General features: G+C 71.4%; 79 protein-coding genes and 1 tRNA gene. 42 read left to right on the top strand and 38 right to left on the bottom strand.

Annotated elements, in window-relative coordinates:
- From ACLBXX_RS11975 to ACLBXX_RS11950, 6 genes are all read right to left on the bottom strand, one after another.
- On the bottom strand, window positions 1-1,744 hold a 1,744-nt coding region (locus ACLBXX_RS11975; protein WP_447658195.1), incomplete at its 3' end, for an ATP-binding protein.
- On the bottom strand, window positions 1,741-3,066 hold the full coding sequence (locus ACLBXX_RS11970; protein ID WP_447658194.1) for a DUF4255 domain-containing protein: 1,326 nt from the start codon (window positions 3,064-3,066) through the stop codon (window positions 1,741-1,743). The genes ACLBXX_RS11970 and ACLBXX_RS11975, both read right to left, overlap by 4 nt.
- Window positions 3,063-3,707, bottom strand: coding sequence for a hypothetical protein (locus ACLBXX_RS11965; protein WP_447658193.1), 645 nt, complete (start codon window positions 3,705-3,707; stop codon window positions 3,063-3,065). The genes ACLBXX_RS11970 and ACLBXX_RS11965 overlap by 4 nt, the downstream gene beginning before the upstream one ends.
- Window positions 3,704-4,444, bottom strand: a complete 741-nt coding sequence (locus tag ACLBXX_RS11960) for a hypothetical protein (RefSeq protein ID WP_447658192.1) — start codon at window positions 4,442-4,444, stop codon at window positions 3,704-3,706. Before ACLBXX_RS11960 ends, ACLBXX_RS11965 begins: the two co-directional genes overlap by 4 nt.
- A 9-nt stretch (window positions 4,445-4,453) precedes the next feature.
- Window positions 4,454-4,975, bottom strand: coding sequence for a phage tail protein (locus tag ACLBXX_RS11955; protein ID WP_056369810.1), 522 nt, complete (start codon window positions 4,973-4,975; stop codon window positions 4,454-4,456).
- 17 nt (window positions 4,976-4,992) lie between these two features.
- Window positions 4,993-6,498: a phage tail sheath family protein gene (locus ACLBXX_RS11950; protein WP_447658191.1), complete on the bottom strand. Its 1,506-nt coding sequence runs from the start codon at window positions 6,496-6,498 to the stop codon at window positions 4,993-4,995.
- 435 nt (window positions 6,499-6,933) lie between these two features.
- Between ACLBXX_RS11950 and ACLBXX_RS11945 the strand changes: the two genes are divergently transcribed.
- On the top strand, window positions 6,934-7,602 hold the full coding sequence (locus tag ACLBXX_RS11945) for a hypothetical protein (RefSeq protein ID WP_447658190.1): 669 nt from the start codon (window positions 6,934-6,936) through the stop codon (window positions 7,600-7,602).
- 3 nt (window positions 7,603-7,605) lie between these two features.
- On the opposite strand, the gene ACLBXX_RS11940 is transcribed toward ACLBXX_RS11945, so the two are convergent.
- Window positions 7,606-8,709, bottom strand: a complete 1,104-nt coding sequence (locus ACLBXX_RS11940) for a class I SAM-dependent methyltransferase (protein WP_447658189.1) — start codon at window positions 8,707-8,709, stop codon at window positions 7,606-7,608.
- Between the two features lie 90 nt (window positions 8,710-8,799).
- On the opposite strand from ACLBXX_RS11940, the gene ACLBXX_RS11935 reads away from it, so the two are divergent.
- Together ACLBXX_RS11935 and ACLBXX_RS11930 are read left to right on the top strand one after the other, a co-directional pair.
- Complete coding sequence (locus tag ACLBXX_RS11935) at window positions 8,800-9,219, top strand: MarR family winged helix-turn-helix transcriptional regulator (protein ID WP_082497048.1); 420 nt, start codon at window positions 8,800-8,802, stop codon at window positions 9,217-9,219.
- A gap of 65 nt (window positions 9,220-9,284) precedes the next feature.
- Complete coding sequence (locus tag ACLBXX_RS11930; RefSeq protein WP_447658188.1) at window positions 9,285-9,749, top strand: DUF3817 domain-containing protein; 465 nt, start codon at window positions 9,285-9,287, stop codon at window positions 9,747-9,749.
- A gap of 81 nt (window positions 9,750-9,830) precedes the next feature.
- On the opposite strand, the gene ACLBXX_RS11925 is transcribed toward ACLBXX_RS11930, so the two are convergent.
- Window positions 9,831-10,202: a VOC family protein gene (locus ACLBXX_RS11925; protein WP_056369821.1), complete on the bottom strand. Its 372-nt coding sequence runs from the start codon at window positions 10,200-10,202 to the stop codon at window positions 9,831-9,833.
- Window positions 10,203-10,370: 168 nt separating this feature from the next.
- On the opposite strand from ACLBXX_RS11925, the gene ACLBXX_RS11920 reads away from it, so the two are divergent.
- The 5 genes from ACLBXX_RS11920 to ACLBXX_RS11900 all read left to right on the top strand — a co-directional run bounded on the left by ACLBXX_RS11920 (window position 10,371) and on the right by ACLBXX_RS11900 (window position 17,305).
- Window positions 10,371-12,929, top strand: coding sequence for an ATP-dependent Clp protease ATP-binding subunit (locus tag ACLBXX_RS11920; protein ID WP_447658187.1), 2,559 nt, complete (start codon window positions 10,371-10,373; stop codon window positions 12,927-12,929).
- Between the two features lie 135 nt (window positions 12,930-13,064).
- Window positions 13,065-13,940, top strand: coding sequence for an LLM class flavin-dependent oxidoreductase (locus ACLBXX_RS11915; RefSeq protein WP_447658186.1), 876 nt, complete (start codon window positions 13,065-13,067; stop codon window positions 13,938-13,940).
- A complete protein-coding gene (locus ACLBXX_RS11910; RefSeq protein WP_447658185.1) occupies window positions 13,937-14,701 on the top strand; it encodes an LLM class flavin-dependent oxidoreductase in 765 nt (254 codons plus the stop codon). Before ACLBXX_RS11915 ends, ACLBXX_RS11910 begins: the two co-directional genes overlap by 4 nt.
- A gap of 52 nt (window positions 14,702-14,753) precedes the next feature.
- Window positions 14,754-15,725 (top strand): epimerase, encoded by a 972-nt coding sequence (locus ACLBXX_RS11905; protein WP_447658184.1) that lies wholly within the window; start codon window positions 14,754-14,756, stop codon window positions 15,723-15,725.
- A 47-nt stretch (window positions 15,726-15,772) separates the two neighbouring features.
- Window positions 15,773-17,305, top strand: coding sequence for an ATP-dependent DNA ligase (locus tag ACLBXX_RS11900; protein ID WP_447658183.1), 1,533 nt, complete (start codon window positions 15,773-15,775; stop codon window positions 17,303-17,305).
- 13 nt (window positions 17,306-17,318) lie between these two features.
- On the opposite strand, the gene ACLBXX_RS11895 is transcribed toward ACLBXX_RS11900, so the two are convergent.
- Entirely contained in the window at window positions 17,319-17,975 is a 657-nt protein-coding gene (locus ACLBXX_RS11895; RefSeq protein ID WP_447658182.1) for a response regulator, read from the bottom strand.
- On the bottom strand, window positions 17,972-19,621 hold the full coding sequence (locus ACLBXX_RS11890) for an ATP-binding protein (protein WP_447658181.1): 1,650 nt from the start codon (window positions 19,619-19,621) through the stop codon (window positions 17,972-17,974). Before ACLBXX_RS11890 ends, ACLBXX_RS11895 begins: the two co-directional genes overlap by 4 nt.
- Before the next feature lie 181 nt (window positions 19,622-19,802).
- Between ACLBXX_RS11890 and ACLBXX_RS11885 the strand changes: the two genes are divergently transcribed.
- From ACLBXX_RS11885 to ACLBXX_RS11875, 3 genes are all read left to right on the top strand, one after another.
- Window positions 19,803-21,335, top strand: a complete 1,533-nt coding sequence (locus tag ACLBXX_RS11885) for a CitMHS family transporter (RefSeq protein ID WP_447658180.1) — start codon at window positions 19,803-19,805, stop codon at window positions 21,333-21,335.
- 138 nt (window positions 21,336-21,473) lie between these two features.
- Window positions 21,474-22,094 (top strand): hypothetical protein, encoded by a 621-nt coding sequence (locus ACLBXX_RS11880; RefSeq protein WP_447658179.1) that lies wholly within the window; start codon window positions 21,474-21,476, stop codon window positions 22,092-22,094.
- Window positions 22,091-22,795, top strand: a complete 705-nt coding sequence (locus ACLBXX_RS11875) for an NAD-dependent deacylase (protein ID WP_447658178.1) — start codon at window positions 22,091-22,093, stop codon at window positions 22,793-22,795. Before ACLBXX_RS11880 ends, ACLBXX_RS11875 begins: the two co-directional genes overlap by 4 nt.
- A 115-nt stretch (window positions 22,796-22,910) precedes the next feature.
- Here the strand turns inward: ACLBXX_RS11875 and ACLBXX_RS11870 are convergent, their stop codons facing one another.
- The 7 genes from ACLBXX_RS11870 to ACLBXX_RS11840 form a co-directional block, all read right to left on the bottom strand.
- A complete protein-coding gene (locus tag ACLBXX_RS11870; RefSeq protein ID WP_310292124.1) occupies window positions 22,911-24,179 on the bottom strand; it encodes a sugar ABC transporter permease in 1,269 nt (422 codons plus the stop codon).
- Window positions 24,176-25,003: an ATP-binding cassette domain-containing protein gene (locus ACLBXX_RS11865; protein ID WP_447658177.1), complete on the bottom strand. Its 828-nt coding sequence runs from the start codon at window positions 25,001-25,003 to the stop codon at window positions 24,176-24,178. The genes ACLBXX_RS11870 and ACLBXX_RS11865 overlap by 4 nt, the downstream gene beginning before the upstream one ends.
- Window positions 25,004-25,096: 93 nt before the next feature.
- The gene (locus ACLBXX_RS11860) at window positions 25,097-26,176 is read right to left on the bottom strand and encodes a sugar ABC transporter substrate-binding protein (protein WP_447658176.1); all 1,080 of its coding nucleotides are present in this window, start codon (window positions 26,174-26,176) and stop codon (window positions 25,097-25,099) included.
- Between the two features lie 298 nt (window positions 26,177-26,474).
- Complete coding sequence (locus ACLBXX_RS11855) at window positions 26,475-27,722, bottom strand: sugar ABC transporter permease (protein WP_447658175.1); 1,248 nt, start codon at window positions 27,720-27,722, stop codon at window positions 26,475-26,477.
- Window positions 27,719-28,651: an ATP-binding cassette domain-containing protein gene (locus tag ACLBXX_RS11850; RefSeq protein ID WP_447658174.1), complete on the bottom strand. Its 933-nt coding sequence runs from the start codon at window positions 28,649-28,651 to the stop codon at window positions 27,719-27,721. Before ACLBXX_RS11850 ends, ACLBXX_RS11855 begins: the two co-directional genes overlap by 4 nt.
- A gap of 51 nt (window positions 28,652-28,702) precedes the next feature.
- Window positions 28,703-29,800 (bottom strand): sugar ABC transporter substrate-binding protein, encoded by a 1,098-nt coding sequence (locus tag ACLBXX_RS11845; RefSeq protein ID WP_387145701.1) that lies wholly within the window; start codon window positions 29,798-29,800, stop codon window positions 28,703-28,705.
- Between the two features lie 9 nt (window positions 29,801-29,809).
- Window positions 29,810-31,012 carry an ROK family transcriptional regulator gene (locus tag ACLBXX_RS11840; protein WP_447658173.1) on the bottom strand — a complete coding sequence of 401 codons (1,203 nt, stop codon included), beginning with the start codon at window positions 31,010-31,012 and terminating at the stop codon, window positions 29,810-29,812.
- A 99-nt stretch (window positions 31,013-31,111) separates the two neighbouring features.
- On the opposite strand from ACLBXX_RS11840, the gene ACLBXX_RS11835 reads away from it, so the two are divergent.
- The 3 genes from ACLBXX_RS11835 to ACLBXX_RS11825 are packed head-to-tail and all read left to right on the top strand — an operon-like array spanning window position 31,112 to window position 33,310.
- Entirely contained in the window at window positions 31,112-32,497 is a 1,386-nt protein-coding gene (locus ACLBXX_RS11835) for an FAD-binding oxidoreductase (protein WP_447658172.1), read from the top strand.
- 1 nt (window position 32,498) lies between these two features.
- Window positions 32,499-32,855, top strand: a complete 357-nt coding sequence (locus tag ACLBXX_RS11830) for an alpha/beta fold hydrolase (protein ID WP_447658171.1) — start codon at window positions 32,499-32,501, stop codon at window positions 32,853-32,855.
- A 2-nt stretch (window positions 32,856-32,857) separates the two neighbouring features.
- Complete coding sequence (locus tag ACLBXX_RS11825) at window positions 32,858-33,310, top strand: alpha/beta fold hydrolase (protein WP_447658170.1); 453 nt, start codon at window positions 32,858-32,860, stop codon at window positions 33,308-33,310.
- On the opposite strand, the gene ACLBXX_RS11820 is transcribed toward ACLBXX_RS11825, so the two are convergent.
- The 4 genes from ACLBXX_RS11820 to ACLBXX_RS11805 form a co-directional block, all read right to left on the bottom strand.
- Window positions 33,311-34,186, bottom strand: coding sequence for an NYN domain-containing protein (locus ACLBXX_RS11820; RefSeq protein WP_056368154.1), 876 nt, complete (start codon window positions 34,184-34,186; stop codon window positions 33,311-33,313).
- 1 nt (window position 34,187) lies between these two features.
- Window positions 34,188-35,180, bottom strand: coding sequence for a Gfo/Idh/MocA family protein (locus ACLBXX_RS11815; protein WP_447658169.1), 993 nt, complete (start codon window positions 35,178-35,180; stop codon window positions 34,188-34,190).
- A 47-nt stretch (window positions 35,181-35,227) separates the two neighbouring features.
- Window positions 35,228-36,085 (bottom strand): hypothetical protein, encoded by an 858-nt coding sequence (locus ACLBXX_RS11810; RefSeq protein WP_447658168.1) that lies wholly within the window; start codon window positions 36,083-36,085, stop codon window positions 35,228-35,230.
- 61 nt (window positions 36,086-36,146) lie between these two features.
- Window positions 36,147-37,517, bottom strand: a complete 1,371-nt coding sequence (locus ACLBXX_RS11805; protein ID WP_447658167.1) for an O-acetylhomoserine aminocarboxypropyltransferase/cysteine synthase family protein — start codon at window positions 37,515-37,517, stop codon at window positions 36,147-36,149.
- A gap of 115 nt (window positions 37,518-37,632) precedes the next feature.
- Here ACLBXX_RS11805 and ACLBXX_RS11800 point away from each other — a divergent pair, with 115 nt between their 5' ends.
- Complete coding sequence (locus ACLBXX_RS11800; RefSeq protein WP_447658166.1) at window positions 37,633-38,484, top strand: sulfurtransferase; 852 nt, start codon at window positions 37,633-37,635, stop codon at window positions 38,482-38,484.
- Between the two features lie 9 nt (window positions 38,485-38,493).
- Here ACLBXX_RS11800 and ACLBXX_RS11795 read toward each other — a convergent pair whose 3' ends face one another.
- Both ACLBXX_RS11795 and hrpA read right to left on the bottom strand, forming a co-directional pair.
- On the bottom strand, window positions 38,494-39,435 hold the full coding sequence (locus ACLBXX_RS11795) for a quinone oxidoreductase family protein (RefSeq protein ID WP_447658165.1): 942 nt from the start codon (window positions 39,433-39,435) through the stop codon (window positions 38,494-38,496).
- 29 nt (window positions 39,436-39,464) lie between these two features.
- A complete protein-coding gene (hrpA, locus tag ACLBXX_RS11790; protein ID WP_447658164.1) occupies window positions 39,465-43,409 on the bottom strand; it encodes an ATP-dependent RNA helicase HrpA in 3,945 nt (1,314 codons plus the stop codon).
- Between the two features lie 79 nt (window positions 43,410-43,488).
- On the opposite strand from hrpA, the gene ACLBXX_RS11785 reads away from it, so the two are divergent.
- Both ACLBXX_RS11785 and ACLBXX_RS11780 read left to right on the top strand, forming a co-directional pair.
- On the top strand, window positions 43,489-44,325 hold the full coding sequence (locus tag ACLBXX_RS11785) for an aldo/keto reductase (RefSeq protein WP_447658163.1): 837 nt from the start codon (window positions 43,489-43,491) through the stop codon (window positions 44,323-44,325).
- Window positions 44,326-44,350: 25 nt separating this feature from the next.
- Window positions 44,351-46,201: a thioredoxin domain-containing protein gene (locus ACLBXX_RS11780; protein WP_447658162.1), complete on the top strand. Its 1,851-nt coding sequence runs from the start codon at window positions 44,351-44,353 to the stop codon at window positions 46,199-46,201.
- Between the two features lie 7 nt (window positions 46,202-46,208).
- On the opposite strand, the gene ACLBXX_RS11775 is transcribed toward ACLBXX_RS11780, so the two are convergent.
- Complete coding sequence (locus ACLBXX_RS11775) at window positions 46,209-47,792, bottom strand: dolichyl-phosphate-mannose--protein mannosyltransferase (RefSeq protein ID WP_447658161.1); 1,584 nt, start codon at window positions 47,790-47,792, stop codon at window positions 46,209-46,211.
- 23 nt (window positions 47,793-47,815) lie between these two features.
- Between ACLBXX_RS11775 and rsmI the strand changes: the two genes are divergently transcribed.
- Complete coding sequence (gene rsmI / locus ACLBXX_RS11770) at window positions 47,816-48,634, top strand: 16S rRNA (cytidine(1402)-2'-O)-methyltransferase (protein WP_447658160.1); 819 nt, start codon at window positions 47,816-47,818, stop codon at window positions 48,632-48,634.
- Here the strand turns inward: rsmI and ACLBXX_RS11765 are convergent.
- From ACLBXX_RS11765 to ACLBXX_RS11740, 6 genes are all read right to left on the bottom strand, one after another.
- Entirely contained in the window at window positions 48,607-52,965 is a 4,359-nt protein-coding gene (locus tag ACLBXX_RS11765; RefSeq protein WP_447658159.1) for a prealbumin-like fold domain-containing protein, read from the bottom strand. The genes rsmI and ACLBXX_RS11765 overlap by 28 nt on opposite strands.
- Window positions 52,966-53,143: 178 nt before the next feature.
- Window positions 53,144-55,873, bottom strand: a complete 2,730-nt coding sequence (locus ACLBXX_RS11760) for a glycosyl hydrolase 53 family protein (RefSeq protein ID WP_447658158.1) — start codon at window positions 55,871-55,873, stop codon at window positions 53,144-53,146.
- Between the two features lie 43 nt (window positions 55,874-55,916).
- The gene (locus tag ACLBXX_RS11755; RefSeq protein WP_447658157.1) at window positions 55,917-56,837 is read right to left on the bottom strand and encodes a sugar ABC transporter permease; all 921 of its coding nucleotides are present in this window, start codon (window positions 56,835-56,837) and stop codon (window positions 55,917-55,919) included.
- Window positions 56,837-58,456, bottom strand: coding sequence for an ABC transporter permease subunit (locus ACLBXX_RS11750; protein ID WP_447658156.1), 1,620 nt, complete (start codon window positions 58,454-58,456; stop codon window positions 56,837-56,839). The genes ACLBXX_RS11755 and ACLBXX_RS11750 overlap by 1 nt, the downstream gene beginning before the upstream one ends.
- Before the next feature lie 160 nt (window positions 58,457-58,616).
- Window positions 58,617-59,846 carry a sugar ABC transporter substrate-binding protein gene (locus ACLBXX_RS11745; protein WP_447658155.1) on the bottom strand — a complete coding sequence of 410 codons (1,230 nt, stop codon included), beginning with the start codon at window positions 59,844-59,846 and terminating at the stop codon, window positions 58,617-58,619.
- 46 nt (window positions 59,847-59,892) lie between these two features.
- On the bottom strand, window positions 59,893-61,911 hold the full coding sequence (locus ACLBXX_RS11740; protein ID WP_447658154.1) for a beta-galactosidase: 2,019 nt from the start codon (window positions 61,909-61,911) through the stop codon (window positions 59,893-59,895).
- A 198-nt stretch (window positions 61,912-62,109) separates the two neighbouring features.
- Between ACLBXX_RS11740 and ACLBXX_RS11735 the strand changes: the two genes are divergently transcribed.
- From ACLBXX_RS11735 to ACLBXX_RS11720, 4 genes are all read left to right on the top strand, one after another.
- Window positions 62,110-63,126 (top strand): LacI family DNA-binding transcriptional regulator, encoded by a 1,017-nt coding sequence (locus ACLBXX_RS11735; protein ID WP_447658153.1) that lies wholly within the window; start codon window positions 62,110-62,112, stop codon window positions 63,124-63,126.
- Window positions 63,127-63,228: 102 nt separating this feature from the next.
- Window positions 63,229-64,809 carry a methionine--tRNA ligase gene (gene metG, locus ACLBXX_RS11730; protein ID WP_447658152.1) on the top strand — a complete coding sequence of 527 codons (1,581 nt, stop codon included), beginning with the start codon at window positions 63,229-63,231 and terminating at the stop codon, window positions 64,807-64,809.
- On the top strand, window positions 64,809-65,720 hold the full coding sequence (locus ACLBXX_RS11725) for a TatD family hydrolase (RefSeq protein WP_447658151.1): 912 nt from the start codon (window positions 64,809-64,811) through the stop codon (window positions 65,718-65,720). Before metG ends, ACLBXX_RS11725 begins: the two co-directional genes overlap by 1 nt.
- Window positions 65,721-65,736: 16 nt before the next feature.
- The gene (locus tag ACLBXX_RS11720; protein ID WP_447658150.1) at window positions 65,737-66,249 is read left to right on the top strand and encodes an NUDIX hydrolase; all 513 of its coding nucleotides are present in this window, start codon (window positions 65,737-65,739) and stop codon (window positions 66,247-66,249) included.
- A 42-nt stretch (window positions 66,250-66,291) separates the two neighbouring features.
- Here ACLBXX_RS11720 and ACLBXX_RS11715 read toward each other — a convergent pair whose 3' ends face one another.
- Together ACLBXX_RS11715 and ACLBXX_RS11710 are read right to left on the bottom strand one after the other, a co-directional pair.
- Complete coding sequence (locus ACLBXX_RS11715) at window positions 66,292-67,596, bottom strand: MFS transporter (RefSeq protein ID WP_447658149.1); 1,305 nt, start codon at window positions 67,594-67,596, stop codon at window positions 66,292-66,294.
- Between the two features lie 89 nt (window positions 67,597-67,685).
- Entirely contained in the window at window positions 67,686-69,161 is a 1,476-nt protein-coding gene (locus ACLBXX_RS11710) for a sugar porter family MFS transporter (protein ID WP_447658148.1), read from the bottom strand.
- 81 nt (window positions 69,162-69,242) lie between these two features.
- Here ACLBXX_RS11710 and rsmA point away from each other — a divergent pair, with 81 nt between their 5' ends.
- Window positions 69,243-70,103 (top strand): 16S rRNA (adenine(1518)-N(6)/adenine(1519)-N(6))-dimethyltransferase RsmA, encoded by an 861-nt coding sequence (gene rsmA, locus ACLBXX_RS11705; protein ID WP_447658147.1) that lies wholly within the window; start codon window positions 69,243-69,245, stop codon window positions 70,101-70,103.
- A 118-nt stretch (window positions 70,104-70,221) separates the two neighbouring features.
- Window positions 70,222-71,142 carry a phosphodiesterase gene (locus ACLBXX_RS11700; RefSeq protein WP_447658146.1) on the top strand — a complete coding sequence of 307 codons (921 nt, stop codon included), beginning with the start codon at window positions 70,222-70,224 and terminating at the stop codon, window positions 71,140-71,142.
- On the opposite strand, the gene ACLBXX_RS11695 is transcribed toward ACLBXX_RS11700, so the two are convergent.
- A complete protein-coding gene (locus ACLBXX_RS11695; protein WP_447658145.1) occupies window positions 71,090-72,676 on the bottom strand; it encodes a stealth conserved region 3 domain-containing protein in 1,587 nt (528 codons plus the stop codon). The genes ACLBXX_RS11700 and ACLBXX_RS11695 overlap by 53 nt on opposite strands.
- A gap of 175 nt (window positions 72,677-72,851) precedes the next feature.
- On the opposite strand from ACLBXX_RS11695, the gene ACLBXX_RS11690 reads away from it, so the two are divergent.
- The 6 genes from ACLBXX_RS11690 (at window position 72,852) to ACLBXX_RS11665 (ending at window position 80,090) form a co-directional block, all read left to right on the top strand.
- Window positions 72,852-73,919 (top strand): aldo/keto reductase, encoded by a 1,068-nt coding sequence (locus ACLBXX_RS11690; RefSeq protein WP_387145787.1) that lies wholly within the window; start codon window positions 72,852-72,854, stop codon window positions 73,917-73,919.
- Window positions 73,916-74,842, top strand: a complete 927-nt coding sequence (locus ACLBXX_RS11685) for a 4-(cytidine 5'-diphospho)-2-C-methyl-D-erythritol kinase (protein ID WP_447658144.1) — start codon at window positions 73,916-73,918, stop codon at window positions 74,840-74,842. Before ACLBXX_RS11690 ends, ACLBXX_RS11685 begins: the two co-directional genes overlap by 4 nt.
- Before the next feature lie 61 nt (window positions 74,843-74,903).
- The gene (locus ACLBXX_RS11680) at window positions 74,904-76,277 is read left to right on the top strand and encodes a GNAT family N-acetyltransferase (RefSeq protein WP_447658143.1); all 1,374 of its coding nucleotides are present in this window, start codon (window positions 74,904-74,906) and stop codon (window positions 76,275-76,277) included.
- A gap of 92 nt (window positions 76,278-76,369) precedes the next feature.
- Window positions 76,370-77,419, top strand: coding sequence for an iron ABC transporter substrate-binding protein (locus tag ACLBXX_RS11675; RefSeq protein WP_447658142.1), 1,050 nt, complete (start codon window positions 76,370-76,372; stop codon window positions 77,417-77,419).
- 77 nt (window positions 77,420-77,496) lie between these two features.
- Window positions 77,497-78,972: an ABC transporter permease gene (locus ACLBXX_RS11670; protein ID WP_387145798.1), complete on the top strand. Its 1,476-nt coding sequence runs from the start codon at window positions 77,497-77,499 to the stop codon at window positions 78,970-78,972.
- Window positions 78,969-80,090 (top strand): ABC transporter ATP-binding protein, encoded by a 1,122-nt coding sequence (locus ACLBXX_RS11665; protein ID WP_447658141.1) that lies wholly within the window; start codon window positions 78,969-78,971, stop codon window positions 80,088-80,090. Before ACLBXX_RS11670 ends, ACLBXX_RS11665 begins: the two co-directional genes overlap by 4 nt.
- Here the strand turns inward: ACLBXX_RS11665 and ACLBXX_RS11660 are convergent.
- The gene (locus tag ACLBXX_RS11660; RefSeq protein ID WP_447658140.1) at window positions 80,065-82,716 is read right to left on the bottom strand and encodes an AMP-binding protein; all 2,652 of its coding nucleotides are present in this window, start codon (window positions 82,714-82,716) and stop codon (window positions 80,065-80,067) included. The genes ACLBXX_RS11665 and ACLBXX_RS11660 overlap by 26 nt on opposite strands.
- A 144-nt stretch (window positions 82,717-82,860) precedes the next feature.
- On the opposite strand from ACLBXX_RS11660, the gene ACLBXX_RS11655 reads away from it, so the two are divergent.
- On the top strand, window positions 82,861-84,675 hold the full coding sequence (locus ACLBXX_RS11655) for an ABC-F family ATP-binding cassette domain-containing protein (RefSeq protein ID WP_447658139.1): 1,815 nt from the start codon (window positions 82,861-82,863) through the stop codon (window positions 84,673-84,675).
- Between the two features lie 7 nt (window positions 84,676-84,682).
- Here ACLBXX_RS11655 and ACLBXX_RS11650 read toward each other — a convergent pair whose 3' ends face one another.
- On the bottom strand, window positions 84,683-85,186 hold the full coding sequence (locus tag ACLBXX_RS11650) for a MarR family winged helix-turn-helix transcriptional regulator (protein ID WP_045299837.1): 504 nt from the start codon (window positions 85,184-85,186) through the stop codon (window positions 84,683-84,685).
- Between the two features lie 117 nt (window positions 85,187-85,303).
- Between ACLBXX_RS11650 and ACLBXX_RS11645 the strand changes: the two genes are divergently transcribed.
- From ACLBXX_RS11645 to ACLBXX_RS11610, 8 genes are all read left to right on the top strand, one after another.
- A tRNA-Gln gene (locus tag ACLBXX_RS11645) sits at window positions 85,304-85,375 on the top strand.
- A gap of 1 nt (window position 85,376) precedes the next feature.
- Window positions 85,377-86,849: a bifunctional UDP-N-acetylglucosamine diphosphorylase/glucosamine-1-phosphate N-acetyltransferase GlmU gene (glmU, locus tag ACLBXX_RS11640; RefSeq protein WP_447658138.1), complete on the top strand. Its 1,473-nt coding sequence runs from the start codon at window positions 85,377-85,379 to the stop codon at window positions 86,847-86,849.
- A complete protein-coding gene (locus ACLBXX_RS11635) occupies window positions 86,824-87,858 on the top strand; it encodes a ribose-phosphate diphosphokinase (protein ID WP_387145816.1) in 1,035 nt (344 codons plus the stop codon). Before glmU ends, ACLBXX_RS11635 begins: the two co-directional genes overlap by 26 nt.
- A 57-nt stretch (window positions 87,859-87,915) precedes the next feature.
- Window positions 87,916-90,687, top strand: a complete 2,772-nt coding sequence (locus ACLBXX_RS11630; RefSeq protein WP_447658137.1) for an HAD-IC family P-type ATPase — start codon at window positions 87,916-87,918, stop codon at window positions 90,685-90,687.
- Between the two features lie 76 nt (window positions 90,688-90,763).
- The gene (locus ACLBXX_RS11625) at window positions 90,764-91,246 is read left to right on the top strand and encodes an FMN-binding protein (protein ID WP_387145822.1); all 483 of its coding nucleotides are present in this window, start codon (window positions 90,764-90,766) and stop codon (window positions 91,244-91,246) included.
- 3 nt (window positions 91,247-91,249) lie between these two features.
- Window positions 91,250-92,143 carry an FAD:protein FMN transferase gene (locus ACLBXX_RS11620; protein ID WP_447658136.1) on the top strand — a complete coding sequence of 298 codons (894 nt, stop codon included), beginning with the start codon at window positions 91,250-91,252 and terminating at the stop codon, window positions 92,141-92,143.
- A 2-nt stretch (window positions 92,144-92,145) separates the two neighbouring features.
- A complete protein-coding gene (locus ACLBXX_RS11615) occupies window positions 92,146-92,700 on the top strand; it encodes an MOSC domain-containing protein (RefSeq protein WP_447658135.1) in 555 nt (184 codons plus the stop codon).
- A 4-nt stretch (window positions 92,701-92,704) separates the two neighbouring features.
- Entirely contained in the window at window positions 92,705-94,267 is a 1,563-nt protein-coding gene (locus ACLBXX_RS11610; RefSeq protein WP_447658134.1) for an FAD-dependent oxidoreductase, read from the top strand.
- Window positions 94,268-94,484: 217 nt separating this feature from the next.
- Here ACLBXX_RS11610 and ACLBXX_RS11605 read toward each other — a convergent pair whose 3' ends face one another.
- The gene (locus ACLBXX_RS11605) at window positions 94,485-96,065 is read right to left on the bottom strand and encodes a sensor histidine kinase (RefSeq protein WP_447658133.1); all 1,581 of its coding nucleotides are present in this window, start codon (window positions 96,063-96,065) and stop codon (window positions 94,485-94,487) included.
- Window positions 96,062-96,790, bottom strand: a complete 729-nt coding sequence (locus ACLBXX_RS11600; RefSeq protein ID WP_056368077.1) for a response regulator transcription factor — start codon at window positions 96,788-96,790, stop codon at window positions 96,062-96,064. The genes ACLBXX_RS11605 and ACLBXX_RS11600 overlap by 4 nt, the downstream gene beginning before the upstream one ends.
- A gap of 194 nt (window positions 96,791-96,984) precedes the next feature.
- On the opposite strand from ACLBXX_RS11600, the gene ACLBXX_RS11595 reads away from it, so the two are divergent.
- Window positions 96,985-98,460, top strand: a complete 1,476-nt coding sequence (locus ACLBXX_RS11595) for an ABC transporter permease (RefSeq protein WP_447658132.1) — start codon at window positions 96,985-96,987, stop codon at window positions 98,458-98,460.
- A 65-nt stretch (window positions 98,461-98,525) separates the two neighbouring features.
- Window positions 98,526-99,251: an ABC transporter ATP-binding protein gene (locus tag ACLBXX_RS11590; RefSeq protein WP_447658196.1), complete on the top strand. Its 726-nt coding sequence runs from the start codon at window positions 98,526-98,528 to the stop codon at window positions 99,249-99,251.
- An 18-nt stretch (window positions 99,252-99,269) separates the two neighbouring features.
- Here ACLBXX_RS11590 and ACLBXX_RS11585 read toward each other — a convergent pair whose 3' ends face one another.
- Window positions 99,270-100,259 carry an SDR family oxidoreductase gene (locus ACLBXX_RS11585; RefSeq protein WP_447658131.1) on the bottom strand — a complete coding sequence of 330 codons (990 nt, stop codon included), beginning with the start codon at window positions 100,257-100,259 and terminating at the stop codon, window positions 99,270-99,272.
- Window positions 100,260-100,359: 100 nt separating this feature from the next.
- On the opposite strand from ACLBXX_RS11585, the gene ACLBXX_RS11580 reads away from it, so the two are divergent.
- Window positions 100,360-101,703, top strand: a complete 1,344-nt coding sequence (locus ACLBXX_RS11580) for an FAD-binding oxidoreductase (RefSeq protein WP_447658130.1) — start codon at window positions 100,360-100,362, stop codon at window positions 101,701-101,703.
- Window positions 101,704-101,785 lie beyond the last annotated feature (82 nt).

Raw genomic sequence — 101,785 nt, 5'->3', positions numbered from 1 at the left:
CGGCGGCGGCGAAGGCCGCCGAGAGGGCGATCTGGCGGATCGCACCGCCGCTGAGCTGGATGCGGGCGAGGGCCGCAGGATCGACGTCCGCCAGCGGCGTCGCCGCCGGGAACACGCGCCGCCAGATCTCGGCGCGCGACGCCTCGTCGGGGAAGGGGAACTGCACGACGAACCGGATGCGGCGCAGGAACGCCCGGTCGACGTTGCCGCGCAGGTTCGTGGTGAGGATCGCCAGGCCCCGATAGGACTCCATGCGCTGCAAGAGGTAGGCGACCTCGAGGTTCGCGTACCGATCGTGGCTGTCCTTGACATCGCTGCGCTTGCCGAACAGCGCATCGGCCTCGTCGAAGAGCAGCACGGCACCGGATGCCTCGGCAGCGTCGAAAACGGTCGACAGGTGCTTCTCGGTCTCGCCGATGTACTTGCTCACCAGCGCGGAGAGATCGATGCGGTAGAGGTCGAGGCCGAGGGAGCCGGCGAGCACCTCGGCCGCCATCGTCTTGCCGGTGCCGCTCTCGCCCGCGAAGAGTGCCGTAACGCCGAGGCCGCGGTCCGACCGGCTCGCGAACCCCCAGTCGTCGAGGACGGTCGCGCGGTGACGCACGTGCCGCTCGATCTCGCGCAGCAGCTCGCGCTGCCCCTCGGGGAGCACGAGGTCGTCCCAGGTCGCGCGCGGCTCGATGCGCTGTGCGAGCGCACCGAAGCCCGTGCGCGAGCGTTCGCGCACGAGACGGCGCAGGGTCGCGACATCGCGCTCGGGAAGGGAGAGCCACTCGGCTGCGACCGCCGCGACGACCCCCGCGGGCAGGCGGAAGTGCTGCGACAGCTCACGCTCCGCGACCACGATCGCCTCCGCGTCATCGGCCGGCTCCAGGGCTGCGCGCCACAGCGCCGCCTCCTCGCTTGCGGTCGGCAGGGGCACCGTGCGTGCGAGCGTGACCCTGCCGGCGATGTCGCCGGGTCCGTCGGTGACGACGACCTCGGCCTCCAGCAACGCGAGCAGCCGTGCGTCGTCGGTCGCGATCAGGCGCCCGTCGAGGACGGCCTCGCGGTCGAGCACGGCGGCGGTGTCGGCCGGGTCGCGCTCGGCGGCCGCCGCATCCCGCACGGAGAGCACCCCACCCCCGAGGGCCGCGGCCACGCGGGCGACGACGCCCGCGCGGGTGTCGGCATCGGCACCGTCGAGCCGCACGAGCACGCGGCCGTCGACCGCGCGCACCGCGGCGGCGAGCTCGTCGGCCAGTGCCGTCTGCGCCGCGGTGAGGCCGCCCGCGAGCGGGTCGGCGATGAGCCCGTCGAGGTGGCCGGGCCCGAGGCCGGTGAGCCGATGCAGCACGGCCTCGTCGATGCGGAGCGGCCGGAGCGCGAGGATGTCGCCCGCTCCGAGCCTCACGAGCCGCCGACGTCGCAGGGGCCGGTCCGGCGAGAGCGCATCCCAGTGCGCCGCGGGCAGCACCGACAGGGCGAGCCCGAAGGTCGGCGACGGGGTCCCGCCCTGTGCCGCCGCGACATCCGCCGCCACCTGCGCGTCCAGCTCCACGGCGGCGGCGAGCATGAGCACGTCGCATTCGAACGCGGAGAGCCCGAGCCGGTGGCCGAGATCCGCGACCGGCGAGCCGTCGCCGTTCGGCCGGGGCGCGTCGTCGCCGCGCAGCAGCGCCGCGATGCGCGCGAGCTCCGACACGAGCCGGTCGCGCGGCGCGTCGCGCAGCCGGCCCGGCTCGTCGAAGGCAGCGGTGCTCATGGGACCGTGATCCTCTGCACCGGATCGAATGCGGGCGGGTCGGGCGGGGTCTTCGGGCTCAGGAGGATGAGCCGGCTCTCGGCTCCGTCGACGGCGAGGCGCACCCACTGCGGTCCGCCGGGGACGTCACCGTACTCGAAGACCAGGGTGTCGGTCACGGTTCCGTGCGGCTGCGCCTGTGCCACGTCGCCGCCGAGTGCGAGCGTCGCCCGCTGGCCAGGCCGTACCTCGGGCGAGACCTCGATCGTCGCGGTGACGTCGCCGGTGCCCCCGTCGCGGACCGCGCCGGTCGCGCCGCCGAACCGGATGACGGGGGCGAGCAGCATCGCCGCGGTGTTCGTCTCCCGGGGGATCGTCTCGGTCGGCGGCGTCAGCGAGACCCGCACCGTCCACACCCCCGCGGGCCATGCGGCGTCCGCGCCGGGGCTCGCCGGGAGGGGAACGTCGACGACGTCGCGGCGGGTGTTGGCGCCGATCGGCACCACGATCGGAGCCGTGAGCGAAGGGTGCGAGAAGCGCACCTCGACGCCGGTCCCGTCGAGGTGCGCGCCCTCGACGCGCACGCTCTCGCCGAGGGCCGCGGCCGGCTGGGGCGCCGGCGGGACCACACGGAACACCGTGGGGACGGGTGGCAGCAGATCAGGGTGCACGAAGACGCCCGGCTCCCGCCCGCCGTTCGCTGCCGGATCCCCGCGCGTGAGCACCGGCAGCCCGCTGCGGACCGGCTTGGTCGCCTCGATCAGCACCACCGTCACGAGATAGCCGACGCTCGGGCGGTAGTTCGCCTGGATGGCCGACCACAGCCGCGACATCTCCTCGGAGTCGATCGGCTCGGTGGTCACGGTGATCTCGGCCGCCTGGTCGGCGAGGTCCGCGGCCGCCAGCGCCTGGTAGGCGGGCGGGAGGATGCTTCCGCTCACCACCCCGGCCTGCAGCGCCGTCCTGATCGACGCGCGATCGAGCACGGGCTGGTCGTGCAGGATCGACATCGCGTACCCGAGCAGGATCTCGGCCTCGAAGTCGGCTGTGCCGTAGGCGGTGAGGAGATAGTGCAGGTCGAGCGCCAGCGGCGGGTTCGCCGTGCGCGTGCCCGCGGCGTCGAAGCCGGGCAGTCCCGCGTTGCGCCAGCCGGCGTTGGGGCTCACGCGGTACAGGAAGAGGTTAAGGCTCGGCTCCGTGTCGGGCTCGTTGAGCTTGATCGCGTCGGGCGCGAGCGCGGTCACCTTCACGGTGCCCACGGCGGGCCCCGCCTGCACGATGCCGTTGTCGAGCAGGTTGCGCAGTACGGCGCTGACGCCCCCGATCGCGAGCGGGCCGCTCATCGTGGCCTCCCCGTCAGGTAGTCGTGCAGCGTCCGCTCGGGGTCGCGCGCCGGGCGCGCGCTGCGGGGGGCGGCGGCGGGCGCCGCGACGGTGGCGCGCACCTCGATCCGCCCGATGGTGACGTGCACGACATCCGGCTCCGGAACGGGGACGGATGCCTCGTCCCTCGTGCTCGCACGCACCGCCGGCGTTGTCGCGGTCGGAGGTTGCGCGCGCGGCGGCGGCACGGCCTCGACGCGAGGGGTGGAGAGAGGAGGAGTCGGCGGTGCGACGGCGTCGCCGCGATCGGCGTCGACGGCAAGCGTCCCGCGCTCGGGCGGGGGCGCCGCGGTGACGACCTCCGGTGCGGTTCCCGCGGCCTCGCCGCGACCGGCCCCATCCGAGGGTGCGGCGATGGCGCGACCGTCCTCGCCACGCGCCTGTCCGGCGGGCTCGATCCGCGCGGGGGCATCGGACTTCGCCGGCGCACCCGGCAGCTCGGCTCGGGCGGGGGCATGCGCAGCCGTCGCGATCGGCAGGGGAGTCGCAGCATCCGTCGATCCCTCGCCGCTCGTCGGTTCGAAGCGGGAAGGCAGTCGCGGACCCGCCGCGGCGGGAGCGCCGCCCGCTCTGGCGGCGAGCCGTGCGAGGTAGCCGCTCATGCTCCCTCCCGCACGATCTCGAGGTACGCGGTGCGGCGCTGCTCCGGGAGCGCGAGCACCTCGGCCTCGGTCCAGCCGTAGGCACGTGCGAGCACATCGACCTCGCGCAGAACCCTCCGGGCGCGCGTCTCGACCTCACGCCACACGAAGGCGATCGGGTCGACGTCGGCGTCGAAGGACGCACCGCACTCCGGGCACTCCAGCCCGACGGTGACCTCGGCGAGCGGGTCGGCGGCGGCGAGCGCGGTTTCTATGCGCTCGACCACCTCGACCGGGGCGAGCGCCGCGTCCTCGCCGCCCGGGCCGGTGACATCGCAGCACCGCGCGAGGAGGGCGGTGGCAGCATCCTTTCGTCCGGCGACGTCCGCGAGGTCGCCCGCCGTCGGCACCCGCCAGTTCACCCGCCAGGCGCCGTCCTCCGTCGGCACGGTCAGTTCTCCCGAGGCCCCCGCGCCGCCCAGTCCGCGCAGGGAGTCGGCGTCGAGAGCGAACTCGACCCCCGACGCGCAGGCCGGGCACGTGACGACCGCCTCGAGACGGGGCCCCGCAAGCGCCGCGTGGAAGCCGAGGGCGGCGGCGTGCAGGTGCCCGAGCGGCGCAGCCCGCAGCCTCACCGCGTCTTCGCCGGCTGCTGCCGCGACCCGGAGCGCACGCGCGATCGGCGCCTCGCCCTGCGCCGCGTCGGCGAGGTCGAGGATCGTCTGTGCCCGCACCGGAGAGGCTGCGGCGGCGGCCACCGTCGGCTCCTAGGGTTCGGCGAAGACAGGTTCGGACGGCTCGACGACCGCGTAGTCCCGCTCCCAGCCCTCGTTCTCGAGCTTGAGCGTCTGGATGGCGACGGCGTTCGCGTTGGCGTCGAGGTCGGGGAGCGCCTGGTACTCCGAGACCCACGCGCGGAACACCTTGTACGCGATGACGAGCTGGCCCGCCTCGTTGTAGAGCTCGACGATGAGGTCCTTGCGGAAGTCCTTGAGCGACACCTCCGCCCCGAGTCCCGACCCGAAGTTCCACACCTTGTTCGCCCACTGCTCGAACTCGACGTCGTGCGTGACACCGCGCTCGAGGGTGATCGCCTCGAACTTGACCCGGCCGGGCGACTTGCGCGACGTGGACGGGTCTCCGCCCTCGCGGTGCTCCACGACCTCCGTGGTGCGTTTGAGGCCGCTCACCTTGCTGACACCCGCGACGTACTTGCCGTCCCACTTCACGCGGAACTTGAAGTTCTTGTACGGGTCGAACCTGCTGGCGTTGACGCTGAACTGTGCCATGTCCCGATTCCTTCGGCTCAGACGGCGCTCGCGCCGGCGATCTGCTGCAGTCGGATGACGACGAACTCCGCGGGCTTGAGCGGCGCGAACCCGACGTGGATGTTGACGATGCCCCGATCGATGTCGGACTGCGTCGTCGTCTCCTTGTCGCACTTGACGAAGTACGCGTCGCGCGGGGTGCTGCCCTGGAAGGCGCCCTGCCGGAAGAGGTCGTTCATGAACGTGCCGACGTTGAGGCGGATCTGCGCCCACAACGGCTCGTCATTGGGCTCGAACACCACCCACTGGGTCCCGCGGAAGAGCGACTCCTCGATGAAGAGCGCCGTGCGCCGCACGGGGATGTACTTCCACTCGTTCGCGAGCGAGTCCGCGCCCTTCAGCGTGCGCGCCCCCCACACGACCCGGCCGGCGCCGGCGAACGCGCGCAGGCTGTTGATGCCGAGCGGGTTCAGCTGCCCGATCTCGCCGTCGCTCAACGGGACCGAGAGCTCCGGCACGCCGTTGAGGGTGGCCTCCAAGCCTGCCGGCGCTTTCCAGACGCCTCGGGTCGCGTCGGTCCGGGCGAGAACGCCGGCCACCGCGCCCGACGCCCCGAACGTCTCGAGCTGATTGTCGCGCAGCGGGTTGGTCTGCCGCAGTCGCGGGAAGTACACCGCCGCGTTGGCGCTCACGGTGCCGAGCGACGAGAGACCGGACTTCGCATCGCCGACGGAGTCCCAGGTCGGCGGTGCGTCGATCACGAAGAACGCGCGCCGCGCCTCGGCGTATGCCGCCGCCTCGGTGACCACATCGGCCTCGATCTCCCCGCCCGGACCGTCGGGCGACACCCCCTGGTACGGGGGGATGACGAGGAGGTTGAAGATGTCGGCATCCTCGAGCGCGTACATCCCCGACTTGGCGCCGAGCGAGCCCTTCACATCGGCGGCGACGAGATCGTCGCCGTCGTCTCCGCCTGCGAGCCGTTGGCTCGCCTCCTGCGAGGGATCGCCCGGCGTCGGCGTGATGTCGTCCCAGATCGTCTTGCCCGCGGCGGGCGTGCCGGTGTGGACCTTGGGACGACTGCTGTCAGGCACGGTCCCTGCGGTGCGCACGAGATCCGACTCGTTGTCGAGCACGCGCGACAGCAGCCGGGGATGGTCGGCGGGCGTGAGGACGACGTTGCGGTGCGCCTCGATGACTCCCGTCGCGCTGTCGCGGACGGTGAGGTTGAACAGGGTGTCGGGTTCGTCTCCGAACGCGGGGTCTTCGGGACGCGTGTCGTGGTCGATGCGCACGCGCAGGCCGTCGCCCCACAGGCCCACGTCCACGGCCTGGAGCGTGAGGAGATCCGCGCCGGCGTCCAGGGCGAGGTCGACCGAGGACGATGCCGGGTCGTCGGCGTCCGAGGCTGCATCGTTCACGACCCGGACGATGACGGCCGTACCGCCGCCGTTGAGGAAGAAGTCGCGGACGGAGAAGCAGAGCCGGCTGAGCTTCCACAATCCGCCGAACGTGCGTTCGTACTCACCGAAGTTGGTCACCACGATGGGTCTGTCCACCGGTCCGCGGGGCGCCCGCCCCACGAAGGCGGTGACCGAGGTGGAGACCCCGACGATAGTCCGAACCCCGCTGGCCACCTCCTCGATGTACACGCCGGGATAGGTCAATTGGGACGGCATGGCTGTCTCCAGAGAGGATGCATCGATCTGGGGCCCCGCCGGCGGTACCCGAAGCCGACGGGAGGGAGACGACCCCACCACGTGGCGTCGTCGGCGTGGCCTCGACGGCCACGGTGCGAAATGCAAGGACCTCGATTCGAGAGTCAATCCCTCGCGGTGGGGGCTGTCAAGAGCCCGGCGTGCAGGGACGATTTCCGCGGAACAGGTGACACGGGGCGCGCGCGTTCCTACAGTTGAGTCACAACGCCGAGGCTGTGGGAGTCCGGCGTCGAGGACGCACGCGGTGGAAGGGGAGTTGCCGTGGACAACGACGTGGATTCGGCCGCGGATCCGGCACCCGCGCGTGCCGCTGCACCCGCAGCGCCGGCGGTGACCCGCGGCACACTCGTGTGGTTCGGCCTCGGCTTCGTGCTGCTGTCGTTCTTCGCCGCGTTCCTCGGATCCTGGCTCGCGCGCTCGGTCGACACGGCTGCGCCCGCGCCCGAGCCGTCGGCTTCGGCGACGGCGTCGCCGGAGTACGAGGACGTGCTCGCCGAGATCCTCCCGGCAGGGTCGGCGGTTCGCGCCGGTTCCGGCGCACCCGAGGAGGGCAAGGGCTACGAGGGCGACGTCTACATCGACGTCCTCAACGCCGACGTGTACCTCTTCAAGGACGACGCGTGGACGCTCGTCGGCAATCTCCGCGAGTCGGCCGCCGAGAACCTCACGGGTGAGCAGGGGCCCGCCGGCGCACAGGGTGAGCAAGGCGCGCAGGGCGAGCAAGGGGCTCAGGGACCGACCGGCGCCGCCGGGGCACCTGGAACGCAGGTGATGCTCGGCACGGCGGCGCCCGACGACGACACCTGCACCGCCGACGGCGACGTGTTCATCGACACGGCAGCCGTCGAGTTCTACGAGTGCAGCGACGGAGCGTGGGTGCTGTTCGGGCCGACGACCGGGCCCGAGCCGACCCCGGACGCCGGCGAGTAGGCGTCAGCGGCGGGTGGACGCCGTCACCGTGAACTTGGTGTTGCGCGCGATCTGCCGGGACGGGCCGACCGCCCGCTCCAGCGCGGGACGGTAGCGCAGTCCCGAGTTCCAGACCGCCCAGAGCTCACCGCCCGGCCGCAGCACGCGGGCGGCCTCGGCGAACATCCGCGGCGCGATCCCTTCGTGCACCGCAGAGCCCGAGTGGAACGGCGGGTTCAGCGCGATGAAGCCCGCGCTCGCGCCCGGCTGCGCCCCCAGCATGTCGTCGCGGACGACCTCGACCCGGTCGGCGACGCCGTTCGCGTCCGCAGTCGCGCGCGCAGAGGCGACAGCGGCTGCCGACTGATCGCAGGCGAGCACGTGGAGGGATGGATGCCGCAGCGCGAGCGCCGTCGCCACCACGCCGGTTCCGCAGGCGAGGTCGATGGCCGCCCCGTCGGGGATCGGGGGCAGGTGCTCCAGCAGGAACCTCGTGCCGATATCGATCGACGCGCCCGCGAAGGCGCCTCCGAAAGCGCACACGATGATCCCGTCGTGCGTCGCGCGCGCAGGCACCGGGTCGCGGCCGTCATGAGGTTCGCGCGCGACGAGCACGCGCGACTTCTGGCGGGCATGCGTGACGTCGAGGCGGGTGAAGCTCTCGCGCAGCACGTCGTTCATGGCGAGCGTCATGTGCTTCACCCGACCGCCGGCGAAGACGACGAGATTGGGTGCCGCGTGCGCGGCGATCAACCCGGCGATGTCGCGAAGGGCGTCGAGTGACCGCGGCAGCCGCAGCAGCACGATGCGCGCGTCGCGCACCAGCTCGGGGGAGAGGGGCAGCGACACGAACGCGTCTTCGAACCCGAAGCGCTCGGCGTTGGCCGCGAGGGCGCGCTCGCCCGTGAGCGGGTCCTGGTGGACACGGATGTCGCGGCCGCCGTCCGAGGCTGCGCCGAGTGTGAGCGCACCGTAACCGTCGCCGATCACCACGATCCCGCCGTCGCCGGCGCCGGTCCGGGCTGCGGCGGACTCGTCGAGGAGCAGCCGGTCCGCAGCATCCGTCGCCACGAGGTCGGGAGCCTCCACGTCGGGCCACCGGCGCAGGTCGTCGAGCGAGAAGGTCACCGTCCCACGGTAGCCGGACGGGCCGCGCCCGGTTCCGGGAACTGCGGGCGAATGCGTGCCGTCCCGCGGCAGCGGGACTAGCATTCAACGGTGCCAGACCGTGCGTTCAGTCCCGTCATCTCGCTGCTGACCGTGGCTGCCGTGTGGGACGCGCACCTCGGCGCGCAGTTGCGCGATCTCGGGCTCACCACGCGGAAGTACGGACTGCTCGCCCACATCGAGGCGACGCCGGGCATCTCGTTCAGCGAGCTCGCGCGGCGCTCGCAGATCACCGTGCAGTCGGCACACACCGCCGTGCAGACCCTTGTCGCCGACGGGCTCGTCGCGGACGCGACGAAGCACGCGGGCGCGGCATCCGATCTGCGCGTGACCGACCGGGGCAGCGAGGTGCTGCAGGCTGCGGAACAGCGGCTGGCGGCTCTCGACGCCGGACTCGCCGCGGGGGCGCCGGCGCTCGCCACGGCGCTCGAGGGGCTGCACGAGCAGCCGTTCGGCCTCGCTCCCGAGTAGAACGAGCCGCCCCGCGTACGGCCAACCTTCAGAAAGCCTGAAACACTTTCAGTTAGGCTGAAGGTGTGCTCCGCAACCCCCACACCCTGTTCCGTGCGCTCGCGATTCTCGAGGCGATCTCGTGGACGCTCCTGATCGCCGGCCTCATCCTCCGCGCCACCACCGACTGGGCGCTCGGCGTCACGATCGGCGGAGGCATCCACGGCTTCATCTTCCTGTCGTACGGCGCGACCGTGATCCTCGTCGCCCTCAACAACCGCTGGCGCGTCGGGCCCACTGTGCTCGCGCTCGTGAGTGCCGTCATCCCCTACGCCACGATCCCGGCGGAGCTCTGGCTCCAGCGCAGTGGTCGTCTCGCGGGCGCCTGGCGACTCGAGGCCACCGACGACCCGCGCGACGCCACCTGGTACGACCGGCTCATGCGGTGGTTCCTGCGGCGTCCCTGGGTGCTCGGCGCCCTGATCGCTCTCGCGGTCGTGCTGCTGTTCGTCGTGCTCCTCATCCTGGGCCCGCCCGGAGGCCGCGACTGACGACGCACGACTCCGGCCGCCTCACTCCCACGGGAGTGGGGCGGCCGCATCGCGTCGTGGGTCGGTGACGGACGCCGCGCCTCAGCGCCAGGCGGGCAACTGCTGCAGCGTCCAGGTGTTGCCGTCGGGGTCGTCGAACTGGACGAACCGACCCCAGTCCTGCTCGTCGACACCGCGCCCCTCGACACCGTTCGCCCGCAGGTGGGCGAGCGCCTCGTCGGCGTCCGGCACGACGATCTGAACCGTGTTCTGCTGACCGGGCTCGAGGGTGTTGCCGAGACCGGTGCCGAAGGCGATCGAGCAGGCGGAACCGGGCGGGGTCGCCTGCACGAAGCGGAGGCCTTCGACGGGCGTCTGGTCGTGGTCGATGTTCCAGCCGATCCTCTCGTAGAACTCCTTCGCGCGATCGACGTCCGTCACCGGCACGAAGATGAGCTCGATCTTCCAGTCCATCGTGTTCCCTCTCGTCTTTGAAGCAGGTCCCCCGTGGAGGAGACGTTACGCCGGGGGTCCGACATGCGCCGCTGGGGAATACCTGCGGATGGGTGCGGTTGAACTTGACAATGCCTGTGTCAAGTTCAAAACTTGATACTCCTCCACTCAAGTTTCAGGAGAGATGGAATGCCAGAAGACTTCACCCCCCAGGCCGGCGACGACGCGAGCTCGTTCGACGAGTTCCTGTCGCGCTACCTCGCGGGCGAGCGCGCCCGCGCCGAGCGCTCGATCGACCTGAGCCGCTACCTCGGCGCCCGCACCCAGGAGCTGCTCCAGCGCGCCGGCAAGTACGCGCTCGAGCGCGGCCAGCACGAGCTCGACGCCCTGCACGTCCTGCGCATCCTCGTCGCCGAGGCCCCGGCGCGCGATGCCGTGCAGCGCATCGGCGCCGACGCCGACGCGATCGCGCGCGCCACCGAGGAGCGCCTTCCCGCCGCGACCGCTGCGGCCGACGTCGACGGGGCCGTCGTGACCTCGTCCGTGCAGCGGGCGCTGTTCCACGCGTTCCAGGTCGCCCGCTCGTCGGGATCGACCTACGTCGACCCCGAGCACCTGTTCTTCGCCCTCGTGCTCGCGCAGGACACGCCCGCCGGTCAGGTGCTGGCCCGTGCCGGCGTGACGGCCGAGGCGCTCATGCAGGGTGCGCGCGAGACCGTGACGCCGGGCGAGAGCGCCCAGGCGGAGGTGCGGCCCGAGGGCGCAGCATCCGACACCCCCATGCTCGACACGTACGGCACCGACCTGACGGCGCGCGCCGTCGCCGGCGAACTCGACCCGGTGATCGGGCGCGCCGACGAGATCGAGCAGACGATCGAGATCCTCAGCCGCCGCACCAAGAACAACCCGGTGCTGGTCGGCGAGGCCGGCGTCGGCAAGACCGCGATCGTCGAGGGACTCGCTCAGGCGATCGTCGACGGCTCCGTGCCCGAGCAGCTGCTCGGCAAGCGCGTGATCGCGCTCGACCTGCCCGCCATGCTCGCGGGCACCCGCTACCGCGGCGACTTCGAGGAGCGCCTCACCAAGACGATGGACGAGATCGCCGCCCACAAGGGCGAGCTGATCGTCTTCATCGACGAGGTGCACACGGTGGTGGGCGCGGGCGGCGCCGGTGACGGCGGGATGGATGCGGGCAACATCCTCAAGCCGCGCCTCGCGCGTGGCGAGCTGCACCTCGTGGGCGCGACGACGCTCAAGGAGTACCGCGTGATCGAGAAGGACCCCGCTCTGGAGCGCCGGTTCCAGCCGGTGCGCGTCGGCGAGCCCTCGGTCGAGGACGCGGTGCTGATCCTGCGCGGACTGAAGCCCGCGTACGAGGAGCACCACGGCATCGTCTACACCGACGAGGCGCTGCGCGCCGCCGTCGAGCTCAGCGACCGCTATCTGACCGAGCGCGTGCTGCCCGACAAGGCGATCGACCTCATCGACCAGGCGGGTGCGCGACTGCGGCTGCGTCTCGGGTCGAAGGTGGACGTGAGCGGGCTCATCGAGCGCCTCGCGACCCTCGAGGCGGACAAGAACGCCGCCGTGTCGGCGGAGCACTACGAGGAGGCGTCGCAGATCCGCGACCAGATCGCCGAGGTGCAGGACCGCCTCGAGCGTGCCACCGCGGCGGGCGCCGCCGTGCGCACCGAGGCGATCGTGGACGAGCCCGAGATCGCCGCGGTGATCAGCCGGGCCACCGGCATCCCGGTGAACCGCCTGACCGAGACCGAGCGCGAGCGCCTGGCGTCCCTCGAGGACGAGCTGCACGACCGCGTGATCGGACAGGACGACGCCGTGACCGCCGTCGCCAAGGCGGTCCGCCGCAACCGCACCGGCATGGGCGACGCCCGTCGCCCGGTGGGGTCGTTCCTCTTCCTCGGCCCGACCGGGGTGGGCAAGACCGAGCTCGCGAAGGCGCTCGCGGCTTCGCTGTTCGACGACGAGGGTGCGGTCATCCGCTTCGACATGAGCGAGTTCGGCGAGCGGCACACCGTGTCGCGCCTCGTCGGCGCCCCTCCCGGATACGTCGGCTACGACGAGGCCGGACAACTCACCGAGCGCGTGCGGCGCAACCCGTACTCGATCGTGCTGTTCGACGAGATCGAGAAGGCGCACCCCGACGTGTTCAACCTGCTGCTGCAGGTGCTCGACGACGGGCGCCTCACCGACGGGCAGGGTCGCACGGTCGACTTCCGAAACACGGTGGTCGTCATGACGTCGAACCTCGGCTCGGAGTTCCTCGCGTCCCGCGGCGGGGCGATCGGCTTCCTCGCCGACGGGGGAGGGACGACCGGCTTCGGGTCCGAGAAGGATCTGCGCGACCGCGTCTTCGGCAAGCTGCGCGAGGCGATGCGCCCCGAGTTCCTCAACCGCATCGACGAGATCGTGCTGTTCCGCAAGCTCGAGAAGCCGCAGCTGCAGAGCATCGTGCGACTGCTGCTCGGGGCATCCGACGCGCGCCTCGCGAAGCGCGAGGTTTCTCTCGTGGTGACGGACTCGGCGGTGGCGTGGCTCGCCGACAACGGGTACGAGCCCGAGTACGGCGCACGGCCGCTGCGCCGCCTCATCCAGCGCCAGGTGGACGACCGCATCGCCGACCTGTTCGTCACGGGCGCGCTCGTGGACGGCGGGACAGTGACGGTGGATGCCTCGGCCGAGGCACTCTCCGTGGTCGCCGGTTCCCCCTTCGCGGTGGCCGCCTGATCCGAGCATCGACCCCGCTCACCTGTCGCGATCTGCCGGCTCCCGGCGCTTCGCGACAGGTGAGCGGGAGAGCGCCGAGCCCGCGGAGGGCCGGCGCTCTTCGCGTGTGTCGGCGCGCCCTGCCAGAGTGGGTTCATGACCCGCATCGGCGCGATCTTCAATCCGTACACCCACACCCCCGACGAGTTCCGCGATGCCGTGCTGGCGGCGGAGTCCGCGGGACTGCCCGAGCTGTGGATCTGGGAGGACTGCTTCAAGCAGTCCGCGTTCGCCACCGTGGGCGCGGCCCTCGCGTGGACCGAGGCGCTGCGCATCGGCATCGGGATCGCGCCGATGCCGCTGCGCAACGTCGCCGCGACGGCGATGGAGATCGCCACGGTCGAGCGCCTGTTCCCCGGCCGGCTGCTTCCCGGCGTCGGCCACGGCGTGCTCGACTGGATGGGGCAGGTCGGGGCGCGCGTCGCCTCGCCGCTGACCCTCATGCGCGAGTACGTGCCTGCGCTGCGCGGACTGCTCGCCGGTGACCAGATCAGCCTCGACGGTCGCTATGTCACTCTCCGTGACGTGCGTCTGGACTATCCGCCGGTCGCGCCGCCGCTCGTGTACGCGGCGGCAGAGGGGCCGAAGACACTGCGGCTGAGCGGCGAGGTGGGCGACGGGACCGTGCTCGACAGTGGGCACACCGCGGGGGAGTACGCCGTCGCGACGGCCGCCATCCGCGAGGCGCGTGCCGCGTCGGGTCGCGCCGGTGACCACGACGTGGTGGCCTACGTCGTCACCGCCTTCGGCGCGGATGCCGAGGTCCGGGCGATCGCCGACGTGGGCGACAAGCCCGATCCCGCCGAGCGCGCGCTGTGGGGCGACCCGGCGGACGTCGCCGCGGGCGCGCAGCGCTTCTTCGACGCCGGGGTGGACGACGTGGTGCTCCTGCCCTCGTCGCGCGGCGACATCGCCGAGTTCTACCGGTCTGCTGCCGAGGTGTCGCGCCTCGTCGGCGCGAGTGTCGCATGACGGCGGTGCTGTCGATCGGGATCGCCGCCGCAGCCGGCGCGGATGTCGGTGCGCGCGTCGCGGCGGCCGCCGAGGCCGCCGGGCTCCACGCGCTCTGGGTGAACGACACCCCCGGACACGACGCACTCGCCGTGCTCGCGGCCGCTGCGGGTGCGACCGAGCGGCTCGTGCTCGCCACGGGAGTGCTTCCGATCGACCGTCGCACGCCCGACGGCATCCTCGCGGGCGCCGACGCGCTTCCGGCCGACCGCCTCGTGCTGGGCATCGGCTCGGGCCAGCTGCGCACCGGAGCCGTCGCGAGGGTCACGGATGCGGCCACCGCCCTTCGCGCCCGTACTCGCGCCCGCGTCGTGGTCGGCGCTCTGGGGCCGAAGATGCGCCGCGCGGCCGCGGCAGAGTCCGACGGGCTGCTGCTCAGCTGGCTCACCCCGCAGGTCGCTGCCACACAGGCGGCGCAGGCCCGGGAGATCGCACCGGCCACGCACGTCGCGCTCTACGTGCGCGCCGCCGCAGATCCTGCGGCGCTCCGCGCCCTCGAGGAGGAGACCGCCCGCTACGCGGCATACCCGGCGTATGCCGCGAACTTCGCGCGGTCGGGCGTCGCCGCCGCGGACACCGTGATCCGTCCGGAGGAGCTGCGCGACCGGATCGCCGCGTACCGCGCGGCCGTCGACGAGGTCGTGCTGCGCGTCATCACGACGTCGGGAACCGTCGACGACCACCTCCGGTTCATCGACGCGATCGCGGACGCCGTCGCGTGACCCGGACCATCGCCCGGCTGTGGAGCACCAGCGGCACCTCGGAAACCGGCCGGTGAGCCGACCCGTCGCGGTGGTCGCGGGGGCGTCCGGCTTCGTCGGACAGGCGCTCCTGCGCGCCTTCGCCGAGGACGGCTACGACGTCCGCACCATCGGCCGGACAGGCGCGGACGCGACGTGGGACGACAGGCGCGGCATCCGTGCTCTCATCGATGGTGTCGCCGTGCTCGTGAACCTCGCCGGGAAGTCGGTCAACTGCCGCTATACCGACGCGAACCGCGACGAGATCCTGCGATCGCGGATCGAGACGACGAAGACGCTGCGCGAGGCGGTGACCGATGCTGTCACCCCGCCTCCGCTGTGGCTCAACGCCAGCACCGCCACCATCTATCGCTACGCGATGGACCGGGCGCAGACCGAGGGCGAGGGCGAGCTCGGGGTGGGATTCTCGGTCGACGTCGCGCGGAACTGGGAGGACGAGTTCTTCGCGGGCGATCTGCCGGCGACGCGTCGCGTCGCGCTGCGGATGGCCATCGTCATCGGCGACGGCCCGGCGACGAACATGCTCCTGCGCCTCGCGCGGCTCGGTCTCGGCGGCCCGCAGTACGACGGCTGGTGGTGGGCGCACCGTCGGTACCGAGGGATCGGTGCGCATCCGACAGGCAACGGCGGAGCCTCGTGGCACCGGTCGGGTGGGCGGCAGCGCTTCAGCTGGATCCACCTCGACGACGTCGTCGGCGCGGTGCGATTCGTGCGCGACCGGTCCGAGATCGACGGTCCCGTGAACCTCGCGGTTCCCGAGGCGAGCGACAACCGGACGCTCATGGCGACGCTCCGACGCCTCGTCGGGCAGCCGATCGGTCTTCCCGCCTACCGCTTCATGTTGGAGCCGGCGATGGCGGTGCTGCGCACCGAACCGGAGCTCGTGCTCAAGAGCCGGTGGGCCGCCCCCGAAGTGCTTCTGTCAGCCGGGTACGAGTTCGCGCACCGTGACCTGGAATCCGCGCTGAGGACGGTCACGCGCTAGCCGTCAAGCCGGGGACATGTGTCGGGGGCCGATGCCAGAATGCCGGTGTGCTGCTGAACGAGCTGGTGACCGCGACGGGCGAGGTCGCGGCGACGTCATCGCGCTTGGCCAAGATCGCCGTCCTCGCCACCGTGCTGCGCGGGCTTCAGCCCGACGAGATCGCTCCCGCCATCGGATTCCTCACCGCCAACCCGCGGCAGGGGCGGCTCGGCGTCGGGTGGCGGAGTCTCATGGGCCTCGACGTCGTCCATGCCGAGACGCCGACGCTGACCGTGCTCGATGTCGACGCATCCCTCAGCCGACTGGCGGGGGCCGACGGCGCGGGCTCGGTGCTCGCGCGCCGTGGCGAGCTCGATGCGCTCGCCGGCGCCGCAACGGCCGACGAGTGGGACTTCCTGGCGCGCGTCATGATCGGCGAGCTGCGCACCGGGGCGCTGGAGGGTGTGCTCCTCGATGCGATCGCGAAGGGGTCCGAGCGCGAAGCGCCCGTCGTGCGGCGAGCAGCGATGCTGTCCGGCGACCTGGGTGCGACGGCGCGCATCGCGCTCGCCGGCGACGCCGACGAGCTCGCGGCGGTCGGCCTCGAGGTGGGGCGCGGCGTGCTGCCGATGCTCGCTGCAACGGCGGGCTCTACGACGGAGGCGCTCGCGACGCTCGGGGCCGCAGCATCCGTGGAATACAAGCTGGACGGGGCGCGCATCCAGGTGCATCGCGACGGCGACGACGTTCGCGTCTTCACCCGGAGCCTCGCCGACATCACCCACCGCGTGCCGGAGCTCGTCGAAGCGGTGAGGGCACTGCCGGCCGAGCGGATGATCCTCGATGGCGAGACGCTGTCGCTCGACGAGGACGGTGGCCCGCGGCCGTTCCAAGACACGATGTCGCGATTCGGATCGATGGGCGACGACGCGGCGGCCACGGTGCTGAGGCCGTGGTTCTTCGACATCCTCCATCTCGACGGCCGCGATCTGATCGACGAGCCGCTCGCGACGCGGCTCGAGCTGCTTGATCGAGCCGTCGGCGACGCGCGCATGCCCGGCGTCGTCACCGACGACCCGGCAGAGGCCGAGGAGTTCTCGCGGCAGGCGCTCGCCGCGGGCCACGAAGGCGTCATGGTCAAGGCGCTCGACGCTCCGTATGCCGCCGGGCGGCGCGGCAAGAGCTGGCTCAAGGTCAAGCCGGTGCTCACCTACGACCTCGTCGTGCTCGCCGTCGAGTGGGGGTCGGGCCGTCGTACCGGGCAGCTGTCCAACCTGCATCTGGGCGCCCGCGACCCGGAGGGGGTCTTCGGCGAACCGGGCGGCTTCGTGATGGTGGGCAAGACGTTCAAGGGCCTCACCGACGCGACGTTGAAGTGGCAGACCGAGCACTTCCCGACCATCGAGACCCACCGCTCGGCGTACGCCGTGCACGTGCGGCCCGAGACCGTGGTCGAGATCGCGATCGACGGCGTGCAGCGATCGACGCGGTACCCCGGCGGAGTCGCCCTGCGCTTCGCCCGGGTGAAGGGCTACCGCCCCGACAAGCGCCCCGACGAGGCCGACACGATCGAGTCCCTCCGGTCCCTCCTGCGAGGGTGATGACGTCGCCCCGTCAGCCGCGGGCGGCGACGTACCGGTGCTCGGGTCTTCCCGTGGTGCCGTAGCGCAGCCGCACCTCGACCTGTCCGCGCGCGGCGAGCGTGGCGAGATGGCGCTGCGCGGTCGCGCGCGAGATGCCCACCCGGTCGGCGACCTCGGCCGCGGAGGCCTCGTCGTCGCCGAGGCCCTCGAGGATCAGCTGCTCCGTCGCGGATCGGGCGACGGTGGCAGGTTCCCCAGAGCCGTGGAGGATCGTCAGGGCGCGGTCGATCTGCTCCTGCTCGAGCGGGCGGTCGGTGGCGAGGAGATTCCGCATGCGCGCGTAGCGGTCGAGGCGCTCCGCCAGCACGCGGGCCTCGAACGGCTTCGTCAGATAGGCGAGTGCGCCCGCGCGCAGCGCGCGACGCACGGTCGCGGCATCCGTCGCAGCCGACAGCACGAATGCGTCCACGTCGGCGCCCGCGACGAACTCGACTCCGTCGCCGTCGGGGAGGAACGCGTCCACGAGCAGTAGGTCGGGAGTGTGGGCGCGCACGGCCTGGCGCGCGGCCCCGAGCGAATGCACAGGGTCCAGCGCGGTGAAGCCGGCGCGGGAGGCCACGACGTCGCGGTGCAGTCCGGCGACGCGGAAGTCGTCGTCGACGACGAGCACGCGGATGGGCTGGCTCATGCATTCTCCTCTCGGGGGACAGCGGCGTCGGTGCGCAGCGCGCCCGGAAGCCGCACCCCGAACACGGCACCCGAACCGTCGCCTCCGGCATCGATGAGCCACACGTCGCCGCCGTGCCGGCGGGCGAGGTCTCGGGACAGCGGCAGACCGAAGCCGTGTCCGTGCACCGCGTCGCCGGGGCCCGAGCCTGCCGAGCGAGAGCCGGCGCGGGCGAACGGATCGCTTCCGATCGGACGGATGCCGCCGCCCGAGTCGGCGACCGTGACCACGAGTTCATCGCCGTCGCCGAGCAGCGCGACCTCGACCCAGCGGGGTTCGTCGCCGGCGACCGCCGCCGTCACCGCGTTGCCGACGAGGTTGCCGAGGATCGCCGCGACGTCCTCGGGCAGCGCGATCTCGTTCAGCAGCAGAGTGTCATCGGAGACCCGCACGCTCACGCCCCGTTCCCGCGCCGCCGCGCCCGTCGCCCCCAGGAGGGACTGCAGGAATGCGTCGGGAACGCGCTCGAGTCCGGCGACGGCGAAATCGACGGCTCCGCGTTCGGTGAGGTCGCCGAGGAACGCGCGCGCCTCGTCGACGCGGTCGGCGTCGATCAGCCCGGATGCGACATGCAGACGATTGGCGAACTCATGGCGCTGCACGCGGAGCGCCTCGGTCATGGCGCGGACGGTCTCGAGTCGCCCGGCGAGCGCCTCGACATCGGTGCGGTCGCGCACCACGACGATCTCACCGAGCGCGCGGGCGTCGCGGCGCACCGGACGCGTGTCGAGGTACAGCACGCGGTCGCCCACGACCGCCTCGACGGCGGTCGCGCCCTCGCGCACGGCCCGGAGCACGTCTTCGGGTAGCGCCAGCTCGTTGAACCGGCGGCCGACGGGATCGTCGAGTCCCAGCATCCGCTCCGCCGCCTCGTTGCACACGCGGACGACGCCGTCGGGATCCAGGGCGACCACGCCGTCCCCGACGCCCTCGAGCACCGCGGCCTGGTTCTGGACGAGGGCCACGAGCTCCTCGGGCTGAAGTCCGAGGGTCAGCCGCTCGAAGCGCCGCCGCAGGAGCAGCGTCGCCAGCGTCGCCAGTGCGACTCCGCCGAGCGCGGCGACCGCGATCGTCGTGAGGAGCGCGGGGAGGTCGTCGAACACGCTCGCGCGCTCGAAGCCGACGCTGACCTCGCCGGTCGGGGCGCCCCCGGCATCGGCGTAGATCGGCACCTTCGCCCGCGCGGACTCGCCGAGCGTGCCGACCTCCCAGTCGACCACCTCGTTGCCCTCGAGCACCTCGGCGAAGGGCGTCGAGACCACCTGGCCGAGCAGGTCCTGATTCGGGTGGGCGAGACGGATGCCGTGGTCGTCGGTGATGACGACGAACAGCGCGTCGGTGCGGTCGGCGACATCGGTGGCGATTCGCTGCAGCGGACCGTCACGGAGGTCTGCGGCATCCGGAGTTCCCGGGTCCGCCGAGAACTCGGCGACGAGGGACTTGACGTCGGGGTCTTCCGCGACGGTGCGGGCGATGTTGAGGGCGGCAGCCTCGGATTCCGCGCGCAGCTGGCGCACGCCCAGCCATCCGAAGACGAGCGCGCACACGGCGACGACGGCGGCGACCGTCGCCAGCTGCACGAGCAGCAGCCGTGTCGCGAAGCGCATGTCACCTCCCGGGTGTGTGAGCGGACTGCGCCTGAGCAGAATGCGCAGAACACACGCTACGCGCACAACGCGAGGGAATGCGACTTACCGCGCGCCCATCCGGGGCTCGACCCTAACCTCTCTCAGACGCACCGCGAAACGGTGCGGGAGACCTGACGCACCCCACGACGAAGGAGTCGACATGAACGCGGCAGCACCGTTCCTCCTCCAGGCCGCCGAGGCCGACGAAGGCTACGCGACGGCCTTCGTCCCGCCCGAATGGGTGCTGGTCGCCCTCGGCTTCACCATGGTGCTCGTCTTCATGGCGCTCATCATGACGCGGCGGCTCACGCCGATGGTCGCGCTCATCCTCGTGCCCACGGTGTTCGGCCTGTTCGCCGGCGCGGGGCTCGGGCTCGGCGACATGATCATCGATGCCATCGGCAGCATGGCCCCCACGGCGGCCCTCCTCATGTTCGCGATCATGTACTTCGGCATCATGATCGACGTCGGGCTGTTCGACCCGCTCATCCGTGCGATCACGAGGCTGCTGGGCGACGACCCGGCGAAGGTCGTGCTGGGCACGGCGCTCCTCGCCGGAGCGGTGTCGCTCGACGGCGACGGGTCCACGACGTTCATCATCACGACCTCCGCGATGCTGCCGATCTACCTCCGTCTGGGCATGAGCCCCGTCGTGCTCACGTGCGTGGCGGGCCTCATGAACGGGACGCTCAACATCGTGCCGTGGGGTGGTCCGACCGTGCGCGCAGCGACAGCGCTGGGCCTGCAGCCGACCGACATCTTCGTGCCGATGCTGCCGTCCCTTGCGGCCGGCCTGGTCATCGCGCTGACGTTCTCGTGGTTCCTCGGCCTTTCCGAGCGCAAGCGCATCGGCAGCATCGACGCCTCGCGCCTCGGCGACGGCGGCTCGCTCGCCGGCCCGCGGATCTTCCGCGGCGCCGACACGAAGCCGGGCGCCCGTGCGACGCTGCGTACCGGCAACATCGTCACCCTCGCCGGCGGTCACGGCGGCGTGCCCGCGGCGACCGCGGTGGTGGACCGGGAAGACACCGCGATGGCGGACACCATGCTCGACCCGAACCGCGCGACGCTGCGGCCGAAGCTGATCTGGTTCAACCTGGCGCTCACGCTCGTGGTGATGGTGCTGCTGGTCCTCGACATCTTCCCGCTCGCGTACGTCTTCATGGTCGGCGCCGCCATCGCGCTGGTGGTCAACTTCCGAAAGCTCAAGAGCCAGGCCGACGAGATCGTCGCGCACGCCCCGAGCATCGTCGGCGTGGTGTCGATGGTGCTGGCCGCGGGCGTGCTGGTCGGTGTGCTGAACGGCACGGGCATGGTCGACGCCATGGCCACCTGGATCACCACCGTGATCCCGGCCTCGCTCGGCCCGTTCCTCGCCGTGATCACCGGCATCCTGTCGATCCCGTTCACGTTCTTCATGTCGAACGACGCGTTCTACTACGGCATCCTGCCGGTGCTCGCCCAGAGTGCGGAGCACTTCGGGATCGCGCCGGTCGAGATGGCGCGGGCCTCGATCACCGGCCAGCCGGTGCACCTGCAGAGCCCGCTGGTGCCGGCGATCCTCCTCCTGGTCTCGCTGGCGAGCGTGAACCTCGGCGACCACCACAAGAAGGTGCTGTGGCGCGCCACGATCGTGTCGCTCGCGATGCTCGCGGTCGGCGTGCTGGTCGGCGCCATCCCGCTGATGGCCTGACGTTCCGCTCCTCGGCGTGAGACCACGATCGGCCGCCGAGACCCTGGGGACACCCCGGGGTCTCGGCGGCCGGATGTGGTCTCACGCACTTCGCGTGGCCGAAGCCCACCTCACCGCAAGGGCTCGTAGGATTTCGCCATGACCAAGGGACCCGCGCCCGACGCCTCGTACGAGAACCGCAGCTTCGGCGCGCCCGGGGCGGAGCGCACCGTGGTGCTGCTTCGTTCGGGGGTCTCGACCCTGTCGGATCCACGCCCCGATGCCACCGCACGGCGTGACGCGAGGATCGTCGCGGTGGGGCTCACCGTCGACGACATCGACGACCCCGCCGCGTACCGCGGCGCGACCCCTGCAGAAGCGACCGCGAGCGTCATCGCGCGGTTCGTCGCGGAGGAGTCGCACGGTCGCCCGGTCGGTCTGGTGGGAGTCGGCGAGGCAGGCGAGCTCGCGATCCTGGTCGCGGCCCATCTCGGCGAGGGCGTCGACAGGCTGGCGCTCGTCGCCGTCCCCCGACCCGAGTCCGAGCTCGGCGCGAGCGAGGTCGCCGGGGTCCTCGACCGCATCGCCGCGAAGACGCTCCTCATGAACGGCCAGGCGGATCCGACCGCCCCGTCGGGCGCGGCGCAGTGGTTCAAGAACCACCTGTCGTCGGCGCGCGTGGAGATGGTGCCGCGGACCGACGACCTCGAGGCGCGGCTCATCCTGGCCGACGTCTGGGAGCGCGTGCTGTCGCACGTCGCGCCCGGCACCGTGCGATGACCCGCATCGTCGTGCTGACCGGCGCCGGCATCTCGGCCGAGAGCGGCGTGCCCACGTTCCGCGGGGCCGACGGGCTCTGGGAGGGGCACGACATCGAAGACGTCGCGACGCCGGAGGGCTTCGAGCGCGACCCCGACCTCGTCCAGGCGTTCTACGACGCCCGACGCCGGGCCGTGGCATCCGTCGTTCCCAATACGGCGCATCGCGCGCTCGCCCGGCTGGAGGGCGCCATCGGCGACGAGCTGCTCGTGGTCACGCAGAACGTCGACGACCTGCACGAGCGCGCCGGCACCCGCAACCTCGTGCACATGCACGGCGAGCTGCGCCGCGCGCTCTGCCTCGCGTGCGGATCCCGCCCCCAGTGGGACGACGACCTCGTCGACCGCCCCGCCTGCCCGGTCTGTGGAGAACGGATGCTGCGCCCCGACGTGGTCTGGTTCGGCGAGATCCCGTACGAGCTCGATCGCATCGAGCAGGCCGTCGTCGCGTGCGACGTGTTCGTCTCGATCGGCACGTCGGGGGAGGTGTATCCGGCCGCGGGATACGTCGCGCTGGCGGCCGCGTTCGGGGCACGCACCGTCGAGCTGAACCTCGAGCCCAGCGACCCCGCCGTGCCGTTCGACCAGGCGCGGGCAGGCCTGGCGAGCGATCTCGTGCCGGCGTGGGTCGACGAGGTGATCGCGGCGCGCACCTCCGGATGACGAAGAGCGCCGGGTGGAGTCTCCCCACGCCCCCTCCACGCGGCGCTGGCGCGCCGCGCGGAGCCTCTGGGCGCGTGGGCCCACCACCCGGCGCTCTTCGCATGCCGTCGCGACGCTACCGCGCGCCGCCCGACCGCACCCTCGAGAGGGCGTCGACGGTCGCAGCGAGGATCAGCACGCCGCCCGTGACCAGCAGGTTGATGCCGGCCGGGAGGTTGAGCAGGCCGAGGCCGTTGGTGATCGTCGCGATGACGAGGGCGCCGATCGCGGCGTGCATCAGACGGCCCTTGCCGCCGAACAGGCTCACGCCGCCGACGACCGCCGCGGCGACGCCCGACAGGACGATGTCGCGGCCGACTGTCGCGTCGACCGAACCCACGCGCGCGACGCTCAGCAGCGCCGAGAAGACGGCGAGGCTGGAGCAGATCACGAACGCCCACCACTTGATCCAGCGCACCTTCACGCCGGAGCGGCGTGCGGCCTCGGCGTTGCCGCCGATGGCGTAGATGTACCGGCCGAACTTGGTGCGGTCGAGCAGGAAGGTGCCGATCCACAGGATCACGAGCACGACGGGCACGACGATCGGCACGCCCGCAACCTCGACCACGGACTGCCCGCGGTTCTGGTTGAGCACGTACACGACCACTCCGCCGATGACCGCGATCGCGGCGAGCTTGATCCACACCATCGAGAGCGCGCGGTTGGGTACGCCGGCGCGGGTGCGGCGGGCGCGATCCCAGAACGACGTGCCGGCCGAGATCGCGAGCATGATCACGAGCATGACCCATCCGCCCCACACCGGCAGGTTGCCGTTCTGCAGCGCGATGAGCTCGGGCACCTCGAGACGGAACAGGCCGCCCGGGCCGATGATCACCAGCGCGAGCCCCTGGAAGCCCAGGAACAAGCCCAATGTCACGACGAATGACGGGATGCCGACTCTCGCGACGAAGAAACCTATCAAGGCGCCGGTGAGGAACCCGAACCCGAACCCGATCAGCAGCGCGAGCGGCCACGGGATGCCGAACTGGGCGTTCAGCACGACGAACAGCGCCATGCCGACGCCGCCGGTGACACCGGCCGACAGGTCGATCTCGCCGAGCAGCAGCACGAACACGAGCGCCATGCCGAGCACGACGAGCGTGGCGGCCTGGTTGAGCAGGTTCGCGAAGTTGCGTTCGGTGAGGAAGAACGGGCTGAGGATCGAGAACAGTGCCCCGAGGACGACGAGGCCGCCGATCGCGGGGAGGGCGCCCATGTCGCCGCCGCGCACACGCTGCCACCACGCGCGGATCTGGTCGCCGACACCGCCTTCGACGCCGCTGCCGATCATGTCGCTGGCGAGTGGGTCGGGAGCGGCCTCGGTGCGGGTGACGTTGCTGCTCATTCCGCGCCTCCTTCGGTGCGAACGGTCGACGTGTCGAGGATCGAGACGCCGGCGGGTGTCTTGGTGCCGGTGATGTAGCCGACCACGTCGTCGCGGGTGGTCGAGGACGTCGGGATCTGCGCGACCATCTGGCCGAGGTACAGCACGGCGATGTCGTCGGCGACCTCGAACACGTCGGCGAGGTTGTGGCTGATCAGGATCACCGCGACGCCCTGTTCGGAAAGGCGCTTCACGAGGTTCAGCACCTGCTCGGTCTGCGCGACGCCGAGGGCGGCGGTCGGCTCGTCGAGGATCACGACTCGCGCCTTCTTGAGCACGGCACGGGCGATCGCCACGGTCTGGCGCTGGCCGCCCGACAGGCTGGACACCTTCTGCCGCACCGACTTCACGGTGCGGACCGAGAGCGACCGCAGCGTGTCGGAGGCCTCCTTCTCCATGCGGCCCTCGTCGAAGGTGCCGAAGGAGAGCTCCTCGCGGCCGAGGAACATGTTCTGCACGATGTCGAGGTTGTCGCAGAGCGCGAGGTCCTGGTAGACGACCTCGATGCCGAGGCCCGAAGCGTCCCGGGGCGCGTGCAGGTCGCGGTGCTGGCCGTCGATCAGGACTTCGCCCTCGTCGTAGGGCTGGACGCCCGCGAGGCCCTTGATGAGCGTGGACTTGCCGGCGCCGTTGTCGCCCACCAGGGCGGTGACCTTGCCGGGGTGGACCTTCAGGTCGACGCCCTTCAGGACGCTGACCGGCCCGAAGGACTTCTTGACGCCGACCAGCTGGATGATCGGCTCGGCGCCGACCGCGGTGGCCGGGGTGGTGATTGTGTCTGACATGCTCGCTTCCTTGGGAATGCCATGGTCCGGCGCGAAGGGGCGTCACGCCGTGCGGCGCGACGCCCCTTGCGGCTCAGTCCGCAGACTGCTCCATTACTGGGCAGTCACTCCGTACTGCTCGCAGGCTGCCATCACGTCAGGCGTGCAGACATCGTCGTAGTCGGCGTCACCGGCGGCGACGACGTCCTTGACCTTGTCCGGTCCGACAAGGATCGGCGTGACCTGGATGTAGGGCGTGCCGTCATCGAGCTTGGCCTGCGCGGTGACGTCCTCGCCCTTGAGCAGGGAGACGGCGGTGTCGACAGCGGCGGTGGCCTCATCCTTGACCGGCTTGTAGACCGTGGCGGTCTGCCAGCCGAGCAGGATGTTCTGCAGGCCCGCGACGTTCGCGTCCTGGCCCGACACGGCGACGCCGGTCAGGTTGTTGTCCTGCAGGACCTTGATGACGCCGGCCGCGTTGGTGTCGTTCGCGACCCAGACGCCGTCGACCTTGCCGCCGAGCGAGGTCAGCGCCTGCTCGAAGTTGGTCTGCGACTTGGCCTGGTCCCACACCCCGGGAGGCTCGGCGGCCGCCTTGATGCCGGCAGCCTCCATGACCTCGACGGCGCCGTCGTGGAACATCGCCGCGTTGCCGTCGGTCGGGTCGCCGCCCATGTAGACGACGATCGCGGTGGCAGGGTCCTTGCCCGCGGTCTCGAGACCGTCGAGCACGGTCTGGCCCTCCAGGCGTCCGACCTCGGTGTTGTCGAACGACACGTAGTAGTCCGCACCGGTGAAGGGACGGTCGTAGGCGATGACCGGGATGCCCTCCGCCTTGGCCTTCGTCGCGACCGCCTCGGCAGCGCCCTGATAGTCGACGAGGAGCATGACGCCGCAGCCCTGCGTGAGCTGCTGGTCGGCGATCGTCGAATACTTGTTGACGTCACCCTGCGCGTTCTGGATGTCGGCATCGAACCCGGCCGCCTCCAGGCCCTCCTGGAGGTACTTGCGGTCGAAGTTCTCCCAGCGCGGCGACGAGGCCGCGTCAGGCAGGATCACGCACGCGCGGCTCGCGGCGTCGCCGCCACCCTCGGTCGAGCCGCCGTCGCCGTTGCCCCCACTGGAACAGCCGGCCAGCATCACCGCGGCGGCGCCCGTGAGGGCGGCCACGGCGAGGATCGAAGACTTCTTCATCTCTTGCCTTTCGTCATTGAAGCGGGCGAGTCCCCAGGATCGTCCCTGGCGTTCATCGCGCTGATGCGATCATCGACGACATGGATTCTTATCGTCAAGTCTTGAACATAACGCTTTGGCAACGCCCCGCATCGTGCGCGGCGCGGACCCGTGCGCACGGCACGTAGAGAGCGTTTACCGTGCAGAATGCATACGAAGCGAATGAAAACCGCTGTTTTCGCGTAGGCAAAGCCACGTCAGAACCTGTACTCCCGCTGAGAGCGTTCGTCAAGTGAAGACAGCGCGCGTGGTGAAGCGCTCAGGCTCGACCGGTCGCGGCGCGCGTGCGGCGCGACAGCGAGTCGACGATCACGGCGAGTACGAGCACGACGCCGGTGACCATGAACTGCACCGACGAGTCGAGGTTGAGCAGTGTCAGCCCCGACGAGATCGACTGGATCACGATGATGCCGACGAGCGCAGAATACGCCGATCCGCGCCCGCCGAAGAGGCTCGTGCCGCCGATGACGGCGGCGGCTATCGCGTTGAGGTTCACATCTCCGGTCCCCGAGCTCTGGTTCGCGGAAGCCAGCCGTGCGGCTGCAAGGATGCCGCCGACCGCGGCGAGCGTGGAGCACATCGCGAAGACCGAGAGGTAGATGCGGTCCACTCTGATGCCGGCGCGCCTCGCCGCCTCGACGGACCCGCCGACCGCGTAGACCGCGCGCCCCCAGCGGGTCCGGGTGAGGGCGAAGTTCATCGCGACCACCAGCCCGAGGAAGAACAGGAACATGACGCCGACGCCCCGGTACAGATTGAGGTACCAGGTGGCCACGAGAAGGAAGGCGAGCAGCACCCCGCTTCGCAGGGCGATCTCGCCGTAGCTCTGACTCACCAGGTTCGCCGCAGCGCGCCGTCGTGACCGGCGGAGGAGCGACCAGGCGAAGGCGCCCGCCGCGAGGACCGCGACGACGTACGACGCCCACACCGGGAGGAACATCTGCTGCGCGAACTGCACGAGCCACGAGTCGAACGGGATCGCGATCGATCCGGTCTCGCCGAGCACCCACAGCTGCAGCCCGAGGAAGCCGAGCAGACCGGCGAGCGTGATGACGAAGCTCGGCAGCCCGAACCTCGTGTATAGGAAGCCGTAGAGCAGCCCGACGAGGCAGCCGATCGCGATGCCCGCGATCAGCGACAGGACGAGGTTCCACTGCAGCTGCACGAACGTCACAGCCAGCACGGCGGCGCCGAGGCCCGAGACCGAGCCGACCGAGAGGTCGATCTCTCCGACGAGCAGGACGACCACGACCCCGAGTGCGATCGTGCCGATGGCCGCACACTGCATCGTGAGGTTGACGAGGTTCTCGCTGGAGAGGAACACGGGATTGAGGAGCTGGAACACGGTCCAGATCACCGCGATGCCGAGCACGACGGGCAGCGCGCCCAGGTCGCCGCCGCGGACTCGCGACACGAACGCCTCGGCCGCGTGCCGGAGGCCGCTCCCGCTCAGGAGCCGTTCGTCCACGGTCGCATCCGCGAGGCGCTCGTCGCCGTGGAGGCTCATCGGGACCCGTCCCCGCGCGGGCGGGGCCTGCGGGAGCCGGCGCGGGGCATGCGGATCACGGTGCCGCCGGCGGTGTGCTCGTCCAGCGGCGGTTCGTCGAGAGACGGACCGGCGGGCGGCGGCGGGGCCGCAGCATCCGTCCGCTCCGGTGCGCGTCGGGTGGCCGAGTGATCGACCGCACCGGTGATGGCCGCGATGAGCGTCTCGCTCGTGACGTCGGCGACGTTGTAGACGCCGTTGTTGCGGCCCAGGCGGAGCACCACCACACGGTCGGCGACCGCCATGACGTCGGCCATGTTGTGGCTGATGAGGATGACGCCGTGCCCGCGTTCGCGCAGGCGCTCGATGAGGTTGAGCACCTCGGCGGTCTGCGCCACGCCCAGCGCGGCGGTCGGCTCGTCGAGGATGACGACGCGGGGCTCGCCGATGAGCGACCGTGCGATCGCGACGGTCTGGCGCTGGCCGCCGGAGAGCGAGGCGACGGGCACGCGCACCGACGGGATCTTGGCCGAGAGTTCGCGCAGCAGGGTCCAGGTGCGCTGCTCCATGTCGACCTCGTCGAGCGTCGCACCGTCGCGCAGCTCCCGGCCCAGCCACAGGTTGGCGACGACGTCGAGGTTGTCGCACAGGGCGAGGTCCTGGAAGATCGTCTCGATCCCGAGCTCCTGGGCGTCGGCCGGCGTGTCGATGCCCACCGGCTCGCCGTCGAACTCGATCGACCCGCTGTCGGGCGGGTGCACACCGGCGAGCACCTTCACGAGCGTCGACTTGCCGGCGCCGTTGTCGCCGACGAGGGCGACGACCTCGCCCTCGTTGACCCAGAAGTCGACGTCGGTGAGCGCCTTGACCGCGCCGAAGCGCTTGCCGATGCCGCGCATCGTCAGTACGCGTTCGCGCGGGCGTCCCGCCCGCGGGTGCGTCATCGACATCCTCGCCTCGTCCTCATCGATCCCCAGCCGACCCCTGTCAGAGTCAGGACCCTACCCGATGCCCGCCGCTTCGCACGCATCCGCGTACGCCGGGGTGCAGATGTCTTCGACGGTCCAGAACCCGTCGGCCACGACGGTGTCCATGATGTCGTCGATCGTCACGGCCACCGGGTCGAGCAGAGTGGCGGGCGTCCCCTGGATCTGGAGCGGGGCGCTGACCTTCTCGCCGTGCAGCAGCTTGACCGCGACCTCGGCGGCGAGTTCGGCCTGCGGCTTGATCGCCTTGTAGACGGTCATGTACTGGTCGCCGGTGAGGATGCGCTGGATCGCCGACAGCTCGGCATCCTGGCCCGTCACGATCGGGAGGGGATCGACGTTGGCGACCCGCAGCGCCGCGATGGCGCCGCCCGCCGTCGCGTCGTTCGCCGCGTACACGCCGGCGATGGCGCCGCCGTGCTGGGCGATCTGGCCCGACACCCACTCCTGCGCCTTCTCGGGGTTCCACCCGGGGGTGTCGTATTCGGCGAGCACGCGCAGACCGCTGCCGTCGATGATGCTGTGGGCGCCGCGCTTGAACAGCGCCGCGTTGCTGTCGGTGGGGGAGCCGTTGACCATCAGGATGCCGCTGCCCTCGTCCTCCGCGTCCACGCCCTCCACGAACGCGGTGGCCTGGAGCACCCCGACCTTCTCGTTGTCGAACGAGATGTAGTACGCCAGGTCGCCGCCGGCGATGAGCCGGTCGTACGAGATCACGGGCACGCCTTTGGCGTTCGCCGAGCTCACGATGCTCACGGCGGCGTTCGCGTCGACCGGGTCGAGTACGAGCACCCCGGCACCGGCGGTCAGCGCCGACTCCGCCTGCTGCTGCTGCTTCGCGGCGTCCTGGTCGGCGTTGGCGTAGAGCACCTCGTAGTCGCCGAGCTCGGCGACCCGGGCCTCGAACATCGGCCGGTCGAACGTCTCGTACCGTGCGGTCTTCGCGTCGGGCAGCAGCAGCGCGATCGTGTCGTCGGAGGGGGTCCCGCCCGGCGCGGGTGCGCCGGAGCACGCCGACAGCATCGCTGCGGCGAGGAGGACACCGGATGCTGCCGCCAGCGCGCGACGCCCGCTCGGGCGCCGTCGCGGCCGATCCAGTCGCGTACGGGGCATCGGACGAGCCTATGCGGTGATGGGCAGAGACGGTGCAGTCGGAAGCTGGGCGTCGACCGTGACGTGGTCGAGGGCGATCGCGATGGCGCCGCGCGTCTCGGCCCACTCCCCGAACGACGCGCCCACGATCTCGGGGAGACCGTCGGCCGACGGGAGGGCGGTGCGCTCGAGCGAGTGACGCATCGGGGCCATGAGGATCTCGCCGGCCTGGCCGAGCTCGCCGCCGACGACGATGATCTCGGGGTCGAACAGGTTGCACAGGCTCGCTGCGGCGATGCCGATATGGCGGCCGGCGTCGGCGATCACGCGGCGTGCGGCGCCGTCACCGAGTTCGGCCGCGTGCAGCAGGTCCCCGAGGCGGTGCATGCCTTCGCTCGGCGGGAAGAGCGACAGCAGTGCCGGTCCGCCGGCGTAGGTCTCGAGGCATCCGCGATTGCTGCAGCGGCAGATGGGGCCGTTCTCGTCGAGCGTCACGTGGCCGATCTGGCCCGCCTTGCCGTTGACGCCGCGGAAGAGGTCGCCGTTCACGACGAGGCCGGCGCTGATCGTGTGGCCCACGCGGATGAACACCGACGATGCCGCAGACCGCCCGTTGCCCTCGCGGGCCTCGGCGAGTCCGCCGAGGTTCGCCTCGCTGTCGACGTGCACCGGGCGGCCGATGCGGATCGCCAGGCTCTCGGCCACGTCGACGTTCTCCCAGCCGCGCAGCAGACCCGGCGTCGACACCATCCCCGTGCGGGGGTCGATGGGCGCCGGAAGGGCCAGGCCGACGCCGAGGAGGTCGGAGATGGACCCGCCGAGGGACTCCATCATGTCGCCGAGCAGCAGTGCGAGGCGGTCGAGCTCGGAGTCGTGGCGGTGGTCGAGGGGGAGCGGCAGCGACGACTGCGTCACGATGGTGCGCGCGGTGTCGGCGATCGCGATGTGCAGGTGGCGGGAGCTGTAGTGGACGCCCGCCACGAGTCCGAGACGGCGGGCGAGCGACACGAGGGTCGCGCGGCGTCCGCTGCTCGTCGTGAACGACGTATGCAGGAGGCCCGACGCGGTCAGCTCTTTGACGATGTTCGAGACGGTGGCGGGTGAGAGGCCCGTGCTGCCGGCGAGCTCGATCTGGGTGAGGCGGCCATGGCGCTTCAGCGACTCGATGACACGCGCGCGATTGGCCTCGCGGAGCGAGGTCTGCGAGCCCGGCGGGGCTTGACGGCGTGCCACAGGTCACACTGTATCCCACGGCCGATTTCCCAGGTCGGCTGTGGGATCAGGCCGCGCTGCGGACGCGGCCTCCGCGGCACGCATTAGCATCGGTACGCCATGCACACCGTCGTCGAGGCGCTCCGCGCCGCACTGCCCCCGCACACCGTCGTGACGGACGACGAGACGCGCGACCGTCTGAGCCACGATGACGCCGAGTGGGCCGACTACGCGATGCCCGCCGCCGCCGTGTTCGCAGCGTCCATCGACGACGTCGTCGCGACAGTCCGCACCGCCGCCGCGCACGGCGTGCCGATCGTGCCTCGCGGTGCCGGCACGGGGCTCTCGGGAGGCGCGAATGCGACGGACGGATGCCTCGTCCTCTCGCTGGAGCGCATGACCCGGATCACCGAGGTGAACGTCGCCGAGCGGTATGCGGTGGTCGAGGCGGGCGTGCTCAACGACGACCTGCGCCGGCATGTCGCGGGATCAGGGCTCTGGTATCCGCCGGACCCCGCGAGCCAGGCGATCTCGACGATCGGCGGGAACGTCGCGACGAACGCCGGCGGCATCTGCTGCGTCAAATACGGAGTGACGCGCGACTATGTGCTCGGCATGACCGTCGTGCTCGCCGACGGGAGCGTGGCGAAGCTCGGACGCACCACGGCGAAGGGGGTCACCGGCTACGATCTGGCAGGCCTCTTCGTCGGCTCGGAGGGCACGCTCGGCATCATCGTCGACGTCACGCTGAAGCTCCGGCCGCTCGGCGGTCGCGAGGAGCGGGCGGTGGTGGGCTACTTCCGGACGCTGACGGATGCCGGCCGCGCGGTCGCCGCCGTCACCGAGGCGGGCATCGTGCCCTCGGCCCTCGAACTCATCGACCGCACGTGCCTGCACGCCGTCGCCGAGTGGCAGGGCTGGGATCTGCCCGAGGACGCGTCGGCGCTGCTGCTGGCGAAGGTCGACGAAGCCGGCGCCCGTGGCGAGGAGCTCGCCGCAGGCATCGAAGAGCTGTTCCGCACGGCGGGCGGCAGCCGCGTGGAGCGCGCCGCCGACCCTGATGAGGTCGACCGGCTGTTCACCGCCCGTCGGCTCGCCTATCCCGCGCTCGAGCGGCTCGGTCCGGTGCTGACCGAGGACATCTGCGTACCGCGTGCGGCGGTGCCCGAGATGCTGGCGCGCATCGAGGCCGCCGCGTCGGACGCCGGCGTCGTGATCGCGAACATCGCCCACGCGGGCGACGGCAACCTGCATCCGCTGATCATCGCGCCGGAGGGCGACGACGATGCGAAAGCGCGGGCGAAGGTCGCGTTCGATCGCATCGTCGACGACTGCCGCGCCCTCGGCGGCACGGTGACCGGCGAGCACGGCGTCGGGCTGCTGAAGCTGCCGGGTGCGGCGGCGGAGCTGAGCCCGGCGGTGCTGCGCCTGCACCGCGCGATCAAGGACGCGCTCGACCCGACGTCGATCCTCAACCCCGGCAAGGCCTTCCCGAACGGAGAATGACATGCCTTCGATCCGCGCCGACGACGGTGTCCGGCTGGAGTACGGAGAGTCCGGCGATCCTGCGGGCCGCCCGCTGGTGCTTCTCGCCGGCTTCAAAGCCCCCGCCTCGAGCTGGACCTACCAGCTGCCGGAACTGGAGCGCGCCGGGTACCGTGTGCTCGCCGTCGACCTCCGCGGGCACGGCGCCGCCGAACGCCCGTCATCGGGTGTCGACATGGCTCGCAGAGGGCGGGACGTCAGCAACCTCCTCGAGGCACTGGATCTCCGCGGCGCGGTGCTCGTCGGCGGGTCGATGGGCGCCAGCACGATCTGGTCGCACTCGGGCAGGAGGGCGACGGCCAGGTCGCCGCGGTGGTGAGCGTGGACCAGACGCCGAAGATGCTCAACATCCCCGACTGGCCGCACGGGTTCTACGGGTACACCGAGGGCAACGTCGACACCTACTTCGCCGAAGGCATCCCCGACACGGGGCACGGCACCCCGATGCTGCGGCGGGGAAGGAGACTCGTGCGACTGCTGCGCGCCATGAAAGGCGCCGAACGGGAGTTCACCCACGGCGAGCTCGCGCTCCTGAACGACCACGCCAAGGCGGACTGGCGCCAGGTCATCGCCGCGACCGATGTGCCGGTGCTGTTCGTCGCCGGCGCCGAGAGCGAGTTCTGGCCGAGCTCCCACGCCGCAGCATCGGCGGCGCTCGCGACGCGGGGCGAGTCGGCCGTGATCGCCCGGGACGGGCACGCCGCCAACATCGAGCAGCCGAAGGCCTTCAACGCCGGGATGCGCGAGTTCCTCGCCCGCGTCGCGCCCGCCTGACTAGCGCCGGTCGGCGGCCAGGCGGATGAGGACGATGTTTCCGGATTCGTCGACCTCGGCGACGCCGGGGTGGGCCTTCACGAACTCCGAGAAGCTCTTGTGCCCGAGGGCCTTCTCGCTGAACGACGGGTCGAGCCGCTTGATGAGGCTCTTCACCGCCGAGGCGTGCTGCCACTCCACGCCCTCCTTGTCGCTTTCGAGACGCAGCGCGCGCTCGAGGAGCGACTCGGTCGGGTCGACGGCGGCCTTCCTCGAGCGCCGGCTGCCGGACGCACGCTGCGGCGCGGCATCCTTCTTCCCCGTCGGCGGAGCCGCCACACCCGGAAGTGCGTCGTACGAGTCGAACTGGTCGCACGCCGCGGCGAGGGACTTCGCGGTCGATCCTGCGACGCCCACTCCCACGACGAAGCGGCCGAGGCGGCGGCAGCGCTGGGCGAGCGGCACGTAGTCGGAGTCGCCGGCGACGATCACGACGTGCGTGAGGTCGGGGAGGCGGAACATGTCCTCGACGGTGTCCACGGCGAGGCGGATGTCGGCGCCGTTCTTCGCGTAGGCGGCCGCGGGGAAGAGCTGCACCAGGTCGACGGCGCGCGCCACGAGCTGCGAGCGGTACTCCGCGTTGACCGGCGCCGACCAGTCCGCGTACGCCCGGGTGAGCACCAGGGTGCCGAACGACGTCGCGTAGTCGATGATGGCGCCGACGTCGATCGTCGCGGCGGCCAGGCGCTCGGCGATCTCGGGGTCCGAGGCATCCGTCGCGATCTTCTGACGGTCGCGCGAGTAGGAGTTCTTGCCGTGCACGCGGTCGTACCAGGACATCACGATGTTGTCGAAGTCCAGGTACACCGCCACGCGGGGGCTCAGCAGATCGGGCATGTCACTCCTCACCGGGATAGTGGACGCCGACGAGGTCGCGGATCTCGTCGAGTGTCGCCATGATCGCGACGGTCTCGTCGATCGGGAGCACGTCGGAGTCGGTGCGGCCCTCGGCGAGGTACCGCTCGGCAGCGAGCGCTTGGTACTGCATGCCGCGGCCGTCGATGTCGGAGCGGAACTCCTCGATCACCGTGCCGTCGGGGCTGACGAGGCGGAACGAGGTGGCCGAGTACCAGACGCTGTCGATATCGATGCGGGCCTCGGTGCCGATGATCGTCGCGGTGTTGGGGCCGGCGCCGCGGGATGCGGAGATCGAGGTCGACAGTGCACCCGACGCGTGCGTCATGATCGTCGCCACCTCGGTGTCGGACCCGGCATCGCCGATGCGTGCGGCCGCCGCGATCGACAGCGGCTCGCCGAGGATGTCCCATGCGAACGAGACCGGGTAGATCCCGAGGTCGAGGAGGGCGCCGCCGCCGAGTTCCAGCGCGTTGATGCGGTGCGCCGGGTCGGAGGGGAGCAGCTGGGTGTGGTCGGCGGTGACCGCGCGGATCTCACCGAGCGCGCCCGACTCCACGAGTTCGCGGATGCGGACCATGTGCGGCAGGTACCGCGTCCACATCGCCTCCATCGCGAGGAGTCCGCGTTGCGCTGCCGCGTCGCGCACCGCCACGGCTTCCGCCGCGTTGAGGGTGAACGCCTTCTCGACCAGCACGTGCTTGCCCGCCTCGAGGGCGAGGAGCGCGTTCGCGGCGTGCATCGGATGCGGCGTGGCGATGTAGACGATGTCGACGTCGGGATCGGCGACGAGGTCCTCGTACGAGCCGTGGGCGCGCGGGATGCCGAAGTCGGCGGCGAACGCCTCGGCCGTCTCGCGGCGCCGCGAACCCACGGCGGCGACGTCGAGTCCTGCGGTGCGCAGGTCGCTGGTGAACGCACGGGCGATGCCGCCCGGTCCGAGGATCGCCCAACGGGGGGAGGAGCGGGAGGTCATGGAACGAGGCTAGCGGCGCGATGCCCCCGGTGCCCGGATGAGGCCGTCTACTGCTGCAGCGCGGCGGCGAGATCCTCGGTGCGGAAGTACACACCCAGGTAGGGCGGGTTCTGCGTGCCGTACAGCCGATCGAAGGCGATGTTGTCGTGCTCGGCGATGATCTCGCCTTCCACACCGCCGCCACCGGGCTGGATCGCATACCCCTTCGGGCAGTAGTAGAGGGCGGAGCCGCCGCCGCCGTTCGGGTCCATCGGCGAGATCGCCGACTGATAGCAGGGATCGCCGAAGCCGCCGAAAGTCGGGTTGTCGAGCTTCGAGTCGGGCGGGTCGTCCAGGTAGGCGACCGTGCCGTCGGCGATGGTCATGCAGCTGGTCTGGTCGCGAGCGTCGCACCATGTTCCGTCGATGGTGTCGAAGGCGGGCATGTCGGCGGGGGCGCCGGCGGGCACGAGCGAGAGAGGGATCGTGCAGGCGTAGCCATTCGTCCCGCCCGGATGGATGCCGCCGGCTTCGCCCGTTCCGCGGACGACCCCGTCCTGACCGAATGTCGCGGTGATGTCGATCGCATCCTTGGCCGGCGTCGTGCGCTCGAGGTGAATCGTGACGGCGTCGCCCTGCAGCTCGACGGGCCCGATCAGCGGCGTCACGCCGGTATCGAGACTCCCCGTGCCGGCGGCGACCGTCAGGTGGCGATAGCCGAGCGCCATGATGCAGCCCGGATCAGGGTCCGCAAGATCCACGATCCACTCCCCGTCGATGCGGGGGCCGGTCGGCGTGGGCGTGGCCGATGCCGTCGGCGTCTCGGGCGATGACGAGGGCGCAGCGGTGTCGCCTGCTGCGGGTGTGCACGCAGCGAGCATGATGACGAGCGAGAGTACGGCCAGGCTCCCCAGAGACCGCGCCATGGCCGTGAAACTACCGACCGCGCCCGGCCGGGTCAAGGGCTCGGCGCGCGGGCGATCACGGCTAGCGGGCGACGCTCTCCGCGAGTTCGATGCGGCTCTCGGCAACCGGGATCTGGTCGAGTGCGCGGGCGAGGTCGTCGACGATGTCGCGGGCGTCCTCCAGGCCGATCGACAGGCGCACCGTGGTCGGGCTGATGTGCGCCTCGGCGAGCTGCGTCGGCGACATGTGGCTGTGCGTCATCGACGAGGGGTGCGCGACCAGGCTGCGCGCATCGCCGATGTTCGCCACGAGGCGGATCACCTGCAGGCGCGAGATGAACGCCTCGACGAGCCGGAAGTCCGCCTCGGCATCGCCCGTGGCGGGCAGGTCGAACGCGAAAACCGAGCTCACGCCGTGGGGGAGGTACGCCGCGGCCTGCGCGTGCCACGGGCTCGACTCCAGCCCCGGGTGGTGCACGCGCGACACGGCGGGGTGGGTCTCGAGGAAGCGGGCGACCGTGAGGGCGCTCGCGGTGTGCCGCTCCATGCGCAGGTCGAGGGTCTCGAGACCCTGGAGCAGCTGGAAGGCGTTGAAGGCCGACAGCGACGGGCCCAGGTCGTGCACGTACTTGGTCTTGACCAGCGCGATGTACGGGGACCCTGTCTCGCCGAAGCGCTCCACGAGGCTGCCGTCCGGAACGCGAGGGTACGTCTGCGTCAGCTGGGGCCAGCGCTCGGGCTCCGCCGTGAAGTCGAAGGTGCCGAGGTCGACGACGACGCCGCCGAGAGAGGTGCCGTGGCCACCGAGGAACTTGGTGGCGGAGTGCACCACGATGTCGGCGCCGAAGTCCTTCGCGCGCTGCAGGTACGGCGTCGCGACGGTGTTGTCGATCACCAGGGGCACGCCGGCCTCCTTGGCGACGGCGGCGACCGCGCCGAGGTCCAGCACCTGCGCGATGGGGTTCGAGATCGATTCGGCGAACAGTGCGCGGGTGGTCGGCCGGACGGCGGCGCGCCACGCGTCGAGGTCGTCCTGGTCGACGAACGTCACCTCGATGCCCCAGTCGGCGAAGGTGTCCTGGAGGAGGTCGATCGTGCCGCCGTAGAGCTGGCGGGCGGCGACGATGTGCTCGCCCTGCTTCGCGAGCGCCAGGAGTGCCACGGCGACGGCGGCCTGTCCCGATGCGACACCGGCCGCGGCGATGCCGCCTTCGAGCTCGGCGACGCGACGCTCGAACACGAGCACGGTCGGGTTCGCCGCACGGCTGTAGATGTTGCCGTCCTTGCGCAGCGCGAAGAGGTCGCGTGCCTCGGCGAGGGAGCGGAACTCGAAGCCGTTGGACTGGTGGATGGAGGGGACGGCGGTGTTCTCCGCGATGCCGGAGTCGAACCCGGCCTGCACCTGCGCCGTCGCGAACGAGCGAGGGGCGGCAGGACGAGTCTGTTCAGGCATGCAGACCATTGTCGAGCCGCGGTGCCCCGGGCGGTGCTTCGTGTGTCGAACTGTTGCGCGCCCGGCCCGGGGCCGTTCGCGGGGCGGTAGCGCGCGGGCACGCGAGAATGGTCGGGTGGCGCAGCTGATCACCCCCGCAGAACTCGACGATCTCCTCCGGTCCTCCGCCGTGCGCGTGCTCGATGTGCGCTACCGGCTCGACCGCCCCGACGGCAGTGCCGAGCACCTCGAAGGTCATGTGCCGGGCGCCGTGTACGTCGACATGGAGACGGAGCTCTCGCAGCACGGCCGTCCCGATGAGGGGAGGCATCCGCTTCCTCCCCGTGAAGCGCTGCAGGCGGCCGCGCGCCGCTGGGGCATCGACGACGGCGACACGGTGGTCGTGTACGACGATGATCGCGCCCTGGGCGCATCGCGCGCGTGGTGGCTGCTGACGCGCTCCGGCATCGCGGACGTCCGCCTCCTCGACGGCGGTCTCGGCGCCTGGACCGCGGCCGGCCTGCCGCTCGAGACCGGACCCGTCACGCCCGAACCGGGCGCGGTCTCGCTCGCGCCGATCGCTGAGCCGGTGCTGTCGATCGACGAGGCCGCCGCGCTCGCCGCCTCGGGCGTCCTCATCGACGTGCGCGCCGCCGAGCGCTACCGCGGCGAGGTGGAGCCGATCGACCCGATCGCGGGCCACATCCCGGGTGCCGTGAACCTCCCGACCGGCGCCTACATGGACGGTGAGCGATTCCGGGATGCTGCGGCCCTGCGTGCGCTCTTCGCCACGGTCGGCGCGGGCGACGGCGTGACCGCGGCGGCCTACTGCGGGTCGGGCGTCACGGCCGCGCAGGCGGTGTTCGCCGCCGAGCTCGCCGGGTTGGAGCTGGGGATCTACCCCGGCTCGTGGAGTCAGTGGTCGAACACTCCGGGACGCCCGGTCGCGACCGCCCCGGCGCCCGCAGAGGTCACCGGCACCGTGTGACGGGCCGGGTCACGGCACGAGCGTGATTTTGCCGGGGACGCCGGATTCGATCGCGCGATGCGCCTCGGCGGCGTCGGCGAGCGCGAAGGACGGGCCGAGCTCGACCGAGAAGCTCCGGGCGGCCATGAGCGCGAGCGCCACGGGCACCGCCTCGGTGCGCCAGACCTGCTGCTGCGCGGTGAGCGGCTCGGGCGAGCCGCCCGAGAAGGCGCGGATACCGAGGCCCGCGGCATCCCGTCCTCGTACGAGCGTCGCGATCCGCTGCCGGTCGGCGACGAGCTCGAGAGAGGTCTGGAGGGCCTCGTCGGTGCCGGCGGCGTCGATCGCGACGGTCACACCCTGCGGAGCGGCTGCGCGGACGCGGTCGGCGAGCCCCTCGCCGTAGGCCACCGGGAGGGCGCCGAGCTCGCGGACGCGGTCGAATCGGCCTTCGGACGACGTGGCGACGACGGTCGCTCCCCACAGCACGGCGAACTGGATGAGCGCCTGCCCGACGGCACCCGAGCCGCCGTGCACGAGCAGGGTGTCTGCGCTGCCGACCGCGAGGGAGCGGAGCGTCTGGTACGCCGTGCCGATCGGGATGCCGAGCGCGGCGCCCTCGGCCGCGCTCACCTGCGGGGGCCGGGGGAAGACGTGGGCGGCGGTCACCGCGACATCCGTCGCGTACGCTCCCGACGCCCCGGCGAACACCACTGGATCGCCGACGCGGAACCCGTCGACCCCTTCGCCGACGCTGGTCACGACACCCGCGCCGTCGCCGCCGACCCGGCGCGGCGCGGTGATCTCGCCCGATGGCCGACGACCGGAGCGGAGTTTGCCGTCGATCGGGTTGACGCCGGCGGCCGTGACGCGGATCGCGAGCTGCCCTGCGTCCGGCACCGGCTCGGGAACGGGGATCTCATGCAGGACCTCAGGGCCCCCGAACTCGGTGTACGCGATCGCAGTGGTCATGACGGGGGCAACTCCTGTAGTCGAGACGGCTATTCCCTGAGGGCCTTCTGTATCCGCTGCAGCGACACGGGCTCGGCCGTGCCGAGGGACTGCGCGAACAGGCTCACACGGTACTCCTCGAGGAGCCACCGGGCGTGCACGAGCGGCAACGGGGCGTCATCCGCCGGCGGGATCACGCCGCCGGCCTCGGCGAACACGGTCGTGGCGCGTTCGAACTCGGTCATCCGCTGGCGGTCGCGGCCCGGGTTGTCGGCGAGTGCCCGCACGCGATCCAGCGCGCCGCGCAGGTAGCGGGGGAGCTGCGCCAGCCGGGCGGTGCCGGTGCGCGACACGAAGCCCGGGAACACCAGACCCGCCAGCTGCCCCTTGATGTCGTTCAGTGCGCCGAGGAGCGTCAGCGAGTTCGCGTCGCGCATCGCGCGCTCCACGTCGCGCGCGGCCGTGAGGATGCGGGCGGTCAGCGACACCGTCTGGAACAGCTCGTCGACGACCGCGCCCGAGAGTGCGGCGCGCACCGCCTCGAATCCGGCACGGGTGCGTACGACGGCGTCGGGAGCGGTGCGTGCGATGACGGCGTCCGCCACCGCGACGCGGGCGTCCTCGATGAGCGCCTTCGCGGACGGATACGGGGATGCCGCGAGCGCGAGCTTCTCGGCGGACGTCAGGTGCTCGAGCACATAGGCCGACGGCGACGCGACCGACAGGAGCACGAGGCGCCGGACGCCGGCCCGGGTCGCGCGGGCCGCGGCCTCGGGGGTCGTCTCGATCCGGAGGGCGACCGAGGTGCCTTCGTCGACGATCGCGGGATAGCCGCGCACGACGCCGCCGGCGACCTTCGTGTCGACGACGTCGGGCAGGTCTCCGAACGTCCAGTCGGTGAGGCCGGTGCGCTCGGTGAAGGTCGACTCGGGCCGCGAGGCGCCGCCGGGCGTTGCCGCGAGGCGGGCCGCGGGGCCCTTGGCGGCGCGGTCGCCGCGCCCGTTCGCCGGGTTCGTCGCGGTGAGCGAACGGGACACGGATGTGCGGGCGCGGTCGGCCAGCCGCGCCTGCAGCGCGGCCAGGTCGCGGTCGGAGCCCACCGCTCGCCCGCGCTCGTCGACGGCCCGGAACGACACCTGCAGGTGCCCGGGCACCCGCTCCATCTCGAAGTCGGAGGCGCTCACGGGCTGGCTCGCGACGCGTTGGATGCGCGCAGCGAGCGCGTCTCGGAGCGGCATCGGCGGAACACCGTCGTGAGCCTCGGGACCCTGCCCGGCGAGGTCGGCGGCGAAGGTCGCCGCCCAGTCCGCGGCGGGGACGACGTGACGGCGGATGGACTTGGGCAGCGAGCGCAGCAGCGCCGTGATGAGCTCGTCCCGCATCCCCGGCACCTGCCAGTCGAAGCCGTCGGGGCGCAGCTGCGCGAGGAGGGCCAGCGGAACGACGGCGGTCACGCCGTCGTCGGCGGCGCCGGGCTCGAACCGGTAAGCCAGCGAGAGCACCTGGTCGCCCTGCGTCCAGCGCGCCGGGAAGTCGCGCTCGTCGCCGCGCGACGCCTCGTCGACGAGGTCGGCCTCCGTCATGTCGAGCAGGCGCGGCGTGCGGGCCGAGGCATCCTTCCACCAGGCCTCGAAGGAGCGTGCGTCGAACACGTCGCGGGGAAGGCGGGCGTCGTAGAAGCGGAACACCGCCTCGTCGCCCACGAGGATGTCGCGGCGGCGCTCGCGCTCCTCGATCTTCTCGAGGCGCCGGCGCAGCTCGAGGTTGCGGCGCTCGAACGCCGTGAGCTTCTTGTCGAGGTGCGACGAGTCCCACTCGCCCTCGACGAGCGCATGGCGCACGAACAGCTCGCGCGCGAACGGCCGGTCGAACCGCGCGAGCTGCACCCGGCGCTTCGGCACGATCTCGAGGCCGAAGAGCGTGACCTTCTCGTAGGCGGATGCCGCGCCCGACGCCTTGGACCAGTGAGGCTCGCTCAGCGAGCGCTTGGCGAGGTCGCCCGCGAGGGGCTCTGCCCAGGCCGGGTCGATCGCGGCGACGGTGCGCGCGAACAGGCGGCTCGTCTCGACGACCTCGGCGGCCATGACCGCGGTCGGGCGCTTCTTCTTGAGCCCGGAGCCCGGGAAGATCGCGAACCGGGTACCCCGCGAACCCAGGTATTCGGCGCCGCGCCGCTGTTCCGCGCGGTCGGAGCCGGTGCGGCCCCGCGCGGCGGTCGACGTGGTGCGCTCGTCGAGGATCCCGAGGTGCGAGAGCAGCCCCGACAGGATCGCCTTGTGGAGCTCGTCAGGGTCGGCGGTGCCGGCGTTCCCGGTCCCTGAGCGTGTCGAAGGGCGCGGGGCGTTCACGAGCGCGCTGAGCTGACGGTGCACGTCGGCCCACTCGCGCACCCGCACGTAGTTGAGGTGCTCCGCGCGGCACAGGCGCCGGAACGCGCTCGAGCCCAGCTCTGCCTGCTTCTCCTGCAGGTGGTTCCACAGGTTGAGCAGGCTCAGGAAGTCGCTCGAGGGGTCGGTGAACCGCGCGTGCAGGCGGTCGGCCTCCTCGCGACGGTCTTCGGGCCGCTCGCGCACATCCTGGATCGACATCCCCGCGACGATCGCCAGCACGTCGCGCAGCACACCGGTGCGGCGCGCCTCGACGATCATGCGCGCGAACCGCGGGTCGATCGGCAGGCGCGAGATCTCGCGGCCGAGGTCCGTGAGCGTCGGGTGGTCGCGACCGGCCTTGACGGCGCCGAGCTCGACGAGGAGATCGAGGGCGGCCTTGACGCCCCGCGAGTCCGGGGGAGTGAGGAACGGGAACGATGAGATGTCGCCGAAGCCGAGCGAGAGCATCTGCAGGATGACCGAGGCGAGACTCGTGCGCAGGATCTCCGGCTCGGTGAACTCGGGTCGTGTGCCGAAGTCCTCCTCGGAGTACAGCCGGATCGCGATGCCGTCGCTGGTGCGGCCCGCGCGCCCCGACCGCTGCTGCGCGGACGCCTGCGACACCGCCTCGATCGGCAGACGCTGCACCTTGCTGCGGTTGCTGTATCGCGAGATGCGCGCCGTGCCGGTGTCGACGACGTACCGGATGCCGGGCACCGTGAGGCTCGTCTCGGCGACGTTCGTCGCCAGGATGACACGGCGACGGATGCCGGCCACCTGCGACCGCTCGAACACGCGGTGCTGCTCGGCTGCGGACAGGCGCCCGTAGAGGGGGAGCACCTCGGTGGGCGCGGCATCCTTCGCGTACATCCCGCGGACGGCGTCCGCGGCGTCGCGGATCTCGGCCTCGCCGGGGAGGAACACGAGCACATCGCCGGACGCCTCGCGGTCGAGCTCGCGGAGGGCGGAGGTGATGCCGTCGACGTCGTCGGACTCCTCTTCGCCCTTGGCCGGACGCGCCGGGGGGCGGTACCGGATCTCGACCGGATACGTGCGGCCCGACACCTCGATGATCGGCGCCGGCGTGCCGTCGGGCTTCGCGAAGTGCTTCGCGAAGCTCTCGGGGTCGATCGTCGCGCTCGTGATGACGACCTTGAGATCGGGGCGCTTGGGCAGGATGCGCCGCAGATAGCCCAGGAGGAAGTCGACGTTGAGCGAGCGTTCGTGCGCCTCGTCGACGATGACCATGTCGTACCGGCGCAGCAGTCGGTCACGGTGGATCTCGTTGAGGAGGATGCCGTCGGTCATCAGCGCGATGCGCGTGTCCTCCGACACCTTGTCGGTGAAGCGCACCTTGTATCCGACCGTCGAGCCGAGCGGCACCTGCAGCTCTTCGGCGATGCGCTCGGCGATGGTGCGCGCCGCGATGCGGCGGGGCTGTGTGTGCGCGATCCGCGTCCGCCCGAGCTCGAGCGCGATCTTCGGCAGCTGCGTGGTCTTGCCCGACCCGGTCGCGCCCGCGACGATCACGACCTGGTGGTCGCGGACGGCGCGCGCGATCTCGTCGCGCGCGGCGCTGACGGGGAGCTCCGGCGGATACGAGATGACGGGTTCGGGCGCGGACATAGCCTTCGATCGTATCCCTTCCGGCCGATCGCCGGATCGACCCGTCCGCCGCCGCATCCGCGCGCCTAGGCTGGGAACCATGACAGTCCCCAGCGTGACCCTCAACGACGGCAACACGATCCCTCAGCTCGGCTACGGCGTCTTCAAGGTGCCGCCGGCGGACACCGAGCGGGCCGTCACCGAGGCGCTCGAGGTCGGCTACCGCCACATCGACACCGCCGCGATCTACGGCAACGAAGAGGGCGTGGGCGCGGCCATCGCGGCGAGCGGCATCGCGCGCGACGAGCTGTTCATCACCACGAAGCTCTGGAACGACCGCCACGACGGCGACGAGCCCGACGCCGCGATCGCGGAGAGCCTCGCCAAGCTCGGACTCGAGCAGGTCGACCTGTACCTCGTGCACTGGCCGACGCCCGCCCAGGACAACTACCTGCACGCGTGGGAGAAGCTCATCGAGCTGCGCGACGCCGGCCTCACCCGCAGCATCGGCGTCTCGAACCACCTCGTGGCGCACCTCGAGAAGATCGTGTCGGCCACCGGAGTGGTCCCGGCCGTCAACCAGATCGAACTGCACCCCGCCCACCAGCAGCGCGACATCACGGACTGGGCCGCCGCCCACGACGTGAAGATCGAGTCGTGGGGACCCCTCGGACAGGGCAAGTACGACCTGTTCGGCGCGGCCCCGGTCGCCGCGGCCGCGGAGGCGCACGGCAAGACGCCGGCCCAGGCCGTGCTGCGCTGGCACCTGCAGAAGGGCTTCATCGTCTTCCCGAAGTCGGTGCGCCGCGAGCGCCTCGAGGAGAACCTCGACGTGTTCGACTTCGAGCTCACCGCCGACGAGATCGCCGCCATCGACGCGATGGAGCCGGGCGACGGCACGGGGCGCGTCAGCGCGCACCCCGACGAGGTCAACTGACCGCTCGCGAGCGGGAGCGGATGCCGTGAACCCTCGCCTCGCGGAAGCGACGAGCCCGTACCTGAGAGCCCACGCGGGCAATCCGGTCGCGTGGTTTCCGTGGGGCGAGGAGGCGTTCGCCGAGGCACGACGCCGGGACGTACCGGTCATGGTGTCGATCGGCTACTCGACGTGCCATTGGTGCCATGTGATGGCGCGGGAGTCGTTCGAGGACGAGACGACCGCCGCCGAGCTCGACGCCGGCTTCGTGTCGATCAAGGTCGACCGCGAGGAGCACCCCGAGGTCGACGCCGCCTACATGGCCGCCGCCTCGGCGTTCTCGCCGAGCCTCGGCTGGCCGCTGACCGTGTTCGCGACGCCCGAGGGCCGGCCGTTCTACGCCGGCACCTACTTCCCGCCGCAGCCGCGCGCCGGCATCCCGGCGTTCCGGCAGGTGCTCGCCGCGGTGCACGAGGCGTGGACCGAGCGACGCGACCAGATCGACGAGACGGCGGATGCCGTCGCCGGTGCTCTCGCGGAGGTCCGCGACTCCACGCCTGCCTCGGAAGCGCCGCCGCCCTCCGCCGATGACCTGACCGTCGCCGCACGCGCGCTCGCCGGCCGAGAGGATCCGCGGCACGGCGGGTTCGGTGAGCCCGCCGCCGGCGCCCCGAAGTTCCCTGTCGCCACGGCGCTCCGGTTCCTGCAGACAGGGATCGTCCGCCGGCACGCGCCCGAGGCATCCGCCGTCGCCGATCGTGCCCTCAACGCGATGGCCGCCTCGCCGCTGCGCGATGCGGTCGAGGGCGGATTCTTCCGCTACGCGACCCGGCCCGACTGGACGGTGCCGCACTACGAGCGGATGCTGACCGACAACGCCCAGCTGCTCGAGGTCGCGATGGACGCGGTTCCGCCGCGCGACGACGTCGCTCGCGGCATCGCCGGGTTCCTGCGCGATGTGATGCAGCAGCCGGGCGGCGGCTTCGGCGCAGCGCAGGACTCGGAATCGTGGATCGGCGGTGCCCGCAGCGAAGGCGGCTACTACGCACGCGATGCGGCCGATCGCGGCGCGCTCGAGCCCCCGGCCGTCGACGGCAAGGTGGTGAGCGGCTGGAACGGCCTCGCGATCTCAGCCCTCGCGCGAGCCGGGGTGCGGCTGGACGAGCCGTCGTGGATCGAGTCGGCGCGCTGGGCGGCGGACGCCGTGCTCGAGGTCAACGTCACCGCGGACGGCCGGCTGCTGCGCGCCTCCCTCGACGAGGTGCCGTCCCGCGCGCACGCGACGCTCGCCGACCACGGCCAGCTCGCCGCAGGGCTCATCGCCCTCGCCGTCGCCACGGGGGAGGTCGCCTACGCCGTGCGGGCGCGGGAGCTGATCGACGCCTGCGTCGATGAGGAGCACCGTGTCGCCGTGCCCGGCGGGGGAGACCCGGTGCTGTCCCGGCAGGGGATCGGCGCACCGGATGCCGCTTCCGACGCCGATGAGCCGTCCGGGGCCGCGTCTCTCGCGGCCGCCGCCGCGGCGCTCTGGGTGCTGGGCGCGGGAGACCGCTATCGGTCGATCGCCGAGTGGCTCGTCGCGGTCCACGCGCCCGCGGCCCTCGCCCAGCCGCTCGCGTACGGCGCGCTCCTGCGGGTCGCCGCCGGCCTCGCCGGGCCGCCCCGGCAGGTCGTCGTCGTCACGGACGACGCCCGAGCCGCGCTCGCGACGGCGGCGCGCAGCATCCGTGCCGATGTCGTTCCCATCGTGTCGCCTGAGCAGTTGCTCTCGTGGGCAGAAGCGGGATTCGAGCTGTTCGCCGAGAAGGGACAGCGCGACGGACGCCCGACCGCGTACGACTGCCGGGACTTCGCGTGCCGGCTGCCGGTGACCGAGGTGGCCGACCTGCAGACCTGAGCGCGGCTCACACCCAGCTGTTGATCCACATGTGCAGGTGCCAGAAGTCGTAGGGGACGGTCATCGCGGAGATGATCGGGTACCAGAACGCCGACAGTGCGAGCGCGACGACGAGGAAGACCAGCACGAGTCGCTGACCCGTGAGCCGGCGGTACGAGTCGGCCGAGGGGGGACCGGCGATGTCCTTCAGGGCGAAGGTGAGTGCGAGCAGCATGAACGGCAGGATCAGTACCGTGTAGAACTGGAAGATCGTGCGCTCGGGCAGGAACAGCCACGGCACGTAGGTGACGGCGACACCGGTGAGCACGAGGGCGTAGCGCCAGTCGCGCGCCACCACGAAGCGGTACGCGAGGTACAGCACGGCGGCCACGCCGGCGTACCAGATCAGCGGGTTGGGCATCGTCGAGATCACGTCCACGCAGCCGCTCGGCGCGGTGCAGCCGTTCACGCCCATCGCGTCGTGGTGGTAGTACACGCCGGTGGGACGCCACAGCAGCGGCCACTGCCATGCGGGGCTCGCGTAGGAGTGCCCCGACGTGATGCCGGCCGTCGACTTGTACATCGCGACGTGATAGATCCAGAGGCTCTGGAGCGGGTTGCTCCCGGACTGGCGGTCGTAGCCTCCTGAGCTGAACAGCCATCCCGACCACGACGCGACGTAGACGACGAGGGCGACCGGGACGAACAGCACGAACGTCGCGAAACCCTGGCGCACAGCATCCGTCGGCCAGAACAGCACGCCCGCGCGGCGTCGGGCCAGCGCGTCCGTGACGACGAGGTACACGCCCAGGCCCGCGAGCACCCACGCGCCCGACCACTTCACGGCGCTGGCCGCCCCGAGCGCGGCGCCCGCGGCGATGATCCAGGGCCGGTTCCACAGGACGGGTCCCCAGGAGGGTGGCGTGTCACCCTCGTAGCGGGCCGCGACGGTCTGGGCGATGCGCGTCATCGTGCGCTCGCGATCACGCAGCACGAACAGGAAGGCGAGCAGCACGAAGAACGTCAGCGACGTGTCGAGCAGCGCGATGCGGCTCATCGAGATGGCGAGGCCGTCGACCGCCATCAGGAGGCCTGCCACGACGGCGAACGTGGTCGAGCGGGTGAGGCGCTTCGCGATGAGCATGAGCAGCAGCACCGACGCGATGCCGAGGAGCGCCGTCGTGATGCGCCAGCCCCAGCCCGAGTCGGGGCCGAGAACCGCCATGCCGAGCGCGATGATCCACTTGCCGAGCGGCGGATGCACGACGAACGACGGATTGGTCGTGAACACGTTCACATCGCCCGAGAGGAAGCTCTCGTTGGCGCCCGCGGGCCAGGATGCCTCGTACCCGAGGTTGAGCAGCGTCCAGGCGTCCTTGACGTAATACGTCTCGTCGAACTGGTTCATGAGGTCGTGCGCCGCGGCGAGGTTCCACAGCCGCAGGACCGCGGCGATCACCAGGACGATCGCAGGACCGAGCCACCGATACAGCCGCCGAGCGCGCTCGTCCTCGCTCAGCCGGCGGGCGAAGCGGTCGTACAGGCTCGGTCGTGCCGGGGGGAGGAGCGGCGCGGCGGGCTGGTCGGCCTCGAGCCGCGGGGCATCCGTCACCCGGTCAAGTTTAGGCTGAGGGGGTGATCATCCTCGCGGCGACCCCGATCGGAAACCTCGGGGACGCGTCCCGCCGGCTCGTCGAGGCCCTCGAGGAAGCGACGATCGTCGCCGCCGAGGACACCCGCACGACCCAGCGCCTGCTGGCCGCACTCGGCATCGCGAACCGCCCGCGGCTGATCGCGCTGCACGATCACAACGAGAAGGAGCGGGCGCCCGAGCTCGTAGAGCTCGCGCGCGAGCAGGACGTGCTCGTGCTGAGCGATGCGGGCATGCCCACCGTGAGCGATCCCGGCTACGGCCTCGTCGCGGCGGCTGCGGCGGCCGGTGTCGACGTCACGGCGATCCCCGGGCCGAGCGCGGTCGTGACGGCGCTCGCGGTCTCAGGGCTGCCGACCGACCGCTTCACGTTCGAGGGCTTCGTGGCCCGCAAGGCGGGGGAGCGCGGGGCGGCGTTCCGCGCGTTGAGCACCGAGCCGCGCACGATGGTCTTCTTCGAGGCGCCGTCGCGCGTCGCCGCGACGCTCGCCGACATGGCGGCCGCGTTCGGCGACGATCGGCGCGGCGCGGTCTGCCGCGAGCTGACGAAGCTGCACGAGGAGGTCGCGCGCGGCACCCTCGCCGAGCTCGCCTCGTGGGCCGAGGGCGGTGTCCGCGGCGAGCTCGTGATCGTCGTGGAGGGAGCGCCCGCGCGCGGCGTCGCGTTCGCCGATGCGGTCACGCAGGTGCTCGAGCTCGTCCGCGGCGGCACGCGCCTGAAAGAGGCCGCGGCCGAAGTGTCCGGACTCACCGGACACTCCAGCCGCGAGCTCTATCAGGCCGCGCTCTCCGTCCGCGGGTAGCGCCGCCGGCGGATCACGAACAGCATCACGCCGCCTGCGAGCATCGTGAGTCCCACCCACAGCGCGGTCAGGGTCACACCCGTCGGCGGGAGGACCGCCGGCACCGGCGCACAGGTCGTCGCGGTGGCCTCCCCATCCGTGAAGAGCACCGTCGCCGCGTTGAGGAGACCGGTGCCCTCCGTGTCGGAGCCGGTCGTGCAGTCCGCCTGATCGGTGGTGATCGTCGACGACACCCGCGCGGTGGCCTTGATGTCGTAGGTGTGCGTCACGCCCGCGTCGATCGTGACGCCCGTGGCGATCCGCAGATCGGTGAGGCCGTCCCATCCGGCGTTGACCGGAAGACCCTCGACCGACGACACGCTCGCCGAGACGACGGTGATGCCGGTGCCGAAGCGGAGCTTGTCGTCGATGTCATAGGTGTCGGTGAGTGCACCCGGGTTCGTGACGGTCACCGAGTAGGCGATCGCGAACGAGCCGTCCGCGTGCTTCGTCGGACCCGAGGTGACGGTCTTCTCGATGTCGAGAGGCGCCAGATACGCGTTCACGAACGTGCAGTACACGGCACCCTGGAGCGGGACCTCGACCGATACGGCCGTCCCCTCGATCAACGGCTCGCGGTCGGATCCGACGCACTCGATGTCGTCGAGCAGCCAGCGCTCGAGCTCGCTCGTCTCGGTGACGGTGTACGAGCCGGGGGCGATCAGCCCCGTCGAGTACGGGTCGGCCTCGTCGGTCAGCGTGAACGCCTCGCCGTCGGGACCCCACTCGAAGTCGAACTCCTGAGCCGAGCCGGCGGGCAGCGTCGTCTTGTCGACGATGAGCGAGCCCCACTCCGTGTTGGTGAAGGTGCACACCACGGTCTCGCCCGGGTCGAGCACGATGGATCCGACGAGCTCCTCCGCGGTCGACGTGCCGCCCTCCGGGTCGCCGTCGACGCAGACGAGGTCGGTGTTGTCGTAGCCGTCCGGCGCGACCTCGGTGACCTCGTACTCCCCGGGCGTGACATCCTCGAAGGTCGCCGACCCGGTGCCCTCGGAGGTCTCGATCGAGAAGTCCACGGGGTCGAGCCACATGCCGGTGAAGTGGAACACGGCATCGGGGCCCTCGACGTTCTTGACGATGACGATGCGGCCGACGGCGACGTTCTCGACGTCGCAGCCGATGTGATCGCCGGGCTCGACCCGGAACCCGGTGATGTCGAGGGCCTCGGTCTCGCCGTCGGCGTGCGTGACGGTGCACACCATCTCGCCCTCGATCCAGCCGGGAAGGTCGCGCTCGGCCAGCGAGTAGAGGCCGCGCGGGGTGAGACCGGCGAACGTCGCCGTGCCCTCGCCGTTCTCGGTCACGACCGACGACACGATCGCCTCACCGACCGGGTCGATCGGGGTGAGCACCCACTGGAACGTCGCGTCGCCGCCGATCGCGGTCTTGTCGATCGTGATGTCGATCGGCTCCGGCGAGTTCTCGATCTCGCAGCTGATCTCGGCGCCCGGTTCCGCCCTGAAGGTGAACGAGGCGGGGTCGTCGTCCATGTCGCCCTCGAACCCGGCGCAGGTCAGCGTCCCCTGCACCCAGCCCGGGACCGGGAGCTCGGTGATCGTGTACGTCTCTCCCGCGAGGAGGCCCGTCCAGGTCGCCGTCTCCGAGCCCTCGCCGGTGCCCGCGATCGACTGCTCGCCGCCTTCCGGCGTCACGCCCTCCGACGGCGTGAGCGCGAACGGGAACGACCACTCGTAGTCGCTCGTCACGCCGGTGACGGTCTTCGTGACGGAGACGGATGCCGGCGCCGCCGTGTTCTCGGCCGTGCACGAGATCGCCCCTCCCGGCGGCAGGGTGAACTGCCAGCCGTCCGCGGTCGTGCCGACGGTGTCTTCCACGTCGCAGGTGAGGGTTCCGGTCCACCCGCTCCGGGTGACCTCGCGGAGGCTGTAGTCGACACCGGGAACGAGGTCGGTGAGGCTGATCTCGGGGTCATCCGACGACACCGTGATGTTGCGCACTCCGCCGGTTCCGGTATCGGTCAGCTCGAAGTCGAACGACCAGCCGAAGCCGTCGGTCACGCCGGTGGCGGTCTTCGACAGGTCGAGCGAGACCGGCGCGGCGGTGTTGTGGAACACGCACTGCGCGACGCCCGCGTCGGGCAGGTTCACCGTGGCCGTGAGCGTCTCGAGGTCGCTCGTCCAGCTGCCGTCGCCCGAGACGTCGCACGTGATGTTCGTCGGCGCCCAGTCGGGCAGCTCGGCGAGGATCTCGGTGATGTCGTACGAACCCGCTTCGAGGTTCTGGAGGCTCCACGTCGCTTGGCCCGGCAGCGGGTTCAGGTCGAAGGTGTCGGTCACGCCGCCGTCCGTCGGGCCGAACTGGAACGGGAAGTCCTGGTCGTACTCGAACGGGTCGGTCTCCTTGACGACCAGGATCTGACCCGGCGTGACATTGACGTAGTAGCAGGTCACGGTGTCACCGGGCGCGAGCTCGAACTCCGCCTCGGTCGTGTCGGTGAAGACCGTGTCGACACCACCGATGGTGCAGATGAGCGAACCGAGCAGCGTGCCGTGCCGATCGCCGATCTCGTCGACTGAGTACGTTCCCGGCGTGATCCCGGTGAAGGTCCGCGAGTAGTTCGTGCCGTCGCCGACCTCGGTGTTGATCGTGAAGATCCCGTCGGGCGTGCCCGTCGGCCAGGTGCCCTGGAAGGTGAACTCCGTGTCGTCCGGCGTCCCGATGGCCTCTTTGCTGATGACGATGCTGCCCAGCTGGGTGTTCGTGAACGTGCACGAGACGTCCTGCCCGGCGACCGTGGCGACTGTCGCCGACGCCGCGGCGGGATCGATCTGCGCGCCGCCGTCGCTGCACTCGATGGCGGGCTCGCTCATCCAGCCGTCGGGGACGACCTCGCTGATGTCGACCTCGGATCCTGGGGCGAAGGCGAACGTCGCGCTCTGCCCGTCGCTCAGGGTCGCCGCATTGCCGCCGACGTCGAACGAGAACTGCTGCGGCGACCCGTCGGGCAGCGTCTGCTTCGTCACCGTCACGGTCGACGTGGCGTTGGTGATGACGCAGTCGGTCTGCGTGTTCGGGAAGACGGTGAACGGGTCGGTCGGATTCGCCAGCACGAACTCCACGGGCTCGCCAGTGCCCGGCTGCGTGGTCGTGCAGACGGCCGACTGCTGCTGCCACGGGTCGGCGACCGTCTCCGAGAGCCGGTAGTCGGTAGCGCCCAGCACGTTCTGGAACGTGTCGGTCTCGCCGATGCCCAGATCGTCGGCGATCTGCGTCGCGCCCGTCTCGGGCAGCACGATGCCGCCGCCGGCGCGATCCACGAGGTAGTCGAATCGGTCGTCGGAGTCGTAGCCGGCGGGCACGACGTCCTTGGTGACGCTCAGCGAACCGCAGTTCGAGAGGACGAGCGGATCTGCCGCATCGAGGTAGTCCTGCGTCTGCGCGCCGAAGTCGGATCCGGTGCGCGAGAGCTCGGTCGACACCTCGAATGTGGTGCAGGCATCCGGGTTGAACAGTCCGGCCGTGGTGAGGTCGACCGCGAACTCGCCGAAGGTCGCCTGCGGCTGGTTGCCGACGGGCAGAGGCCCCTCGGTCCGGACGCCCACGGCCCACGCGAAGTCGACCGCCTGCCCGGTGGGCAGCCACTGGCCTGCCCCGTTCGGGTTGGCGCAGCCGTCGTTCGCGTTCGGTGTCCAGCGACGGAAGTGCACCGTCACGGTGCCGAGGTTGGACTCGTAGTCGAACACCACCAGCACGTCGTCGCAGCGGCCGGCGGCGGGACCTTCGAGGTTCTGCAGCAGGCTCAGGCTGCCGTTGCCGACGAGGCGGGTCCAGTACGAGTAGAGGATCGCGTGGCGGGCCCCCTGGGCGTCCACGACGACCTCGTACGCCGAGCCCGTGCTGCACATGTTGCCCTTGTCGTTCACATTGGCCCCGCCAGGCGCCCAGGGAATGGTGTCGGGCGTCTGCGATCCGGGCGAGCCCGTCGCATCCTGCGCGGTCGAAGGACACGCGTCGGCGAGCGTGCCGTTGTCCCATGCGAACGTGGCGTCGAGGATGCCGGTCGACGACAGCCCTGCGGCGGTGGTGTACGGCCCGGTCGGAGTGAAGGTGTAGCTGCCGTCGGGCACCGGGGTCGTCAGGAACGAGTCCCAGTCGAACGTGCTCGGCGGCGCGCCTCCCGCCTTGTCGCCGTCGAGTTGGAATCCGGTCTCCAGGCCCGATGGCTGCAGGGTGGCGGCCGAGGCCGCCCCCGCCCCGGCCAACGGCACCAGCAGAGCGCCGACGAGCGCTCCGATTCCGACCAGCGAGATGACACGAGCACGCGACATGGCGTTTTCCTCCCCAGGAAAAAGGGCCGTCGCCAGGCGCCGAGGCCCCCACAGCCTCCCGTCGAGACCCGCGAGAGCGCACGGATCATCGACTGAGGGGAACATACCGGATGCCGGGGTCTGGCGCGACCCCCGGCATCCGGGATGTTCTGCAGCTGTTATCGCCGCGTGACCGGCGCTATTTGCGCACGGTGACCGCGAGGTCCTTGCTCGTGGTCGCGCCGGCGTCGTTCGCGAAGACCGCGCGGTAGGTGTGCGTGCCACGCGTGGCGCCGGTGACCGAAAGCGTTGCGCGCTGCGCGCCCGGCGTCGCCGCGACGAGCGCACCCTCGCCGACGAGGGTGTCGCCCTCGTAGAAGCGGTAGGTCGTCGCGTTCGTGCCCCACCACAGGTCGGCGGTCAGGGTGTAGGTGCCGTCGGCGTCCTTGTTGTCATGGCTCAGCACGGGCTTCGCGGGGGACGCGTCGGTGACCGTGACGGTGACGGGCTGCAGCGCGGTGGTGCCCTGCGAGTTCACGAGCTCGCCGGTGTAGACGTAGACGCCGTTCTTCCTCCCCGTGACCGGGATCTCGGCCGACTGCGCGCCGGAGCCGCCGTAGGCGAGTGCCACCGTGGCGATGCGCTTCCCGTTCTCGAACACGCGCAGCTTCGTCGCGTTCTCGCCCCACCACAGGTTCATGCGCACGGTGTACGCACCGTCCTTGAGGCCGGTGTCCCAGCCGTTGTCGTGCGACAGCACGCCGCGTCCCGGAGCCCTGCCCGCCGCGTCGAGCACCACGAGCCCGTCGACGGCGTCGGCCAGGGCGGTCGTCGCGCCGTCCACGGCGCTGCGGGACGGGGCATCCGCCGACAGCACGATCCGCGCGCGCTCGATCGCCGCCTGCAGCACGGCCGCCGTCGCGGGCGTGTGCGCGGACAGATCGATGCCCTCGGCCTCCGTGAGTGCCACGGCGAGGGCGGTGGTGTCGACACCGGTCGGCGTGGCGCGCACGAGCTCGACGTCGTCGATCGTGCCCCACGCGCCGCCCGAGAGGGCCGCGGTGACGGTGACGGTGACACTGCCCCCCGCGGGGACGTCGATCGGTGCGGTGGCCGGCACCGACCAGTTGCGCCACCCGTCCAACGAGAAGGGGATGGATGCCTCGCCCGACGCGCTCGAGACGCTCAGGCGCACGCTGCTCGCGGCATCCTCTCCGTCGCCCTGCAGTGCGCCGCGCACGATGTACGATCCGGCGGGGACGCCGTCCACGCGCTGCGACAGGGTGAAGGAGTACGCGTTCGCCGCCCAGAAGTGCGCGGAGCGCTCCCCGGTGCGCGGGTCGTCCCACGCGCCGACGGTGAGGCCCGTGCCGGTCTTCGTCCACGCGCTGTTGTCGCCTTCGAACCCGGGGCTGCGCAGCAGGTTCTTCTGTGCCACCACGACCGTGGCCGTCGCCGCGAGCCCCGATGTGGTGATGCCGGAGATCGTGTATACGCCGGGGCCGTCGATCCAGGTCGCGGCGTTGGACCACGTGACCGGCTGCGTCTCGGACGAGCCGTCGTTGTACGACACGGTCACGGTGGCGGGAAGGACGACCGCATCGCCCTCGGCGACCGCCAGGTTCACCGGTCCGACTGCGGTGACCTCGCGCGGCGCGACGGCGCCGGTGCGCGCGTAGGCGAAGACGTTGAGCGACTCCAGCGGTGTGCCGTCGTGCGCGAACAGCGCCTGGTTGTCCCACGCGGAGCCGCCGTACCACTGGCCGGCGTCGTCGGGGTCGTACTCGCCGGCGTAGCTCGAGGCCCAGCCCGAGCCGTGCGACTCCCACAGCGCCTTGTTCGTCTCGAGGGCGGACGGCGGCCCGACGGGCAGCCATGCGGGCTCCCAGTAGAAGACGCCGATGCCGGCGGAGCCGACGTTCGCGACCGCCTGGATCACGTCGCGGACGGCATCCGCCTGCCCCTGCACGCTGACCGGGTACTGCGTGGCCTCCGTGGGCAGGTCGATGACGTTGCCGTGGCCGTCGCCGTCCTCGAGCGTGTACGCCCACGAGGTCTCGGCAACCATGACCTTCTTGCCGTAGGTGTCGGCGACGTTCTTCAGCACCGCCGTGAGGTTCGTGACGGAGCCGTGCCAGTACGGGTAGTAGCTCGAGGCGAACACGTCGTAGTCGACGCCGCGCGACGCGAGGTTCGCCGCGTAGCCGGCGTAGCGCCCGCTGGACTCGGGGTTCGTGAAGTGCACCGCGACGAGGGCACCGGGGAACACCGCGCGCACCGCCGCCGATCCGGCGGAGAAGATCTGCGCCATGCCGTCCCACCCGCTGACGCCGGCGACCGCGTTGTTGGTCTCGTTGCCGACCTGCACCATCTGCACGTCGACGCCCGCGGTCCTGAGCTCCTCGAGGGCGTCCGTCGTGAAGTCGGCCACGGCGACGGCCTTCTGAGCCACGGGCATCGACGCCCAGGCCTTCGGAGCCTGCTGCTTCGCGGGGTCGGCCCAGAAGTCGGAGTAGTGGAAGTCGACGAGCACGCCGAGTCCGGCATCCGTCGCCCGCTTCCCGATCTCGACGGCGTGCGCCACATCGTTGTCACCGCCGCCGTAGCCGTTGCCGTCGGCGTCGAACGGATCGTTCCACACGCGCACGCGGACATCGGTGACGCCGGCGTCGGCGAGGACGTCGAACAGATCGGCGGGCTGCCCGGCTGCGTCGCGGAAGACGACGCCGGACTCCTCGAGCGCGATCGCCGACGACACGTCGACACCGCTGATGAAGTCCGCCGGAAGGTTCTCCACCTTGGGGACGGTGATGCCGGCCTCGACGGGGCCGTCGTCTGCGGCGGCGGGTGCCGCCGCGAGCCCGGTGATGACCAGGGCGAGGGATGCCGCGACCGCCGCGAGGCGCGCGGATCGAGGGTGGTGGGACACGTGGGTTCTCCGATCGACGTTGATCAAGGGGGCGGGCTGAGGCTCAGCCCTTGACGGACCCCGCGGTGAGGCCGCCGACGATGTAGCGCTGCAGCGACAGGAACAGGACGAGCACGGGGATCGCGGCGATCACCGCACCGGCGGCGAACAGACCCCAGTTGGAGGCGAGCTGGTTCGAGACCCACTGGTACATGCCGACCGCGAGGGTCCAGTTCTCCTCCGAGACGAGCACGATCTTGGCGATGATGTAGTCGCCGAACGCCGCGATGAACGCCAGCAGCGCGACGACCGCGAGGATCGGCGTCACGAGCGGGAAGATCAGCCGCCAGAAGATCTGGGCGTGCGAGGCGCCGTCGATCTTGGCGGACTCGTCGATCTCGATCGGCACGGTGTTGAAGAAGCCGTACATGAGGAACGTGTTCACGCCGAGCGCGCCGCCGAGGTACACGCAGATGAGCGCGATCTTGGAGTTGAGGCCGAGAGCCGGCACGACCTCGCCGAGTCCCAGCAGCATGAGGAAGATCGCGACGAACGCGAGCGCCTGCGGGAACATCTGGATGATGAGGAGTCCGGTGAGCCCCGCACGGCGGCCCGAGAATCGGAAGCGCGAGAACGCGTACGCGGCGGCGGCACCCATCAGCACGGCGCCGACCGAGGCGATGCCGCCGATGAGGAGGGTGTTGCCCGCCCACGTCCAGAAGCTCGTCTCGCCGAGGGCGGCGTAGTTCGACAGGTCGATGACGCTGAACAGCGCGTTGCTCGCGGCGAGCGTGCCGTTCGGGTTCAGCGACGCCGACAGCACGTACACGAGCGGGAAGATCGCGTAGAAGATCACGACGACGGCGAGCAGGTACTTCCAGCCGACGTCGAGCAGCCAGCGGCGTCGGCGTGCGGAGCGGCGGTCGCGCGGCGCGCCGGGGGTGCGGGTGGTCGGTCCCGTGGCGACATCGGTGGCGGTGGACATCACTGGAACTCCTCGAGCTTGCGGGTCTGACGGAACGCGATCGCCGAGATGCCCCCGACGACGGCGAACACGAGGATCGACAGGGCGCTCGCGAGGCCGTAGTCCGCCGCGCCGCCCGACACCCCGGAGATGTCGTAGATGGCGGAGATGAGGATGTCGGTGGCCCCGAGCGCATACGGGGCACCGGGGATCGCCGGGCCGCCGTTGTTGAACATGTAGATGACGGTGAAGTTGTTGAAGCTGAACGCGAACGACGAGATCAGCAGGGGTGCGGTGGCCACGAGCACGAGCGGCAGGATGATCGAGCGCAGCTGCCGGGAGCGGCCGGCGCCGTCGAGGGATGCCGCCTCGAGGGTGTCCTGCGGGAGCGCCTGCAGCGCGCCGGTGCACACGAGGAAGTAGTACGGGTACGTGAGCCACAGGTTCACCCAGACGACCGCCGCGCGGGCGAGCCATGGGTCCCCGAGCCAGTTGATGTTCGCGCCGAAGAAGAACAGGTCGTTGATCACGCCGAACTCGGCGTTGAACATGCCGCGGAACAGCAGCGCCGACATGAACGCGGGGAACGCGTACGGGAGGATGTACAGCGTCCTCAGGAACCGGCGGCCCTTGAGGCGCGCGTCGTTGTAGATGAGCGCGAGCAGGAGCCCGAGTGCGAACGGCAGCACGACGGACAGCGTCGCGAAGACGAACGTCCAGACGGTGACGGACAGCAGGGTCTGCGCGAGCGCGGGGTCGGTGAACAGCCGGACGAAGTTCTCGAACCCGACGTTGACGTACCAGCCGGTCGGCAGCGCTGAGCCGTCCTCGGCGACGAACAGTCCCTTGTCGTTCGCGGTGTAGACGGTGCCGGTGGTGGTGTCGGTGATGGTCTGGGCTTCGGCATCCCATACCAGCGTCGATTCGTAGACTGCGCCCGAAGAGCCGTCACGCGTGCGGATCGAGCCGTCGTTGGGGTCTTCGGAGACCGGCACGCGCAGGCTCGCGATCTGCTCCTGCAGGGCGGCGTCGGTGATGACCGTGGCGCGCGGCACGACCTCCCAGCCCGGGACCTCCGTGGGGGAGCCGGCGCCGCCGACCTCGGCGCCGCGGGCCTCCTCGAGAGGCTGCTCGGCGGAGCCGACGAGCACGTCGCCGTTCTCGTCGACGATCGCGAAGCCGACCTCGCCGACGCGCTCGACGACCGAGAGCGGATAGGTGGCGGAGTCCTCGATGCGACGCTCGCCCTGGATGAGCGCGGCCTCGACCGCCTGCTCCTGGGTGCCGGCGTGACCCGTGCCGTAGTTGGTGAAGGCGATGTAGGCGGTGTAGCCGAAGATGAAGACCTGGAAGACGAGCAGGAACGCGAGGCCCGGCAGCAGGTACTTGAGCGGCAGTGCGCGCTGGGTGAAGTAGACGACGTCGGCGGCGAGGAGCAGCACGAGCGTCGCGGAGAACACGACCCACGACTCGACGCGGAATGCGCTCAGCAGCGTCATCACGCCGAAGGCGTTGACGAGGGCCATCAAGGCGAGCTTCGCCAGGAAGCCCCAGCCGGGGCCGCGCCAGCGGCGGGCGTGCGATTCGCGGGGCGGCGTCTCCGCCGGCGCCTGGGGGAGGGTGGGGGCGTCCACCGTCATGCGTCTGCTCCTGTCACGGGGCCTCATCGCCGGGCGTGAGGGGGACCGACGGGGTCGATCCGGGAAGGGGGTTGGGATCCGGGAGGCGGGGAGAGGCACTCACCCGCCTCCCGGAGCATGTCGGCCACCGTGTCGGTGACCGGGGTTCAGCCGGCCGGGATCAGCCCTCGACCGCGGCCTGGACGTCGGCGACCATCGTGTTCCACGTCGACACGGGGTCGGCGCCGCTGATGATCTGCGACTGAGCGGCGTTCCAGAGGTCCCACACCGAGCCCATCTCGGGGATGCTCGGCATCGGGACGCCGTTCTGCGCGGACGCGAGGAAGCCCGCGATGATCGGGTCGGACGAGACCTCGGTCGCCAGCGTCGACCACGCCGGGATGCGCGGGTCGGCCTCGTAGAGGGCGCGCTGCGCCTCCTCGGTGCCGAGGTAGTTCACGAGGAACTCCTGCGCGAGCAGCGCGTTCTTCGACTGCGAGCTGAGGTAGAAGCCCTGCACGCCCACGAACGGAGCGGCCGTCTCGCCACCCGCCGAGGGGATGGGGTTCACCGCGATGTTCTTCACGTCGGTGTAGGCGCTGATCGCCCACGGACCCTGGATCGTGTAGGGCGCCTTGCCGCTGTTGAACAGCTCGTTGTTGATGTCATAGTCGACGGTGGTCGAGATGTAGCCGGTGCCCGAGGTGCCGTTCGCGCCGAGCCACGACGCGAAGGCCTCGCCCGCGGCGCCGCCCATGCCGACCTCGGTCGTGTACGAGCCCGACGCGTCCTGGACGAAGACGGGGGCGCCGAACGACGTCTGGAAGCCGTACATCGTGTAGCCGTCACCGGTCTCGCCGGCGGTGTTGATGACGAACGGACGCTCGGCGCCGGACGCCAGCCCCTTCTGGATCATGTCGTCCCAGGACGCGGGGGCCTCAGCGCCCACGAGGTCGACGTTCTGCACGAGCGCGATCGTCTCGAGCGAGTAGGGGAGCGCGTACAGCTGGCCGTCGTAGGTCATGGCCTCGAGGGCGACGGGCTCGAACTCCGACGCCTTGTCGCCGAGGTCGATCGTGTCGACGACACCGGCCGCGACGAGCGCGCCCAGCCAGTCGTGCGCGCCGACGGTGATATCGGGGCCCTCGCCGGTCGGCACCTGCGCGATGAAGTCGTTGCGGAGGTCCTCGAAGTTCTTCTTGACGATCTTGACGGTGGCGCCGGTCTCCTCCTCGAAGGCCTTGGCCGCGTCCTTGACCGCCGTCTGGCGCTCCTCGTCGGTCCAGACGACGAGCTCGGCGCTGCTGTCGGCCGCGTCGTCGGAGTTGTCGGACGAGCCTCCGCCGGCGCAGCCGGCGAGGACGACCGCTGCCGTGAGCGCCAGCGCTCCGAGTGCGATCTGCTTTCGCATGGTTTCCCTTTCGGTGATGTGGTGTGTGTTGCAGGGTTCGGGTGGGTCAGGGGGTGTGCGGCGTGCGGACGACCGCGATGCCGCCGGCGGGCACGACGAACTCGCCGTCGACGTCCGCGCCGGTGAGGAGCTCGACACCGGATGCCGCGAGGGAGGCGTCGTCGTCTCGGTGGTTGATCGCGATCGCGTAGTCCGCGTCGTCGCCGCGGCGGACGACGACCTCGAGGCCTTCGGGGTGGCCCGAGGGGGCGACGCCGGCGTCGGCGTACACGTCGGACATGACGGTGCCGAGGCTCGCGGCATCCAATCGCGTGCTGATGTACCAGCCGTGGCCGGTGCCGTGCGCGTGACGCGTGATCGCGGCCTTGCCGGCGCCCGGGCCGTCGACGTACGTCGCCTTCACGTCGGCACCGTGCAGGACGAGGTCCTCCTGCCATGCGTCCGCGACGAGCGTCTCCGCGGTCGAGCCGGTCCATCCGACCGTGTGGCGCGCGCCCTCGCGGAGCGGCAGGAACTCCTCCACGACGACGCCGAGCGCGTCGCGCAGCGGTGCGACGAAGCCGCCCGGGTGCACGGCGTCGTTCTCGTCGACGATGGCCGAGAAGAACGAGACGACGAGCGTGCCGCCGGCCTCGACGTAGCGGGTGAGGTTCGCGGCGTCGGCGGCGCTCAGCAGGTACTGCGCCGGGGCGACCACGAGCTTGTACGCCGAGAGATCCTGGCCGGGCAGGGCGAAGTCCACGGTGATGCCGTCGCGCCACAGCCGCTCGTAGAACGCGCGGATCTGGTCGGCGTGCGACACGTCGACCGACGGGCGCCACTCGAGGTCCTGTGCCCAGAACGACTCGAAGTCCCACAGGACGGCGACGTCCGCCGCGACCCGGGAGCCGCGCACCTCCTCGAGGCATCCGAGCGCGTCGCCGAGCTCGACGACCTCGCGCCAGACGCGCGAGGAGGTGCCGGCGTGCGGGATCATCGCCGAGTGGAACTTCTCGGCGCCCGAGCGTGACGCGCGCCACTGGAAGAAGAGGATCGCGTCGGCGCCGCGCGCGAGATGCGTCAGCGAGTTGCGGGCCATCTCACCCGGTCGCTTGGCGACGTTGCGCGGCTGCCAGTTGACCGCCGACGTGGAGTGCTCCATGAGGATCCACGGCGTGCCGCCGCCGACCGAACGGGAGAGGTCGGCCGCGATCGCGAGGCCGATCTCGCCCTCGGGATCCGCCGCCCACAGGTAGTGGTCGTCCGACACGATGTCGACGTCGCGGGCCCACGCCCACAGGTCGGTCGTCCAGCTCTGGTTCGCCATGAAATTCGTGGTGATGGGCTGCGTCGCGTGGGCGCGGATCGCGTCGCGCTCCGCGACGAAGCAGGCGCGCAGCTGGGCGTCGGTGAAGCGGGCGAAGTCCAGACGCTGCGCGGGGTTGACGACGGAGGGGGCCGCCGTGGGGGCGCCGATGTGGTCCCACTCGCCGTAGCGCTGACCCCAGAACGTGGTGCCCCACGCGGCGTTGAGCGCGTCGAGCGTGCCGTACTTCTCGCGGAGCCAGCCGCGGAAGGCGCGCACCGATTGCGCGGAGTAGTCCTCGCCGACCGGCACGCCGTACTCGTTGTGGACGTGCCACATGACGACCGCGGGGTGCGAGCCGTAGCGTTCGGCGAGCGCCGAGGCGATGCGCACGATCGCCTCGCGGTAGGCGGGCGACGCGTGCGAGGCCATGCCGCGCGCGCCGAAGCCCATCGTGACGCCGTCGCGCGAGACCACGCGGGCGTCGGGGTGCTCCGCGAAGAACCACGCCGGGGGAGAAGCGGTGGGCGTGCCGAGGTCGACCGAGATGCCGTTCTCGTGCAGCAGCTCGATCAGCTCGTCGAGCCACGCGAAGTCGAAGATCCCCTCGCTGGTCTCGATGAGGGCCCAGGCGAAGATTCCGACGCTGACCAGGTTGACGCCGGCCTCGCGCATGAGGGCCACATCCTCGCGCCACACCTCTCGCGGCCACTGCTCGGGGGTGTAGTCGCCTCCGTAGGCGATGCCCCGGATCTCGGGCCAGCGGTCGGGCGAGGTCATGGACGCTCCATCGGGTCGGTGCAGGGTCGTACTGCGGTGCGGTTCGGTCGCGGCGGTGGCTGGGACCGGTCACAGTCTTACCCGGACGGATGCCTCGGCGCAGGCTCCTCCCCGGAACCGTTACGGAACTGTGACCGGTCACAGTCGACATCGTGTCTGCGCGCGATTCGCCCCGTCACGGGGGTAGAGTCGCTCGTCGTGGAGGAGACGACGTCCGTGCGACGCAAACCGACGATCCGTGATGTCGCGGCGGTCGCGGGCGTCTCGCGCGGCACCGTGTCGCGGGTGATCAACGGCGGGCACTGGGTGTCGCCCGACGCCCGCGTGGCCGTCGAGGAGGCCATCCGGCGCACCGGGTACACCGCGAATCACGCGGCACGGAGCCTCGCCACCGGGCGGGCGGGATCGCTCGCGTTCCTGCTCACCGAGCCGCAGCACCTGCTCTTCCAGGACCCGACGTTCGCGCTCCTCCTGCGCGGCGCGGCCGAGGCTCTCGCGCAGCGCTCCATGACGCTCGTGCTGCTGGTCGCGGGCACGCCGGCGGAGCGCGCCAACGTCGCGCACTTCGTGAGCGCCGGTCACGTCGACGGCGTGCTGCTCATCTCGTCGCACGAATCCGATCCGCTCGTCGACGAGCTGCTGGAGGCCGGCGTGCCCACCGTGTGCTGCGGCATCCCGCTCGGTCATGAGGCTCAGGTGCCGACGGTCTCGGTCGACGAGGTCGCCTCGGCCCGCGAGATGACGCGGTACCTCCGCGGTCGCGGACACCGCCGCATCGCGATGATCGCCGGCCCCCACGACACGCCGGGCGGCAAGTTCCGCCTCGTCGGGTTCGAGGAGGAGATGGGTGATGGCTTCGATCCCGTCCTCGTCGAGGAGGGCGACTACAGCCAGGAGTCCGGCGCCCTCGCGATGGCGCGCCTGCTGGAGCGCACGCGTGACATCGACGCGGTCTTCGCCGCCAGCGACATGATGGCCGCCGGCGCGATCGCGACGCTGCGCAAGGCGGGCCTGCGGGTGCCGGAGGACATCGCAGTCGCGGGATTCGACGACTCCGGTCTCGCCGCGACGCATGAGCCCGCGCTCACGACGATGCGCCAGCCCTGGGAGCGCCTGAGCAGCGAGATGGTGTCGACGCTCCTGGAGGTCATCGCCGGCGCGGCACCCGAGCCGATCACGCTCCCGACGACGCTGGTCGTCCGCGACAGCGCCTGACCCGACACGCCCGAGTGTTACTTTCGGGCGTCTGAGCGGGTCCGGACGGGGGCGTCCGGTCACAGCGGCGGCCGGGGCATCCACGCTGGCTAGACTCGTCGGGTGACTTCCGGCCCCTCGTCCTTCTACATCACGACGCCGATCTACTATCCGAGCGACGTGCCCCACATCGGCCACGGCTACACCACCGTGGCGGTCGACACCCTCGCGCGCTGGCACCGCCAGGCGGGCGACGACACCTGGATGCTGACGGGCACCGACGAGCACGGCCAGAAGATGATGCGCGCCGCGTCGGCGAACAACGTGACGCCCCAGGAGTGGGTCGACAAGCTCGTCACCGAGGCCTGGTTCCCGCTGCTGAAGACGCTCGACGTCGCCAACGACGACTTCATCCGCACGACGCAGCAGCGCCACGAGGAGCGCGTGCAGCAGTTCGTGCAGGCGATCTACGACCGCGGCTACATCTACGCCGGCGAGTACGAGGCGCTGTACTGCGTGGGCTGCGAGGAGTTCAAGCCCGAGTCCGAGATCGTCGACGGCACCGGCGCCTTCGAGGGCCTCAAGGTCTGCGCCATCCACTCGAAGCCCCTCGAGCTGCTGCAGGAGAAGAACTACTTCTTCAAGCTCAGCGAGTTCCAGGACAAGCTGCTCGAGCTCTACTCGACGGTTCCCGACTTCGTGCGCCCCGAGTCGGCGCGCAACGAGGTCGTGTCGTTCGTCAAGAACGGCCTCAAGGACCTGTCGATCTCGCGCTCCGCGTTCGACTGGGGCATCCCGCTCCCGTGGGACGAGTCGCACGTCATCTACGTGTGGGTCGACGCGCTCCTCAACTACGCCACCGCGATCGGCTACGGCGAGGACCCCGAGGAGTTCGCCCGCCGCTGGCCGGCGTACCACATCGTCGGCAAGGACATCCTGCGCTTCCACGCCGTCATCTGGCCGGCGATGCTGATGGCCGCAGGACTCGAGGTGCCGCGCGGCGTCTTCGCGCACGGCTGGCTGCTCGTCGGCGGCGAGAAGATGTCGAAGTCGAAGCTCACCGGCATCGCGCCGACCGAGATCACCGACGTCTTCGGCTCGGACGCCTACCGGTTCTACTTCCTGTCGGCGATCGCGTTCGGCCAGGACGGCTCGTTCTCGTGGGAGGACCTCTCCGCCCGCTACCAGGCCGAGCTCGCGAACGGCTTCGGCAACCTCGCCTCGCGCACGACCGCGATGATCGAGCGGTACTACGAGGGCGTCGTGCCCCCGGCCGGCACGTACACCGACGCCGACCTGCACATCCAGAAGACGGTGGCGGATGCTGCCGCCCACGCCGACGCCGCGATCGAGCGCTTCCGCATCGATGAGGCGATCCACGCGATCTGGACGATCGTCGACGCGCTCAACCTGTACATCACCGAGAACGAGCCGTGGGCGCTCGCCAAGGACGACGCCCAGCGCGAGCGTCTCGGCACGGTGCTCTACACCGCCGCGGAAGGGCTGCGGGCCCTCGCCGTCCTGCTGTCGCCGGTGATGCCCGTCTCGACCGAGAAGCTCTGGATCGCGCTCGGCGCGGCCGAGTCGATCGGGCGACTCGAGGACCAGCCGATCCGCGAGGCGGGCACGTGGGGCGTGCTGAAGCCGGGCTCCAGCGTCAACGGTCTCGCGCCGCTGTTCCCGCGCGTCGAACAGTCGGTCTGATGGCGACGCCCCCGGTTCCGTACCCCGAGGCGGGCTCCGACCCGTCGCAGTACGTGCGCACCCGCGAGAAGGGGTCGCGTGACGTCACGTACCCGGCGGCGCCTGCGCCGCTCGCGGTGCCGGTGTACGACAACCACGCGCACCTCGAGATCGAGGACGGGGTCGGCCTGTCGCTCGATGAGCAGCTCGAGCGCGCGAGCGAGGTCGGCGTGGTCGGCGTCGTGCAGGCCGGGGGCGACATCGACTCGAGCCGCTGGTCGGCATGGGCGGCAGCATCCCACCCCCGCGTGCTCGCGGCGGTCGCCATCCACCCCAACGAGGCACCCGCGTACCAGGCCGCCGGGCGGCTCGACGAGGCGATCGCGGTGATCGACGAGCTCGCCGCGCAGCCGCGCGTGCGGGCGATCGGCGAGACGGGCCTCGACTTCTTCCGCACCGACGAGGACGGCCGGCCCGCGCAGTTCGAGAGCTTCGAGGCGCACATCGCGCTGGCGAAGAAGCACGGCATCGCGATGCAGATCCACGACCGCGACGCGCACGACGCCGTGCTCGAGACGCTCGAGCGTGTCGGGGCACCCGAGCGCACGGTCTTCCACTGCTTCTCGGGCGACGCCGACATGGCGCGGATCGCGGGCGAGCGCGGCTACTGGCTGTCGTTCGCCGGCAACGTGACCTTCAACAACGCCCAGAACCTCCGCGATGCGCTCGCGGTGATCCCGCGCGAGCGGATCCTGGTCGAGACGGATGCCCCGTTCCTGACGCCGACCCCGCATCGCGGCCGCCCGAACGCGCCGTACCTGATCCCGGTGACGGTGCGGTACATGGCCGCCGAGCTCGGTGTCGACGTCGACGAGCTGTGCGCGCAGATCGCGGCGAACACGCTCGAGGTCTACGGGGCGTTCGAGGACTGAGGTCCGGGAGGCTGCGGTGGACGACGAGCTGTGGGACCTCACGGATGCTGCGGGCACACCCATCGGGCGGACGCACCGCCGAGGCGACCCGACGTTCCCCGATGGGCTCTTCCACATCGTCGCGTCGGTGTGCGTCGTGCGCGGCGACGGGCTCGTGCTGCTGACGCGGCGCGCCGCGGGAAAGGACTGGAGTCTGACGTGGGAGTTCCCCGCGGGCAGCGCCCTGACGGGTGAGACGAGCGCGCAGGCGGCGGTGCGCGAGCTGCACGAGGAGACCGGCGTTCTCGTCGGCACCTCGGACCTCGGGCTCGTCGGCCGGCTGACCGAGCGGACCGCGCTGTTCGACGTGTACATCGCACGCGTGGACGGGGACCCGGTGCTCGCGCTCGACCCCGCCGAGGTGTGCGAGAGCGCGTGGGTGCCCTTCGCCGAGGCGCTGCGGCGCGGCGCGGCGGGCGAGATGGCGGGCCCATGGACCCCGCGGCTCGAGCAGCTCGGCGAACGTCTGGGCGCACTCGTCCGGGCGTGACGCCACGCGCTGAGCCGCAGCATCCGTCCGGCGTGTCGGCAGTCAGTCGATGAGGGGCTTGCCGCCGGTGCCGGGCTCGTCCTCTTCGGCGATCTGCTCGGCCTCGTCCGTGTCGAGCACCGGCTTCGCGGCCGCGATGTGCGAGATCGAGCGCCAGACCAGCAGCAGCGTGATGAGCGAGCCGCCGAAGGCGAACCACCAGGGCGCGGTGAGCCCCCACACCTGGGCGAGGATGCCACCGATGAACTGCCCGATCACGAGGCCGCCGAAGACGCCGACCATGTTCACCGAGGCGATGCGGCCCTGCAGCTCCATCGGCACGAGGCGCTGGCGGACGGTCGTCGAGATGGTGCCCCACACGAACGCGTACAGGCCGAAGCCGAACATGATGACGAAGGCCACCGCCGGCGACGTGGTGAGGGCGAACGACAGGTGCATGAGCACCTCGAGCGACAGGCACACCCGCATGAGCGTCGAGAACGACACGTGCTTCTCGAGCCAGCCGAAGCTGAAGATCGCGATGATGCCGCCGAGCGCGGCCGCGGTGGTGAGGGCGCCGTAGCCGACGGGGCCCATTCCCAGGTGCTCCGTGGCGTAGAGCACGAGCACGCCCCAGGGCGCGGCCCACGTGACGTTGAACACCAGAATGATGATGACGAGCGTGCGCACCGGTGCGTTGTGGCGCAGCCACTGCAGCCCCTCGCGGATGGCGTGCGCCTTCGTGCCGCGGCCGGCGTCCGGATGCTCGGGCACCGGCGTGCGCGCGATCCGCGAGATGAGCAGCACCGCCAGCGCCACGCACAGCACCTGCAGCACGAACGGCCAGAACGAGCCCACCGCGAAGAGGAAGGCGCCGAGCGGAGGCCCCGCGAGCTGGTTCGCGACGAGGTAGCCGGCCTGCATGCGGGCATTGCCGATGCCGAGATCGGCGGGCTTCACCAGCATCGGCAGCAGCGTGCTGCCGGCCGAGTCGGCGAAGACCTCGGCCGTGCCGTAGAGGAACGCCACCGCCAGCACCAGCCACACGGTGGCCTGCCCGCTGACGAGGAACGCCACGAGCACGGCCACGACCACCGCGCGCAGGCCGTTCGCCAGCATCACGAGGCGGCGCCGGTCGTGGTGGTCGGCGACGGCGCCCGCGAGGAGGCCGAAGAGGAGCCATGGCAGGAACTGCATCATGGCGCCCGCGGCGACCAGCACGGGCGACGACGTGAGCGAGGCGATCAGCAGCGGCGCCGCCGCGAGCGCGATGCCGTCGCCGAGGTTGCTCGTCCACGACGACGCGAGCAGCCAGCGGAAGTCGGTCCCGAGGCGCCGTGGTGCGATCAGTTCCCCGAGCGAAGGCATCCCGCCATCCTAAGAGGGCAGAGGGCGAGACGACAGACGCGCGACGAGACCTCGGGGTTCACCCGAGGTCTCGTCACTCGACTGTCGTCTCACTCGGGGGCTGGGGCGACCCCTCCGCCGCGGCCGGGACGGATGAACAGCGTCTCGGTCTGCTCGATGTCCATGCCCTTGGTCTCGGGCACGCGCCACGCGACGTAGATGAACGACAGTGCCGCGAACAGCGCGTACATGCCGTACGTGAGCGGCAGCGACCACGACGACATCGCGGGGAACGAGATCGTGATGAGGAAGTTGGCGATCCATTGCGCACCGGCGGCGACGCCCAGCGCCTTGCCGCGGATGCGGCTCGGGAAGATCTCGCCGAGGAGCACCCACACGAGCGGCCCCCACGAGGCGCCGAAGCCGACGACGAACACGTTCGCCGCGACGAGCGCGATCGGCCCCCACGGCGCCGGCAGCACGACCGCACCCTCGGAATCCGTGGTGGAGAACAGGAACGAGATGGCCATGAGCCCGAGTGACAGCGTCATCATGACGGAGCCGGTGAGGAGGATCGGCTTCCGTCCGACCCGGTCGACCAGGAAGATCGCGATGAGCGTGACGAGCACGTTCGTGATGGACGTCACCACGCTGATCGTGAAGGAATCGCTCTCGTCGAAGCCGACCGACTGCCAGAGGCTCGTCGAGTAGTAGAAGATCACGTTGATGCCGACGAACTGCTGGAACACCGACAGGATGATGCCGACCCAGACGATGCGCTGAAGGCCGAGCACCGGACCGCGGATCGAGACGCCGGAGTTCTTGCGGTCGGTCTCGATCGCCGTCTGCAGCTCGCGGATCGTCTGGTCGAGGTCGGCCGGCGGCATCAGGCGCGCGAAGATCGCGCGGGCCTCGTCGGCGCGGCCCTTGGACAGCAGGTACCGGGGCGACTCGGGCACCGTGAACGACAGGATGCCGTAGACCGCGGACGGGATCACGCCGACGAGGAACATCCACCGCCACGCCTCGAGTCCGAACCACAGCACGCTGTCGGCGCCGCCCGCGGCGTTCGCCAGCAGCGCGTCCGACAGGAGCGCTGCGAAGATGCCGATCGTGATCGCGAGCTGCTGCAGGGACGCGAGTCCGCCGCGGACCTGGCGGGGCGCGATCTCAGCGATGTAGGCCGGGGCGACGACCGAGGCGATGCCGATGCCCAGACCGCCGATCACGCGCCAGAAGGCGAGGTCCCAGGCCGAGAACGCGAGGCCCGCGCCGATCGAGCTCGCGAAGAACATGATGGCGCCGATGAACATCACCCGGAGGCGCCCCCACCGGTCCGACAGGTTGCCGGCGATGATCGCGCCGACCGCGCACCCGAGGAGCGCGATGGCGACGACGAACCCCGTGATGACGTCGTTGAGCCCGAAGTCCTTCGAGATCGAGTCGACGGCGCCGTTGATGACCGAGGAGTCGAAGCCGAAGAGGAACCCGCCGACGGCCGCCGCGACCGACAGGCCGATCGCTCGTCGCCCGTAGGGACTGCGGAGGGAGAACGCGTCTGCGGGGATCGATCCGGTCGAGTTCATGCTGGTCACGCTAGCGTCCGGGTCGCCGCCGCGGCAGGGGGGCGCGCGGGCAACCGCACTGCCACCCCGTACAGTGAACGCATGCCCGTGACACTCCTCGGTGCGGCCGAGATCCGCGCGCTGGCCGCCGAACTCGACGTGACGCCGACCAAGAAACTCGGGCAGAACTTCGTCGTCGACGCCAACACCGTCCGCAAGATCGTGCACGTCGCCGAGGTCGAGCCCGGCGACCGGGTCGTCGAGGTCGGGCCCGGTCTCGGGTCGCTGACCCTCGCGATCCTCGAGGCCGGGGCATCCGTCACGGCCGTCGAGATCGACCACCGCCTGGCCGAGCGGCTGCCGGCCACCGCGGCCGCGCACGGCGTCGCCGACGGCGCGCTCACGGTCGTCGACGCCGATGCCCTTCGCGTGACCGCGCTGCCCGGCGACCCGACCGTGCTCGTCGCCAACCTGCCGTACAACGTCAGCGTGCCGGTGCTGCTGCACTTCCTCGAGCACTTCCCGGCGCTCGAGCGCGGCGTCGTCATGGTGCAGGCCGAGGTGGGGGAGCGGCTCGCCGCCCCGCCCGGGTCGAAGGTGTACGGGGCGCCGAGCGTCAAGGCGGCCTGGTACGGGCCGTGGCGTCTTGCCGGCACGGTGTCGCGCCAGGTGTTCTGGCCGGTGCCGAACGTCGACAGCGTGCTCGTCGGCTTCCATCGCGCGGCCGAGCCGCGCGGCGATGAGGAGCTGCGCACACGGACCTTCGCGATCGTGGATGCCGCGTTCCAGCAGCGGCGGAAGATGCTCCGGCAGGCGACGGCCGGCGTGCTCGGCGGCACGGCGGCTGCGGCATCCGTGATCCTGGAGAGCGCGGGAGTCGCCCCGACCGCCCGTGGCGAGGACCTCTCGATCGAGGACTACGTGCGCATCGCGCAGGCGGCGGGGAGCGCCGCGGAGAGCTGAAATTCAGCGGATCTTCACCGTGCCGTCGGGCTTCGTACGAAACACGGCTGTAACATTCCAGCGTCCGCCGTCCCGGTTACACGGCACCTCGCCTCGCGGCGGACCGGAGTGACCCGCCATGCGCACCGCCGAGTACCCGGCCCCTGAACGCATCCTGCTGCACCTGAGCGACACGCACCTGCGCGCCCCCGCGACGCCGCGCCTGTTCGACTCCGTCGATGGTGCCGCCCACCTCGCCGCGACCATCGGCGTGATCGAGTCGAGCGGCATCCGTCCTGACGCGATCGTCGTCACCGGCGACCTCGCGGACCTCGGCGAACCCGGTGCGTACGCCGCGCTGCGCGCGCTCGTCGAACCGTTCGCGGAGCGCATCGACGCACGCGTGCTGTGGGTGATGGGCAACCACGACGAGCGCGGAGCGTTCCGCGCGGGCCTCTACGACGAGGCATCCGATGCGCGCCCCGTCGACCGGGTGGACGAGCTCGACGGGCTCCGCGTGATCACGCTCGACACGAGCGTGCCCGGCCACCATCACGGCGAACTGCGCGACGAGCAGCTCGCGTGGCTCGCCGACGTGCTCGCGACGCCGGCGCCGCTCGGCACGATCCTCGCGATGCACCACCCGCCCGTGCCGAGCGTGCTGCCTCTCGCCGCGAGCGTCGAGCTGCACGATCAGCAGCGGCTCGCCGCCGTGCTGCGGGGCACCGACGTGCGGGCGATCATCGCCGGTCACCTGCACTACTCGACGTTCGCGACGTTCGCCGGCATCCCGGTGTCGGTGGCGTCGTCGACCTGCTACGCGCAGGACCTCACCGTCCCGGTAGGCGGCACGCGGCCTCAGGACGGCGCGCAGGCGTTCAATCTCGTGCACGTGTACGACGACACCGTGGTGCACTCCGTCGTACCCGTCGACGCGCCCCGCACGCTCGAGCACATCGACGCCGAAGAGGCCGCCCGCCGGCTGCGGGAAGCGGGAGTCGCCCCCCTCACCGTCGCGCGGAAGGATGCGCCGACCGAGCCGATCGCCGTGCTGCGCTGAGCTCGTCGCGCTCCCACGGCGCCCGGACAGGGAACATGCGCTCCAGGGCGCTGCGGATCGCGCGCACGCGGACCTCTTCGGGGACCTCGACCTCGCCGCCGTCGTTGAGGCAGAACATGTCGACGTCGCAGCGTTCCTCGAGTCGTTCCATGCGCCGAAGTCCCGCGGCGACCGTCGTCTGCACATAGCGCACGCGCGGGAGGCGGGTCGCGACCGCCCGGCCCGTGAGCAGCGCGTAGTAGTGGTAGAGGCTGTTGGTCACGGAGATGTCGGTCGCCGAGCGGAAACGGGATGCCGCGGTCCGGGCGAACTCCTCCGGAAAGGTCTGCTCGAGCTCGGCCATGACGCTGCGCCGCAGCGGAGCCGCACAGTGCTCGAGGTCACGGACGATCGTGCGTCCGAACCGCTCCTGCAGCAGGCCGCGGTTCACCCGGAGTCCGTTGTCGTGGCCGCTGCGATGCAGCGCAGGCTCGCCGGCGCCGATGCGCACGCCGCACTCGACGAACTTCGTGACCCCGCCGGGGGTGAAGAACATCTCGGGCTCGACGGCGCGCCCGAAGAACATGTCGTCGTTCGAGTAGAGGAAGTGCTCCGCGATGCCGGGGATGCGGTGCAGCTGCGCCTCGACGGCGTGCGAGTTGTGGGTGGGCAGCACCGACGGGTCGGCGAAGAACTCCTCGCTGCGCACGATCGTCACCTTCGGGTGATCGAGCAGCCAGGCGGGGGCGGGCGAGTCCGTCGCGATGAAGATGCGCCGGATCCACGGCGCGTACATGTGCACGCTGCGCAGCGCGTAGCGGAGTTCGTCGACGTGGCGGTAGCGCGCCGGACCGTCGTCGCCTTCACCCACCACGTATTCGGAGAGCTGGGCCGCGCGCTGACGCCGGAACTCGCTCGACGACCCGTCCACCCACGAGAAGACGATGTCGATGTCTTCCGTGACCTCGAGAGGCTGGGGGTCGTACATCCCGGCGATCGTGCGCCAGGTGCGGCCGTGACGTTCGACCCTCTCGTACGCGACGTCCTCCGTCGCGGTGCGACGGCGCAGCAGGGCGTTGTCGCGGGGCGCCTCGATCACGTCGTCCTCGAAGCGCCAGAACTCCAGCTGCACGCCCAGCGACGGTCCGTAGCGCAGCGAGCCGGAGCGGCTGAGACGCGGACGGTAGACCCGCACCGCCGTGGGCGCGTCGGGCACGTCCGCGACGTCGCAGGCGAGGAGCGGTGCGCGTCCCTTGGTCTTGACGTACAGCGGCTCCTGCGTGCAGACGGCGGCGAGCGCCGCCTGCGCCGCCTCGCGATCGCGGAGGTCCACGACGAGCGCCGGCACGGTGTGGTCGTGACGCACCAGGAGCGTCTCGATGCCGGCGTCGGCGAGGGCGTCGGCGACGAGCAGCAGATCGGCTTCGCGGGCTTCGTGCGGCGCGACGTCGTCGTGGACGAGATGGAGGATGCCGCGGTCGATGACCACGTCGCCTCGCTCCGAGAGCACGCTCCACGGGTCCGTCGCGCGCGGCAATGCGGACAGCAGGGTCATGCGGTCCTCCTCTCGTCGGTCGGGAGGCGCTCCGATGCGAGCGTTCCCCGGTGTCGCCACGATAGGGAGCGTCCGTTACGACCACGTTTCGGATGTAGACCCTTGACACGGGGCACGCCGGTGTGCCGCGTCCGCGCCACCTGCGCGCGTGGGCCGACCTCGCTAGCCTGGACCGGTGACCGAAGACGCGCGCTACCTGTCCCGTGGAGGAGACCTCCACCGCCCCTACACCGCCGACGCCGACCGTTACACCGGCGCGGACTACCGCCGGGTCGGCACCTCCGGGCTCACCCTGCCGCCCGTGTCGCTCGGACTCTGGTGGAACTTCGGCGACAACATCCCGTTCGACAACCAGCGGGCGCTGCTGCGCCACGCGTTCGACCGCGGCATCACCCACTTCGACCTTGCGAACAACTACGGCCCGCCCTACGGCACCGCCGAGACGAACTTCGGGCGCATGATGCGCGAGGACTTCGCCCCGTACCGCGACGAGCTCATCATCTCGTCGAAGGCCGGGTACGACATGTGGCACGGCCCCTACGGCAACGGCGGCTCGCGCAAGTACCTCATCTCCAGCGCCGAGCAGTCGCTGAAGCGCATGAGCATCGACTACGTCGACATCTTCTACTCGCACCGCGTCGATCCCGATGTCCCCGTCGAGGAGACGGTGGGCGCGCTCGACACGCTGGTGCGCCAGGGCAAGGCCCTGTACGTCGGCATCTCGTCCTACAGCGCCGAGCGGACGGCGGTCGCGGCATCCGTCGCCCGCTCGCTCGGCACCCCGCTCGTCATCCACCAGCCGGCGTACTCGATCCTGAACCGCTGGGTCGAGGACGGCCTCACCGGGGTGCTCAAGCAGGAGGGGATGGGCGCGATCGCGTTCACCCCGCTCGCCCAGGGACTGCTCACCGACAAGTACCTCGGCGACGGCTCGGCCGAGCGCGCGCAGCAGCGCGGGTCGCTGCCGAACGGCTCGCTGAGCGAGAAGGGACTGTCGACGCTGCGGTCGCTCGACGTCATCGCGAAGGAGCGCGGGCAGACGCTCGCGCAGATGTCGATCCAGTGGGTCCTGCGCGACCCGGTCGTCGCGTCCGCACTCATCGGCGCCTCGCGTCCGGCGCAACTCGACGAGAACCTCAAGGCGCTCGAGGGCCCCGCCTTCACCGTCGAGGAGGAGGAGCGGATCGACGCCCTGTCGGACGGCATCGACGTGGACCTCTGGGCGGAATCGGCGAACCGGTGAGTCAGGCTCTCGCCGCGGACGGCGTCCGGGTGCGGGCGCCGGGCAAGCTCAACCTCTTCTTCGAGGTCGGCGGCGTGCACGAGGACGGGTACCACGACGTCGCGTCGGCGTACCAGGCGGTGTCGCTGTACGAGGACGTGTGGGCATCGCCCTCCGACGAGTTCACGGTGTCGATCTCGGGCACCGTCGATGTGACCGGCGTCCCCGCCGACGACCGCAACCTGGCCGTCCGCGCCGCACGGCTCGTCGCGCAGCGCATCGGCCACGCGGGCGGCGTGCACCTCGACATCGTGAAGCACGTGCCGGTCGCGGGCGGCATGGGCGGAGGATCGGCGGATGCTGCGGCCGCCCTCGTCGCGTGCGATGCGCTGTGGGGGGCCGAGCTCGGCACCGCCGAGCTGCACAAGCTGGCCGCACGCCTCGGCGCCGACGTGCCCTTCGCCCTGATGGGCGGGACCGCAGTCGGCACCGGGCGCGGCGACCAGCTGAGCCCGGCGCTCGCGAAGGGCCGCTTCGACTGGGTGGTGGTGCCGTCCGACGCGGGACTCTCCACCCCCGAGGTCTACGCGCACCTCGACGAGCTGCGTGCGCGGCCCGACATCGACGCGGGCGCCCGGGTGCCCGCAGTCGCGCCCGGCGTGCTCCACGCGCTGCGGGCCGCGGACCCCATCGCGCTCGCCGAGCACACGCGCAACGACCTGCAGATCGCTGCGCTGTCGCTGCGCCCCGAGCTGCGCGAGGTGCTCGAGCTCGGCGAGGAGTCCGGCGCTCTGGCCGGAATGGTGTCGGGGTCGGGCCCTACGCTGGCCTTCCTCACCGTCGACCCCGAGTCGGCGCTCGAACTGCAGATCACCTTGTCGGCCGCAGGCTACGAGGCGCTCCACGTGCACGGGCCGGTCGCCGGCGCGCGCGTGGTCACCTGAGCCGGCCCTCGACCGGCCGCACATCCACCTGAGCCCGCACGGGCGCGGAGAGGAAGAAGCAATGAGCACGTCCGTTTCGACATACGGCCGCATCGGCGAGACCGAACGCGCCGCCTTCCGCGCGGGCCCGGTCGACGAGGAGTCGGCCGGCCGGCTCGCCGCGAACGCACTGGACTACCGGCGCATCGCCGTCGACAGCGACGAATACGTCGGCTGGCTGCAGTCGGTCTCCCGCGGCTTCCAGGACGGGGAGCGCACGGCGGAGCAGATCGCCGCGTCGCGAGAGCGCAGCGGCTACCGCCGGCTCACCGGCGTGTACGACCCGGAGTCGCCGATGGACGCCCCCGTCGCGACGATCGCATCGTGGCTCGGCGAGCTCACGGTGCCCGGCGAGGCGATGATCCCCTCGTGCGCGATCTCCGCCGTCACGGTCGCGCCGACGCACCGGCGCAAGGGAGTGGCCCGCGCGATGCTCGAGGGTGAGCTGCGGGCGGCCCAGGCGGCCGGCATCCCGATGGCGATGCTCACGGTGAGCGAGTCGCCGCTGTACGGGCGGTACGGGTTCGCGCCTGCCGCGGCCGGCGCCTCCTGGAGGATCGAGACGAAGCGCGCGGGCTGGATCGGACCGCAGCCCGCCGGGCGGATCGACTTCATCAGCCGCGAGCGCGTGCGCGAGCTGATGCCGGCCCTGCACGAGCGGGTGCGGCACCGTCACCCGGGCGAGATCGAAGTGCCCGGGAGCCACTGGGACGGGTTCGCCGGCACCAACCCCGCCGCCGAGAAGACCGCCGAGAAGCGCGCGGTGCAGTACTCCGACGCCGCGGGCGAGGTGCGGGGGGTCGCGGTGTACGCGGTCCGCGAGAACCACGACGACTTCACGAAGGCGACCGTCTCGGTCCACTACCTGCTGGCCGAGACCGACGACGCGTACGCGGCGCTGTGGCGGTTCCTCCTCGAGCTCGACCTCGTGGCCGAGGTGCACGCGGGCGAGCTGTCGGTCGATGAGCCGCTGCTGTGGATGATCGCCGACCAGCGCGCGGCGAAGGTCAGCGTGCGCGACCATCAGTACGTGCGGATCATCGACGTCGTCGCCGCGCTCGAGACCCGTCGCTACGGCGGCCCGGGCACGCTGGTGCTCGATGTCTCGGACTCGCTCGGCATCGCCGCCGGCCGCTACCTGCTCGAGGCTGACGAGCGCGGCGCCGCCCGCGTGCGGAGCCTGGGCGACGGCGAATCGATCGATGCGCCGACGCTGGCCCTCGGCGTCGCCGAACTGTCCGCCACGTACCTCGGTGGGGTCTCCATCGCGACTCTTGCCGCGGCGGGACGAGTGACGGTCGCGGATGCTTCGGCCGAGGCATCCGCGGACGTGCTCGCCCTGGCGACCCGCGTGCTCGGCTGGCACACGGCCCCGCGCCTGAGCATCTGGTACTGAGCGATCCGGCGCAGGAGGGGACGGAACCGGACGAAACAGGGCGATCGGGTGCTTTAGGCTAGCCTTACCTGTCTGTTTCCGAGGGGTTCCCCATGCCTTCACGCCTCCCGTCTTCCGCGCGCCTGCGCCACTTCCTCGTCGTACCGGTGGTGGTCGCGGGTCTCGCCCTGGCCGGCTGCGCCGGCGGAGCCGCGGGCGATGACGCGGCCGATCCGGACGCCCTCGTCGTGTACAACGCGCAGCACGAGCAGCTCACCGAGGAGTGGGCCGACGCGTTCACCGCCGAGACCGGCATCGAGGTCGTGCTCCGCAACGGCGACGACAGCGAGCTCGCCAACCAACTCGTGCAGGAGGGGAAGGCCTCCAAGGCCGACGTCTTCCTCACCGAGAACTCCCCGGCGATGTCGCTCGTCGAGGACGCGGACCTCTTCGCCCCCGTGGACGAGTCCACGCTGGCGCTCGTGCCGGAGCAGTTCCGTCCCGGGTCCGGCCTCTGGACGGGGATCGCGGCCCGCTCGACCGTGCTCGTCTACAACCCCGAGCTGATCTCGGAGAGCGAGCTGCCGGCATCCCTTCTCGACCTCGCCGACCCGAAGTGGAAGGGCAAGTGGGGCGCCGCTCCCGCGAAGGCCGACTTCCAGGCGATCGTGTCGGCAGTCCTCGCCACCCAGGGCGAGGACGGCGCGCGCGAATGGCTGGACGGCATGGCCGAGAACGCGGTCGACTACCGCAACAACATCGTCACGATGAAGGCGGTCAACGCCGGCGAGGTGCCGATGGGCATCATCTACCACTACTACTGGTTCCGCGATCAGGACGCCGCCGCCGAAGACAGCGGGAACACGAAGCTGCACTACTTCGGCAACCAGGATCCCGGTGCCTTCGTCAGCATCTCGGGCGGCGGTGTGCTGAAGAACGCCCCCCACGCCGACGAGGCGCAACAGTTCCTCGCGTTCATTGCGGGGGAGCAGGGGCAGAAGATCCTCGGCGAGGGCTACAGCTTCGAGTATCCCGTCGCCTCCGACGTCGCGGCCAAGCCCGAGCTGCCCCCGCTCGCCGAGCTCGACGCACCCGTGATCGACCCGTCCACGCTCAACGGGCCCGCGGTCATCGAGCTCATGACGGAAGCCGGACTCCTCTGACCCAGCTCGAGACGCGAACACCCGCGCGCGGCACGACCGAGAGGCGTCCGCCCGCCGGGCTGGTCGTCGTCGTCGCGGTGCTGGCCCTCGGCGCGCTGATCCCGATCGGCTACGTCGTCCAGGCGGCGTTCGCGATGGGGTGGGACCAGCTGTCGGCCCTCGTCTTCCGGCCGAAGGTCGCCGAGCTGCTCGTCAACACGGTGCTGCTCGTGGTGATCGGCGTACCGGCGACAGTCGTCCTCGGCGTGGGCGGCGCCTGGCTCGTCGAACGCACGACGCTGCCGGGCCGCGGAGTCTTCAAGGTCGCCCTGGCCGCTCCGCTGGCGATCCCCGCGTTCGTCGCGAGCTACGGCTGGGCGAGCGCCATCCCGTCGATGAACGGACTGTGGGCAGCGGTGCTGGTCGCGACGCTGGCCTACTTCCCGCTGGTGTACCTGCCCGCCCTCGCGGCGATCCGGGGTCTGGACCCCGCCCTCGAGGAATCGGCGCGCTCGCTCGGCATGGGCTCGTGGGCCGTGTTCTTCCGGGTCGTCGCGCCGCAGCTGCGCCTCGCGGTGCTCGGCGGCGCCCTCGTGGTCGCGCTTCACCTCCTGGCCGAGTACGGCGCGTTCGCGTTCCTGCGGTTCGACACGTTCACCACGGCCATCGTCGTCGCGTACGAGAGCATGTTCGCCGGCCCCAATGCGGCAGCGCTCGGGCTGGTGCTCGCGCTCCTGTGCCTGATCCTCCTCGGCGCCGAGTCGGCCGCCCGCGGCCGCGCCCACTACGCCCGCGTCGGCGGCGGCTCCCCCCATCCGGCGGAGAGCCTGGGGCTCGGCCGGCTGACGGTGCCGGCGCTCGCCGCGGTGGCCGCGGTGCTCGCCGGCGCTCTCGTGGTGCCGCTGACGAGCGTGGTCCGGTGGCTCGTGAGAGCGGACGCCGCGGCTTTCGGCGATGTCGGCATCGCGGCGCTGCAGACGCTCGGCCTCGCGCTTGCGGGTGCGCTCTGCACCATCGCCGTCGCTCTGCCGTTCGCGTGGCTGGCGGTGCGCTATCCGGGACGTCTGTCACGGCTGCTCGAGGGCGCCGCCTACCTCGCCAGCAGCCTCCCGGCGATCATCGTGGCGCTCTCGTTCGTGGCGGTGACGCTCGCCTTCGCGCCGTCGCTGTACCAGACGGCATTCACCGTGGTCGCGGCCTACGTCGTGATCTTCCTGCCGCGGGCGCTCGTGCCGCTGCGCGCCGGACTCTCGCAGGTGCCGGAGTCGCTGGAGGAGGCCGCGCGCGCCCTGGCGGTGCCTCCGGCCGCCGCCCGGCTGCGGGTCACCGTGCCGCTCCTGCTCCCGGCGATCGGCGCGGGCGCCGCCCTCGTGGCGCTCGGCGCGGCCAACGAGCTCACCGCGACGCTGCTGCTCGCCCCGACGGGCACGAGCACGGTGGCCACGAGCTTCTGGTCGGCGGCATCCGCCCTCGACTACCCGACCGCCGCGCCCTACGCGGTGCTGCTGGTGCTCCTGTCGGTGCCCGCGGTCGCCCTCATGTTCACGCACGCGACGGGGAGGACCCTCAGATGACTCTTCGGCTGGAGGGCGTGTCGAAGGCGTACGGCGGCACCGAGGTGCTGCGCGACGTCTCGCTCGATGTTCCGCGCGGCACGCGCCTCGCACTCGTCGGCGCCTCGGGAAGCGGCAAGACCACGCTGCTACGCCTGGTCGCGGGATTCGTCGACCCCGACGCCGGAGTGATCAGCCTCGGTGATCGCGAGCTGTCGGGGCCCGGAAGGACGGTCCCCACGCACCGGCGCGGCATCGGCTATGTCGCCCAGGACGGCGCGCTGTTCCCGCACCTGTCGGTGGCCCGCAACATCGCCTTCGGGCTTCCGCGCGGACCCGGCCGTGCCGCGCGCGTGCGTGAGCTGCTCGAGCTCGCGTCCCTGCACCCGGACCTCGCCGCGCGCATGCCGCACGAGCTGTCCGGCGGTCAGCAGCAGCGGGTGGCCCTGGCGCGAGCCCTCGCCCAGAATCCCGGTGTGATCCTGCTCGACGAGCCCTTCAGCGCGCTCGACACGGGCCTGCGGTCGGCGACGCGCGACGCCGTGGTCGACGTGCTGGAGCGCAGCGGGGTCACCGCTGTGCTGGTCACCCATGATCAGCACGAGGCCCTGTCGTTCGGGCATCAGGTGGGTGTTCTCGTCGGCGGCCGCCTCGTGCAGTCCGGCGACCCGATGGCCGTGTACGACGCACCGATAGACGCGAGCGTGGCGCTGTTCCTCGGCGATGCGCTCGTCGTTCCCGCGCGCTCCGACGCGGACGGCGTCGAGTGCGGATTCGGCCGGCTGGCCGTCCGGCACGATCTGTCGGGCGGAGCTTCGCGCGTTCGGGCGATGGTGCGGCCCGCACAGCTGCGCGTGGCCGCGGCGGCGCACGGGGCGGCAGCCACGCTGGCGCCGGTGGCCAACGGCACCGTCATCGCGGTGCGTCCCGCCGGGTCGACCGCCGACCTGCGACTCCGTGTCGGCACCGGGGAGTTCGAGGCCGAGCTCATGTACCGTGTGCCGCAGCACCGCGCAGCCGCGTTCGCGCCGGGCACGGCCGTGCGCGTGATCGTCGAGGGCGGCGTCGTGCTCTACGCGGCCGCGGGTGAGACCACCGCGACCGGAAGCGTCATCACGCGCGGCGCAGCCGCCGGCTGAGCGGTGCCGTCGCGCGGCGCAGCCACGCCCACCCGGCCGCAGCACCGGCGCCGGCGCTGACGTACAGCCGGTACGCGATCACGCCGACGACGAACGACAGCAGGGTGCCGAGCCACGGTGCGCTCTGCTCGAACGGCGGGTACACCTGCCAGTGCGTGAGGTACACGAACAGGGATGCTCCGGCTACGGTGACGACGAGCGGCACCGCGAGGCGGGGGATCGGGATGGCCCTGACCCAGACGAGGGCGAGGATCCCGCCCGCCACGATCGCCTCGCGCCACGGCTCGCCGAAGAAGCCGAACGTCGCCGCGACGGCGACCACGGAGACGAGGATCCGCCGGGCGGTCGTGTCCGCGCGCGCGACGAGCCATCCGAGGGCCACCAGCCACAGGACGACCGGTGCGGAGTAGCGCTCCACGTACTCGGCGGTGGGCCCGGCGATCGCGAAGCGGGCGGCGAGCGCGACCGCGAGCGCCACCAGAGCGAACCCGAACGGCGCCCGGCGCTCGAGCCGATCGACGCGGCGCACGGCGAGGAGTGCCGCCGCGCCTGCGAACGACCAGAGCATCGCCTCGAGGAACCAGAACTGCCACTGCTCGTTCCACCGGCCGTCGCCGGGGACGAAGTTGTTCACGAGCGCCGCGGTCGTCGGCGCGTACTGTCCGGTGACGAGTGCCACCGCGCCGATCCACAGCACCGCGGGGACTGCCAGCTGGACGGCGCTGCGTCCGAGGCGCCGCAGGCGCGCGGTGCCCGCGACGGGCGCCAGCTGGAACCGCGCGAGGTTGTAGCCGGCGACGGCGAGGAGCAGGTGCGCGCCGCCCTTGAGGGCGAGGAGATCGGCGTGGGTCGCGACGATGAGGAAGATCGCCGCCGCCCGCAGCACCACCGGCGTCTCGAGGCGCGTCCACGAATGCCGGCGACGCCAGGGCCGCGGGGCCGACGCCGCCGCAGCACCCGCGGGCGCGGCATCCGGTTCCGTGCTCGCGACGGGGGACGGTGGGGGTGGAGCGGATGCCGCCAATTCGCGCGGAGTGCGCGTCGGCCAGTCCCGGGGGAGCGTGCCGACCATGTCCTCGAGTCGCAGCGACAGCTCGACGTAGCTCAGCGAGTCCCCGCCGAGCCCCGCGAACGTGTCATCGATGCCCGCGTCGGGCGCACCGAGAAGCGTCGCGTACAGGTCGCGCACGGTCTCGGCCGTGACGACGGTCGGAGCCGTCGGTCGCAGGGCGGCCGTGCTGTGGTCGTGCGCGGCGGCGAAGCGCACAAGGGCTGCGTAGTCGCGCTTGCCGTTCGAGGTCCGCGGGAACTCGTTCACCGCGTAGGCGCCGATCACCCGCGCCGGCACGCCGGTGAGGGCCGCGGCGCGCTCGCGGGCCCGCGTGGCCGCGCGCTCTGAGGTCGCGAAGAGGAGCAGGCGTTCGTCGGCGCTCGCCGCGCGCACCTCGATCCCCTCGTCGGCGAGCAGGTGCTCGACGCGGTCGAGGTCGAGGCGCAGGCCGAACACCTTCACGAACCGGTTCATGCGGCCGACGATCTCGTACAGCCCGTCGGTGCGCAGCCGCGCCACGTCGCCGGTGCGCAGCTCCGTCACGGTGCGCCCGAGCGGGAAGTCCTCCGGCCCGTGGGCGTACCCCATCATGACGTTCGGGCCCTCGTACACGAGCTCGCCGGACTCGGCGCCGTCGACGGCATCGATGCGGAAAGCGCCGCCGGGGATGGGGCGGCCGATGGCGCCGGCGTGCGTCATCGCGAGGTCGGGAGGAAGGTACGCCATCCGCGCCGTGGCCTCGGTCTGCCCGTACATCACGAACAGCTCGAACCCGCGCTCGCGGCCGAGGTGCGCGAACCGCCGCACGGCGTCAGGGGTCATCCGGCCACCCGCCTGGGTGAGGTAGCGCAGCGACGGCAGGTCACGGCCGTCGAAGCCCCGCGTCTCGAGCATCTCGAACGTGTACGGGACGCCGGCGAACGAGGTGACGGCGTGGGCGCGCGCCCGCGTCCAGAACTCCTCGTCGGCGACGGAGCGCTCGGTGAGCAGCAGGCTCGCCCCGGTCAGCAGGTGGCTGTTGACGACGGACAGCCCGTAGCAGTACTGCAGGGGAAGTGTCGTCGCCGCTCGATCGGCCGGGGTCAGCTGGAGGTACTCGGCGATCGCCGCGGCGTTGCTGCGGACGTTCTCGGCCGACAGCCGTACGAGCTTCGGCGAGCCGGTGGAGCCCGACGTGCTCGAGAGGACGGCGAGATCGGGGTGGAACTCGTGGCGGCTGCCGGCGCGCCGCTCGTCGAGCGTCCATCCCGAGGCTCCATCGTGGGCGATCACGTCGGGGTCGAACCGTGCGATCAGCGACGCGCGGTGCGCGCGCGCGGCCTCGTCCTCGTCATCCGAGATCAGGAGCACCGGGTGTCCGCCTTCGAGCGCGGCGAGGTAGGTGACGATCGGCTCGACGGTGTTGCCCGCGGCGATCATCACGAGCCGGCGCACGTCGCCGAGTTCGTCCCGGCGCCGCTTCACCCGGTCACGCAGTTCCGCGTAGTCGAGCCGCGTGCCGTCGGCGACCAGCGCAGTGCGGTCGGGGTCCCCTCCGAGCAGGGACAGTCCGAGGGCGGGCGCGATCGCGGTCATAGAGTCGGGGGCTTTCTCCTGACGCGCCGATGTGGGGAGGGTCGCCGGCGCGGGTGGAAGGTATGGCTAGCCTAACCTGTCCGGTTGGCGACGCCCGCAGTATGACGCCGGGTTCCGCCCCCGGTCGCCTAGCCTTGAGGGGACATGGCACATCTTCTGGGGGCCGAGGCCCTGCACCTGGAGTTCCCGACCAAGGTCGTCTTCGACCGGGTGTCGCTCGGCATCGACGAGGGCGACCGCATCGGCGTCGTCGGCCGCAACGGCGACGGCAAGTCGAGCCTGCTGGCGATGCTCGCCGGGCGGCTCGAGCCCGACGGCGGCCGCGTCACGGTGCGCGGCGGCGTGCGCGTCGGCGTGCTCGACCAGGCGGACACCCTCGACGACGCCCTCACGATCCGGGAGGCCGTCGTCGGCGCGCGCCCCGATCACGAGTGGGCCGGCGACGCGCGCACGCGCGACGTCATCGCAGGCCTCCTCGGCGACCTGCCGTGGGACGGTCCGGTCGCGGGGCTGTCCGGAGGTCAGCGCCGACGCGTGTCGCTCGCGGCCCTGCTCGTGGGCGACGACGACGTCATCTTCCTCGATGAGCCCACAAACCACCTCGACGTCGAGGCGATCGCGTGGCTCGCCGATCACATCAAGCGCCGCTGGCCGGCGAACCAGGGCGGACTCCTGGTCGTGACGCACGACCGCTGGTTCCTCGACGAGGTGTGCAACACCACGTGGGAGGTGCACGACCGCATCGTGGAGCCGTTCGAGGGCGGCTACGCGGCGTACATCCTGCAGCGCGTCGAGCGCGATCGCCAGGCGGCCGTGATCGAGCAGCGCCGCCAGAACCTCGCCCGCAAGGAGCTCGCATGGCTGCGCCGCGGCGCGCCGGCGCGCACGTCGAAGCCGAAGTTCCGCATCGACGCCGCCAACGTCCTCATCGCCGACGTCCCCGAGATCCGCGACGCGACCGAGCTGCGCTCGCTCGCCGTCTCACGGCTCGGCAAGGACGTCGTCGACCTCCTCGATGCGGCGGTCTCCTACGACGGCCGTGAGGTGCTGCACCCGGTCGAGTGGCGGATCGCCCCCGGCGAGCGCACCGGCATCCTCGGCGTCAACGGCGCCGGCAAGTCGACGCTGCTCGGCCTCGTCTCGGGCGACGTGGAGCCCACCGCCGGCCGCGTGAAGCGCGGCAAGACCGTGAAGGTCGCGACCCTCACGCAGCGCCTCGACGAGCTCGAGGAGCACCTCGGCGACCCGGTGCGCGTCGTCATCTCGCGCCTGCGCACCACGTATACCTTCGGCAGCGGCTCGAAGGCGCAGGAGCTCACGCCCGGCCAGCTGCTCGAGAGCATGGGGTTCCAGAGCGCTCAGCTCTCCACTCCCGTCAAGGACCTGTCGGGTGGCCAGAAGCGCCGCCTGCAGCTGCTGCTGATCCTCCTCGAGCAGCCGAACGTGCTCATCCTCGACGAGCCCACCAACGACCTCGACACCGACATGCTCGCCGCCATCGAGGACCTCCTCGACTCGTGGCCGGGCACGCTCCTGGTCGTCTCGCACGACCGGTACTTCATCGAGCGCGTGACCGACCAGCAGTTCGCGATCCTCGGCGGCCACCTGCGCCACCTCCCCGGTGGCGTCGACGAATACCTGCGCCTGCGCGAACGCGAGCGCACCGCGGGGCCGGCAACCCCGAAGGCGGCGGATGCTGCACCCGCAGCATCCGTATCATCCCCCGCGCCGTCGCTGTCGGGGCAGGAGCTGCGCGCCGCACAGAAGGAGGTCGCGTCGCTGGAGCGCCGCCTCGAGAAGCTCGAGACGCAGATCGCCGACGCGAAGACGGCGCTCGCCGACCACGACCAGTCGGATTACGTCGGGCTCGGCGCCGAGATGGCCCGCATCGGCGAGCTCGAGAAGGACCGCGACGGCGTCGAGGAGCGCTGGTTCGAGCTCACCGAGCAGCTCGGCTGATCCGGGGTCAGTCCGCGGCGTCGAACCCGAGGCTGAGCTTGCGCAGCAAGGCTGCCAGCCGGTCGCGGTCGCCCCGTGACAGCGCGTCGAGCAGGAGCGCCTCGGCGTCGACGAGACGCGTGATCGCAGCATCCACCCGGATCTTGCCCTCGTCGGTGAGGGTGACCAGGATGCTGCGGCCGTCGTCGGGATCTGATTCGCGGCGCACCAGCCGCCGGCCGACGAGGCGGTCGATGCGGTTGGTCATCGTGCCGCTGGAGACGAGCGTCTGCTGCAGCAGCTGCTTCGGGCTGAGCTGGAACGGCTCGCCCGCGCGGCGCAGCGCCGAGAGCACGTCCCACTCCCACGGCTCGAGCTCGCTGCGCTTGAACGCGTCGCGGCGCGCGCGGTCCAGGTGGCGGGACAGCCGGTCCACGCGAGACAGCACGCCGAGGGGTGAGAAGTCGAGGTCGGGGCGCTGCGTGGTCCAGGCCTCGACGATGCGGTCCACCTCGTCGCTCTGCGCCGTCATGCCCCCATTATCCCGACCCGGCCCCCACGCCCCGACGCCGGCCGCCTCCGCGGACGGGCGCGCACGGGGCATCTGGCAGACTTGACGGGCGGCGCCCGGCACCCGGGAGCGCCGCGGTCCGCCGTGGTGTAATGGCAGCACGACAGCCTTTGGAGCTGTGAGGTCTAGGTTCGAGTCCTGGCGGCGGAGCATGACCGACACGACCCGCGACAGCGCACTGGCCGTCATCGTCCTGGCCGCAGGGCAGGGCACCCGCATGAAGTCCGCGACGCCGAAGGTGCTGCACCGCATCGGCGGCCGCCCCCTCGTCGGGCACGTCCTCGACACCGCGATCTCCCTCGAGCCCGAGCGCGTGGTCGTGGTCGTGCGGCACGAGCGCGACCTGGTGGCCGACGCCGTCGCGAGTGCCGTGCCAGGTGTGGTCGTGGTCGACCAGGACGAGGTCCCCGGCACGGGCCGCGCGGTCGAGGTGGCGCTCGACGCCCTCGGCGACTTCGCGGGCGACGTGCTCGTGCTGAGCGGTGACGTGCCGCTGCTCGAGGCCGACACGCTCGCGGCGCTCGTGCGCACCCATCGCGACCGCGCCGTGGCCGCGACCGTGCTCAGCGCCTCGCTCGACGACGCCACCGGCTACGGCCGGGTGATCCGGGATGCCGACGGCGCCGTGTCGCGCATCGTCGAGCAGAAGGACGCGACGGCGGACGAGGCATCCGTCACCGAGATCAACGCCGGGGTGTACGTCTTCCAGATGCAGGCGCTGCGCACCGAGCTGGCGCTCGTGGGCACCGCGAACGCGCAGGGCGAGAAGTACCTGACGGACGTCGTGGCGCTGCTGCGCGGCGACGGCCTCCTCGTCGCGGCGCAGACGGCTCCGGACGCCGCGGCCGCCCTGGGCGTCAACGACCGCGTGCAGCTGGCCGAGGCCGCCCGCATCCTGAACGCGCGCACCGTGCGGCGCTGGCAGCTCGAGGGCGTGACCGTCCTCGACCCGGCGACGACGTGGATCGACGTGGACGCGAAGCTGGCCCCCGATGTCACGGTGCTGCCGAACACGCACATCCTGCGCGCGACCGTGATCGCGTCCGGTGCGATCGTCGGCCCCGACACGAGCCTCGTCGACTGCGAGGTGGGGGAGGACGCCACCGTCACCCGCACCGACGCGACGCTCGCCGTGATCGGCGCGAAGGCCACCGTGGGACCGTTCGCCTACCTGCGTCCGGGCACGTACCTCGGCGACAAGGGCAAGATCGGCACCTTCGTCGAGACCAAGAACTCGACGATCGGCGAGGCGAGCAAGGTGCCGCACCTGTCGTACATCGGCGACACGACGATCGGCAAGCACGTCAACCTCGGCGCCGGCGCGATCACCGCGAACTACGACGACCTGCACAAGCACCGCACCGAGATCGGCGACGAGGTGCACTCCGGCTCGCACAACGTCTTCGTGGCGCCCGTTAGGATCGGAGACGGCGCGAAGACCGGGGCAGGGGCGGTCATCCGCAAGGATGTGCCCGCCGGTGCCCTCGCTCTCAGCGTCGCCCCTCAGCGCAACGTCGAGGGGTGGGTCGAGAAGAACAGACCGGGTACCGGAGCGGCGGATGTCGCCGCCAAGGCCCGCAGCGCACAGAAGGCGGACGATGGCGCGCAAGAAGAAGACCGTTGAGCTCGACCGGGCGAATGACATCGCCCCGGGACTCGTCGCGAAGACGAAGAAGCGTCTCGTGGTCGCACGAGGCAGCTCCCATCCCGAGCTCGCGGCCGAGGTCGCCGCACAGCTGAGCACGGAGCTGGTGCCGACCGAGTACCGCACCTTCGCGTCGGGTGAGATCCTCACCCGATTCGAGGTCTCGATCCGCGGCTGCGACCTGTTCCTCATCCAGAGCTTCGGCCCGCCGGTGAACGAGTGGATGATGGAGACCCTCATCATGCTCGACGCCGCCAAGCGCGCGTCGGCCAAGCGCATCACGGTCGTCGCGCCGTACTTCCCGTACTCGCGCCAGGACAAGAAGGGCCGCGGTCGCGAGCCGATCAGCGCCCGCCTCGTCGCCGACCTCTTCAAGACCGCGGGCGCCGACCGCGTCATGAGCGTCGACCTGCACGCCGCGCAGATCCAGGGCTTCTTCGACGGACCCGTCGACCACCTGTTCGCCAAGCCCGTGCTGCTCGAGTACTTCGAGAACACGCTGAGCGCCGAGGACCGTGAGCGCCTCACCGTCGTCTCGCCCGACACCGGCCGTGTGCGCGTCGCCGACCAGTGGTCCGACAGCCTCGGCGCGCCGCTCGCGATCATCCACAAGCGCCGCGACCCGAATGTCGCGAACCAGGTCACGGTCAACGAGATCGTCGGTGCCGTCGACGGACGCGTCTGCCTCCTCGTCGACGACATGATCGACACCGGCGGCACGATCGTGAAGGCCGCCGAGGCGCTCAAGGCCAACGGCGCGGTCAAGGTGATCGTCGCCGCCACCCACGCGATCTTCAGCGACCCGGCCGCTCAGCGCCTGCAGAGCCCCGCGGTCGATGAGGTCGTCGTGACCGACACGGTGCCGATCCCCGCCGAGAAGCGCTTCGCGACGCTTACGATTCTGCCTATCGCACCCCTGCTCGCACGTGCGATCCACGAAGTGTTCGAGGACGGCTCCGTCACCAGCATGTTCGACGGGGCCGCCTGACGCCGGCGCCGAGTCGAGACAGCGACTCCGCGGAGGCGACGGAAGGACGAAGCAGAGATGTCGCAGCCGCTCGACTCCGCACCCCTGACGGAAGCCCGGCTGACGGTCGCGCGTCCGTGGGCGATCCCCATCGACGACGTGCTCGCTCATCTCGCGGCGGACGCGGCAGGCCTGCGCGCCGCTGACGCGGCGGAACGCCTCGGGATCGCGGGGCCCAACCGCCTGCCTGAGCCGGTGCGCAAGCCGGCGTGGTTGCGGTTCCTCGCGCACTTCAACGACACCCTGATCTACATCCTGCTGGGTGCCGCGGTCATCAAGGCCCTCATGGGCGACTGGCTCGACTTCTGGGTCATCATGGTGGTCGCGATCATCAACGCGGTCATCGGGTACGTGCAGGAGGGTCGCGCCGAGAAGGCGCTCGCGGGCATCCGCGGCATGCTGTCTGCCGACGCCAGCGCGCGACGCGACGGCGGCTGGGTCACCGTCCCCGCGGCGGACCTCGTGCCCGGCGACGTGGTGCGGCTGATGCCGGGCGACAAGGTGCCGGCCGACCTGCGACTGCTGCAGGCGCATCAGCTGCGCGTCGACGAGGCCGCGCTCACGGGGGAGTCGGTGCCGTCGTCCAAGACGACGGATCCGGTCGCGGCCGACGCGGGCGTGGGCGACCGCGGATCGATGGCGTTCTCGGGAACCATCGTGAGCGCCGGCCAGGGCCGGGGGGTCGTCACCGCCACCGGTCCGACGACCGAGCTCGGCCGCATCCAGAGCCTCGCCGACGAGGCCGACGCCCTGGCCACGCCGCTCACCCGTCAGCTCGACAGCTTCGGCCGCGTGCTCACCGTCGTGATCCTCGGCATGGCGGCGGTCATGATGATGATCGGGCGGTTCCTCCACGGGATGCCGTATGACGAGCTGATCTCGGCTGCCATCGGCTTCGCGGTCGCGGCGATCCCCGAGGGCCTCCCCGCGCTCGTGACGATCACGCTCGCCATCGGCGTTCAGCAGATGGCCCGCCACAACGCCATCACGCGCAAGCTCCCCGCCGTCGAGGCGCTCGGCTCCGTCACCACCGTCTGCTCCGACAAGACGGGCACGCTCACCCGCAACGAGATGACGGTGCGCCACATCGTCACCCCGCTCGCGGACTACGACGTCACCGGCCTCGGCTACGCGCCCGAGGGCGAGATCATGACGGCGGACGGAGAACCGGATGCCGGGGGCCGCGGCGATCTCGCCGCGATCCTCGCGATCGCGACCCTGTGCAACGACGCGCACATCGTGCGCGCCGACGACGGCTCGTGGAGCCTCGTGGGCGAGCCCACCGAAGGTGCGCTCAAGGCCGTCGCGATCAAGGGCGGCGTCGGGAGCACCGGAGGGCGTCGGGTCGCCGTCATCCCGTTCGATTCCGCCAACAAGCTCATGGCGACGCTCAACGAGGGCGCGCGCTCGGGAGGCGAGGCGGGTGAGGTGTCGCGCGCGATCCTCGTGAAGGGCGCGCCCGACCGGCTCCTCGAACGCTCGCTCACGCAGCGCGGCGCGAACGGCTCCGAGCCGCTCGACCTGGTGCGCTGGGACGAGGCGGTCGCGAGGCTCAGCGGCGAGGGCCTGCGCGTCCTGGCGGCCGCACGCAAGCCGGTGCGTCCCACGACGGACGAGTTCGCGCTCGACGACCTGGTCGACCTCGAGTTCATCGGCCTGTGGGGCATCGTCGATCCGCCCCGGCCCGACGCCGTCGAGGCGATCGCGGACTGTCACACCGCCGGCATCCGGGTGAAGATGATCACCGGCGACCACGCCGGCACCGCCCTCGCGATCGCGCACGAGATGGGCCTGGCGGGCGCGGACGCGGAGGTGCTCACCGGCGCGGAGCTCGAGGCGCTGAGCCAGGAGCAGCTGCGCGAGGTGGTGCGCGATGTCGATGTGTACGCGCGCACCAGTCCTGAGCACAAGATCCGCATCGTGCGCGCGCTGCAGTCGCACGGCGAGGTCGTGGCGATGACCGGCGACGGCGTCAACGACGCTCCCGCCCTCACGCGCGCCGACGTGGGCATCGCGATGGGCATCAAGGGCACGGAGGCCACGAAGGAGGCGGCCGAGTTCGTGCTCGCCGACGACAACTTCGCGACGATCCGCAGCGCCATCGCCGAGGGCCGGCGCATCTACGACAACCTGCGCAAGTCGATCGTGTTCCTCCTGCCCACGAACGGGGCGCAGTCCCTCGTGATCCTGGTCGCGGTCGTGTTCGGGCTCGCGCTGCCGCTGACCAGCGTGCAGGTGCTCTGGGTGAACATGGTCACCGCCGTGACGCTCTCGCTCGCCCTGGCGTACGAGCCGGCCGAGCGCGGCATCATGCGCCGTCCGCCCCGCGCGTCCGGCGGTCCGATCATCAACCGCGGCGAGCTCGGCTTCATCCTCATCGTGTCGCTGCTGATCGGCGGCGCCGCGATGGGCGTGTTCTACGGGGTGTACGCGGCGGGAGCGGATCTCGAGGTGGCGCGCACGGAGGCCGTCCTGATGCTCGCGTTCGGGCAGCTCGCGTTCCTCTTCAACTGCCGGTTCCTCACCCGTTCGAGCCTCACTCTCGACGTGCTGCGCGGCAACAGGGTGGTGTGGTGGTCGGCGCTCGCGCTGGTGGTGCTGCAGCTCATCTACACGTATGTGCCGTTCATGAACGTGCTGTTCGAGTCGCGGCCGCTGCCCGCGGCATCCTGGATCCTCCCGATCGTCGTGTCGATCGGCATCTTCCTCGCGGTGGAGGTGCTGAAGGCGGTGCTGCGTGCGCGGCGGGGCTCATCGGGCTCTGCGGCAGCGCTCAAAGGCGGCTCATAGGCGAGCTTGAAAGGATCCAATCCGACGCGGACATCGCGTCGACGCCACGAGCCCGACCCGAGCCAGGAGGACCGTCATGATCCGCACCGCACTCGCTTCCCGCCCCGTCCGCGCCGGCGCGGCCCTCACCGCCGTCGCCGGCATCGCCCTCCTCTCGGGCTGTGCCGCGACCGCCTCCGAGGCCGAAGAGCCCACCACGCCCGACACCGGATCGTCCTCGTCGACCGACACCGGCTCGACCGGGTCCGACACCGGTTCCGGCTCGTACGCCGATGGCACCTACACGGCGGACGGCTCGTACGCGACTCCCGAGTCCGTCGAGACGATCAGCGTGACGGTGACCCTCGAGGACGACGTCATCACCGCCGTCGAGGTGACCGGCGACCCGCAGAAGCGCGAGTCGGAGCAGTACCAGGGCCAGTTCATCGGCGGCATCGCCGACGTGGTGGTCGGGCAGGACATCGACGACCTCCAGGTCAGCCGTGTCGCCGGATCGTCGCTCACCAGCAACGGCTTCAACGAGGCCATCGAGGCGATCAAGTCCGAAGCGGCGAGCTAGCCCATGAGCACCGTGCCGGCGTCGTGGCGCTTCGACGCCATCGGCACGACATGGGAGATCGTCACCGAGCGTCCGCTGCCCGCGGCGGTGCGCGACGAGGTGACGGCGCGGATCGACGCGTTCGACCGGGCGTGGTCGCGGTTCCGCGACGACTCCGACGTCCGTGCGCTGGCCGGCGGCGCGGGATCCCTTCCTTCGCCCGAGGACGCCGCCCCCATGCTCGACGCCCTCGCTGCCGTGTCGGACGCGACCGGGGGAGCGGTGAACCCGCTCGTCGGAGACTCGCTCGACGCGCTCGGCTATGACGCGCACTACTCGTTCCAGGGCGCCCGACCGGTGGCGGCGCCGGTCGACTGGCGCGAGCGGCTCACCTGGCAGGGCGGCCGGCTCGCCCTCACCGAGCCCGCGACGGTTGATGTCGGCGCGCTCGGCAAGGGGCGCCTCGTCGACCTCGTGCTCGGCGTTCTGGTGCGCACCGAGTCCGGCGACCTCACCGTCGACGCCGGCGGCGACCTCGCCGTGCGAGGGCGGCCGCAGCGCATCGGGCTGGAGCACCCGTTCGATCCGCGTCGCGCGATCGGCGTGTGGGAGGTGACGGATGCCGCGCTCTGCGCGTCGGCGATCAACCGGCGCGCGTGGCCGTCGGCGACGGGCACCACCCTGCACCACGTGCTCGACGCGCGCACTGGGCAGCCGGTGCGGACATACGCGGCGACGTGGGCGGTGGCGGCCGACGCGATGACGGCCGACGCGATCGCGACCGCGCTGTTCTTCGACGGCGGCCCGCGTCTCGCGCACGAGTGGGGCGTGGAGTGGGTGCGCATGACCACCGACGGCCGCGTCGAGTGGTCGCCCGGCTGCCGCGCCGAGCTGTTCGTGCGAGCAGATAGCGTTTAAGGGTGACCGAGTCTTCCTCCGGACACGTCGTCGCGGTCTCCCGCGACGACGCGCATCGTTTCAGCAAGCCGACGCGCGAGAGCATCACCCTCGTCGCCGGGATCGGCGTCGAGGGCGACTCCCACGCCGGCGTCACCGTGCAGCACCTCTCGCGCATCAAGCGGGACCCCACGACACCCAACCTCCGGCAGGTGCATCTCATCCACGCCGAGCTGTTCGACGACATGGGCGACCGGGGCCACGAGGTGACACCCGGCGCCCTGGGGGAGAACATCACGACCGCCGGCGTCGACCTGCTCGGGCTGTCGCGTGGCACGCGGCTCGAGCTCGGCGAGGACGCGGTGATCGAGATCACCGGGCTCCGCAACCCCTGCGCGCAGATCAACGGACTCTCGGAAGGCCTCATGAAGGAATTGGTCCACGTCGACGACACCGGCGCCACGGTGCGCCGGGCGGGCGTCATGTCGGTCGTGCTCGCGGGCGGCGTCGTCCGCCCGGGCGACAGCATCCGTGTCATCCCGCCTGCGGGTCGCTTCGAGCCCCTGCAGCCGGTGTGACCCGATGACGAACCTCACCGCCCTCTGGAACCGTCTCTTCGCGGTGCTCGGCCGCGTGTCGATGTACCGCCTCGTCTATCTCGCGCTCGCGGCGCTCGCGGTCGTCGCGCTGCTGCTGTCGTTCTTCGATCTCGTCGGCCCCGACCCGCTGCAGCTGATCGCGACGCTCGCCGTGCTGTCGGCCGTCTGCGTGGGGGTGGATGCCGCGGCCCAGCGCGTGCTGAACCTCCCGTGGCGCCTCGAATCGTCGCTCATCACGGCGCACATCCTGCTGTTCGTGCTGCGTCCGACGTACGAGCTCGTTCCGCTCGTCGGGATCGCGATCGCCGCGGCCGTCGCGTCGCTGTCGAAGTACGTCCTGGCCTGGCGCGGCCGCCACATCTTCAACCCCGCGGCGGTCGGCGCCACGGTGCTCACGCTGCTGAGCCTGGCGTGGCCCGACCTGGGCGCGTCCTCGTGGTGGGTGGGCACGCCCGCCCTCGCGGCGCCCGTGATCCTGCTCGGCCTCGCCGTGCTCGTGCGCACCGAGAAGGTGCGCGTCATCCTCGTGTTCCTCGTCACCGCCGTGGCCGTCGCCGTCATCCGCACGTCGGTGCAGTACCAGGACGCGGGCCTCGAGATCGATGTGCTCGACCTGCTGTGGCCCGTGCTGTGGTCGTCGCCGTTCCTCTTCCTCGGCGCGTTCATGCTGTCGGAGCCGCTGACGCTCCCGCCCCGGCGCTGGCAGCAGTTCGTCGTCGCCGGCGTCGTCGGGGTGCTCGCCGGGTGGCCGATCGCCATCGGCGACATCACCCTGGGGCAGGAGCGAGCGCTCCTGATCGGCAACCTGGTGGCCTTCGCGTTCGCCGTCCGCACGGCCGTGCGGCTCACGCTCGTCGCCCGCGCCGAACCGACCCCCTCCGTCCAGGAGCTCACGTTCCGCGTGCACGACCGGCTCGCGTTCCTGCCCGGCCAATACCTCGAGCTCGAGGTGCCGCACCGCCACCCCGACGCGCGCGGCACCCGCCGGGAGTTCAGCATCGCGTCCGCGCCCGCCGACCTGCCGTTCGTGAAGGTCGCCTTCAAGGAGGGCAAGACCACAAAGCCGCTGAGCTCCTACAAGAAGGCGCTCGCGCTGGTGGAGCCGGGCGACGAGCTCGCGATCACCGGCGTCTGGGGCGACTTCCTGCTCCCCAAGCGCGATGCCGCGCCGATCCTGATGGTCGCGGCGGGCATCGGCGTGACGCCGTTCGTGTCGCAGCTCGGCCAGGGAACCGCGAAGGGCGTGTACCGCGACGTGGTCCTGGTCTACGTCGCGTCGGATTCCTCGGAGCTGGCCTACCGCGACGAGATCGAGGCATCCGGAGCCCGCGTCGTGGTGTTCACGCGCGACCGGCCCGCCGACCTCCCGGCCCACTGGATGTGGGCGCAGGGGGTCCGCCTGGACGCCGAGGGCCTCGTGCGTGTGGTCCCCGACATCGCATCGCGCCACGCGTACATCTCGGGCCCTGCGGGCCTGATCGCCGAGCTCGCCCCCGCGCTCGAGAAGGCCCGCTCGATCACGACCGACGCCTTCAGCGGCTACTGACCCGCGGTCCACGCCCGCTTCCGGCGCGGCCCGGCGCCTCGGCTCAGCGTCTCGGCCTGCCGCCTCGGCCCGGCGCCTCGGCCCGACGCCCCGTGCCGACGCCTCGTGCCGGCGAGAGTGCAGCTGGTGGACGAGAGGGTGGTTGGTTCCCTACCTCTCGGCGATCAGCTGCACTCTCGCGGAAACGGGAGGTGCCGCCGGGACGACCGGGCAGGGGTCAGGACGCTACGGGGTCGGCGGGGCGGGCCGGCAGTCGGACCTCGAAGGTCGTGTCGCCGGGCTTGCTGGCGACACGGATGCTGCCGCCGTGGGCGTCCACGATGGCCCGGGCGATCGACAGGCCTAGGCCGGTGCCGCCGGTCTGGCGGGCACGGCTGCGGTCGGCGCGCGAGAAGCGCTCGAACAGCTCGTCCTTGAGGGACGGATCGATGCCGGGGCCGTCGTCGTGCACACGGAGGATCGCGTCCTTGCCGTTGCGGGAGACGCTCACCGTCACCGTCGTGCCGGCCGGCGTGTGGGTGCGGGCGTTGGCGAGCAGGTTCGCGGCGACCTGGTGCAGGCGCCCGGTGTCGCCGGCGATGAGCACCGGCTCGTCGCCGACCTCGAGCACCCACTCGTGGTCGGGACCGGTCGGCGTGACGTCGCCCACCGCGTCGATCGCGAGGCGTGTCAGGTCGACGGTGCCGTACACGAGCTCCTGGCCCTCGTCGAGCCGCGCGAGCAGCAGCAGGTCCTCGACGAGCGAGGTCATGCGCAGCGACTGCGCCTGGATGCGCTCGAGCGACGCCTCGGTCGTCTCGAGGGCCGTGCTCTGACCGCGGCTGAGCGCCGTGAGCGACAGCTCGGAGTAGCCGCGGATCGACGCCAGCGGCGTCCGCAGCTCGTGGCTGGCGTCGGCGACGAAGCTGCGCATGCGCTCCTCGTTGCGCTGGCGCGCGGTGAGCGACTCGTCGACGTGGTCGAGCAGGGTGTTGAGGGCCGCGCCCACGCGGCCGACCTCGGTGCGCGGGTCGGACTCGCGCACGGGGACGCGCTCGGCGATCGAGACCTCGCCCTGGTCGAGCTGCAGCACCGACACGCGTGCCGCGGTGTCGGCGACGGCGCGCAGCGGTGCGAGCCCGCGGCGGATCGTCCACGAGGTCGCGACGGCGAGCAGCAGCAGGCCGCCCGCGGTGAGGAGTCCGATCGTGATCAGCATGCGCGTGAGGGTCTCGGTGATCCCGGCACGCGACAGGCCGACGATGATGGTCGTGCCGCCGAAGGACACGCCTTCGATGCGGTACGTGCCGAGTTCGTCGATCGTGGCCACGAACTGCCCGCGCTGGTTCTGGATGCTCTTGCTGATCTCGGCGATCTGCTCGTCGGTGAGGGCGACGATGTCGCCGTTCGCGTCGACGACGGCTGCCGTCGGTGCGTCCGGGAGCGACTCGACGGCCAGGAAGTAGCCGGACTGGCGCGGTTGCTGCTCGAGGATCTGCTCCGCGGTCAGTCCTCCCGCGACGGGACCCCGCAGATACTCGACGCTCTGACGCTCGGCCTTCACCTCGGCGTCGAGCTGCTGCTCCAGCACCTGCCCCAGGATCGCGCTCGTCGCCACCGCGACGAGCACCAGGATGAACGACGTGATGCCGACCACCGTGACGATCAGCTTGCGCTGCAGGGTCCAGGGTGCTCGGCGGGGGAGGGTGTCTTCGGTGTCCTGCACGGGAGGAGTGGATGCCTCGGCCTGCGCGCCCGCGTCGGTCGAGGCATCCGTCGTCCCCGTCGTGGTGGGGTCGGGAGTCTTCTGGTCCGTCACTGCGGCGCCTTGATCATGTAGCCGACGCCGCGCACAGTGTGGATGAGGGGTTCGAGTCCCGCGTCGATCTTCTTGCGGAGGTACGAGATGTAGAGCTCGACGACGCTCGAGCGGCCGCCGAAATCGTAGTTCCAGACGCGGTCGAGGATCTGCGCCTTCGACACGACACGGCGCTGGTTGCGCATGAGGTAGCGGAGCAGCTCGAACTCCGTCGCGGTGAGTTCGATCTCGGTGCCGGCGCGCTCGACCTCGTGACTGTCCTCGTTGAGGGTGAGGTCGCCGACGCGGAGGATCGGCTCGGCGCCCGCGGCGTGCGCGGTGCCGGCGCGGCGCATGAGCCCGCGAAGGCGCGCGACGACCTCTTCGAGGCTGAACGGCTTGGTGACGTAGTCGTCGCCGCCCGCGGTGAGCCCGGCGACACGGTCGCTGACGGCGTCCTTCGCGGTGAGAAACAGCACCGGCACGTCGTCGCCCGCCTGACGCAGCCGCTGCAGCACCGACATGCCGTCGAGGTCGGGCATCATGATGTCGAGCACCATCGCGTCGGGCTCGAAGTCCCGCGCGGACTGCAGCGCCTCGAAGCCGGAGCCCGCGGTGCGGACCTCCCATCCCTCCATGCGCAGCGCCATCGACAGCAGGTCGGTGAGCATCTGCTCGTCGTCGACCACGAGGACGCGGAGGTTCGAGCCGTCGGGACGCAGCAGGGCGGGTGCGGGGTTGGTCATGCGTCCATTGTGCGGGCCTTCCTATGCGATTCCTATGGAGCCCGCTATGCGCCGGCTGTGAAATCCGCGACGGTGCGGACGAGGGACGGATGCCGCGTTCCATAACTCCCGCATAGCTCCCACTGACGGCGCGCATCACGCCGCTTCGTAGCGTCACGTCGACGGCCGGCATTCCGCCCGCCAAGAGGAGACCCATGTACTTCACCTATCTGCGGCGGGAGCTGGCCGGCCGCAAGAAGCAGACGATCATCGTGGCCGCCGGCCTCGCGATCGCGATCGCCCTCGTGATGATCGTGAATTCGCTCGCCGCGGGCGTGAGCGCCGCGCAGGCGAAGGCGCTCGAGTCCGTGTACGGGGTCGGCACCGACCTCACCGTGACCGGTGCACAGGCGGAGCCGGGCCAGGGCGGTGCCCGGTTCGACTTCGGCGAGGACGGCGGCTCGACCACCGACGACGGCACCACCGAGCTCAGCCAGTCGCGGCTCGTGACCGAGCCGATGCGGTCGACGCTCGACGCGTCGACGCTCGACACCGTGACGGGCGTCGAGGGCGTGTCCGCGGCATCTGCAGCCCTCAGCCTCACCAACATGACGTTCTCCGGGGAACTGCCGCAGCGTCCCGATGACTCGACGGACTCCGGCACGGGCACCCAGGGCCAGCCCCCGCAGCGGGGCGAGGGCGGGGGCGGCGGCTTCGGCGGCGGCTCGTTCGGCGTCGACTCGTTCACGGTGCTCGGCATCGACCCGTCGGCGGACGCCGTCGGCCCCCTTTCGGCGGTCGATGTCTCGGACGGCCGCGGCCTCGAGGCATCCGACGAGGGCGCGTACGTCGCCGTGCTCGACGCGACCTACGCCTCGACGGCGGACCTCGCCGTCGGCGGCACGCTCGACGTGGGCGGTCAGGAGTTCGAGATCGTCGGGCTCGTCGCCTCGACCTCGGACGAGGCCGACACCGCCTCCAACGTGTACATCCCGCTGGGCGTCGCGCAGGAGCTCTCGGGCGCCGGTGACGTCGTGTCGACCGTGTACGTGCAGGCCGAGTCCTCCGACGCGATCGCGTCGGTGCAGACGGCGCTCCAGGAGGAGCTTCCCGACGCCACCGTGAGCTCGCAGGCGGACCTTGCCTCGACCGTGTCGGGATCGCTGTCGAGCGCCTCGACCCTCATCACGAACCTGGGCACCTGGCTCTCGCTCATCGTGCTCGCCGTCGCGCTGGTGCTCGCCGTGCTCTTCACGATCTCGGGCGTCTCGCGCCGCACACGCGAGTTCGGCACGCTCAAGGCCATCGGCTGGTCGAACGGCCGCGTGGTCGGGCAGGTCGCGGGGGAGTCCGTCGTCCAGGGTGCGATCGGCGGTGTGGTCGGCCTCGTCATCGGCTTCGCCGGGATCGTCGCGATCAACCTCATCTCGCCTACCATCTCCACGGCGCCCGCGACGCAGAGCTTCGGCCCCGATGGCGGTCAGACGGGCCCGATGGGCGGTGGCGGCGGTGCGTTCGGCAACGCCATGCAGTCCGCGGGAACCGACATCGTCCTGTCGGCGCCGATCACCCTGTGGGTCGTCGTCGCGGCGGTCGGCATCGCGGTGCTCGGCGGCCTGGTCGCCGGCGCCTTCGGCGGCTGGCGCGCATCCCGGCTCAGCCCCGCCGAAGCCCTGCGATCGGTGGGCTGAGGCATCCCATGTCCGACACCATCCCCACCGCACCTGAACCCACCTCACCGACGGGAGAGCACGTCATGACCATGATCGACACCGAGCCGGCTGCGGCCGCGGATGCTGCGCCCCAGGCGCAGTACCGCCTCGAGGGCGTCACCCGCACCTATACCCAGAAGGGCCGCGTCGTGAAGGCGCTCGCGGGCGTCGACCTCACGATCGACGCGGGCGACTTCGTCACGATCCAAGGACCGACCGGGGGCGGCAAGTCGACGCTCCTGCAGCTGCTCGGCGCGCTCGACCGCCCGACCACCGGCTCGGTGCACCTGGGCGAGATCGACATCGCGACGGCGGACAACCGCGAGCTCGGCCGCATCCGCGCGCACGAGATCGGCTTCGTGTTCCAGGGGTTCAACCTCATCCCCACCCTCACCGCGCACGAGAACGTCGACATGGCGCTCGAGCCGCTGGGGCTGTCGAAGGACGAGCGCACCGCCCGGGTCACCGAGGCGCTCACGCACGTCGGCCTCGCCGAGCGTGCAGACCACCGCCCCGGCGAGCTGTCGGGCGGTCAGCAGCAGCGCGTCGCCATCGCACGGGCGATCGTCAAGCGGCCGCGCGTGCTCCTCGCCGACGAGCCGACGGGCAACCTCGACGAGAGCATGCGCGACGAGATCCTCGCGGTGCTCCAGTCGCTCAACGACGAGGGGCTGACGCTCATCGTCGTGACCCATGACTCGGCCGTCGCGCGTCGCGCCCGGCGCCGTCTGCGCCTCGACAAGGGCACGGTGCGCGACATCACGCGCTGATCAGGACAGGGCCGGGCGTCATCCGGCCGAGCGGACGAAGGCCGCGATGCGATCGAAGAGCGCGTCGCGGCCTTCGTCGATCTGCTGCGCCTCGGGGTTCGCGTCGTAGTACGCGAGGATGCGCCGCGCACCCTCGTCGAAGGTGATCGTGGTGCGGAACTCGGGGACGAGCTGCTGAATCTTCGACACGTCGAAGACCATCGAATGCGCCTTGTCGCCGATGAGGGTCGGCCCGAGTTCGGGCTCGAAGGCGGCGATCGTGTCGGAGGCGACGTGCACGAGGTCGGGGGAGGCCACACCCGCGGCATCCGCAAGCCACCCGTAGATCTGGTTCCAGCTCGGCGCGTGCGTGCCGGTGATCGTGAACGCCTCGCCGATCGCGGCGGGGTTGCCGAGCAGGCCCGTGAACGCGACCGCGAAGTCGTCGCTGTGCGTGAGCGTCCACAGGCTGGTGCCGTCGCCGTGCACGATGACCGGGCGCCCCTCGCGCATGCGGGCGATGTCGGTCCAGTGGCCGAGGGTCGGCAGGAGCCGCTCGTCGTAGGTGTGGGACGGGCGGATGATCGTGACGGGCAGACCGCGCTCGCGGTGGGCGGCGACCAGCACGTCTTCGCACGCGATCTTGTCGCGCGAGTACTGCCAGTACGGGTTGCGCAGCGGCGTCGACTCGGTCACCGGCAGCCGGCGCGGCGGCTTCTCGTACGCGGAGGCGGAGCTGATGAACACGTACTGGCCGGTGCGTCCCTCGAACAGGTCGAGGTCGATCGCGATGTGCTCGGGTGAGAACGCCAGGAACTCGGCGACCACGTCGAAACGACGATCGCCGATCGCGGCGCGGACGGCCGCGGCATCGCGGATGTCGGCCTCGATGAGCTCGACCTCCGGCGGGAGGGGCCGTCGGGCGCCGCCGCGGTTCAGGACCGCGACGTCGTGCCCGAGGGCGACGGAGCGGCGCGCGCACGCCGCGCTGATGGTTCCGGTGCCGCCGATGTAGAGGATGCTCGTCACCTTCGCGAGCCTACGCCGCTCCGGCCACCCGCCACGGCCGCGGAGGACTCCGCCGGGTGGACCCTGGTCGATGTCGGCGCCGACCCCTAGCCTGGCCGTCATGAGCAACGACGACCTCAGCACCGGCTCCGTCGGCACCGTCATCCGTCCGGGCGATTCCGAATGGGAATCCGCCCGCCGCTTCCACTCCGGCATCGGCTCGCCCGCCGCCGTCATCCGCGCCGCCGCCGTCGACGACGTGCGCGGCGCCCTCCGCTACGCCTCGGCGGAGCGGCTCGACATCATGATCCGCGGCGGCGGTCACAGCGCCTGGGGCGGGGTGCCCGGTGGCCTCACCCTCGACATCTCGGCGCTCGACGACATCGAGGTCGACGGCACCCGCGTCCGCGTCGGCGGCGGAGCGCAGTGGGGCGCCGTCGCGCACGCGCTCGCCGAGCGCGGGCTGGGCATCAGCTCGGGCGACACCGCATCGGTCGGCGTCGGCGGCCTCACGCTCGGCGGCGGCATCGGCTGGATGGTGCGCGCGTGGGGTCTGGCGTCCGACCAGCTCGTGGGCGCGCAGCTCGTGACCGCCCGCGGCGACGTGGTGGAGGCGACGGATGCCTCGCATCCCGAGCTGCTGTGGGCGCTCCGGGGCGGCGGGGGCAACTTCGGCGTCGTCACCAGGTTCGACTTCGAGGCTCATCCGCTCGACGGCGTGGTGCACGCGGTCTACGGCATCGAGGGCGACGCCCGGCCGGTCATCCGCGCGCTGCGCGATCTGATGACCGAAGCCCCGCGCGACCTCACCGTCACGTACATGGATGTGCCCGCGATGGACCCGAATGCGCCCGCAGGCGCCTCCATCACCGCAGTGTGGATCGGCACCGACGAAGAGGCCGCGCGTCGTGCGCTGGCGCCGCTCACGCGCGCGCCGGGCGTGACCGAGCGCGAGTTCGGGGTGCAGGAGTATCCCGACGTCCTCCTCGAGGCCCCCGAGTTCGACCCCGAGCAGCCGATGCCCGGCTTCGTCGGCGGGAACACGCTGCTGCCGGTTCTCGACGACGACGCGATCGAGCAGCTCGTGTCGTTCCGCGAGCGGCATCCGGCATCGGTCGCCTTCCTCCGCTCGCTGGGCGGGGCGTACGGCGACGTCTCGCAAGACGACTCGGCGTTCCCCGCTCGCGACGCGACCTGGTTCGCGATGGCCGGAGCATTCGACGTGCCGGGCATGCTCGACGACGCGACCCGCGCGCAGGTCATCGAGGAGTGGGACGCGATCGAGGCGAAGGGGTCGGGCGTGTACGGCAACTTCACCGTCTCGACCGACGCCACGTTCGCCGAGCGGATGTACCCGCCGGCGACCATGGCACGCCTTGCCGCGGTCAAGCGCGACTGGGACCCGGGCAACGTGTTCTGCCGCAACCACAACGTCAAGCCCGGCCCGAACGGCCACGCCGGCTGACCCGTCAGCCCGCCCGGTGGGATCGCCGCGGGCTGAGACGGGGGGGGGGGGGCCCCCCGCCGGGGGGGCCCCCCCCGGCGGC

This window comes from Microbacterium sp. C23T (assembly GCF_053345975.1).
This window is presented reverse-complemented; position numbering and strand designations above follow the sequence as displayed.

Coding starts and splice junctions, on each gene's coding strand:
- ACLBXX_RS11755 (WP_447658157.1), bottom strand. CDS start 56,837: ATGTCCACCGCCACCGATGTCGCCACGGGACCGACCACCCGCACCCCC.
- ACLBXX_RS11765 (WP_447658159.1), bottom strand. CDS start 52,965: ATGTCGCGTGCTCGTGTCATCTCGCTGGTCGGAATCGGAGCGCTCGTC.
- ACLBXX_RS11675 (WP_447658142.1), top strand. CDS start 76,370: ATGCCTTCACGCCTCCCGTCTTCCGCGCGCCTGCGCCACTTCCTCGTC.
- ACLBXX_RS11965 (WP_447658193.1), bottom strand. CDS start 3,707: ATGAGCGGCTACCTCGCACGGCTCGCCGCCAGAGCGGGCGGCGCTCCC.
- ACLBXX_RS11880 (WP_447658179.1), top strand. CDS start 21,474: ATGACCAAGGGACCCGCGCCCGACGCCTCGTACGAGAACCGCAGCTTC.
- ACLBXX_RS11660 (WP_447658140.1), bottom strand. CDS start 82,716: ATGACCGCGATCGCGCCCGCCCTCGGACTGTCCCTGCTCGGAGGGGAC.
- ACLBXX_RS11595 (WP_447658132.1), top strand. CDS start 96,985: ATGTACTTCACCTATCTGCGGCGGGAGCTGGCCGGCCGCAAGAAGCAG.
- ACLBXX_RS11665 (WP_447658141.1), top strand. CDS start 78,969: ATGACTCTTCGGCTGGAGGGCGTGTCGAAGGCGTACGGCGGCACCGAG.
- ACLBXX_RS11655 (WP_447658139.1), top strand. CDS start 82,861: ATGGCACATCTTCTGGGGGCCGAGGCCCTGCACCTGGAGTTCCCGACC.
- glmU (WP_447658138.1), top strand. CDS start 85,377: ATGACCGACACGACCCGCGACAGCGCACTGGCCGTCATCGTCCTGGCC.
- ACLBXX_RS11920 (WP_447658187.1), top strand. CDS start 10,371: ATGCCAGAAGACTTCACCCCCCAGGCCGGCGACGACGCGAGCTCGTTC.
- ACLBXX_RS11885 (WP_447658180.1), top strand. CDS start 19,803: ATGAACGCGGCAGCACCGTTCCTCCTCCAGGCCGCCGAGGCCGACGAA.
- ACLBXX_RS11710 (WP_447658148.1), bottom strand. CDS start 69,161: ATGAACTCGACCGGATCGATCCCCGCAGACGCGTTCTCCCTCCGCAGT.
- ACLBXX_RS11795 (WP_447658165.1), bottom strand. CDS start 39,435: ATGACCACTGCGATCGCGTACACCGAGTTCGGGGGCCCTGAGGTCCTG.
- ACLBXX_RS11925 (WP_056369821.1), bottom strand. CDS start 10,202: ATGGACTGGAAGATCGAGCTCATCTTCGTGCCGGTGACGGACGTCGAT.
- ACLBXX_RS11915 (WP_447658186.1), top strand. CDS start 13,065: ATGACCCGCATCGGCGCGATCTTCAATCCGTACACCCACACCCCCGAC.
- ACLBXX_RS11610 (WP_447658134.1), top strand. CDS start 92,705: ATGACGAACCTCACCGCCCTCTGGAACCGTCTCTTCGCGGTGCTCGGC.
- ACLBXX_RS11865 (WP_447658177.1), bottom strand. CDS start 25,003: ATGTCAGACACAATCACCACCCCGGCCACCGCGGTCGGCGCCGAGCCG.
- ACLBXX_RS11845 (WP_387145701.1), bottom strand. CDS start 29,800: ATGCCCCGTACGCGACTGGATCGGCCGCGACGGCGCCCGAGCGGGCGT.
- ACLBXX_RS11725 (WP_447658151.1), top strand. CDS start 64,809: ATGGCGACGCCCCCGGTTCCGTACCCCGAGGCGGGCTCCGACCCGTCG.
- ACLBXX_RS11805 (WP_447658167.1), bottom strand. CDS start 37,517: ATGCCTGAACAGACTCGTCCTGCCGCCCCTCGCTCGTTCGCGACGGCG.
- ACLBXX_RS11820 (WP_056368154.1), bottom strand. CDS start 34,186: ATGCCCGATCTGCTGAGCCCCCGCGTGGCGGTGTACCTGGACTTCGAC.
- ACLBXX_RS11870 (WP_310292124.1), bottom strand. CDS start 24,179: ATGAGCAGCAACGTCACCCGCACCGAGGCCGCTCCCGACCCACTCGCC.
- ACLBXX_RS11860 (WP_447658176.1), bottom strand. CDS start 26,176: ATGAAGAAGTCTTCGATCCTCGCCGTGGCCGCCCTCACGGGCGCCGCC.
- ACLBXX_RS11890 (WP_447658181.1), bottom strand. CDS start 19,621: ATGCGCTTCGCGACACGGCTGCTGCTCGTGCAGCTGGCGACGGTCGCC.
- ACLBXX_RS11600 (WP_056368077.1), bottom strand. CDS start 96,790: ATGACCAACCCCGCACCCGCCCTGCTGCGTCCCGACGGCTCGAACCTC.
- ACLBXX_RS11590 (WP_447658196.1), top strand. CDS start 98,526: ATGACCATGATCGACACCGAGCCGGCTGCGGCCGCGGATGCTGCGCCC.
- ACLBXX_RS11895 (WP_447658182.1), bottom strand. CDS start 17,975: ATGAGCCAGCCCATCCGCGTGCTCGTCGTCGACGACGACTTCCGCGTC.
- ACLBXX_RS11580 (WP_447658130.1), top strand. CDS start 100,360: ATGAGCAACGACGACCTCAGCACCGGCTCCGTCGGCACCGTCATCCGT.
- ACLBXX_RS11700 (WP_447658146.1), top strand. CDS start 70,222: ATGCGCACCGCCGAGTACCCGGCCCCTGAACGCATCCTGCTGCACCTG.
- ACLBXX_RS11850 (WP_447658174.1), bottom strand. CDS start 28,651: ATGTCGATGACGCACCCGCGGGCGGGACGCCCGCGCGAACGCGTACTG.
- ACLBXX_RS11835 (WP_447658172.1), top strand. CDS start 31,112: ATGCACACCGTCGTCGAGGCGCTCCGCGCCGCACTGCCCCCGCACACC.
- ACLBXX_RS11830 (WP_447658171.1), top strand. CDS start 32,499: ATGCCTTCGATCCGCGCCGACGACGGTGTCCGGCTGGAGTACGGAGAG.
- ACLBXX_RS11875 (WP_447658178.1), top strand. CDS start 22,091: ATGACCCGCATCGTCGTGCTGACCGGCGCCGGCATCTCGGCCGAGAGC.
- ACLBXX_RS11740 (WP_447658154.1), bottom strand. CDS start 61,911: ATGACCTCGCCCGACCGCTGGCCCGAGATCCGGGGCATCGCCTACGGA.
- ACLBXX_RS11620 (WP_447658136.1), top strand. CDS start 91,250: ATGAGCACCGTGCCGGCGTCGTGGCGCTTCGACGCCATCGGCACGACA.
- ACLBXX_RS11815 (WP_447658169.1), bottom strand. CDS start 35,180: ATGACCTCCCGCTCCTCCCCCCGTTGGGCGATCCTCGGACCGGGCGGC.
- ACLBXX_RS11910 (WP_447658185.1), top strand. CDS start 13,937: ATGACGGCGGTGCTGTCGATCGGGATCGCCGCCGCAGCCGGCGCGGAT.
- hrpA (WP_447658164.1), bottom strand. CDS start 43,409: ATGTCCGCGCCCGAACCCGTCATCTCGTATCCGCCGGAGCTCCCCGTC.
- rsmA (WP_447658147.1), top strand. CDS start 69,243: ATGCCCGTGACACTCCTCGGTGCGGCCGAGATCCGCGCGCTGGCCGCC.
- ACLBXX_RS11695 (WP_447658145.1), bottom strand. CDS start 72,676: ATGACCCTGCTGTCCGCATTGCCGCGCGCGACGGACCCGTGGAGCGTG.
- ACLBXX_RS11855 (WP_447658175.1), bottom strand. CDS start 27,722: ATGAGCCTCCACGGCGACGAGCGCCTCGCGGATGCGACCGTGGACGAA.
- ACLBXX_RS11650 (WP_045299837.1), bottom strand. CDS start 85,186: ATGACGGCGCAGAGCGACGAGGTGGACCGCATCGTCGAGGCCTGGACC.
- ACLBXX_RS11810 (WP_447658168.1), bottom strand. CDS start 36,085: ATGGCGCGGTCTCTGGGGAGCCTGGCCGTACTCTCGCTCGTCATCATG.
- ACLBXX_RS11715 (WP_447658149.1), bottom strand. CDS start 67,596: ATGCCTTCGCTCGGGGAACTGATCGCACCACGGCGCCTCGGGACCGAC.
- ACLBXX_RS11745 (WP_447658155.1), bottom strand. CDS start 59,846: ATGCGAAAGCAGATCGCACTCGGAGCGCTGGCGCTCACGGCAGCGGTC.
- ACLBXX_RS11785 (WP_447658163.1), top strand. CDS start 43,489: ATGACAGTCCCCAGCGTGACCCTCAACGACGGCAACACGATCCCTCAG.
- ACLBXX_RS11970 (WP_447658194.1), bottom strand. CDS start 3,066: ATGAGCGGCCCGCTCGCGATCGGGGGCGTCAGCGCCGTACTGCGCAAC.
- ACLBXX_RS11630 (WP_447658137.1), top strand. CDS start 87,916: ATGTCGCAGCCGCTCGACTCCGCACCCCTGACGGAAGCCCGGCTGACG.
- ACLBXX_RS11680 (WP_447658143.1), top strand. CDS start 74,904: ATGAGCACGTCCGTTTCGACATACGGCCGCATCGGCGAGACCGAACGC.
- ACLBXX_RS11625 (WP_387145822.1), top strand. CDS start 90,764: ATGATCCGCACCGCACTCGCTTCCCGCCCCGTCCGCGCCGGCGCGGCC.
- ACLBXX_RS11750 (WP_447658156.1), bottom strand. CDS start 58,456: ATGACGGTGGACGCCCCCACCCTCCCCCAGGCGCCGGCGGAGACGCCG.
- ACLBXX_RS11955 (WP_056369810.1), bottom strand. CDS start 4,975: ATGGCACAGTTCAGCGTCAACGCCAGCAGGTTCGACCCGTACAAGAAC.
- ACLBXX_RS11635 (WP_387145816.1), top strand. CDS start 86,824: ATGGCGCGCAAGAAGAAGACCGTTGAGCTCGACCGGGCGAATGACATC.